This is a genomic window from Burkholderia catarinensis (assembly GCF_001883705.2).
Taxonomy (GTDB): domain Bacteria; phylum Pseudomonadota; class Gammaproteobacteria; order Burkholderiales; family Burkholderiaceae; genus Burkholderia; species Burkholderia catarinensis.
On the sequence record NZ_MDEQ02000025.1, the window covers coordinates 1 to 107,670 of the forward strand.

Sequence of the window (107,670 nt, forward strand, 5' to 3'; positions counted from 1 at the left end):
GATACACACAACTCAAAATTACTGCTTCTTCCAAGATTGGTTGTGCTGCGAAGCCAGCACAACACCCCTCTTTGCCTGATGACCATAGCGAGTCGGTCCCACCCCTTCCCATCCCGAACAGGACCGTGAAACGACTCTACGCCGATGATAGTGCGGATTCCCGTGTGAAAGTAGGTAATCGTCAGGCTCCCTAAGCCAAGAACCCCCGCCCGACAAGGCGGGGGTTTTTGCATTTCAGCGACGGAAATGGGCGCGGGATCGGGATCGATAGTTTGGCTCGGAGCTGGGCTGCCGATTCATGCCGGGATCGTCTCCAGGAGTGGCGCATAGCGCGCTCAGGCCGCCCGGGCCGGCCCCGTACCGGCAACTCTGCGCTACCGAGGCCGGCATCCTCTCCCATCCACTGTTCGCAGCGACAGGGATCAGGTCGAATCTCCCGGTGTCCTCCTTTGCGTGCCACTCAATTTGCCTCCCATCAGCGCTCGGCTAATGTCGATGCGTCAAAAGATGACGTTGTGATGGGCGGTGATGAGCGACGTTCGTCGACAATGCTCGCTAAGCGCTGCATTCCCGCGAAGGACTTCTTGCGTCATCTATCCGTCCTTCAACGCTTCGAGCTGACCCGATCGTGGGCGCCGCGCGGCGAACGCAGTCCGAAACCGTCCCCGAAATCTATGCGCATAAAGTTCATTCGCGCGAGATGCCCGGCAGAGCGGAGAGCAGGGCCTTCGGGGTAATATCGCCATTCGCTCCGAGTCCCGGTGGTTGTCTGCATCCGCCGGCGGTCGGTGTCTTTCGTATCCTGTCTCCCGCACCGTTCATGACTGACAGCCCCGCTCAAAGTAGTAGGACGACTGACTTCTTGCCGTATCTCGTCGCCGCAACGTTCTTCATGGAGTATCTCGACACGACCGTGATCGCGACCGCGCTGCCGCAAATGGCGCGCTCGTTCGGCGTCGGGCCGAACGCGCTGAGCCTCGGGATGACGGCCTACATGCTTGCGCTTGCCGTGTTCATCCCGATCAGCGGCTGGATCGCGGACCGTTATGGATCGCGCACGGTGTTCGCCAGTGCAATCGTCGTCTTTACCGGCGCGTCGGTGCTGTGCGGGCTGTCCGATAGCGTAGTGACGTTCACGGCCGCACGGCTGCTGCAGGGCGTCGGCGGGGCGATGATGGTGCCGGTTGGCCGGATGATCGTCGTGCGCAGCACCGAAAAGGCAAAGCTGATGCGTGCGATCGCGACGATCACGTGGCCGGGCATCGTCGCGCCTGTCGTCGGGCCACCGATCGGCGGCTTCATCACGACCTATGCGTCATGGCGCTGGATCTTCCTGTTGAACGTCCCGTTCGGTATTGCTGCGCTGGCCTGTACCTGGCTGATCGTCCGGAACACGCGGGCCGACGAGCAGCGCCCCCTCGACTGGGTCGGCTTCGTGCTGGCCGGCGGAGCGCTGACCTGTCTGCTGATCGGCACCGAAGCGGCCGGCCAGCAGGACGTCCACTTCACGCGTGCGGCCGTACTGGTGGGCGCGAGCGTGCTGTTCGGCATTGCCGCGTGGCTGCATGCGCGACGTTGCGCGCATCCGCTGCTCGATTTCACGACGCTGAAGGTGCCGACATTCTCGGTGACCGTGATCACCGGCTCGATGACGCGGATGGCGATCAACGCCGTGCCGTACTTGCTGCCGTTGCTGTTCCAGATCGGCTTTGGGCTGTCGCCGTTCCAGTCCGGCCTGCTGCTGCTCGCGAGCGCGCTCGGCAATCTCGGCATGAAGGCAGGAACGTCGTGGATTCTCGACCGCTTCGGCTTCCGGCGCGTCGCGCTCGTCGACGTGACGATTGTCTGCATCTTCACGATCGCGTGCGGCTGGCTGACCGCGTCGACGCCGCTGACGATCACGCTGTTCGTCGTATTCGTCTACGGGCTGACGCGGTCGATGCAGTTCACGACGCTCGCGACGCTGGCCTATGCGGATATCCCGGCTCAGCAGACGAGCGCGGCGAGCACGCTGTGGAGCGCCGCGCAGCAGATGACGATCGGGATGGGGATCGCGTTCGGCGCGTTGTCGCTGCGGCTCGCGGCGTTGGTGCGCGGCGATGCGGCCGGCATCCACTACGTACTCGACGATTTTCGCTGGGCGTTCGTCGCGGCGGGCGTGCTCGCATTGCTGACGTTGCCGGGCTACGCGCGGCTGGCCTCCGATGCAGGCGACCGGCTGCGGGCAAATGTGGCGCGAGGGTAGGCCGGACAGCTAATCGCCCTTGGGTCGCGACAGGTGAGTGTTTTTGTTTCCAGCCGCTCACTTGAAACGTCGTTCCGTCGCGGCTGCGATGGCGTGCCGGGAAGCGAAAGCTGTCACGTGTCACGGTGGACGAGTGAACGGATCGCGCGGCGATGCCCGGTCGCCACGCACGCCGAGAGATAACGCGCGATTGATGCGACAGACGCGCGGTATTTCCCGTGCGAATCCATCCGCGTGACGAACGGCACGACAGCGTTGCGCTCGCCCCGATTGCCGTCACTGTGCGTCGTGGAAGATGATGCCGACCGTGTGGCGGTGGCCGCTGCGGATCCGGCTTACGCCGTGGCGCAGGTTGACGCGATAGACGCCGCGCGTTCCCTGCACGGGCCTGCCGTGCACGGCGAAGATCACCGCGTCACCTTGCGTCAGCGGCACCACTTCCGCACGCGACTGCATGCGTGGCCGCTGTTCCGTCAGCACGAACTCACCGCCCGTGAAATCGCGGCCCGGCGCCGACAGCAGGATTGCGACCTGGAGCGGAAAGACGTGCTCGCCATACAGGTCCTGATGGAGGCAGTTGTAGTCGTCGGGACCGTATTGCAGGATCAGCGGCGTCGGTCGCGTCTGTCCCGCCGCGTGGCAGCGATCGAGGAATGTCGCATGGTCTTTCGGATAGCGGACGTCGATCCCGAGCGCCTGGTTCCAGCGATTCGCGGTCGGCGCGAGATGCGGGTAGATCGTCGCGCGCAACTCGGCGATGGCCGCAGGCAGCGGGTACGCGAAATACTTGTATTCGCCGCGCCCGAAGCCGTGTCGCGCCATCACGACGCGTGAGCGATAGAGCGCATCGCGCGGATAGAGCGATGCGAGTGCAGCGCACTCGTTTGCCGGGATCAGGCCCGGCACATGCGCGCATCCGTAGCGATCGAGATCGGTATCGACAGCCGTCCAGTCGATCGCGTCGATGCGTTGCACGATGTCCGGCGATTCGGCGGCAGGTTGCAGATCGGCAATGTTCACGGGTGCCCCTCGGTTCGTCAGCAATGTGGTGTCGTGCGGAATGCCTCGGAAGCGTTGCGCGCACGGTTGAATCCACGATGAAAGTTGATGAACCCAGTCTAGCGACGTCCGTGCGCCGGCGCGCTCCAGATCTTGCGCTCCAATTCGGAAAAGGAAGAGGGAAAAACCTGCGATGGGGCACGGACACAACGCATGCGGCGACGTGTCGGCGTGGAGAAGCGGAGAAGCGACGGTCGAATCTTCCACGGCAGGCGGCCGGTTCGTGCCGGCCACCCACCGCGTCCCCGATCACGCCAGCGACCGGAACAGCCAGTAGAGCCCTGCCGCAAGCGCGATCGACGCCGGCAGCGTCAGTACCCATGCGAGTACGAGGCTGCGCACCGTGCTCCATTGCAACCCCGATCCGTTCGCCGCCATCGTGCCCGCGACGCCCGACGACAGCACGTGGGTCGTCGATACAGGCAGGCCGTACACGTCGGCGGCGCCGATCGTCAGCATCGCGACGAGTTCGGCGGACGCGCCCTGTCCGTAAGTCAAATGCTGCTTGCCGATTTTCTCGCCGACGGTCACGACGATCCGCTTCCAGCCGACCATCGTGCCGAGGCCCAGCGCGATCGCGACGGCGACTTTCACCCACGTCGGAATGAACTTGGTCGCGTGGTCGAGCTGCTTGCGATAGTTGTCGATCGCGAGCTTGTCGTCGGCGGCGAACGCGGGCTGGCCGGACTTCTCGATCAGGCGAATTGCTTCGGACACCAGATACATCGTATTGCGCACGTTGTCGACGTCGCGTTGCGGCACGGCCGCCATCGATCCCGACTTGCCGACCGCGGTCGCGAGCGACGTGGACAACTGCTGCACGGCCGGCAGCACGGCGGGTGTCAGTTCGCGATGCTGCACGTAGTGTTCGACGTCGGCACGCGGGTTCGCGGACGGTGCGATGCCGTTCGTGTACTTCCCGAACGTCGCGGCCGCCTGGTTCGCGACCGCCACGAAGGTCTGCGATTCGGCCGGCGTGACGGCCTTGTTCAGCGCATACGCGGTCGGCACCGTGCCGATCAGGATCAGCATGATGAGGCCCATCCCTTTCTGCCCGTCGTTCGAACCGTGCGCGAACGACACGCCCGTGCAGGTCAGGATCAGCAGGCAGCGAATCCAGAACGGCGGCGGCTGATCCTTCGGCGGCTCCTTGTACAACTCGGGAATCCGCACGACGGCCTTCAGCACGAGCAGCAGCAGCGACGCGCACAGGAAGCCGACGATCGGCGAGAGCAGCAGCGACTTGCCGACGCCGAGCGCCTGGCCCCAGTCGATGCCGCTCGTGCCGGACGGCCCGTGCATCAGCTGGTTCATCAGCCCGACGCCGATGATCGACCCGATCAGCGTATGCGAGCTCGACGACGGCAGCCCGAAATACCAGGTCGCGAGGTTCCACACGATCGCGGCGATCAGCAGTGCGAACACCATCGCGAAGCCCGAACCGCTGCCGACCTGCAGGATCAGTTCGACCGGCAGCAACTGCAGGATGCCGAATGCGACGGCGCCGCTCGAGACCATCACGCCGAGGAAGTTCCACATGCCGGACCAGATCACCGCGACGTTCGGCGTCAGCGAGTGCGTATAGATCACGGTGGCGACCGCATTCGCGGTGTCGTGGAAGCCGTTGACGAATTCGAAGCCGAGCGCGATCAGCAATGCCGCGCCGAGCAGCAGGTACGGGAACAGCGTCCCTTCGCGGACCGACGACAGATCGTCGATCAGGTGCGTGGCGATATAGACGGCGCCGATCGCGAGCACCAGCAGGAAGACGGCATAGCCGAGCTGCCTGGTGCGTGCGACGGAGCCCGGATTGTTCGGGGCGGACGAAGCAGGTTGATTCATGACGGCATCTCGTAAGGGAATCGCGTCCGATCCTAGCTGCGGCTAGCAGTCAGTTTGATGACAGTCCGGACGACGAACCATGTGTCTTACAGAAACGCAAGGTGAGCGAAAGCATGCGATTGCGGCGCGCAACGTCGGCTCGCATCGTTGTCCACATAGTGAACGCGACGAGGGCTTACGCATCGATGTCCATGATCAGTGTCCACCCGCCAGGCGATGCGACGAACGTCGTGCACGACAGCGGCGCGACGTCGACGCGAGTCGCCGCATCGGGATCCATTCGCAGCGCATGCGCGATGGCCGCGCGTATGATCGCCGCATGCGTGATCGCGACGATGTCGCGGCCGGGCGGCAGCGCGTTCAACCAGGCGCCGACACGATGAGCGGCGGCTTCGAACGATTCGCCGCCGTGCGGCGACGCGGACGGATCGCCGATCCATGCGGCAAGTGCGTCCGGCAGGTCGCGCGCGAGGTCGTGCAGCCGCTTGCCGCGCCAGTTTCCGTAGTCGATGTCGCGCAGCGCGTCATTGATGTCGGCGTGCAGTCCGAGCGCATCGGCAGTCTGCTGCGCGCAGCGTGCAGGGCTGCACAACACGAGCGAGCCGGCGGCGCCTGTCCACCGGCCGCGCAGCGCAGCGGCTTCCGCGAGCCCGTGTGCGTCGAGCGGATCGTCGTCGGGAAACGTGCCGGTGCGCATCGCCCGGGTCGATGCGTGTGCAATCAGGCGCAGCGAGGCATGCGTGTTCATGTTGGTGTTCGGGTGATCCGGAACGGAGCGCGATTGTCCGCGCGCCTTCACTTCAATACGCGAACGTTCGCGCGTACAATTCGCCCGATACGAAACGCGGAAGCCGGTGCAATCCCGGCGCGGTCGCGCCACTGTAACCGGTGATCCATGATCCCGGAAGCCAGACCCGCCTTCGTACCCATCCAACATTTGTCGGGGCGCGATTCCCCTGAGGTGCATCCATGAGCGAAGCAGTGCTGAAGCCGGCGGTCGTGCCGGCGCCCATCCCCGTCCGTGAACTGTTGCCGTGGGCCGTATTCGTCGGCCTGATCCTGCTGCTCGCACTCTATTTCGTCGGCGCGGAACAAGGCGCGACGTCGCTCGTGCCGGGCATGGTCGTGCACGAATTCGTCCACGACGGCCGCCATCTGCTCGGCTTTCCCTGCCACTGACGCGGAGTACACGATGGTCGGAAAGCTGCTCATGCGCGGGATGCTCGCAGGCATCGCCGCGGGCCTCCTCACGTTCGGTTTCGCCAAAATCGTCGGCGAGCCGCAAGTCGATCAGGCGATCTCCTTTGAAGAAAAACTCGAGGTTGTGAAAGGCGAGGCGCCGGAGCCCGAGCTGGTCAGCCGTCACACGCAGGCTGGCCTCGGCCTGCTGACGGGCGTCGTGACCTACGGTGCGGCATTCGGCGGGTTGTTCTCGCTGGTCTTTGCGTACGCATACGGGCGAGGCAGCCGCCTCCCGGCACGGCCGCTGGCCGCGTGGCTCGCGCTGGCGGCGTTCATTGCGCTCGTGGTCGTACCGAACATCAAGTACCCGGCCAATCCACCGTCGGTCGGCGACCCCGACACGATCGGTTATCGCACGGGCCTGTTCTTCCTGATGATCGCGATCTCGATCGCGACGATGGTGTTCTCGGTCAGCGTGCGCCGTCATCTGCTGGCGAAGCTCGGCCAATGGAACGCGTCGATCGTCGCGGGGCTCGTGTTCATCGCGATCATCGCGGCCGTGCAACTCGGGCTGCCGTCGTTCGATGAAGTGCCGGCCGCGTTCCCGGCCGCCGTGCTGTGGAAATTCCGCGTCGCGGCGATCGGCATGCAGGCGATCATGTGGACGACGATCGGCCTGCTGTTCGGCGCGTGGGTCGAGCGCGGCGAACGCATCGGCATGCGCGCCGCCTGACGCGCAGGGTAACCGGGCGCGCCTAGCGCAGCATGCGCGGTGCGCTCCACGTCGATTCGCGCGCAAGCGCGACGAACGCGGCCAGATAGTCGATCGACGCGTCCGCCTCGCGGATGCCGAGGAAGATCTGCTTCGCGATGCCCTTTTTGCCGAGCTTGACCGGCACGACCGGCATCCGGTCCGCGTATTCGTCGGCGAGCCACCTTGGCAGCGCGGCCACGCCGCGCCCGCTCGCGACCATCTGCAGCATGATGTCGGTCGTCTCGATCGACTTGTGCCGCCGCGGCACGATGCCGGCCGGCGTCAGGAACTGGTTGTAGATGTCGAGCCGGTCGGTTTCGACCGGGTAGGTGATCAGGATCTCGTCGGTCAGCTGCTCGGGCGTCACATAATCGGCGTTCGCGAACCGGTGGGCGTCGGCGACCACCAGCACCTGCTCGTAGTCGAACACGGGATCGAAGCGCAGGCCCGGCTTGTTCAGCGGATCGGGCGTCACGAGTACGTCGATGTCATGGCCGAACAGCGCACCGATGCCGCCGAACTGGAAGCGCTGCTTCACGTCCACGTCGACGTCGGGCCAGCGCGACAGGTACGGCGACACGACCTTCAGCAGCCACTGATAGCACGGGTGGCACTCCATCCCGATGCGCAGCGTGCCGCGCTCGCCCTTCGCGTACTGCTTCATCCGCTCCTCGGCGAGCTCGAACTGCGGCAGCAGCCGGTTTGCCAGCTTCAGCAGATATTGCCCGCCCTGCGTGAGCCGCAGGCCGCGACCCTCCCGATCCCAGATCGGCGTGCCGAGCTGCTGCTCGATTTTCCTGACGGTATGGCTGAGCGCCGATTGCGTGAGATGCAGCGCATTGGCGGCCGCGGTCAGCGAGCCCTGGCGCTCGACTTCGCGAATGACGACGAGATGGAATCGTTCCAGCATGGATAGTGCTCGCGCAACAGATGCATGAACAAACTTAATGGGTGAATGAAATAATGCCATTTTATTTCATGGTTTGAAATCCCTATGATGGCTGCCTGACATTCACTATTTCTGGACGGCAGCTTCATGGTTACGACCCACAACCTCGGTTTTCCGCGCATCGGCGCGACGCGCGAACTCAAGTTCGGCCTCGAACGCTACTGGAAGGGCGAATCGTCGCGCGACGAGCTGAAGGCGCTCGGCGCCGAGCTGCGCCGGCGCCACTGGCACGACCAGCGCGATCTGGACCTTGCCCCGATCGGCGACTTCGCGTTCTACGACCAGGTGCTCGACATGAGCTTCACGCTCGGCAATCTGCCGAAGCGCGTGCAGGGTTTCCATGGCGACGTGCTCGACAACTATTTCCGCGTGGCGCGCGGCCGTTCGGCGCAGTCGGCGGAAGAGCATGCGGCGTGCTGCGGCGGTGTCGCGGCCGGCGAAATGACGAAGTGGTTCGACACGAACTACCACTACATCGTGCCGGAGTTCCATGCGGACACGAACTTCTCGCTCGATCCGTCGCGCCTGCTGCAGCAATTGGCCGAGGCGAACGCGCAGGGCGTGGCCGCGAAGCCGGTGATCCTCGGCCCCGTCACGTACCTGTGGCTCGGCAAGGCGAAGGATGATTCCGATCGCCTCGCGCTGCTGCCGAAGCTGCTGCCCGTGTACGGCGCGTTGCTCGACACGCTGACCGCGCAGGGCGTCGAATGGGTGCAGATCGACGAGCCGATTCTCGTCACCGAACTCGATGCCGAATGGCAGCAAGCCTTCAAGACCGCGTACGCCGCGCTCGAAACGCGCCGCATCAAGCTGCTGCTCGCGACGTACTTCGGCCAGTTGCAGGACAACCTGGCGCTCGCCGCGTCGCTGCCGGTCGACGGCCTGCATGTCGACGCGATCAACGCACGCGACGAAGTCGACGCGCTGGTGCGCGAACTGCCGGCCGAGTGCGTATTGTCGGTTGGCGCGATCAACGGCCGCAACATCTGGAAGACGGACCTGAACGCGACGCTCGACTGGCTCGAACCGCTCGCGAAGCAGCTCGGCGCTCGCCTGTGGCTCGCGCCGTCGTGCTCGCTGCTGCACGTGCCGGTCGATCTCGCGAGCGAGGAAAAGCTCGACGCGGAGATCCGTTCGTGGCTCGCGTTCGCGCGGCAGAAGCTCGACGAACTGAAGGTGCTCGCGACCGCGCTGAACGAAGGCCGCGACAAGGTGGCCGATGCGCTTGCCGCGAACGCCGCGGCGATCGAATCGCGCCGCAACTCGCCGCGCGTGAACAACCCGGCGGTGAAGGCCGCGATCGCGCGTATCGACGCGCAGCTCGGCAACCGCGCGAGCCCCTATACGCAGCGCGCGCCGAAGCAGTCGGCGCGACTGAACCTGCCGGCCTTCCCGACGACGACGATCGGCTCGTTCCCGCAGACCGCCGAAATCCGCCAGGCACGCAGCCGGTTCAAGGCCGGCGCGCTCGACGAAGCCGGCTACCGCACGGCGATGCAGGCCGAGATCGAACGCAGCGTCCGCGAACAGGAATCGCTCGAACTCGACGTGCTCGTGCACGGCGAAGCCGAGCGCAACGACATGGTCGAATACTTCGGCGAGCAGCTCGACGGCTACGCATTCAGCCGGTTCGGCTGGGTGCAGTCGTACGGTTCGCGCTGCGTGAAGCCGCCGATCCTGTTCGGCGACATCAGCCGCCCGCAGGCGATGACGGTCGAATGGATCGCGTACGCGCAGTCGCTGACGAACAAGCCGATGAAAGGCATGCTGACCGGCCCCGTAACGATCCTGAACTGGTCGTTCGTCCGCGACGACCAGCCGCGCTCGGTGTCGTGCTACCAGCTCGCGCTGGCGATCCGCGAGGAAGTGCTCGATCTCGAGAAGGCCGGCGTGCGCGTGATCCAGATCGACGAGGCCGCGCTGCGCGAAGGGCTGCCGCTGCGCCGCGCGCAATGGGGCGAGTACCTGAAATGGGCGGTCGAATCGTTCCGCATCACCGCGAACGGCGTGCGGGACGATACGCAGATCCACACGCACATGTGCTATTCGGAGTTCAACGACATCATCGCGTCGATCGCCGACATGGACGCGGACGTGATCACGATCGAGACGTCGCGCTCGGACATGGAGCTGCTCGATGCGTTCGACAACTTCAGGTATCCGAACGAGATCGGGCCGGGCGTGTACGACATCCATTCGCCGAACATCCCGACGCAGGATCACATCGTCGGCCTGATGAAGAAGGCGGCCGAACGGATTCCGGCGGAACGCCTGTGGGTGAACCCGGATTGCGGCCTGAAGACGCGCCAATGGGCGGAGGTGATTCCGGCGCTGACGAACATGGTCGCCGCCGCGAAGACGCTGCGCAGCCAGGTGCAATAACGCGCGAACGCTGCATGCCTGCGGCCGCGATCGACGATCCGGCGATCCGTCGACAGGCACGCAGCGTTCGATATCGCGGACCTTTCTCCATCACGCGTGATCGTCGCGGGTGGTGCCGGCGAGGGTCTCGGGTGACGGCGCGTCGGCGATCACGCGCCGTTCGTGGTCGAGGTCGAGCGAGCGCGACAGCAGCCAATACACGGCGCCCGCGACGACCAGCCCGACGAGCCAAGCGATGTCGACGCCGCCGAGCATCCGCGCGAACGGGCCGACGAACACGTCGCGATTTGCCTCGGCGTCGAAGATGTAGAAGAACGGCACCATCGCCGCGAAGCCGGCCACGTACGCGACGATGCCGCGCGGTTGCCACGCGCCGTAGAGCCCGTTCGGCGTGAAGAAATGCGCGATCGCATAGTGGCCGCGCCGCACGAAGAAATAATCGACGAGATTCACCGCGGTCCACGGCACGAGGAAGTAGAGCATCAGCGTCAGGAACGTCTGCAGCAGGGCGATGCCGTTGCCGCGGATCGCGAACACGCACGCGAGCACGAACGTGCTGATCGCGACGATCGACGCGACGCGCGCGCGACGGGTCGGCCGGATCGGCACGATCGAATCGGCGGCGGTCAGCACGGTCAGCATCGCGCTGTATGCGTTGAGCGCGATGATCGGCAGGAAGCCGACCAGCGACACGATCGCGATCAGCTTGCCGAGGCCCGGCACGAGCGACGTGCCGACGTCGTTCATCGCGACGAGCGCGTCGGCGGCGTGCAGCTTCTGCGCGAGCCAAGCGCCGAGGCCGATCATCCAGGTGCCCGACAGCGACGCGCCGGCGAAGATCACCGCGATCAGCTTCGCGCGGCTCGTGTTTTTCGGCAGATAGCGCGAATAGTCCGACACGTACGGCGCATACGAGATGTTGTAGCTCGCGGCAATCGCGAACTGCGTCGCGAACGCGATCAAGTTGAAGCCCGGCGCGGCGGCCGGCGCAACGGCGGCGTGTGCCGGCGCCGCATGGCCGAACGCGAGCGCGAGCGTGACGAGCGCATAGAGCGGCAGGGTCGCGATCAGCGCCCACGTGAATGTCCGGTGCATCAGGTCGTGGCCGTAGATGGCGAGCAGCGCGCCGGTTGCCACGGCCGCGACCGCGACGAAGCCGCCGTCGATCCCGAATACGTTGTGCACGCCGTCGACCATCAGCGACACGTTGACGACATTGAAGCCGACGAATACGAACAGCGTCGCGAGCAGCGCGACGATCACGCCGCGATAGCCGAACTGCGCGCGCGACTGGATCATCTGCGGCAGGCCCATCTCCGGCCCCTGCGAGCCGTGAAACGCCATGAAGATCGTGCCGAACATGATCCCGAGCGCACCCGCGAGTGTCGTCCAGCCCGCGGACAGGCCCATGCCGGGCCCGACGAAGCCGATCGAGATCGTGAAGAAATGGAAGTTGCCGAGAAACCAGAACGGCCCCTGGCTCGCGAGTTTCGCGTGGCGTTCGTGTTCCGGGACGTAGTCGATCGAGCGGTGCTCGATCGCGAGGCCGGCCGGTTCGGCGCGGCCGAGGTCGAGGGTGTCGGGGCGGTTCATGACGGCTTGTCTCCAGGGTCGCGCGCGGTTCGTCGATGCGACCGCGTGCGCCTGCCTGCCGCGACACGTCGTGGCAGGCAATGAATATCGGGGGATGCGGGGCGGTGCGGCACACCGCCGGACAGCTCGATGAAAACGGGCAGGCGAAGCGCCTGCCCGTTGCGGGACGTTACGCGGTGCGCACGCCGTGCGGCAGCGGCTCGTTCGTCTTGCGGGGCGCACCCGCATCGTCGATGCTCACACGGGGCGAGATCAGCCACACGCACAACGACGACAGGATCGCGGCACTCGTGTACTGGATCGCGAGCGGCCACCATTGCGGCGCGGTGTTCTGCGCGATGAGGGTCGCGACCAGCGGCGTGAGGCCGCCGGCGAGCGCGCCGCACACCTGGTACGCGATCGAGATTGCCGTGTAGCGGATCCGCGCGACGAAGATGCCGCTGACGAAGCCCGCGACCACCGAGTAGTAGCCCGATTCCGCGAGCGTCGCGAGGCCGACGCCGACGGTGATCGACAGCGGCGTGCCCATGTGCACGAGCGGCAGCATCAGGAACGGGACGATCGCAGCCCACGCGCCGGTGATCAGCAGCACGCGCGTCGTGCCGAAGCGCTGCGCGAGAAACGCGGCCGCGAGCTGTACGACGAACTGCAGCACCGCGACGATCGTCATGCAATGCAGCACCATCGACCGGTCGAGCGACAGGAACTGCGTCGCGTAGCTGATCATGAAGATGTTGCTGAAATACACGCCGGCGATGCCGTACACGTTCGCGCCGATCGCGAGCAGCAGCAGCGGCCAGTACTTGAGCGCTTCGCGCAGCGGTTTTTGCGCGATGTTGCCGCTCTTCCTGACTTCCTCGAACTCGGGCGACTCGGACACGCTCGCGCGGATCACGAAGCCGACGATCAGCAGTACGGAACTTGCCAGGAACGGCACGCGCCAGCCCCAGCTCATCATGTCGTCCTTCGACAGCGTGCTGATCGCACCGAACGCGAGCATCGACAGGATCAGGCCGCTCGCGCTGCCGAGTTGCGCGAACGACGCGAAGAACGTGCGCTTGCCTTCGGGCGCATGCTCGCCGGCGAGCAGCACCGCGCCGCCCCATTCGCCGCCGACCGCGATGCCCTGCAGCACGCGCATCAGCACGAGCAGGACCGGCGCCAGCATGCCGGCCTGCGCATGGGTCGGCAGCAGGCCGATCGCGACCGTCGACACGGCCATCAGCATCAGCGTCGCGAGCAGCGAACGCTTGCGGCCGAAGCGGTCGCCGAGGTAGCCGAACATCACGCCGCCGAGCGGCCGCGCGAAGAAGCCGACCGCGAACGAGCCGAACGACGCGAGCAGGCTGACGAAACGGTTTTCGCCGGGAAAGAACAGCGGCCCGAACACGATGGCGGCGGCGGTCGCGTAGCTATAGAAGTCGTACCACTCGATCGTGGTGCCGACGAACGACGCGAGCGCCGCCCGCTTCGGTTGTTTGACGGATGTCCCCATCGTTATATGTGCTCCTCTGCAATCCTCTGATCTGGAATAAGTCGTGATGCCTGGGTCAGTCGCGGTACGCGACGCCCGGCAGCACGCACAGCAGCTCGTATGCGAGGTTCGCGCCGAGCAGCGCCGTGGTGCCGAACGGGTCGTACGGCGGCGCGACTTCGACGAGATCGCAGCCGACGATGTTCAGCCCCTTCGCACCGCGGATGATCTCGAGCGCCTGCGGCACCGTGAGGCCCGCGATTTCCGGCGTGCCGGTGCCCGGCGCGTAGGCCGGATCGATGCCGTCGATGTCGAAGCTGATGTAGACGGGCGTGTCGCCGACGCGTGCGCGTACTTCCTCCATCAGCGGCGCGAGCGACTTGTTCCAGCATTCCTCGGCCTGGACGACGCGGAAGCCCTGCTCGCGGCACCAGTCGAAATCCTCGGCGGCGTAACCGGTGCCGCGCAGGCCGATTTGCGTGACCTTGTCGCCGTGCAGCAGGCCTTCCTCGACCGCGCGGCGGAACGGCGTGCCGTGCGCGATCTTTTCGCCCATCATCGTATCGTTCACGTCGGCGTGTGCATCGACGTGGATCAATGCAACCTTGCCGTGCTTGCGGTGGATCGCGCGCAGGATCGGCAGCGCGATCGTATGGTCGCCGCCGAGCGTGATCGGCTTGCAGTCGTGCTCGAGGATCGCGTCGTACGCGGCTTCGATACGCGCGATGGAGTCGTGCAGGTTGTACGGGTTGATCGCGACGTCGCCGACGTCGGCGATCTGCAGCGAATCGAACGGCGCGGCGCGCGTGGCCATGTTGTACGGGCGCAGCAGCACGGATTCGGTACGGATCTGGCGCGGGCCGAAGCGCGCGCCGGTGCGGTTGGACGTGCCGAGATCGAACGGCACGCCGACGAAGCACGCGTCGAGGCCTTCGGCGCTCGCCACGTGCGGCAGGCGCATCATCGTTGCGATGCCGCCGCAGCGCGGCATTTCATTGCCGCCGAGCGGCTGGAAATGGGTGTGGTCGTTCATGGGGGTGTCTCGTCCGATGTGGGGTTGCCGTATCATGCGACGCGGCCTGACGCACAGTTTTACGCGCTCCACCGGGAAAGAAGAATGCGAAGATATCGACGTAAACATCGATTTCCATCGATGTATGGAAGGGGATGAGCGTGCTGGGGAATCTGTCGACCCTCGATCTGCGGTTGATCCGCGTATTTCTCGCGGTCACGGACGCGGGCGGCGTATCGGCCGCGCAGGTGGTGCTGAACGTCGGGCAGTCGACGATCAGCGCGCAACTGTCGTCGCTCGAGACGCGGCTCGGCTACCGGCTCTGCGAGCGCGGCCGCAGCGGCTTCCGGCTCACGCCGAAGGGCGAACGGTTCCACGCGATGAGCCGCAAGCTGCTCGCGGCGCTCGACGAGTTCGGGATGGCCGCGCGGCACATGGACCGCCAACTGGTCGGCACGCTGAACATCGGCCTGATCGGCCATACGCCGGTGAGCCAGAACGCGCGGATCGCCGAGGCGATCGCCGCGTTCCGCACGCGCGACGAGGCCGTGCGGTTCTCGATCTCCGTGCGCGCGCCGGGCGATCTCGAGGAGAAGCTGCTGGCCGACGAGATCCAGATCGCGGTCGGCTACTTCTGGCACCGCGTGCCGTCGCTGCACTACACGCCGCTGTTCATCGAGCGCCAGGTCGCGTACTGCGGCCGCGGCCATCCGCTGTTCGACGGCGCCGGCGCGCTGACGCCGGCCGACGTCGCGGGCTTCGAATGGGCGTGGCGCTCGTATCCGTTGCCGGAGGCGCAACTGTCGACGACGCCCGACCGCGTGACCGCGACCGCCGACAACATGGAGGCCGTCGCGCTGCTGATCCTGTCCGGCCACCACCTCGGCTACCTGCCGCAGCACTTCGCGGCGCCGTATGTCGCGCAGGGGCTGCTTGCGCCGCTCAATCCGGAGCAACTGCGCTACGACGTCACGTTCCACATGGTCGTCGCGCGCGACGGGCGCGGTAATCCGCTCGTGGAGGCGTTTCTCGAGGACCTCGAGCGCGCGCACCAGTCGCCCGACATCGCGTGACGCCGCCGCTGCCGTTGCCGACAAGGTGAACGAGCGTTACGCCGGCGCGGCCCGCTGCGCACGTCACGGCACGGGCAACCCCGCGTCGTGCTTCACTTCGCGCAGCGACAGCGCGGATTCGATCGACGTCACGCCCGGCAGCGTCCGCAGCGAGTCGCGCAGGAACGTGCCGTAATCGTCGAGGTCGCGCGCGACCACCTGCAGCAGGTAGTCGGCGGTGCCCGCGACGTTGTGGCACGCCAGGATCCGCTCGATGCCGAGCACCTCCCGTTCGAACCGGTCGGCGACCTTGCGGTCGTGTGTCGCGAACCGCACGAGCACGAACGCGACGACGCCGTAGCCGAGCGCCTGGCGCGACAACTGCGCGCGGTAGCGCTCGATGTAGCCGTCGCTTTCGAGTCGTTTCAGGCGCCGCGCGCAAGGCGTCTCGGACAGGCCGACGGATTCGGCGAGACGCGCGATCGGCAGGCGGCCGTCGCGCTGCACCGCGGCGAGGATCGCGCGGTCGGTTTTGTCGAGCTCGGTCATATTGGCGGAATCCTTGTTCTGATTTCATGATTGTGGCGGATTCCCCTATGGATCGCCAATCCTGAGTCTAAGAAGGCCAATAATCCCTCCGTCTTCAGCGGCAACATATCGTCATGAAAGACAGGGGCAGACCATGATTTCCACGCATTTGCTGTTGATTTATCTCGCCGCGCTGGCAGCCATCTACGCGGTGCCGGGGCCGGACATGGCGCTTGTGCTGCAGACCAGCATCGGCCGCGGCGTGCGGCCGGGGATGGCGGCGGCGGCCGGCCTGTCGCTCGCGCGGACCGCGCACGTGACGCTGTCCGCGTGCGGCGTCGCGGCGCTGATCCGCAGTGCGCCGTGGCTGTACGAGGTGATCCGCTACGGCGGCGCGCTTTATCTCGCGTATGTGGCGATCCAGGTGTTCCGCTCGCCGGTCTTTGCGCTCGGCGAAGGCGATGCGGCGGCGGCCGGCGCGCTGCGACAGTCGTTCGTGAAGGGCTTGCTGACGAACCTGCTGAATCCGAAGGCGCTGCTGTTCTGCTCGGTGCTGCTGCCGCAGTTCGTGCGGCCCGAGGCCGGGCCGGTCGTGTTGCAGATGTTCGAGCTCGGCGCGCTGCTGGTTGCGGCCGGCGTGTGCTTCGACCTCGCTTGCGTGTTCGGCGCGTCGCGCATCGCGGCCTGGATGCGCGCGCATCCGCTGGCGCAGACCGTGCAGCGCTGGACGTTTTCCGCGGCGCTGATCGGTTTCGCGCTGCGCCTGTCGATGGATTGAGCGTCGACGCGGCGTCGTGCCGGCGCAGGTCGCGCGACGCGGCATCGGATGAGGGCCGTGCGCAACGCCGGCCCGCGCGGGCGCCCCGTTGCAGAAGGGCGTGCGCGCAAATCGTCTGACTGATCTAAACTTCCTGTTACTTCGCGCTGTCGCGAACCCGACCGACCGAACGGAACCGTCTCCCGCCGGCCCTGTCCGATTTCCTGGCTGTTCCGTGCAACGCGGTACCAAGGAGGGTCTGAACATGGCAAGGCATCTTCACGCCGACCGTGAACCCCGAATCGTCGCCGAGTCCAAGTGTCTCGGCCCGTGCGATCCGGCAGAACGCATCCACGTCACGATCATGTTGCGGCGGCAGGAAGAAGGGCAACTCGATACGTTGATCCACCAGCTCGCCACCGGCGACGCACAGGCGAAACCGCTGTCGCGCGAAGCGTTCGCGCAGCGTTTCTCCGCCAATCCCGACGACATCCGCAAGACCGAGGACTTCGCGCGTCGTCACCAGCTCACGGTCGACCGCGTCGACCCGGTCGAAAGCGTCGTCGTGCTGTCCGGCACGATCCAGCAGTTCGAAGCCGCCTTCGGCGTCACGCTCGAGCGCTTCGAGCATCAGTCGATCGGCCAGTATCGCGGCCGCTCCGGCCCGATCGCGCTGCCCGACGATCTCGGCGACGCCGTCACGGCCGTGCTCGGCCTCGACAGCCGCCCGCAGGCGCGGCCGCATTTCCGGCTGCGTCCGCCGTTCAGGCCCGCGCGCGGCGGCGCGGCGGGCGTCACGTTCACGCCGGTCCAACTGGCGTCGCTGTACGGCTTTCCGGCCGGCGACGGCGCCGGGCAGTGCATCGCGATCGTCGAGCTCGGCGGCGGCTACCGCGCGGCCGACATCCAGCAATATTTCAGCGGGCTCGGCATCAAGACGCCGCCGACGCTCGTCGACGTCAACGTCGGCACCGGTCGCAACGCGCCGACCGGCGACCCGAGCGGCCCGGACGGCGAAGTCGCGCTCGACATCGAGATCGCCGGCGCGATCGCGCCGGCCGCGAAGATCGCCGTCTATTTCGCGCCGAACAGCGACGCGGGCTTCATCCAGGCCGTCAACGCGGCGGTCAGCGACAAGACCAACAAGCCTTCCGTGATCTCGATCAGCTGGGGCGGCCCGGAGGCGATCTGGCAGGCACAGTCCGCGCAGGCGTTCAACCGCGTGCTGCAGGCGGCGGCCGCGCAGGGCATCACGGTGTGCGCGGCGTCGGGCGACAGCGGCTCGGGCGACGGGCTGCAGGACGGCGCCGATCACGTCGACTTCCCCGCGTCGAACCCGTACGTGCTCGGCTGCGGCGGCACGCAGCTCGATGCGCTGCCGGGGCAGGGCATCCGTGGCGAGGTTGCGTGGAACGACGATGCGGCGGGCGGCGGCGCGAGCGGGGGCGGCGTCAGCACGCTGTTCGACCTGCCGGTGTGGCAGCAGGGGCTTGCCGTCACGCGCGCCGACGGCAGCCGCGTGCCGCTCGCGAAGCGCGGCGTGCCGGACGTCGCGGCTGATGCGTCGCCGCAGACGGGCTACGAGGTATCGATCGCGGGCACGGCCACGGTGATGGGCGGCACGAGCGCGGTCGCGCCGCTGTGGGCCGCGCTGATCGCGCGCATCAATGCGGCGGGCGGCGCGTCGGTCGGCTGGATCAATCCTGCGCTCTACAAGAATCCGGGCGCGCTGCGCGACATCACGCAAGGCTCGAACGGCACGTATGCGGCCGCGCAGGGCTGGGATGCGTGCACGGGCCTCGGCAGCCCGAACGGCGCGCAGCTCGCCGCGATCCTGACACGCAAGCCGTCGAGCTGACGGCCGCGGCGCACGCCTTTCCGTATGGCGCGGGCTTCCTGCCCGCGCCTTTTTCTCACCTCCAGGAGCAGCACGATGGGCATCGATTCCGCATCTTCCGGCGGCGTGTATCCGCTGCATCACGGCGACCACAATTCGCATGGCGTGCCGCCGACCATCAACCCGGTCGCGCTGAGCCACGGCCGCGACCAGCCGTTCTTCGATCCGGTCGCGTACGGCAACGGCCCCGACGACTCGGTGACCGACACGACCGAGGCGGCCGCGATCACGCATCACACGATCCTGATCGACGGGAAGCGCATTGCATACACGGCGACGGCCGGCCACCTCGTGACGGTCGACCCGAGCAGCTCGCAGCCGGCCGCGAAGCTCTTCTACGTCGCGTTCACGGCCGACGGCGCGAAGGAGGAAACGCGGCCCGTGACGTTCTTCTATAACGGCGGGCCCGGCTCGTCGTCGGTGTTCGTGCTGCTCGGCTCGTTCGCGCCGAAGCGCATCAGGACGTCGATGCCGGGTTTCACGCCGCCCGCGCCGTACCAGATGGAAGACAACCCGGACAGCATGATCGACCACAGCGACCTGGTGTTCATCAACCCGGTCGGCACCGGCTATTCGGCGGCCGTCGCGCCGAACAAGAACCGCAACTTCTGGGGCGTCGACCAGGATGCGGATTCGCTGAAGCAATTCATCAAGCGTTACCTGACGAAGAACAACCGCTGGAATTCGCCGAAATACCTGTTCGGCGAATCGTACGGCACCGCACGCAGCTGCGTGCTCGCGTACAAGCTGCACGAGGACGGCGTCGACCTGAACGGCGTCACGCTGCAATCGTCGATCCTCGACTACCGGCAGGCAGGCAACCCGGTCGGCGCGCTGCCGACCGCGGCGGCCGACGCGTGGTATCACAAGAAACTCGGCGTCACGCCGGCGCCGACCGATCTCGGCGCGTTCGTCGAGGAAGTCGCGCAGTTCTCGCGCACCGACTACCTGAACGCGTTACGCGCGGTCCCGCATGCGGACCCGGCCGCCGTGCAGAAACTGTCGCAATACACGGGCATCGATGCGGCGACGCTGCAATCGTGGAGCCTCGACATCGCGGGCTACGACGCGCGCGGCAATTCGCTGTTCCTGACGACGCTGCTGCATGCGCAGGGGCTCGCGCTCGGCTCATACGACGGCCGCGTGACCGGGATCTCGTCGGGCATCGCCGGCAAGATCGACCCGAACTCGGGCGGCAACGATCCGACGATGACGGCCGTGACGGGCGTCTATACGGCGATGTGGAACAGCTACCTGAACGAGCAGTTGAAGTTCACGTCGAATTCCGCGTTCACGGACCTGAACGACCAGGCGTTCCGGAACTGGGATTTCAGTCACATCGACCCGACCGGCGCGCAGCAGGGCATCGATGCGAAGGGGAACGTGATTCTCTATACGGCCGGCGATCTTGCCGCGGTGATGGCGCTGAACGTCGACCTGAAGGTGCTGTCGGCGAACGGCCTCTACGATTTCGTCACGCCGTTCTACCAGACCGTGATCGATCTGCAGCAGATGCCGCTCGAGGATCAGAAGGTGCGGCAGAACCTGTCCGCGCGTTTCTATCCGTCGGGACACATGGTGTATCTCGACGGCGGCTCGCGCACCGCGCTCAAGCGCGATCTCGCGACGATGTACGACACGACGGTCAGCGATACGGGCGCGCGGATGCGGATTCGCGCGCTGCAGGCGAAGAAGCCGGGCGGGCACGCGTAGCGTTGCCCGTCCTTGGGTTGCCGCGCGTCGCCGCTACGGTGCGCGCGGCGCTCGCTCGTTCAGCCGCAGTGGCGGCTTACGCGGCCGGCCAGTCGAACGGCGTGTACGGCAGCGCGCGCTTGTGGCGCGAACTGTCGTAGAAGCGCAGCACCGTTTCGTACACGCGGTCGCCGACCGGCTTGCCTTCGAGGAAATCGTCGATCTCGTCGTAGGTGACGCCGTACGCGTGCTCGTCGGGACGCAGCGGGCGCAGCTCCTCGAGGTCGGCCGTCGGCACCTTCATCACGATCAGTTCCTCGCCGCCGAGCGCGCGCGCAACCGCGCGTACGCGACGCTTGTTCAGGCCCGCGAGCGGCAGGATGTCCGCGCCGCCGTCGCCGAACTTCGTGAAGAAACCCATCAGCGATTCGGCCGCATGATCGGTGCCGATCACGATGCCGCGCCGCGCGCCGGCCACCGCGTACTGCGCGATCATGCGCTCGCGCGCCTTGACGTTGCCGTGCACGAAATCCTGCTGTGCCGGCGTTTCGAATGCATGGCCGGATGCGACCAGCGAACGGAGCATCGCATCGGCGGCCGGCTTCACGTCGACCGTCAGTGTCTCGTCCGCGCGCACGAACGCGAGCGCGCGCTGCGCGTCGGCTTCGTCGTTCTGCACACCGTTCGGCAAGCGCATCGCGATGAAACGCGCATCGTAGCCGTCGCCGCGCAGGCGTTCGACCGACAGTTGCGCGAGCCGCCCGGCCGTCGACGAATCGACGCCGCCGCTGATGCCGAGCACGTAGGTCCGCAGGCCGGTCGAACGCAGGTACTGCGCGAGGAAATCGACGCGGCGGGCGATCTCGGCCTCGGCGTCGAAATGCGGGGCGACGTTCAGTTCGGCAATGATCGCGCGTTGGCGGCTGGCGTAATCGGCGGCTGTCATGAAGGGGGGTCTTCCGGAACGAAATGCGAGGCGCCCATCATAAGCGCAATCGTGGCGGGGCGCCGCGCCGGGCGTGCGATCCGGCGGTTTCGCGTTGCTTCGGCGAGACGCGATGCCTCGCCGTGGTGCACGGGTGCGCCGGACGGGTGCGGGATGCCGCCCGAAGGGCATCCGTGCGTGCGGTTCCGATGCGCGTGCCGGCTCGACGGCCGGCGTCGGCGCGTTCGCCCGGCCGTGCTTGCGCGAACGCGTCAGCGCCGCGCGAGCACGACGCCCACCAGTGCGAGCGCGAAACCGGCGAGCTGGATCGCCGCGAGCGTTTCGCCGAACAGCAGGTAGCCCTGCAGCGCGGCGAGCGGCGGCGCGAGGAACAACAGCGACGTCGCGCGCGCGGCGTTGCCGCGCCGCAGCATCCACATCAGCATCGTGACCGCGCCGCCGGACAGGAACACGACGCCCCACACGAGCGATATCCACAGCGCCGGCGCGCCGATCCAGCGCGTCTCGTGAAGCAGCACGACGAAGATCGCCGCGACGATCGCCGCGCCGAAGTTCTGCACGGCGACCGCGGTGCGCAGGTCGCTCTGCGCGAGCTTGCCCTTCTGGTACAGCGAGCCGGCGGTGATCGACCCGACTGCGAGCACCGACACGGCGACCACGAACCACGCAGGCGCCGAGCCCGGCGGCGGCGCCACGCCGCCCGTGACCTTCGGCGCCAGCACGAGCGCGACACCGGCGAGCCCGAGCGCCATCCCGAGCCAGCCGCGCGCGGGCAGGCGCTCGTTGAACAGCGGGACGGCGAGCACGGCGGTGGCAAGCGGCTGCAGCGCGCCGAGCAGCGCCATGACGCCCGCGTTCAACCCTTGCGCGACGGCCCAGTAGCTCGCGCCGAGATAGATGCCCTGCAGCAGCGCGCCCGCGATCAGGTGGCGCGGCCATTCGCGGCGGGCCGGCCACGGCGCGCGCGCGATGAGCGCGACCGCGCCGAACAGCGCGGCCGTGCCCGCGAAACGCGCGAGCAGGAACAGGTTGGGATCGGCGTAGGGCTTGATTGCCCGCGCAACGATGAAGCCGGTGGACCAGAGCGCGACGAAAGCGGCGGCGACGATCGAGGTAAGCATGCGTGGCGGGCCGCGATGCGGCCGGACGAATCGTGAAGCCGGCCAGTATCGGGTGAAGCGGTGCCGCCGTCTTGTCGGATTCTGCACTCGCTCGTCGCGTGTGCCGGGCGCATGCCGCGGCCATGCGTCGCGCGCTGCCTTGGCTGCAAGCGGCGGCCGCGGACACGATGCGTCGCAGGTGCGGCTGCGTGCCGGCCGTTCGGTTATCGGCCGGCCGGGTGAAAGCACCGCGGCATGAAGGCGCGCCGTGGCGCGCGGAAAGGAAGGGCGATCAGTCGATCGAGAACGTGTCGAGCGGCTGGTTGGCACGCGCGTCGGTCGCGAAGCGCGCGGCGAGCTGTTCGTAGAGCCGGCGCGCCTCGTCGAGCGTCAGGTCGATCCAGTACGGATCGCCGGCCGCGTCGTTGAGCCGTTCGGGCGGAAACTGGATTTCGATCACACTGCCTTTGCGATACATGGCGTGAGCCCTTTTGGTTTGGCCTGTCGTTCGGCGAAGCGCAAAGTGTAGCAATCGGCGCCGCGTCGATTCACGCGCGTCGGGCAATACAGAATTTCGCTTTCGGGAAGCACGGCCGGCTTGGCTTCCCGCCGCCGTCAAATGGTCGTCAAGCGGCCGTAATACAATGGCCGGCTTACTCATTACCGGTCGCCTCGGGCGCACACGCGATGCTGGCGGAACAACGTCATCAATACATCCTGTCGGAGCTTGGACGGTCGGGCGCGTTGTCGGTCGCGGAACTCGTGCGTTCGCTCGACGTGTCGCGCGAGACCGTGCGGCGCGACCTGAATGCGCTGGCCGCGCGCGGCCTGCTCGTGATGACGCACGGCGGCGCGCTGGCCGCCGACCGCCGCGAGCCGAGCCTGTCCGAGCGCGAAGCCGCGAACGCCGAAGCGAAGCGCGCGATCGGGCGGCGCGCGGCCGAATTCGTGCCCGACGATGCATCGGTGCTGATCGATTCGGGCAGCACGCCGCACGCGGTTGCGCTTGCGCTTGCCGACCGGCACCGGCTGTCGATCTACACGAACGACTGGCGCACCGCGTTCGTGCTCGCGCGGCGCAACGGCAACCGCGTGACGCTGCTCGGCGGCGAGCTGTCCGACGACGAGGACGCCACCTTCGGGCTCGACACGATCCACCAGCTCGCGCAATACCACGTCGATTTCGCGTTCGTCGGCGCGGGCGGCATCACGCCCGACGGCGAATGCACCGACTACTCGCGGCTCGCGGCCGAGGTGCGCAGCCGGATGATCGCGGCGGCCGGCACGGCGATCATCGTCGCCGACCATTCGAAATTCGGCCGCGTGACGCCGGTGCGGATCAACGGCACGGCCGCCGCCCGCTATCTGGTGACCGAACGCATGCCCGACAAGGCCGTGCGCCGTGCGCTGACCGCGCGCGGGATCGAACTGCTCGTGTGCGGCTGACGCGCGTCCGACATACAAGGTTCATCGAACCGTCATCCCGCGGGAAGAACCGCCGTCAACACTGACCCATTCATCTCGACGGGCCGCAAGGCCAGGGAGCAACGAATGACCGTCAGCGTGCGCAGCTATCTTTCCCCCACCCTGGTCCTGCTGGCCTTCGACTGGCCCGATGCGGCGTCGCGTGCCGATTTCCTCGGCTTCGCGATCCGGCGCACGCCGGGCTTCTGGTCCGCCGACGGCAAGACACGTGCGCCGGACAGCTGGCTGCCGAACCGCCTGACGTTCGACGGCCCGGCCGCCCACACGCAGGGCGATGCGCCGACCGACCAGGCGCCGATCCAGAAATTCATGTGGTGGGACGCGCGCATCGATCCGCAGGACCGCGACGCGTCGTTCCGCTACGACGTGTATCCGGTCGTCGGCACGCCGGCGAACCTGCAGGTGCTCGACGCGGAGGCCGGCGTGTGCAACGTCGTGCTGCCGGCGCACATCGAGGACGGCATCGGCACGTGGTTCAACCGCGCGGTGGTCAGCTCGCAGGCGTTCGCGAAGCAGGTCGCGGCGCTGGGCCTCGCGCCGAATGCGGCGCCGAGCGATGCGCAGGCGCTGAAGCTGCGCACCTGGCTCGCGAACGACATGGAGCAGGTGTTCACGGAGATGCTCGACCCCGCATCGCGCGCGGCGTCGGCCGTCTATCACCTGACCGACACGCTGTGGGCGCTGCCCGCGTTCGAGGCGTTCGGGCGCAAGCACGGCGAGGCGTCGCTCGCGATTGTCTACGACGCGCACACGACGGCGCGCAAGGGCAAGCCGCCGCTGCCTTCGCCGAACCAGCCGGCCGTCGACGCGCTGCAGGGCCTCGCGACGCTCGCGCCGCGCGACAAGACGCACATCATGCATGACAAGTTCATCGTGACCGATGCGCCGTCGAACCCGGCACCCGCGCGCGTGCTGACCGGCTCCGCGAACTTCACGACCGAGGGGCTCACGGAGCAGGCCAACGTGCTGCACGCGTTCGACTCGCCCGCGCTTGCGGCGCTGTACAACGACCGCGCGCATGCGTTGGCCGCGAATCCGCCGATTGCCGAGACGGCGCGGCTGTCGTCGGGCTGGTCGGCGCCGATGACGGTCGGCAGCGCACAGGTGCGCGTCGCGTTTTCGCCGGAGCCGGCGGGGCAGCGCACCGAGATCGACACGATCGTCGCCGCGATCGCGGCCGCGAAGCATTCCGTGTCGTTCTGCCTGTTCATGCCGACCGATGCGGCGCTGCGCGACGCGTGCTTCGCGGCCGGCGACCGCGGGCTGATGATGTTCGGCCTCGTGAACCGGATCAACGCCGGCAGCGCGACGAAGGCCGATGCCGCGCAGCAGGACGGCCAGACGCTCGATGCGGCGACGCTCGCGAACCTCGAGCTGTACCATCGCCAGCGCGACCATCGCGACGTGATCGATGCCGCGTATTTCTCGCCGGCGACCGTGCCGCAGGGTTTCGAGCCGGAGCTGCGCCTCTTTCCGGGCGAACCGGCGCCGGCCTATCCGCCCGTCGTGATCCATCACAAGTTCATCGTGATCGATGCGGAGGGCGCGAATCCGGTCGTCTATACGGGCTCGGCGAACATGAGCCGCAATTCGGAGCAGTACAACGACGAGAACCTGCTCGAGATCCGCGATGCGAGGATCGCCGCGATCTATCTCGCGGAATTCCTGCGGCTCTACGAGCACTACCGCGCACGGGCGCTGGCGATCGATGCGAAGCAGCACGGCACGGGGACGGACACGCATCCGCGGCTCGCGCTCGCGCCCGATTCGAGCTGGGCGAAGAAGTATTACGTGGCGGGAAGCCCGGAAGAGAAGGCGCGGATCGCGCTGGCGTCGACCGCGCCGACCGATTGAAGCGCTGACGAGCGAAGGGCACGGAGGTTTCGTGCCCGGCGTGCGCTGCCCGGGAAGCCGGGCAGCCGCCGCTTACGCGGCGACGTAGCGCAGCACGGCGTCGGCGATCGTGTCGCGATGCCGCGCGCGCAGGCGCGGCGCCGACGGGTCGCGCCCGAACGCGGCGCCGAACGTGTAGCGGTTCGACACGCGGTGGAAGCAGAACGAGCTGATCAGCAGGTGCAGGTCGAACGCGTCGATGTCCGTGCGGAACGCGCCGCTTGCCGCGCCGCGCTCGACGAGTTCCTCGAGCGTCTTGATGATGCTGACGTTGCGGTTCTTGAACGACTTGAGCTGTTCGAGATACTTCGCGCCGTGGATGTTCTCGATCGACACGAGGCGGACGAAGTCACGATGCTTGTCGTGATAGTCGAACGTGAATTCGACGAGGCGGCGCATGCCTTCGCGCGGCTCCATGTCGCCGACGTGCAGTTCCTGCTCGAGCGCGCGGATGTCGCCGTACACCTTCTCCAGCACGGCCTCGTACAGGCCTTCCTTGCTTTCGAAGTAGTAGTAGAGCATCCGCTTCGTCGTGTTCGTGCGCTCGGCGATCGCGTCGACGCGCGCACCGGCGAGGCCCATCGCGGAGAACTCCTGCGTGGCGACATCGAGGATGTTGCGCTTGGTTTGCTCGGGATCGTATTTGCGCCGCGCTTCGGACGCAAGCGCGCGGGTATCGGACGTGGCGGCCTTGCTTCCTGCTTTCATGTGACTTTGTTGTGGGTTCGCGGCGGCTTGGAAAAGGCATTCTAGCATGCGGGAAATCCCCGCCAGGCCGACCTCCCGCTCTAATCGGCAGGGTCGTTTCGGCCGCCGCGGCCGCTCAGCGGCGGCAGGACGCGAGCGCGTCGCGGGCCTGGTACGCCGTGTACGTGAGCTGCGCGGCGGCGAGGCCCGCCAGCCCGAACGTGCGCGTGAGCCCGAACGCGGCGAAGCCGTCCGGCACCGGCCGGCCTTCGGCCAGCGCGGCCGCGAGCGCTTCGCCGGCGACCGTGGTCGGCGCCATCCCGTGGCCGCCGAACGCGATGGCGTGCCACACGCCGTCCGCGTCGCGGCCAATCTGCGGCATCTTGTGCCGCGCGTAGCTCATCAGCCCGCCCCACGCGTAGTCGACCTTCACGTCTTCGAGCTGCGGATACACGCGCAGCAGGTCGCGCCGCAGCAGGCGCGCGATCGCGTCGGGGCCGCGGTCGAGCACGGAGATCCGGCCGCCCCACAGGATGCGCGTGTCCTTCAGCGGGCGGTAGTAGTCGAACGCGAAACGCGTGTCGTAGATCGCGTACGGCGCGTCGATCGCGTCCGGCAGGCGGGCGCCGAGCGGTTCGGTCGCGATCACGTAGGTCGCGATCGGCAGCACCGCGCGTTCGATGCGCGGCGACACGCCGCGCGCGTAGCCGCCGCCGGCGAACACGACGTCCTTCGCGCGCACCGCACCCTGCGCCGTGCGCACGACGTACCCGGCGCCTTCGCGCGCGATGCCGAGCGCGGCCGAGCGCTCGTACACGCGCGCGCCGCCGCACGACGCGGCCGCCGCGACGCCGAGCACGTACTTGAGCGGATGGAAGTGGAAGGCGTTCGGCTCGAACAGGCCGCCGTAATAGCGCTGCGTCTTCAACCGCGCGCGCAGCGCGTCCGTCGCGACGGGTTCCCAGTCGACGTCGAATTCGCTTTTCATCAGCGTGCGCACGCTGTCGAGCCTGGAGGGATCGTCGAACCAGTTCGCGAGCATCACGCCCTGGTCGACGATGTCGCAGTCGATTCCGTAGCGCGCGATCCGCGTGCGGATCAGGTCGACCGCATCGACGGTGAGCCGGTACAGCCGGCGCCCTTCGTCGCGGCCGAGCGTGCGCAGCAGGTCGGCGTTGTCGAGGCTGTAGCCGCCGAACACGAAGCCGCCGTTGCGGCCCGAGGCGCCGAAGCCGACCCGTTCGCTGTCGAGCACGACGACGTCGTGCACGCCGCGCTCGACGAGGCCGAGCGCCGTGCACAGGCCGGCGAGGCCGCCGCCGACGATGCAGACCTGCGTGTCGATCGTGCCGGTGAGTTGCGGGTAGGGCTGGCGGGTAACGGTGGCTTCGTAGAAGTTCTGCATGCGATTTCGTTGACTCGTAACGGCGGAAAAACGGACGGCGCGCGTCGATCTTGCCTGAACGCGCGCGTTGCGTCGAATGGAGGTGATCGGGAGGTGCCGGCGGCGGCGTTCAGGCGGCCGCCGGCACGCGGTGCGACGTCACGCGCCCGGCGTCGGATTCGCGGGGCGGGCGAGGTAGCCCGGGCGGGCGGCGTGGGCCGGGGTGTCGGACGTCGGCCCGGGCATGGCGTTGCGCTCGATCCACGGCGCGATCTCCATGTCCTCGTAGCGGACCAGGCGGCATTTGCGCACGAGCGCGTAGCCGAGCCAGATCACGAGGAAGAACGGGACGCCGATATAGGTCGCGGCGACGCCCACCCAGTCGATCTTGTCGCCGAGGAACGCCTGGTAGTCCTGGCCCAGCGCGATGACCGCGCACAGCACGAACGCGAAGATCGGCCCGAACGGGAACCACTTCGAGCGGTACGGCAACTGGTCGAGGCGGTAGCCCTGCTTCAGCAGGCCCTTGCGGAACCGGTAATGGCTGATCGCGATGCCGAGCCAGGTGATGAAGCCGGCCATGCCCGACGTGTTCAGCAGCCAGAGGTAAACCGTCTTGTCGCCGTACAGCGACGTGAGGAAGCAGAGCGCGCCGATGGCCGTCGTCGCATACAGCGCGTTGCGCGGCACGCCGCCCGGCGACAGCTTCGCGAACAGCTTCGGCGCGCGGCCTTCGACCGCGAGGTTGTAGAGCATCCGCGTCGACGCGTACATGCCCGAGTTGCCGGCCGACAGCACGGCCGTCAGGATCACCGCGTTCATCACGCCGGCCGCGACCGCGAGGCCCGCGTGGCGGAACACCAGCGTGAACGGGCTCACGCCGATGTCGGTCACGTCGCTTTTCAGCAGGCTCGGGTCGGTGTACGGAATCAGCACGCCGATCACGACGATCGCGAACACGTAGAACAGCAGGATGCGCCAGAAGATCTGGCTCACCGCGCGCGGGATCGTCGTGCGCGGGTTCTCCGATTCGCCGGCGGCGACGCCGATCATTTCGGTGCCCTGGAACGAGAAGCCCGCGATCATCGCGACGCCCATCAACGCCGGCAGGCCGCCCGCGAACGGTGCGTCGCCGATCGTGAAGTTGGTCCAGCCCGCGTTCGGGCCGCCCTTCAGAATGCCGAAGATCATCAGCAGGCCGACGCCGATGAACGCGACCACGGTGACGACCTTGATCAGCGCGAACCAGTATTCGGCCTCGCCGAAGCCGCGCACCGACAGCGCGTTGAGCGCGAAGATCAGCACGAGAAAGAGCGCGCTCCACCAGACGCCCGGCACGTGCGGGAACCAGTAATTCATCACGAGTTGCGCGGCGACCAGCTCGACCGCGAGCGTGACGGCCCAGCTGTACCAGTAGTTCCAGCCGATCGCGAAGCCGAAGCCTTCGTCGACGAACTTCGAGCCGTAGGTCGCGAACGAGCCCGACACGGGCATGAACGCGGCCATTTCGCCCAGGCTCGTCATCAGGAAGTAGACCATCAGGCCGATCAGCATGTATGCGGCGATCGCGCCGCCGGGGCCGGCCTGCGAGATCGATGCGCCGGATGCGACGAACAGGCCCGTGCCGATCGAGCCGCCGATTGCGATCATCCGCAGATGGCGCGCCTGCAGGCTGCGGTGGAGGGACGGCTTCGCGGGGCGCGAGCCGGACGAGTCGGGGGAATCGGGGCGGGCATCTGAATGCATGGCGGGTGCTGGGCGCTGTCTCCGGGATTGTTTTTGGCTGCGAAGCGCAACTCGCCGCCGGCCGCCGGCCTGCCGGCAGCGGTGCCGCGCGGCACCGCTCGGGCGAACCGGGCCGCGACGCGCGTCGCGCTCGCCTGTCGTCCGGCTCCATGGCGGACGGACGTCGGCGCGCCGGGTGCGGTGCACCTCGACGCGCCCCGATTGTGTGGGGCCCGGGGGGCGCGGGGCAAACGATATTTGGGAACAGAGTGATGCAACTTTGTCATCAACTCATGGGCCGGCGGGCGAGGCCGGCCGACCCCCGCCGGCGGGCTGCGGCACGTGTCTGGGACACGTCCTGATGCGGTCCTGGAAGGGCGGGATTCGTCCAGCCGGGGTGTTGCGTTTTCGGAATGAAGTCGTGAGTTAATATCAATAGCGGCCCGACTTGTGGCCGCCGACAATGTGATTCATGGATCGTGCCTCGCGAGGCGAGGGCGCGCCGGCCGGCCGGGGTTTCCGGCGGCGGCGCACGACGATGCGCCGTGCGGCGCACCGGGCTGGCCGAGGCGCGCATCCGCTTGCACAAGGCGCGCGAACGCGCTCCAATCGAATCACGCGGGCGGCGCTGCCGCCGCACCGATCAATCTGTCCCTGAAGAGGAAGTGATGCAATTCAACGACATTCTTGCCGCGCTCGATATCGATCTCGCCCAGTGGAAAGGCAATGCGCTGGCCGCGCGTTCGCCGCTCGACGGCGCGACGCTCGCGACGCTGGCCGTCGACACGCCCGCCGACGCCGAGCGCAAGATCGACGCCGCGCACGACGCATTCCTCCAGTGGCGCACCGTGCCGGCGCCGGTGCGCGGCGAGCTCGTGCGCGTGTTCGGCAACGTGCTGCGCGAGCACAAGGCCGAGCTCGGCCGCCTCGTCACGCTCGAGGCCGGCAAGATCACGTCGGAAGGCCTCGGCGAAGTGCAGGAAATGATCGACATCTGCGATTTCGCGGTCGGTCTGTCGCGCCAGCTTTACGGCCTCACGATCGCGTCCGAGCGCCCGGGCCACCGGATGATGGAAACGTGGCACCCGATCGGCGTGTGCGGCGTGATTTCGGCGTTCAACTTCCCGGTCGCCGTGTGGGCGTGGAATGCGGCGCTTGCGTTCGTGTGCGGCGATTCGGTCGTGTGGAAGCCGTCCGAGAAGACCCCGCTCACCGCGATCGCCTGCCACGTGCTGCTCGAGAAGGCGATCCGCGAGTTCGAGAAGACGCATCCGGGCGTCGCGCCGAAGGGCCTGAGCCAGCTGGTGCTCGGCATGCGTGATGTCGGCGAGGTGCTGACGGCGTCGAAGAAGGTGCCGGTCGTCAGCGCGACGGGCAGCGTGCGGATGGGCCAGGAAGTCGCGAAGGTGCTGAGCCAGCGTCTCGCGCGCGGCATCCTCGAGCTCGGCGGCAACAACGGGATGATCGTCGCGCCGAGCGCGGATCTCGACCTCGTCGTGCGCGCGGTCACGTTCGCGGCGGTCGGCACGGCCGGCCAGCGCTGCACGACGCTGCGCCGCCTGATCGTGCATCGCAGCCTGGTCGAGCAACTGCTGCCGCGCATCGAGAAGGCCTACACGTCGGTGAAGGTCGGCAACCCGCTTGAAGAAGGCACGCTCGTCGGCCCGCTGGTCGACCGCGCGTCGTTCGACGCGATGCAGAAGGCGCTGGCCGATGCACGCGAGCAGGGCGGCGAGGTGAAGGGCGGCGAGCGCATCGACATCGGCCATGCTGATGCGTACTACGTGCGCCCGGCAATCGTGCGGATGCCGAAGCAATCGTCGGTGGTCGAGCGCGAGACGTTCGCGCCGATCCTGTACGTGATGGTGTACGACAACTTCGAAGACGCGATCGACGTGCACAACGCGGTGCCGCAAGGCCTGTCGTCGGCGATCTTCACGAACGACATGCGCGAGGCCGAGCAGTTCATGTCGGCAGCGGGCAGCGACTGCGGGATCGTCAACGTGAACATCGGCACGAGCGGCGCGGAGATCGGCGGCGCGTTCGGCGGCGAGAAGGAAACGGGCGGCGGCCGCGAGTCGGGTTCGGATGCGTGGAAGGCTTATATGCGTCGCGCGACGAATACGATCAACTACAGCCGTCAACTGCCGCTGGCGCAGGGCGTGAAGTTCGACGTGTGATGCAGGGCGCCCGAGCGGGCGCCGCGCATGAGTGGAAAGGGCCGGTTGCCGCGATGCGGCGCCGGCCCTTCGTTCGTCTGCGCGACGGCCACGCGTGCGAGCCGCGTCAAGCGTCTCCCGCTGCCGGCAGGTTCTGCACGACCAGCATCTGCGGGCTCGACAGCGTGATCCCCGCCGCGCGCAACTGCTTCAGGATCTCGAACAGCAGATCGCTCTTCGTCGAACCGGCGATCCGCGGGCTCGACACGTAGCCCGTCACGCTCAGCGTGATCCCCTCCGGCGTGAGCTGGCTGAACGTCACCGACGGCGCCGGCTTGTCGAGAATCGCCTCATGCGCGCCATACGCGTCGAGCAGCAGGTCGCGCACCTGCTCGGGATCGGTATTCAGCGGGAAGGTCAGCACCAGCGTCGCGACACCCTGTGTGCTGTTGCCCATCGTCACGTTGCGCAGGTTCTGCGAGATCAGTTGCGAGTTCGGCACGATCACGGTCGAGCGGTCGCTGAGCTGGATCTCGGTCGCGCGCACGTTGATGCGGCGGATGTCGCCTTCGACGCCCGCGATGCTGATCATGTCGCCCACCTTCACCGGGCGCTCGGTCAGCAGGATCAGCCCCGACACGAAGTTCTTCACGATCTCCTGCAGGCCGAAGCCGATACCCACCGACAACGCGCTGACGATCCACGCGAGGTTGTTCCACCTGACGCCGAGCAGCCCGAGCGTCATCAGCACGAGCAGCACGTAACCGACGTTGGTGAACAGCGTGATCAGCGACACGCGCATCCCCGTATCCATGCCGAGCGCGGGCATGAATTCGCCGTCGAGCCAGCGGCGCAGCGAGCGCAGCAGGTAGAAGCCGATCGCGAACCCGATCACGGCGTTCAGGATCCGGTCGGGCATGATGTTCAGGCTCTGCAGCCGCTGGCTGCCGATCATCGCGACCGCACTGTCGAGCAGGTCGCTCGGCGTCGTGCCGAAGCCGCCCGTCAGCAGCGCGATGGCCGCGATCAGCATCAGCAGGCTCGTGCCGAAACCGGACAGGACCGTGCGGGCCTGGTCGAGGTGCCGGTCTTCGAGCGCGAACAGGTGCTTGATCTGCTGGCCCGTCGACAGGTTCGGCGAGAACAGGCTTTCGCTCGCGTCGCGCGTCAACTGGATCAGGATGTAGGTGGCGCACAGCACGATCTCGAACCACACGAGCTCGTAGGTGATGAAGCGCGCGACCGTGATATAGCCGATCAGGAGCGCGATCAGCGACGTGACGATCGCCAGCGTGACGCCGGCATGGATCAGCCCGGCGAGCGTCGAGCGCTGCTCGGGCGCCTCGCCGGCCGCCGCGAGCACGCTGCGCGCGCGGTTCGAGCGCAGCAGCGACGCGCCGACCGTCAACGCGACGACGAGCGACACGATGCCGCGACCGAACAGCGTGACCGACAGGCTGGTGTCGACGATCCGGTTGATCGATTCGAGCGTGCCGGAGATCAGCAGCAGCGCGGCCAGGATGCTGGGGAACGGCTTCATCGCGAGCGCGACGGGATCGGCGAGTGCGGGCAGGCGCCACGACGGATGCTTGGTGCAGAGCAGCGCGCGGCCGAGCCCGGCGATCAGTGCGCAGGTCGCGGCGAGCTTCGCAAACTGGTCCCACAGATCGGTCAGCGAAGTGGTGAGCTCGTAATGTCGCGCGACGGCGAGGTAGAGGATCTGAATGGCAATGGCCGTTGCCAGGAATGTCGACAGCACGGTCGACAGCGCCAGCGCGCTGCGGCGCAAGCGGGTGTGCGGCAGGCGGTTCAGGGCGATCCATGCGAGCCCGCGCTCGATGAGCCGGCGGCCGCCGAGCCACGCCGCGAACGCGGCGATCAGCAGCAGCGTGGTGATCGCTCGTTGCCCGGGCACCCAGGACGAGCGCAGCATGTCGAGCATTTCGTTGTCGAAATCATCGAGCCGCTGGCGGTCGTCCGGCGAAACGTGGAACAGCGGCAGCCAGAACTGCGCGCTGAAGATGCCGCCCGAACGAAATGCGAGCTGGTTCTTCAGCAGGCCGCGATGCAGCTTTGCGAACTGATCGGTCAGGTTCGCGAGGTTGGTCTTCTGGTCGGTGGCCTGTTTCAGCGCCGCATCGAGCTGCGTCTTGCGCGCGTTCAGCGTCGCCCGCTGTTTCGCGACGGCCGGCGCTTCAGGGGCGGCGCCCTCGGCGGGCGGCGGGCCGAGCACGTCGAGTTGGGCCTGGATCTGCGCGCGTTGCGGAGCGAGATCGCTCTGCAGCTTCGCGACATCGGTGCTCAGCTCCTGCGTCGCATCGCCGAGCGCATCCAGCTCCTTGCTGTTGGACGCGGTCGAGGTCTGCTGCTTGATGCGATCCAGTTCGGCCTGCATCTGCTTGAGCTGCGCGACGGCATCGCTCGGCGAGATGGCCGGGACGGTCGCGCCGACGCCGCTCGCGATCGAGTCGGATGCGGCTGCCGGAAACGCGGACGCGGACGCGATCGCCGCGAACTGCAGCAGCGCGATCAGCGCGATCCGGCGGGCGTACGGGGATAGTCGTTGTATGAACATGGAATGCTTACGATTTGCCGACAGTGCCGGTTGCCGAAAGGCGTCCGGAAGCCGGTAGTTGGCCCGGTAGCATGTTACCGGGGCGCGGAACGCGTGGTTGTACCGATTGCGCCCGTCGTTCGCGGCGGTTCCTGCGGCGCGCGGCCCGGCGAAACGGCGCGCCGGGCCCGTACCGTCGGGCCGGTGCCGCCGGGCGCGGAGGGGCGGACGGTACCGGGTTGCCGCTTTGAGTGTTTCCCGTACCCGACAGACGGTTACGCAAGTTACACAATATCCGGCGCGAAAACGGGCGCCGAATCGGTTCGGTGCCCGGAATGTGGCGGGCCTGTTGTCGCGTTGCCGATATCGGGGTCGGTGCGCACATGCGCCGGACGGGCGTGTCGGTACAATGCAGCGATTCGCCCGACGGCGGCTCGACGGTCGCCGGACAACAACACACAACACGACACGATCAGGAGACGCGCCCAAGATGGCCTCAACGGACAGCCTTTCGCAGGCACCTGCCCAATCCCAAACCATCGACCCCGGCTCCATCTCGGCCCGCCTCGACCGCCTGCCGCCCACGCGCACCGTGTGGAAGCTTGTCGTGCTGCTGAGCCTCGGCTTCTTCTTCGAACTCTACGACCTGCTCTACAGCGGCTACGTCGCGCCCGGCCTCGTGAAAAGCGGCATCCTGTCGGCGACGACGCACGGCCTGTTCGGCACCACGGGTGTCGCGAGCTTCATCGCCGCGCTGTTCTCCGGGCTCTTCATCGGCACGATCGCGTGCGGCTTTCTCGCCGACCGATTCGGCCGCCGCGCGATCTTCACGTGGTCGCTGCTGTGGTACACCGCTGCCAACGTCGTGATGGCGTTCCAGGACACCGCGGCCGGGCTGAACTTCTGGCGCTTCGTCGTCGGTCTCGGCCTCGGCGTCGAGATGGTGACGATCGGCACGTACATCTCCGAACTCGTGCCGAAGCAGATCCGCGGCCGCGCATTCGCATGCGAGCAGGCGGTCGGGTTCGTCGCGGTGCCGGTGGTCGCGTTCCTCGCTTACCTGCTCGTGCCGCACGCACCGTTCGGCCTCGACGGCTGGCGCTGGGTCGTGCTGATCGGCGCGCACGGCGCGCTGTTCGTATGGTGGATTCGCCGCGAACTGCCGGAAAGCCCGCGCTGGCTCGCGCAGCAGGGCCGGGTCGAAGAAGCCGACCGCATCATGCGCGTGCTCGAGGCGAAGGTCGAAGCCGAATACGGACGGCCGCTGCCGCCGCCCGCGCCGGCCGAGCCCGTGCCGCCGCGCGGCAGCTTCCGCGACATGTGGGTGCCGCCGTATCGCCGCCGCACGATCATGATGACGATCTTCAACGTGTTCCAGACGGTCGGCTTCTACGGTTTCGCGAACTGGGTGCCGACGCTGCTGATCAAGCAGGGCATCACGATCACGTCGAGCCTGATGTATTCGAGCGTGATCGCGCTCGCGGCACCGATCGGCCCGCTGATCGGCCTCGTGATCGCCGACCGCTTCGAGCGCAAGTCGGTGATCGTCGCGATGGCGGCGGCGATCGTCGTCTGCGGGCTGCTGTTCAGCCAGACGACGGTGGGCGCATTCCTGATCGTGCTCGGCATCGGCCTCACGCTCGCGAGCAACATCATGTCGTACAGCTTCCATGCGTACCAGGCCGAACTGTTCCCGACGTCGATCCGCGCGCGGGCCGTCGGCTTCGTCTATTCGTGGAGCCGCTTCTCGGCGATCTTCTCGTCGTTCGTGATCGCGGCCGTGCTGAAGGGCTTCGGTACCTTCGGCGTGTTCGCGTTCATCGCGGGCGCGATGGTGATCGTGATGGCCGCGATCGGGTTCATGGGGCCGCGCACGAAGGGCATCGCGCTCGAAACCATCTCGAAGTAGCGAGTGGTTGCGCACGCATGCCGCACGGTTCGTGCGGCATGCGTGCGATGCGGTTCCGGATGGAAAGCCGCATCGTCGAGATGATTGGGTATGCGAATCGATGGAATCGCGCCATCGTTCCGGATGGAAAGAACGAGCCTCCGGACGCATGCCAGAAAACGCTCAATCGACAAGCGTGCCACGCAACGCCAAAGCGAGCGGCAACGAGTTGCAACAAAGCGTGACGAAGCGCAATCCGCTGAAAATCCGCGACTTTCGTCGCTGACGATTCTTGCGCAGACGCGTAAAATGAAGGGCCTGACGACTCATTAGCCGCCATCGGACCGCACGCGTTGCATCAGCGAACGGCTCCGCCGCGAAGAGGCGTCGGCGCCGGGCGCATACGATGCGCCGGACGTGTCGATGGCCCGCGCGGAAGACGCGCCGCTCGCAGCAGCACCATGCGGCGGCCGGATCGGCCGATGGCTTCGAACCTATGATGCTTTCCCGCTTGACGCGGCGGTTTGCGAAGCCGCGTTGCCTTGCCCGCGCAGTCGCCGTGTCCGTATGGCTCGCTGCCGCCTTGCCGATTTCCGTTCTGGTCGAGCGGCCCGCCTTTGGCGCGTCCGACGCACCGTCGTCCGCTGCTACGTCATCCTCATCAGTTGCGTCGCCTGCATCGGCGGCTTCCCGCGCGCATCCGGCTTCGTCCGCGCGTGCGTCGTCGGGCGCGTCGGGCGCGTCGGCCGCACCCGCTGCGTCGCAGGCGCATCATGCGGAGCCGGCCAGCTCGGCATCGGGCGCATCGGCGGCTTCAGCCGCATCCGCAGCATCCGCGGCAGCGCCTGCGTCGGCCGCTTCCGCCGCTCCCGCCAGCGAGGCCGAGCCGCCCGCGCCAACACCGCCGCGCCGGCATCCTCCTTTGTCGGCCGAAGAGGCGAAAAACGCGACGGCGCGAGCGGTCGACATGCGCAAGCGCTTCACTCAGGAAGTCACGCGGCGCCTGAACGTGCCCGCGAGCGAGCAGCGCGCATACGGCGAGCGGCTCCAGAAGGCGCTCGCCGATGCGGACCTCGGCGATCTCGCAGGCGAATACGTCGCGATGGTCGACCGCACGCCGAATGTGCAGGCGCTGTTCATCTACTTCCGCGCGACGCCGGCCAATGCCTGGCTGATGGTCGGCGCGTCGCCGGTCGCGACCGGGCTGCCGGGCAAGTACGACCACTTCCTGACGCCGCTCGGCGTGTTCCATCACTCGCCCGACAACATGGATTTCCGCGCGGAAGGCACGACGAACGAGAACGGCATTCGCGGCTACGGCCACCGTGACATGCGCATCTACGACTTCGGCTGGGTGGACGGCGAGCGCGGCTGGGGCAAGGGCGGCGTATCGCCGATGCGCTTCCAGATGCATGCGACCGACCCCGACCGCCTCGAAGCGCTGCTCGGCATCCGGCACTCGAAGGGGTGCGTGCGGATTCCCGCATCGCTGAACACGTTCTTCGACCAGCACGGCCTGCTCGACGACGATTACCAGGCGCGTATCGAGGCCGGCAAGTCGCTGTGGGTGCTGCGTCACGATCGCGACATCATGCCGATCGCAGGCCGCTACCTGGTCGTGATCGACAGCGCGCGCAAGGCCCGCCCGGCCTGGGCGCCGATGCCGGGGCGCAAGGCATGGTCGAAGGTGCCGAAGGGCGGCGATACGGCGGACTGACGGCCGGTGCGGCGGGAGCGGGAGGGATCAGGGTGAGAATAAATCCGTTTTATTGACACATAAGAAAAGCAAACTTTTATTATCCGATCCGGGTTCGTATAGTCGAGTCCAGTTCGCGGAACCCTGCCGCGCCTGGACCACCACCGATCACACGACCCGCATGAAAACTCTCTACAAGTTCGCGTCGCTCGCGATGCTCGGCGCCTTCGCGACCCATGCCGGTGCGCAAAGCAGCATCACGCTGTACGGTCTCATCTCGGCCGGCGTCGGGTTCGCGACCAACCAGGGCGGCAAGAATGCCTGGCAGGCGCTGTCCGGCACGAACCAGAACCCGCGCTGGGGGCTGAAGGGCAAGGAGGATCTCGGGCAGGGGCTGTCCGCGATCTTCCAGCTCGAGAACGGCTTCAACGTGATGACGGGCACGGCCGCGCAGAACGGCCGCGAGTTCGGGCGCATGGCCTACGTCGGCCTGGCCGACCGCACCTTGGGCTCGCTGACGTTCGGCCGCCAGTACGACGCGATCCACGACTACATCGGGCCCGTGATCATCGCGAGCAACGGCGTGAACATCGGCGACAACGACAACGGCTACAACGACATCCGCGTGCAGAATTCGGTGAAGTACGTGAGCCCCGTCTACTACGGCCTGAAATTCACCGCGCTGTACGGCTTCAGCAACGCGACGGGCTTCGCGAACAACAGCGCATACAGCTTCGGGCTCGGCTACGAGCAGGGCCCGCTGCGCTGGAGCGCCGTCTACGCGCAGTACAACCATCCGTACAGCGCGACGAACCAGGACGGCGCGATCGCGAACGACTATGCGTCGCCGCTGCTGATCTTCAGCAAGAGTGCGATGTCGCCGGCCGCGTACGCGAGCCGGCAGCGGATCGCGGGCACCGGCGGCTTCTACACGATCGGCCGCGCGCAGTTCGCGGCGATGTTTACCGACGTGCGCTACGATTACCTCGACAATTCGCACCTGCACCTGCAGAACCTCGGCGTGAACGTCGTCTACACGATGACGCCGCAGCTCTTTCTCGGCGCCGCGTATGCGTTCACGAACGGCAAGTACGACGTGATCGACAAGCGTCCGAAATGGCACCAGGTGAACCTGCAGGCCGACTACTTCCTGTCGAAACGCACCGACGTCGCGCTGACGGTGATCGCGCAACAGGCGGCCGGCGACGCGGACCATGCGCAGATCTTCGCGTACGCGCGCTCGACCGGCACGCGCCAGATGATGGCGACGCTCGGCGTCCGGCACGTCTTTTGAGCCCGACCATGACCCATCCGATCGCATCCCGCCGCACGTTCCTGAAACTGTCCGCCGCGTTGGCCGGCACCGCGCTGCTGCCCGAAACGGGCGCGTTCGCGGCCGGCGGAGACGCCGCGCGCCGCACGGTGATCATCGATACCGATCCGGGGCAGGACGACGCCATCGCGATCCTGTTCGCGCTCGGCGCGCAGGACCGGCTCGACGTTCGCGCGCTGACCGCCGTCGCGGGCAACGTGCCGCTCGACCTGACCGAACGCAATGCGCGGATCATCCGCGACTGGGCCGGCCGTACGAAGACGCTGCCGGTCTACGCGGGCTGCCCGCGCCCGCTGGTGCGCGACCTTGTGACGGCCGCGAACGTGCACGGCAAGACGGGGCTCGAAGGCGTCGAGCTGCACGAGCCGCGCGCGCCGCTGGCTACCGGTCACGCGGTGTCGTACCTCGTCGATACGCTGAGCCGCGCGGCGCCGGGCAGCGTGACGCTGTGCGCGCTCGGCCCGCTGACGAACATCGCGACCGCGCTGGTCGAAGCGCCGCAGATTCGCGGCGCGCTGCGCGAAATCGTGCTGATGGGCGGCGCGTTCTTCGAGCGCGGCAACATCACGCCGGCCGCCGAGTTCAACATCTACGTCGATCCGCAAGCGGCCGACGTGGTGTTCGGCAGCGGCGTGCCGATCGTCGTGCTGCCGCGCGACGTCGCGGTGAAGGCGCCGATCACGCCGGCGCGCGTCGCGCCGTTCCGCGCGCTCGGCAATCGCTGCGGCGCGATCGTCGCGGACATCATGACGGCCGAGCTGGCGTACAACAGGAAGCGTCGCGGCGTCGACGACGGGCCGATGTACGACCCGACCGCGGTCGGCTATCTCGTCGATCCGACGCTGTTCGGCGGACGCAAGGTGAACGTGGTGGTCGAGACGACCGGGCAGTGGACCCTCGGAGAGACGATCGTCGACTGGAACGGGCGCAGCGGCCGCGCGGCGAACGCGACGTGGATCAACGAGGTCGACGCGGACCGCTTCTACGCGACGCTCGTCGAGCGCATCGCGAAGCTGCCCTGAGTGCGGGGCGTTGCGCGGCGAACGAAATCATCAGATGTGCTTCGCAATCCACTCGCGGCACGCGCGCACGTGCGGTCCGCGATCGTCGGCGTCGAGCGAGATCAGCGAGATCGCGCGCGTGACGCGCGGTTTGTCGACGCGCAGCGCGACGAGTTCGGGATCGTGCAGATGCATCGTATAGAGGCTCGGCAGCACGGCGGTCGCGAGGCCGTTGCGCGCGAGCGCGTAGAGCGGCTCGGTGTATTCCATCCGGTACGTGACGTTCAGGCGCAGCTTCCCGGCGCCGCCGGTGCGATGCAGCGATTCGCTGACGCTGCCGCGCACGAACACGGCAAGCTCGCGATCGACGAGCTTTGCCCACGTGACGCCTTTTGCGCGGGCGAGCGGATCGTCGTGCCGCACGACGATCACGATCTCGTCCTCGAACAGTTGCTGGTAGCGCAGCGTGCCGTCGTCGCCGTCCGGTTCGCGCACGCCGATGCCGAGATCCGCGACGCTGTCGCGTACGGCTTCGACGAGTGCGCTGTTCGGCAGGTCGGTGAGCGTGAAGCGCAGCGTCGGATGCGCGCCGCGCAGTGCGTTGAGCGCGGGCAGCAGGCGGCCCGCGACCGACGGGATGAACGCGATGCGCACGGTCTGGATGCGTTCGCCGATGAGCCGCGTCATGTCGTCGAAGGTGCCGCGTGCCTGGTTGAGCAGGCGTTCAGCGAGCGGCAGTACGGCTTCGCCCGCGGATGTCAGCGTGAGCCGGTGCGCGGAACGCGCGAACAGGCGCCCGCCGAGCAGGAACTCGATCTGGCGGATCGACGCGGTGAGCGCGGGCTGCGTGAGCGACAGCGCCTGCGCGGCCTGCGTGAAGCTGCGTGCATGGGCGAGCACGACGAAGTGCTGGACCTGCCGCAGCGTGAGCGCGGGCAGCAGCGACGAGCGGTCGGACGACATCGGGCAATAACGGTCGGGATGCGGTACGCGGCAGTATAAGACCGCGCTGCGGGAACCGACACAGGACAATATTCGGAATCACAGGAGAACCACCATGTCAGCGACTGACACGATGCCGGCGCGAGCGCCGGCCAACTGGCTCGAACGCCGCTTCGCGCTCGCCGCGCGCGGCACGAGCGTGCGCACCGAGACGATCGCGGGTGTCACGTCGTTTCTCGCGGCCGCGTACCTGCTCGTCGTGATCCCGTCGCTGCTCGCGACGGGCGGCATGGAGCGCGGCGCGGCGACGACCGCGACGATCGTCGTGTTCGTGCTGTTCACCACGCTGATGGGGCTCTACGCGAACCTGCCGTTCCTCGTCGGCCCCGGCATCGGCGGCTCGGTGATCATCGGCGTGACGCTCGCGACGACGGAGCACGTCGGCTGGCAGACGGGCCTCGGCATCGCGTGCGTATCGGGCGTGCTGTTCTTCCTGCTGACGATCCTCGGCGCGCGCGGCGTCGTGGTACGGCTGATTCCGGTACAGATCAAGCTCGGGCTCGGCGCGTCGATCGGGCTGTTCGTCACGATGCTCGGGCTGCGCAACGCGGGGATGGTCGTCGCGAACGCGAAGACCAACGCGTTCGCGCTCGGCGATTTCTCGCGGCCGGGCGCGCTCGTCGCGCTGATCGGCCTGGCGGTTGCAGTCGTGCTGCAGGCGCGCAAGGTGCCCGGCGCGATCCTGATCGCGATTCTCGTCGCCGCCGCGGCCGGCGTGCCGCTCGGCGTCACGCACTTGCCCGCGTCGCTCGTGTCGCTGCCGCACAGCATCGCGCCGATCGCGTTCAAGCTCGACATCCGCAGTGCGTTGAGCCTGGCCGCCGCGCCGTACCTGTTCGCATTCTTCGCGGCGGAGTTCTTCTCGACGCTCGGCACCGCGCTCGCGGTCGGCGCGAAGGCGAACCTGCTCGACGAACAGGGGAACCTGCCGAACATCAACCGGCCGTTCCTCGTCGATTCGCTCGCCGCGACGCTCGGGCCCGTGTTCGGCATTCCCGCGCTGACCGCGCTGATCGAATCGGCGGCAGGCGTCGAGGCCGGCGGCCGCAGCGGGCTGTCGTCGCTGGCCGCGGCCGTGCTGTTCGCCGCGATGCTGCTGTTCGTGCCGGTCGCGCTCGCGATCCCGAAGGAGGCCACCGCGCCGGCGCTGATCCTGATCGGACTGTCGATGTTCGCGACGATCCGCCACACGCATTTCGACGACTTCACCGATGCGCTGCCCGTGATGTCGATGGTGCTGCTCACGCTGATGTCGAACAGCTTCGGCACCGGCATTGCGGGCGGGCTGCTGTGCTACGTGCTCGTCAAGCTGCTGGCCGGCCGCTGGCGCGACGTGTCGTGGGGGCTCGTCGTGCTCGCGATTCCGCTCGGTTATTACTTCTGGACCGTCGTGAAGCCGCACTGAGAGACGGCTTTACGACGCATCGGCACTACCCAACACGAGACAGAAATGAAGGGAACACCAGGCAACGTCCCGGCCGCGCGCACGGGCATCGAGATCACGCCGGCCCATCGGGCCTTCTTCCACGCGCTGCCGAAGGTCGAGCTGCATTGCCATCTGCTCGGCGCGGTGCGGCACGACACGTTCGTCGCGCTCGCGCAGCGCAGCGGTGCGCCGATCGAGCGCGCGGAAATCGATGCGTTCTATGCGCGCGGCGAGAAGCCGGTCGGCGTGCTGCACGTGCTGCGCGCGCTCGACAAGTATCTGCTCACGCAGCCCGACGACCTGCGGCGGATCGCGTACGAGTATCTGGAGGATGCGGCCGCGCACAACGTTCGGCATGCGGAATTCTTCTGGAATCCGACGGGAACGGTGCGGGTATCGGGCATCGCGTATGCGGACGCGCAGGCCGCGATCGTGACGGCGATCCGCGACGCCGCACGCGACTTCGGGATCGGCGCGCGCCTGATCCCGAGCATCGACCGCGAGCAGGATCCCGACGAAGCGGTTGCGATCGTCGAGTGGATGAAGGCGAATCGCGCGGACGAAGTCGCGGGGCTCGGCATCGACTATCGCGAGAACGATCGGCCGCCGGAACTGTTCTGGAAGGCTTACCGCAATGCACGCGCGGCCGGCTTCCGCACGACCGCGCATGCGGGCGAGTTCGGGATGCCGTGGCGCAACGTCGAGACGGCCGTCGACCTGCTGCAGGTCGATCGCGTCGATCACGGCTATACGATCGTCGACAACCCCGAGCTGTGTGCGCGCTATGCGGAACGCGGGATCGTCTTCACCGTCGTGCCGACGAATTCGTACTACCTGCGCACGCTGCCGCCGGAGCAATGGGCGGCGCGGCATCCGATGCGCAAGATGCCGGGCCTCGGGCTGAAGATCCATCCGAATACCGACGATCCGACGCTGCACAAGGTGAATCCGGATGAGGCGTGGGAGCTGATGTTCAGCCATTTCGGCTTCACCGTTGCCGAGCTGAAACAGTTCATGCTGAACGGGATCGACGGCGCGTGGGTGGACGACGCGACGAAGGCCGCATGGCGTGCGGCGTGGTCGCCGGAGTTCGATGCGCTGGCTGCCACGGTCGCGGCGGGCTGAGTACGTCTGCGCATTTTTGCCGGCCGGCACCTCAGCCGGCCGGCGGCTCGTTCAGGTTCAGGTGGTAGCGCAGGTCGCCCGCGAAATCGAACAGCGCGTAGTCGCGGAACGAAAAGCGCCATACACCGTCGACGCGGTCGAACGCGTCGTGATAGCGGCGATGCTGCCGGCGGACGGGCACGCGACGACGACGCTTCGGTAGACCGGACCGCCGGCGTGGCCCGCCAGCGGCCCGCTCAGCGGAACAGCTTCAGCCAGTCGAACAGGCCCGGATGCTGCGGGCGCCGCTTCGGCGCCGGTGCGCTGCGCGGCCGGAAGTCGGGCGAGAACTGCGCGTGCGGATCGATCGCACGCGCGCGCAGCGCCGCATCGTAGAACGTGCCGACGATCGGCAGCGCGCTGTGCGCGCCCGCGCCCCAGTAGTCGCTGCGCAGCGTCACGCTGCCGTCGTCGAAGCCGACCCACGCGCCGGCCACGAGTTGCGGATGCATCAGGATGAACCAGCCGTCCGCGTTGTCCTGCGTCGTGCCGGTCTTGCCGGCGACATCGATGCGGATCCCGTAGCGCGAGCGGATGTCGGCGCCGGTGCCGCGATCGACGACATCGCGCATCACGTCGACGAGCGTCTGCGCGGCGGCGGCCGGCAGCGCGCGTTCGGGCGGCGCGCTGCCGAAGGCGGCGAGCACCTTGCCGTCGCGATCCTCGATCCGCGTAATCATCTGCGGCGCGACGTACACGCCGCGGTTCGCGATCGTGCCGTACGCGGACACCATCTCCTTCAGCGTGACGGGGCTCGTGCCGAGCGCGAGCGACGGCACCGCGTCGAGCGGGCTCTCACGCACGCCCATCGCGCGAGCGAGTTGCGCGACTTTCGCGGCGCCTTCGTGCTGCATCACCTGCGCGGTGATGCGGTTGCGCGACAGCGCGAGCGCGTCGCGCAGCGTCATCGGTTCGCCCGTGGGCGGCTCCTCGTCGGTGGGGCGCCAGACCGCGCGGCCGTCGATCGGGATCGCAACGGGGCGATCGACGAACGTATCGCCCGGCCGCATGCCGTCGGCGAACGCGGCGCCATAGACGAACGGCTTGAACGTCGAGCCCGGCTGGCGCCGCGCCTGCGCGACGTGATCGAACGGCTCGCTGCCGAAATCGGGACTGCCGACCCACGCCCGGATCGCGCCGTTGCGCGGATCGATCGCGACGAAGCCGGCCTGCACCTGCGTCTTGCGCTCGCACAGCGCGCGCATGAACTCCCGATTGGTGCCGAGCTGCTTCAGCACCGCGACATCGGTGAGCCCCGTGTCGCGGGCCTGCCGATAGTCGGGCGTCTGGCGGATGAAGCCGCGGAACAGGTCGTTGCGCAGCCCGCAGCCGGACGGGCCGCGCCATGCGCCGTCGGCGATCGCCTGCAGCCGTTCCGTCTGTTGCGTCAGCGCCTGCGTTGCCATGTCCTGCAACTGTGCGTCGAGCGTCGTGCGCACGACGAGGCCGTCCGAGTACAGATCGTAGTTGTTGCGATCGGCCCACGCGATCAGCCATTTGCGCAGCTGCACCGCGAAGTGCGGGGCCAGGCCCGGCTGCCCCGACTGCGGCTCGAAGTCGACGCGCAGCGGCCGGCGCTGCAGTTTCGCGAGCTGCTGCGGGCTCAGCATGTGCATCTGCGCCATCCGGCCGAGAACGATGTTGCGCCGCTGCACCGCGCGCTCCGGGTTCAGCACCGGGTTGTAGTAGCTGTTGCCCTTCAGCATCCCGACGAGCGTCGCGCTTTCGACGATGTCGAGCTGGTCGGCCGACTTGCCGAAGTAGGTGCGCGCGGCCATTTCGACGCCGTACGCGTTGTACAGGAACGGCACGGTATTCAGGTAGGTCTCGAGAATCTCGTCCTTGCTGTACACCGACTCGATCTTGAACGCGGTGATCAGCTCCTTCACCTTGCGCGTGAGCGTCGGCGCGCGGCCGACTTCGTCCGGATACAGGTTGCGCGCGAGCTGCTGCGTAATCGTCGAGCCGCCCTGGCGGGCGCCCGAGAACGTGTGCAGCCCGGCCGCGATCGTGCGGCGCCAGTCGATGCCGTGATGCGCGTAGAAGCGGTGGTCCTCGGTCGCGATCAGCGCGTCGACCATGTGCGGCGAGATCTGCTTGAGCGGCACCCATTCGCGGTTGACGGGCCGGAACTCGGCGATCAGCTGGCCGTCGGCGGACAGCACGCGTGCGGGGCGGTCGATGCGCGCCTTGCGGATGTCTCCGATGCTCGGCGTGAACGGGACGAACGCGAGCAGCACCAGCAGGCCCAGCACCGGTATCGCGGCGAGCGTCAGCGCGACGCCGCGGCGCGTCGGGTGACGCAGGCGATGCAGCACGCCGGCGCACAGCGCGCGGATGCGCGCGCCGCAGGCGGCGGCGAACGGTGCGACGCGGGCGCGGCAATGGCGCCACGCATCTCGGAGAAGCGGCACGAAGCGATTCAAGGCGGCAGGAGCGCGGATGGAAGAGGCGCGATCCTAGCAAACGACACACGTTCGCCGGCGGCTGAAACGGCCGTTTGCTTGCAGGATTTACAGACGATTACGTTTGTTGCCCGCCGACAACCTTTTACGGCGCGTGCGGCCGCGATTCCGCTGACGAAACCACGTCCGCGAGCCGCTGCGCGGCCGCCTCCATCTGCGCCCGCCCGAACCCGCCGAAGCCGAGCACGAGCCCCGGGCGGGCCGTGCCCGGCGCGAACATCGGCGACACCGCGCGCACCGCGACGCCGGCCTGCGCCGCGCGCGCGACCACGTCGAGATCGTCGATTCCTTCCGCAAGCCACAGCACGACGTGCATCCCCTGGTCGCCCGGCTGCACCCACGCGCGTTCGCGCGGCAGCCGCGCGCCGAGCGTGTCGATCAGCAGTGCGCGCTGTTCCGCATACACGCCGCGGACGCGGCGGATGTGGCGGTCGAGATGGCCTTCCGCGATGAACGCGGCCAGCACGTGCTGGTCGGCGGTCGGCGCATGGCGATCCATCAGCACGCGCGCGCCGCAGAACGCGGGCACGAGATCGTCGGGCGCGATCACGTAGCCGAGCCGCAGCGACGGAAACAGGATCTTGCTGAACGTGCCGAGATAGATCACGCGGTCGGGGTCGAGACCCTGCAACGACGGGAACGGATAGCCCTCGTAGCGCAGCTCGCTGTCGTAATCGTCCTCGACCACCCACGCGCGATGCGCGCGCGCCCACGCGAGCAGCGCGTTGCGCCGCGCCATGCTCAGCGGCATGCCGAGCGGGTACTGGTGCGACGGCGTGACGAACGCGGCACGCGCATGCGGCGCGATGCGGATGCCCGCGTCGACGTCGAGGCCGTCGGCGTCGACGGGCACCCGCACCATCGCGCCGCGCCGCCCGGTGCTTTCGAGCAGCGCGGTGATGCCGCGATAGGCCGGATTCTCGACCCACGCCTGGTCGTCCGCGCCGAGCAGCACCTGGCTCGCGAGATGCAGCCCCTGCTGCGTGCCGCTCGTGATCACGACCTGGTCGGCATGGCAGCGCACCGAGCGCGACCGGCGCACGTAGTCGGCGATCGCCTCGCGCAGCGGCAGCGCGCCTTGCGGATCGGCATAGCCGGACGGCGCGCCGGCGCCGCGCGCGCGCAGCCGGTTGCCGAGCCGGCGCCAGATGTCGTCGGGCGCGGTGAGGCCGACCGGCACCGAGATTGCGAACGGCGTGGCCGGCAGCGGCCGGAATTCGGTGGCGATTCGCGCGAAGGTGGCGGCCGGTTCGGGCAGCCCGGCGCGCGGCGAGCGCCGGCGTCGGGCGGGCGGTTCCGGGGCGTCGACGGGCGGTGGCTCCGCGAGCGCGTTCGCGACCCGCGTGCCCGCGCCGCCGCGCGATTCGAGGAAGCCTTCGGCGATGAGCTGCGCATACGCATCGACGACGGTGCCGCGCGCAACCTGCAGCGCCGCCGCCAGCAACCTTGTGGACGGCAGCGTGTCGCCCGGACGGACGTCGCCGCGGCGCACGGCTTCGCGCAGCGCCTGCGCGAGCTGGCGGCTCAGGTCGCCGGCCGCGCGGTCGAGCGCGCCGAGCGACGGGATTTCGACGATCCGGGCCGTTCTTGCCATGATTCTGGTCTGCTGAAATTGTTCCAATCCGGCTCTACAGAATAAACCAGTTTGGGATCACAATCGGCGGACGACGGGCCCGCGCCCGCGCCATTTCAACCCCTGCACGACCGTGGAGCCGACATGTACGTCCCCGCCGATTTCAACGAGCCCGACCCCGACGCGCTGCGCGAGCTGATCGTGCAGCATCCGTTCGGCAGCCTGATCACGCATGGCAAGAGCGGGCTCGACGCGAATCACATCCCGTTCGAACTGCTGCCCGACGATGGCGGGCTCGGCGAGCTGCACGCGCACGTCGCGCGCGCGAATCCGGTCTGGCAGGACATCGCGGACGGCGACGAGGTGCTCGTGATCTTCCGTGCCGGCGACGCATACATCTCGCCGAACTGGTATCCGAGCAAGCATGCGGCGCACCGGCAGGTGCCGACGTGGAACTACGTGGTCGTGCATGCGCATGGCCGCATCACGGTGCGCGACGACGAGAAATTCGTGCGCGGCTTGGTCGCCCGGCTGACGCGCACGCACGAGGCGTCGCAGCCGGTGCCGTGGAAGATGGGCGATGCGCCGAAGGATTATCTCGACACGATGCTGCAGTCGATCGTCGGGCTGCAGATCGAGATCACGCGGCTGGTCGGCAAGCGCAAGCTCGGGCAGAACAAGGCCGAAGCCGATATCCGCGGTGCGGGCGACGCGCTGGTCGCGGGCGGGAATCTTGCGATCGGCGAAGCGATGCTGGCGGCAGCCGACGCGAAGCGCGAGTGAGCGCACGAGACATGCAGACACGCGCGGGCGAGGGCGGGGGCCATGCCCGCGCGCAGGCAGCTTACTGCGTGCGTGTCGTTCCCTTCATTCCTTCTCCCGCCTGCGCGAGCGCACCGCGGATCGCCGCCTCGGTCTTGTCGTACCCGCCTTCGCCATAGCGCGTATAGATAACCTTCCCGTTCGCATCGATCAGGTACAGCGCGGGCCAGTACTGGTTGCCGTACGCGCGCCACGTGTCGTAGCGGTTGTCCTGCGCGACCGGATACTGGATGCCGAAGCGCTTGATCGCATCGGCGACGTTGCCCGCGTCGCGTTCGAACGGATATTCGGGCGTATGCACGCCGACCACGACGAGCCCCTGGTCGCGATACTTCCGGTACCAGTCGTTCACGTAGGGAATCGTATGAATGCAGTTGATGCACGAGTACGTCCAGAAATCGACGAGCACGACCTTGCCGTGCAACTGGCCCAGCGTCAGCGGCGCGCTGTTGTGCCAGCGGTCGATGCCGGTGAAATCGGGCGCAAGCATGCCGGCCACCGAGGCCTGCATGCTTGCGTCGTCGCGGGTGCCGGCGAAGGCGGCGAGCCCGGCCGTGGCGGCGAGGGCGATGACGAGGGCAGCGGTCTTGAGTCGGGGCAGCATGGCGTTCTCCTGAGCGGGAGGCCGCCGCTCGGGGGCGGCGGCCGGACGGGTTTCGACAGGCCCCATTAGGCTGCGCCGACGTATCCGCGATGTGTCCGGCAAGCCGCGCGTATGCAATGTTGTGTGTCGCCACGGCGGCGCGATACATTGGGATACAAACGCGAGCCCGCCGTGCGGTATAACAGCGGACATCCAGCCCGAACCACGACACCGACAACGACTCATGGACAAGATCGATCACGTGCTGATCGTCGACGACGATCGCGCGATCCGCGAACTGATCGCGGACTACCTGGAGAAGAACGGCATGCGCGTGTCGCTGGCCGCGAACGGCCGCGAGATGCGCAACGTGCTGGACGACGGCGCGCCCGACCTGATCGTGCTCGACCTGATGATGCCCGGCGAGGACGGCCTCTCGCTGTGCCGCGACCTGCGCGCCGGCAGGTTCCGCACGGTGCCCGTGCTGATGCTGACTGCACGCGGCGAGGAAACCGACCGCATCATCGGCCTCGAGATGGGCGCCGACGACTATCTGGCCAAGCCGTTCGCGGTACGCGAGCTGCTCGCGCGGATCCGCTCGGTGCTGCGCCGCGCGCGCATGCTGCCACCCGGCATGCAGGTGACGGAAACGGCCGAGCTGCTCGCGTTCGGCGAATGGCGGCTCGACACGACCGGGCGCCACCTGCTCGACGCCGAGGGCACGCTGGTCGCGCTGAGCGGCGCCGAATACCGGCTGCTGCGGGTCTTCCTCGACAACCCGCAGCGCGTGCTGACGCGCGACCAGTTGCTCAATCTCACGCAGGGGCGGCAGTCGGACCCGTTCGACCGGTCGATCGACCTGCTCGTGAGCCGGCTGCGCCAGCGGCTGCGCGACGGCGCGCGCGAACCGCGCTACATCAAGACGCTGCGCAACGAGGGCTATGTGTTCTCGTCGGCCGTGACCGCCGTCGACGGTACGCCATGAGCGCGCGCATGCCGTGGCACTGGCCGCGCTCGCTGTTCGCGCGGCTCGCGCTGATCCTGTGCGTGGGCCTCGCGCTCGCGCAGACGCTGTCGTTCTGGCTTACCGTGACCGAGCGTGACCAGGCGACCACCAACCTGATGATGGGCTACATCGAGCGCGAGGTCGCGAGTACGGTCGCGCTGCTCGACCACCTGCCGCCCGCCGAGCGGGCCGCTTGGCTGCCGCGCCTCGCGCGGCGCAGCTATACGTTCATCCTCGGGCCCGGCGAGACCGGCACGCCGCCGGAAGCGCGGCTGTCGGCGCGCGTCGAGCGGTCGATTTCCGACGGCATCGGCGGCGACTACCCGCTCACCGCGAACGCGATCCCCGGCGACCGCGAACATCTGCAGGTGCATCTGCGGCTGACCGACGGGTCGCCGCTGACGATCGACATCCATCCGATGTCGACGGTGCCGCTGTCGGGCTGGCTGCCGGTCGTGCTCGTGCTGCAGCTCGCGGTGCTGGCCGCGTGCTGCTGGCTCGCGGTGCGGCTCGCGACACGGCCGCTCAAGCAGCTCGCGCAGGCCGCCGACGCGCTCGGCCCCGACCTGAAGGGCGAGCGCCTGAACGAGGGCGGGCCGTCGGAAGTCGCGCGCGCCGCGCGGGCATTCAACGCGATGCAGGACCGCATCGCGCAGTACATGGCCGAGCGCATGCAGATCCTCGCATCGATCTCGCACGACCTGCAGACGCCGATCACGCGGATGCGGTTGCGCGTCGACGTGATGGACGACGACGTGCAGGGCGCGAAGCTGCGCCAGGACCTGCTCGAGATGGAGCATCTGGTGAAGGAGGGCGTCGCGTATGCGCGGACGCTGCACGGCACCGAGGAGGCCGCGCGCCGCATCGATCTCGATGCGCTGCTCGACAGCATCGTGTGCGACTACACGGATGCGGGGCAGGACGTCGCGCTGCACAGCCGCACGCCGCTCGCGCTCGTCACGCGGCCGAAGGCGCTGCGCCGCATCGTCGGCAATCTCGTCGACAACGCGCTGAAGTTCTCGGGCGCGGCCGAGATCGACGTGCAGGCCGCGCCGGACGGCGGCGCGGTGATTGCGGTGCTCGACCGCGGGCCCGGCATTCCGGACGATCAGCTCGACGCGGTGTTCGAGCCGTTCCGGCGCGTGGAGACGTCGCGCAACCGCGAGACGGGCGGCACGGGGCTCGGCCTGGCAATCGCGCGGCAACTCGCGCTCGCGATGGGCGGCACGCTCATGCTGAACAACCGGCCGGACGGCGGCGGGCTGGAGGCGAGGCTCACGCTCAGGAATGCGGCGTGACGCGACGCGGCGCGTGAGCGTCGCGGTTTCGGGTTTGTGCCGAAGCCGAAGCTGAAGCTGAAGCTGAAGCGTGCGAGATCAGATGCGCTGCAGGTGCACATCGACGAGCGGTGCGAGCGTGGGTGCATGCACGGCCGCGAGATCGTGCCGGCCGCCCGGCACGACATGCAATTGCGCATCGGGCAACCGTTCGAGCAGGCGCCGGCCGGCCGCGACGGGGCTGACCGGATCGTCGTCGCCCCACAGCAGCAGCGTCGGCTGCGCGATGCGGCCGATGTCCTGCGACAGGTCGGCGCGGAACGTCATGAACCAGTCGGGAAGCCGCGGGTTGGCTGCCGCGAAACCGGTGCGCCAGTCCTGCGCGCCGAGCCCTTCCATGTCGAGGCCGCCGGACGTGACCGTCAGCACCAGATGCGTGACGAGGCCCGGCTTGTCGAGCGCCGCGCGCATCGCGATCACGCCGCCCATCGATTGCGCGATCACGGCGGTCGGCCGGTCGATCGTTTCAAGCACATGACTGACGAGGCTGTCGAAATCGTCGACGGCCGGATCGCGCGGCGTGTCGCCGAAGCCCGGATAGGCGACGATCCGTCGCTCGGCCGGATGCGTCAGCAGGCCGGCCAGCGGTTGCCAGAAGGCGGTGCTGCCCGATGCGCCGGGCAGGAAGAGCAGTTGCGACGGAACGGGCATGGCGGTGTGGTTTTCCTGTCAACGAAGCGGGGGCGGGCGTGTCAGCACCGGCCGGTGCGCAGCGCGACGGTCCAGTCGTCGCGCCCGCGCGATGCCGCGGTGGCGGCGGCCGTGTGCCAGTCGTATTCGACCGCATGGAATTCGACGTTCCAGCCGGCTGCCGTGCGCGACACCATCGCGTAGCGCGCATGCGGCGAGCCCGTTTCGATCCGGTGCGGATGCGGCAGGTCGTCCTCGTAGGCCTGCAGCCCGACGCTGCCCGGATTGACGATCAGCCGGCCGTCGGCGAGCTTCGCGGTGCGCGGCACGTGCGTGTGGCCGCACAGGATCAGCGACGCCGCCGTGCCGCCCGCGCGCTGCGCGATTTCATCGGACGTGGCCGCGCGGCAGCCGTCGGGCGTGACCGTCTCGAGGAAATAGATGAGGTCGCTGGCCGGCGTGCCGTGCACCATCAGCACGTCGTCGCCGAGCGTCATGCGTTCGGGCAGCGCGGCGATCCAGTCGAGATGATCGGCGCGCAGCGTGTCGTGCGCCCAGCGATCCGACAGCCGCATCGACTCCCGATCGCCGGTGAGCAGTTGCCGTTCGTGATTGCCCCTGACGGTCGGCAGGTCGAGCGCGATCAGGCGGTCGGCCGTCTCGGCCGGATGGAGCGCGCCCGACACGATGTCGCCGAGATTGACGATCACGTCGGCGCCGCGGCGGCGGACGTCGTCGAGCACCGCGTCGAGCGCGGCGAGGTTGCCGTGGATGTCGGAGAGCGCGGCGATTTTCATGGTGGAGCGTCGATGAGGGGAACGGCGATTGTCGCCAATTCGGCGCGGGCCGTCCAATCGGGCGCATGCGAAGCCGTGAGCGGCTTCACGTGACGCCGCGGGTTGCGCGTCAGTCGGTCGCGAGGCGCGCGTACAGCGCGAAATCGCCCGGCGTGCCGCGTACCATCCGGTACGCGCGCAACAGCCCTTCGTAGCGGTAGCCGCACTTCTGCAGCACGCGCGCGGAGCCCGCGTTGCTGATCAGCACGACGCCCTGGATGCGCATGAAGCCGCCGTCCGCGAACGCCCACGCGGTGACGGCCGCGCACAGCGCGCTCGCGATGCCGCGCCCCCAGTGCGCCGGCGCGAGATCGTATGCAATCTCCGCCGAGCGGTTCGCGGTGGACACCGTATGCAGCCCGATCGTCCCGGCGAGCGCGCCCGATGCGGTGTCGACGATCGCAAGACGCCGGACCGAATCCGGATCGGCCGATTCGATGGCGTCGAACAGCGGCCGCAGATCGTCGGGCGAGCGCAGGTTCCAGCTCGTGTGGCGGACGACGTCGGGGTTCGACAGGTACGCGTACCACGCGTCGAGATCCGCGCGTTCGAGTTGCCTGAGCGACAGGCCCGGGAAACCGGAGCGGGGCGGCGAGTCGATTCTCATCGGAACCGGAACCCGCGCCTACGTCGCATGACGCCGGTACAGCGCCAGCGAACCGGCGAGCGCGAGCAGCATCGCGCCGCACGTGCGTTCGAGCCACAGCGCGCCCGAGCGCTTCAGCAGCCGCACCGCGCGTGCGCCGAGCAGCGCGTAGCCGAGCATCACGACGCCGTCGAGCAGCGCGAACGTGACCGCGAGCGCGACGTATTGCGGCGCGAGCGGCGCGGACGGATCGAGGAACTGCGGCAGGAACGCGGAGAAGAACAGATAGCCCTTCGGGTTCGTCACCGCGGTCAGGAAGCTCTTCGCGAAGATCGATGCGTTGCGCTCGGGCGCCGCGCCGCCGTGCGCGGCGGCGACGTCGAGCGAACCCTTCGACGTCAGCAGCCGGATCCCGACATAGGCGAGATACGCGGCGCCGAGCCACTTCACCACCGAGAACCAGAACGCCGACGCCATCAGTAGCGCGCCAAGGCCGAGCGCGACCGCGACGATCAGCACGAAGTCGGACAGCATCGCGCCCGCGAAGCCGTAGGACGCGCGGCGCACGCCGTAGCGCGAGCCGTTGGTCAGCGCGAGCAGCACGGTCGGGCCGGGTGTCGCGATGCCGACGAACGCGACGGCGGCGAAGATCAGCAGGGTCGTTTCACGCATGACGGAACTCCCGAGGGAAGGCGCGGGTTCGATTATCGGGTGCGCCAGCCCGCGCTGTACAGGCGCGACAGCCGCGACGACGGCCGCGTTTTCGACTATCTCAATTTTGGCAAGAAACTGTTTTCATTATTCCGCTTTCGATCGGAACCGGTTCCAATTACGATGGCGGCCGCAGCGGGCATACCCGCCGCGACGTCGCGCGGACGCCGCCGGCCTCGCACCGCCGGCGGATCTCGCCGCCCGCGCGCGCTACTCGCAACAGCCAGCCAGAACAACGGGTTCACCGCCCGGAGACACGACAATCATGAACAAGCAACTGATCGCAGCCCCGCTGCTGCTCTCGCTCGCGGGCATCGCGTCCGCGCAAAGCTCCGTCACGCTGTACGGCATCGTCGACGCGGGCGTGACCTATCGCAGCAACGAACGGGTGGGCTCGGCGGGCGCGTACACGGGCCATTCGAGCGTCGGGCTGACGACCGGCAACCTGTCCGGCAGCCGCTGGGGCATCAAGGGTTCCGAGGATCTCGGCGGCGGGATGCGCGCGCTGTTCGTCCTGGAGAACGGCTTCGACATCACGAACGGCACGTCGGGCCAGGGCGGCCGCCAGTTCGGCCGCCAGGCGTTCGTCGGCATCGGCAGCGACCGCTACGGCTCGGTCACGCTCGGCCGCCAGTACACGTCGCTCGACGACTTCGTGAGCCCGGTCGGCCCGTCGTCGTTCATCGGCGGCTTCGGCGCGCATCCGGGCGACATCGACGATCTCGACCAGACCGCGCGCGTCGACAGCTCGATCAAGTACACGAGCGCCAATTACTCGGGCTTCACGTTCGGCGCGCTGTACGGCTTCGGCGGCCAGCCGGGCAGCATGAAGCAGCGCAACACGTGGAGCGTCGGCGCGGCGTACGCGGCGGGCCCGCTGCGCGTCGGCGTCGGCTACGAGCGCTCGGACAACAGCAAGACGGGCGCGACCGACCCGACGGCCGGAAAATGGCAGAGTACCGACGATGGCCTGTTCAACTCGTCGATCAACGAAGGCTATGCGAGCGCGCAATCGCAGCAGGTCATCGCGACGGGCGCGACGTACGACTTCGGCCCGGCCGTCGTCGGCGTGAACTACAGCAACGTGCAGTACCGCAGCGGCGGCCAGTCGCTGTTCACCGGCCACGCGACGTTCAACGTCGCGGGCGTGTTCACGCGCTGGAACGTGCGGCCGCAGACGCAACTGTTCGCGGGCTACAGCTACACGCGCGGCAGCGACGTCGACGGCGTGGACGACCGCGCGCAGTATCACAACGTCACGCTCGGCGCCGTCTACGACCTGTCGAAGCGCACCAGCGTGTACCTGCTCGGCGCGTACCAGCATGCATCGGGCATGACGCTCGACGCGCTCGGCCGGCCGGTGGCCGCGACCGCGTCGGTGTCCGACAAGGCGAACGGCCACTCGTCCGATTCGCGCTCGCAGGCGATCGTGAGCCTCGGGCTGCGCCAGAAGTTCTGACGCCACGGTCGTTGCGGTCGCAACGGGGCCCGCAGCCGATGCGGGCCTCCCATACTATCGCCCCTGTTCCTCGAGGAGACGACATGACCCGAACGCATTCCGCGCGCTGCCTGTGCGGTGCCGTCACCGTCACGCTGCGCGGCGAGCCGGCGGCGCGCGCAAACTGCCATTGCGCGACCTGCCGCGATTTCTACGGCACGCCAATGCTGTCCGCGACCGCGTGGCCGCCGGAGCAGGTGGCGATCGGCGGCGGCAACGCGACGTTCCCGCATCCGTCGAAGTCGATGTCGCGCACGTGGTGCGCGTCGTGCGGCGAGATCGTGTTCGGGACGAACCGGCTCGGCATGCGCGTCGTGCCGAACAGCCTGGCCGCGCGTGCGCACGGCGGGCAACTGCCCGGCGACCTGCAGCCGACGATGCACCTGTTCTACCGGCAACGCGTGATCGACGTCGTCGATGCGTTGCCGAAATACGTCGACGGCTGGGACGGCCCGACGCTCGACCAGGCCAACTGAACGATCGCGTTCGCGTGCCGGTCCCGCCGGCGCGCGGCTTTCCCCGCCGCACTCCTTTTTCCCCTCCCGCTTCGATACGCCCAATCGCCAAAAAACGATTGCGCCGGATAATATTTTTTCTCTTTCATTTGAATTTCAATTTGTAATAATTGAAGTGATTTCCGGGTAATGAAAGGCAATGCGGGCATATCAGAAAAAATGACGCGTTCGCATTGGGTAATTCGGAAGAAAATGCCGGGAGAAGGCGCTGAAATCGCAGGCCGGCAGGCCTTTGCAGCGTGGTTGGGCGAGTTTGACCATCGTTGACGAAAAAGCGCCGGACGGCAAAAAGCACGGAGTGAATAATTCGGTGAAACGGCGAATGCGATTTTTCCGGAATCACCAATATTTCATGCGCCGCGATTTACAGTGTCGACCATTGATCGTCTGGGAGCATTATTCATGTCAATGAAACAAATTCGCGCGGCGTTGCTGGGAATGTGCATGGCGATGCTGGCGCCGGCGAGTCACGCGCAGGTGCAATACTCGACCGACTGGCTCGCGAACACGTACGGCACGCTGGCCCAACACGTCGGCAACGGCGCGCGCTCGATGTGGGTCGCGCCGGAGGGCGTGATCTACACGGCGTCGCGCTGGGACGAGAACGCGGGCGGCGTCGCGATCTACCAGAACGGCCAGCCGCTCGGCACGATCGGCATCCACGACGAATTCCAGGGCGGGGCGATCACCGGCAATTCGACGTCGCTGTTCGTCGCGCTCGGCTACAACCGCACGTTCGGCAGCGGCTCGGTGGGCCGCTACAACCGAAGCACGAACCAGCGCGACCTGCGCATCCCGGTCAGCACGTGGACGGGCATCCAGTACGCGGACGTGATCACGGGCCTCGCGACGGGCGGCAACCTGCTGTACGTGAGCGACTTCTACGGCAACCGCGTGCGCGTCTATACGACCGACGGCGTGTGGCAGCGCGACATCGGCGTAACGGGCCCCGGCGCGCTGGCGCTCGATGCGGCCGGCAACCTGTGGGTCGCGCGCAAGAGTGCGGGCGTCGTCGCGCAGTTCAGCGCGACCGGTACGGCGATGAACACGCTCCAGATGGCGGCCGGCGCACAGCCGGCGTCGCTGTACTTCGATGCGTCGATGGGCCGGTTGATGGTCGGCGACGCAGGGCCCGACATGAACATCAAGGTCTACAGCGGGCTTCCCGGCCTGCCGGTGCAGGTCGGCTCGTTCGGCGTGCAGGGCGGCTATCTCGACACGACGACGGGCATCAAGGGGCAGGTGGGCGACAAGCGCTTCACGCGCGTCGCCGCGCTCGGCAAGGATTCGGCCGGCAACCTGTACGTGCTGAACAACGCGTGGGGCGGCGGCTGGGATCTCGGCCGCAACGGCAGCACGGACCTTCATTCGTACGGCCCGACGGGCGCGCTGCAATGGAAGCTGCAGGCGCTGAACTTCGAGGGGATCGCCGCGCCCGATCCCGTGACGGACGGCACGTTGTTCTACAGCGGCAACAACGTGTATACGGGGTCGGCGGGCGGCACGTTCGTCGCGAACACGGTCGACCCGTTCACCTATCCGAAGGACCCGCGCCTCGACATGAACGACTACCAGCGCGGCCAGCACTTCGGCCAGCTCGTGACGGTCGGCGGCAACCGGATTCTCGTCGCGTCGGGCCAGAACCCGGGCAACTTCAACTTCTATTACTTCAACGCCGCGAGCGGCTATATCGCGATTCCGGCCGGCTCGCTCCCGGGCAAGCCGTTCAACACGACACTGCAGGTGACGGCCGGTTTCGACATCGACGGCAACGGCGACGTGTGGGCCGGGCTGAACGGATCGAACGTGATTTCCCGCTACCCGATGACGGGCTTCGACGCGACCGGCAAACCGTCATGGGGCAAGCCGACGACGACGGCCGTGCCGAGCACCGTGGCGCCGGTCACGCGCATCATCTACCAGGCCGACAGCGACACGATGATCCTCGCGCAGGGCCTCGCGGGCAATTGGGACTGGACCGCGATGAACGGGCACATCGAGGTCTATCACGGCTGGAAGAACGGCAACACGAGCGCACCGAACCCGGTGATCAACCTGACGAGCGCGAACCCGAAATCGATCGCGGCGGCCGGCCACTACCTGTTCGTCGGCTACGTGCATACGGTGCCGAACATCGACGTGTTCGACCTGAACACCGGAGCGCTCGTCACGACGCTGACGAATTCGAACACGTCGGCGATGGACGTCGGCAACGACGTCGACTCGATGTACGGCGTGCGTGCGTACCTGCGCTCGACCGGCGAGTACGTGATTACCAAGGACAACTACAACGGATCGAGCATCGTCGTGTATCGCTGGCATCCGTGAACGCGCGGGCCGTGCGGGCCGGATGGCCTGCACGGCGCTCGCATCACGGCGCGCCGAGCACGCGCCCGTTCACGCTCAGCCCGTACATCGAATCGGGCGAATCGTGGAACTTCGCGCGCGTGTCCTGCACCGAGCCCGTGAAGCGCGGGTCTTGCGGACGTTCGTGGCTGTCCATGAAGGTCGCGACGTCCCACGCTTCCTGATCGGTCAGCGTGCCGCCGAGCCCGAGCGGCATGTTGGCCTTGATGAAGCCGGCCGCGTTGCGGATGTCGCCCATCCCCGCGCCCCAGTTGAACGAACGCGCGCCCCACAGCGCCGGGAAGACCGCGTTGCCGCCGCTCGACTGCCCCTGGCCGTCCGTACCATGGCACAGCGCGCAGTGCTGCGTGTAGACGGCGGCGCCGCGCGCATAGTCGGCCTTCTGCGCGGGCGGCGGCAGTTTCAGGAAACCCTGCCCCGGCAGCTTCGTGCCGACCGGCGCGCCCTTCGCCAGCCAGTACGAATAGGTTTCGAGCGCGACGAGGACCGGGTCGCCGGCCGGCGGCGCCTTGCCGTTCATGCTGTAGCGGAAGCAGCCCTGCAGGCGCTCGGCGAACGTGTTCACGTGGCCGTTCTTGCTGCGGTACGCCGGATACAGCAGGTACGCGGCCCACATCGGGCTCGAATCGGGCCGCCGGCCCGCGTCGAGGTGGCAGCTCGCGCAGGTCAGCTTGTTGCCGACGTACTTGCCCGCGAACTCGGGCGTGTGCAGGAAGATCTGCTCGCCGAGCTTCACGGTCTTGCCGAACTCGTCGGCGGGTATCGCGGACTCGGCGGGCGGCGCGAACGGCCTGGCTGCCGTCACCGCTGTGGCAGGCGTGGGTGCGGAGGCGGCGGCCGGTGCGTCCTGCGGGGCGGCCGCGAACGCGAGCGCGGGCATCCAGGCCGCGCCGAGCAGGGCTGCGCGCGTGCGGCGGATCAGCGTCGTGCGGTCGATCATCGCTTGTCTCCTTGAGCGGCGCCGCCGCGCGCGTAGTAGGCGGCCACCGCGTCGATGTCGGCGTCGGACAGCTTGCCGGCGATCGCCGGCATCAGCGCCATCGGTCCGGGCGGGCGCGTGCCGTGTTTCCAGCCGTTCAACTGGCCGGCGATGTACGCGGCGGGCTGGCCCGCGAGCGGCGGAAACGCGGTGCCCACGCCGAGCCCCCCGGGGCCGTGGCATTGGGCGCACGCGGGCAGGCCCTGCGACCAGCGTCCGCGCGTCGCGAGCCACGCGCCGGTGTTCGCCGGGTCGATCGACGTGTCGTCGGCGGCGACGATGCCGGCCGGCGCGGGCAGGCTCGCGAAGTACGCGGATACCGCATCGCGCTCGTGCGCCGTCAGCAGTTTCGAGAGCGGCTGCATGACCGGATTCTGGCGGCTGCCGTCCGCGAAAGCGGCAAGCTGCGCGGACAGATACGCGGCGTGGGTACCCGCGAGGCGCGGGAAGCCGGCCGCCGCGTTGCCTTCGCCCTGGCTGCCGTGGCAGCCGATGCAGGCGGCGACGCCCGTCGCCGTGCCCTGTGTGGCGATCGTCTTGCCGAGCGTCGCGTCGTCCGCGCGCGCGTGGCCGGCCAGCAGTGCGGCCGCAGCGAGCAGCAGCGGCGCGAACCGGCGTCGTGGTGTGTCCACCGTATCGTTCACGTGTCCCCTCCTTGTTGTCGGTCGCATGTGCGCCGCCGGACTGCCGGCGCGGCCGCGCAATCAGCCCGCGTCGGGCTGCTTCTGCTCCGGCGCGAGGTGCTGCGCCGGTGTCGCCGCATCGTATCGGCCGAAGCCGTAGCGCTGGAAAATCCGGAACGCTTCCGGCGACCGGATGAACGCGAGCCACGTGCGCGCGGCCTCCGGATGCGGCGCGTCCTTCACCATCGCCCCCGCATAGATCGCCGTCGTATTCTGCTCGGCCGGAATGTCGATGTGCATCAGCGGATGCCCGACCTGTTCCTGGAACGCCGCTTCGGATTGCCACAGCACGCCCGCGTCCGCGCGACCCTGCATCAGGAACAGCGCGGTTTCCCGATGGTGGATGTGCGTGAGCTCGGTCGTGCCGGTGCGCACCTTTTCGTCGTAGACGGTATGCGCGAGCGTGTCGCCGCCGGCCTTCACGAGCGACGCGCGGATCTGCCGCGCGACGCCTTCGAATTCCGGATTGGGCATTGCAAGCTGCACGTCGGGCCGCGCGAGGTCGTTCAGCGACGCGATGCGCTTCGGATTGCCTGCGCGCACCATGATCGTCAGCTGGTTCGTCACGTAGGGCACGGCCGGGCCGGCGAGCGTGCCGTCCGCGATCAGCCCGTTGATCTTGCCGAGCCCCGCGAAATACGCGTCGGGCTTGACCGTCCATGTCATGTTGCCGACGGTGATCGTGCCGCCCGCGTGGATCTGCTTCACGAGGAGGCCGGGCGGGATCGTCTCCCAGTAGATGCGGCCGCGGTACTCGGGATGGTCTTCCTCGAACTTCGCGACGAGCGGCGCCATCGCGAAGAAGTAGTTGCCGCCGACGAACAGCACGAGCTTCGGCGCGGTGAGGTCGCCGTGGAAATCGGCGAGCACGTCGACCTGCGGCACCGTGAATTCGAGGCCACGGTGCGTCGCGTCGTTGTTGCGGCCGTCCTGCCACGGCGGAAAGATGTTCGTGGCGGTGTCGGCGGGCGCGGCGAGCGAGAGTGCCGACGCGCAGCAGAGCCACGCGGCCAGCACGGCGCGCAGCGTGCGCCGACGGCGGTGCGATGGTGGTTGCATGGGGATCGATGTCATCGCGGGGCTCATTTTGCGTACGTGAAGCCGGCCTGCTGCAGTTCGGGCAGCGTGCCGACCGCGCCCGGCGTGACGATCGCCGACGGGATCACGTGGTTGGTGAGGTCGGCCGCGAGCGCGTCGAGCGGCAGCTTGTCGGGATTTGCGTTCGCGCCGTCGAGACGTTCCGCGAGTTCCCAGATCGCGTTGTGGCACGACAGGAACACGACGCCGCGCTGCTGCAGCGCGGCGAGGCTGTTGTCGTGCGACGAGAACGCGCCGTCGGGCATCTCGTGGTCTTGCGCGCCCTTCGATTGCGCGGGCTTCGCGTCGAGCAGCGTGTTGGTCGGGAACGCGGCGCCGGCGAATTTCGCGAGGCCGTATTTGTCCCACGCGGCCTGGTCGAACAGCGCGAGATGCGCGCTGCCGTGCGTGGCCGATACGACGAGGAAATCCGGATGACGGTACGACCAGATCTGCGCGTTCAGCGAATTGCGCATCAGGTTCAGCCACGGGCCGCCGAGCTCGGTGTTGTCCCATACCTGCTTCGGGCCGCCGCGGTAGCCGGTCACTTCGGCGAGTGCCGCGTGATCCCACTGGTCGGAGCGTTCGAGGATCATCGGCACTGTCTTGAAGTCGCGTCGTCTCGGTGCGGCCGCGAGGCGGCGCGTGAGGTCGGCGAGGTGCATGGCGCCGCCGGGCAGCAGTGCGCCGGTTTCAGGCGTGGCGGCGTGAGCGGGACGCGCGGCGGCGAGCAGCGCGGTGCCGGCCGCGAGGCCGAGTGTCTTGAGCGCGCCTCGGCGCGCCTGCCGGTCGGACATGGCTTATCTCCCGGAATCGTTTTTGTGGGGGGGCGTGTCGCGTTGCCGTGCGGCGATTCGGCGTCGCGAATGCGTAGCCAGTCTAGCGGCGCGCGCCAGATCCCGGAAATCGCGATATTGGATGGGAGATATTCGAGGGTCTGATGATTGGACGGGAGGACGGGGGCGGTGCGATCGGTGCAACGACCGTCGGTTCGAATATTTCACCGGCCATTTTCGGATCGCCGGGGCGTTGCGGGCCTTCCAGCGGACGGTTCCGGTTTCGACCGGTGAGTTGACCTGAATATTGATACGGATGACTGATTATGTGGTGTGGGGAGCAGGAGGCCGACTTGTATAATTGCCCCTCCAGGCATGCACACATGCTTTACCGAGAGAGAACGTTATCCATGAACTGGGACGATGCCCGCGTTTTTCTGGCAGTTCATCGCGCCGGGACGCTGCGCGACGCCGCGGCCATTCTCGATGTCGATCAGGCCACCGTGGGGCGACGACTGACGGCGCTGGAGAAGGCGCTGGGCGCGAAGCTGTTTCTCAAGACGTCGTCCGGCTATGTCGTGACGCAGATCGGCGAGCATTCGCTGCAGGCCGCGGAAGCGATGGAGCAAGCGGCGAGCGACTTCGAGCGTCGCGTCCACGGCTCGGACGATCGGCTGGAAGGCGAGGTCCGGGTGACGACGACCGATTCCCTCGCGATGGATTTCGTCCTGCCCGCGATACGGTCGTTGCGACGGACATGCCCGGCAATCAACGTGATCCTGACGACGTCCGTGCAGGTGCTGAACCTGACCCGGCGCGATGCGGATCTCGCGATTCGAACCGTGATGCCGGAAAACCCCGATCTCGTCCGCCGGAAGCTGGCCGAGTGGGAGGTCGGGCTGTTCGCGAGCCGCGAGTATCTGGATGCACATGGCGCGCCCGCGATCGGGTCCGCTTTCGAAGGGCATGACCTGGTCGTCTATCAGCCCGCCATCACGTCCAATCAGGGCGATACGCTGTGCGGCGAGTCGATGGAGCGTGGGCGCATCGTTGCGCAAGTGAGTTCGAGCCTGATGCTTGCAACGTCGATCCGGTCGGGCATCGGCATAGGCGAACTCCCCGTGTATATGGCGCAGGAAGACGATTCGCTCGTGCGAATCTGGCCCGACCGGGCGCGAGCCGTGCCGTATCAGGTCTGGCTCGTGTCGCATACGGATCTGAACCGGACGGCGCGCGTCCGGGCCGTCACCGCCGGGATTGCTGCGTCGTTCGACCGCTATCGATAGCGGCCGGGATGTCGCCGGTGCGGGGCCGGGTGCTCAACGGGGCTGGGTCTCGCGCATCGAGAGCGTGCGTCGCGCGGCATACTAGCGGGGCACGATCGCGACCGCCGCGACGATTGCGAAGAACGGCATGGCCATCGCCAGCACGTGGCTGCCGGTACCGAGCAGGCCGCTGGACACGGTGGCCGCGAGCGATGCGCTGCCGATCTGGAAGAAGCCGACGAGCCCGGACGCCGTGGCCGTGCGCCCGGGTTCGCTCGCGATGGCGCCCGACACGGCGAGCGACAGCGACGATCCGTTCGACAGGCTGACGACGAACATCGGCATCACGATCGCGATGATGCCCTTGACGTGCCACGAGTCGCACAACGCGAACGCGATGCCGCCGGCCACGAAGCAGCCCACGCCGGCCGCGACGATCGCGTCGTAGGACATCCGGTCGAGCAGGCGGCGCGAGATCATGTTGGCGGAAATGATGCCGGCGGTCAGCGGCAGATAGAGCCAGCCGCTTTGCTGTTCCGACAGGCCCAGGCCGGAGAAGATGAACGGCGACTGCGTCAGGTAGACGAACCACGCGCAATAGATGGCGCAGACGACGAGCGTGTATCGGATGAATGCGTGGTCCCCGAGCACGTCGGCGAAGCCGGCCAGCGGCGCGGCGCGATGGTGCCCCGGCATGACGGGCGGCCGCGTTTCCTTCAGAAGAAGCTGAACGAGCAGAAGCGCGACCCCGCCAAACGCGGCGACGAACATGAAATCGCTCCGCCACCCGAACCACGCCGCCAGATATCCGCCGAGCGCGGGGGCGATCGCCGGAGACAGTGACACGAGCGGATACACGATGCTGTAGACCTTCGCGGATGCGCGCTTGTCGCAGGTGTCGGCGATGATCGCGCGGCCGATGACGAGGCCGGACGCCGCGCCGAGCGCTTCGAGGACGCGCCAGCCGAGAAAGCTCGCGAAGCCGCCTGCGCTTGCGCAGCCGAGCGAGCCCAGGATGTACAGGAGGATGCCGGCCGTCAGCACGGGTTTGCGTCCCCATCGATCGGAGAGGGGGCCGTAGATCAGTTGCGCACAGGCGAGCGCGATCAGATAAGCCGATACCGTCTGCGGCATCTGCCATGTGTCGATCGAAAACGCGTGGGCCATCGACGGCATCGCGGGCAGGTAGACGTCGGACGCGATCAGGCCAAAGGCGCTCAACAGGGAGACGACGAGGATGAGTGAGAAGTTGGACATGTTCGCTGGGTGGTTGGGGCGGGGCGCGTGAACAGCGGAAGATGACGACGCGCTTTGGACAGCCTTGGGAAATGGCCGGGGCGATCATACGGCGTGCGATGCGGTTCGGGAGCAGGCGGAATTGCATCGTTCGGATGCATTTTTGCGGGCGGCGCAGCGGGTGCCGGGAACGCGTGTGGAGGGGGGGGCGTCAGGTGTCGAGCGGGACGCTGGTCAAGAGGATATCGGCGTTGCCGTGGGCGGCGAGCAACGAGCAACGAGGCGGTTCGCCGTCGTTCCTGTTTCGTCGCTGCGTTGTCGTCCGGCATCACGCGCGCGGATTCGCCGCGAGCGATCGCGAAGCGGCCGGGATGTTGCGCTGAGGAGAGGGGGCGATCCGCTGCACTGGACGAGCGGCCGCTAACGCGTGTTATGCGCGTGGGCCGCCACTTGCCAGCCGGCCCACGCACGCATCAGGACATCAGAACGACACCGTCGTCGTCAGCGTGACGAGCCGCGGCTCGCCGACCGCGACGATCAGGTTGTTGTTGCTCGACGGGTAGTAGGTCTTGTCGAGCAGGTTCTTCACGTTGAGCTGGACGCGCGTCGGGAACTTGCCGATCGTCGTTTCGTAAGCCGCGAACGCGTCGACGCTCACGTAGCCGGGCAGCGTGAAGCTGTTCGCGGTATCGCCGGAGCGTGCGCCGACGAGGCGTGCGCCGCCGCCGAAGCGCCAGCGGCCGGGCAGGTTCGCGATCGCCGTGTCGTACACCGCGAACAGGCTGCCCGTGTGGCGCGCGACGTTGACGAGCGGCGTGTTGCTGTCGCGATCGGTCGCGTTCGTATACGCATAGCTGCCGATCACGCTCAGGTGGCGCGTGATCTGCCCGGCGACGTCGAGCTCGATCCCGCGCGAGCGCGCGGTGCCGATCGTCGACGTGAGGTCGCCGACCGTGACCGCGACGTTGCGCTTGTCGATCTGATAGACCGCGAGCGTGCCCGTGATCGCCGGCTTCAGGCTGAACTTCAGCCCGGCCTCGAGCACGCGGCCGTATTCCGGCGCGAGCGGCGCGGCGACGTTCGACGCGACGTTCGGCTTGAACGAGCGGCTCACGTTCGCATACGCGGTCAGCGCCGGCGTGAGCGCATACGCGAGCCCGAACTGCGGCAGCCAGACGCTGCCGCGCGAGCGGTCGGCGAACACGAACGGCCGCCCCATCCCCGATTCCTGCTGCCAGTTTTCCCAGCGCAGCCCGCCCACCGCGGTGAGGCGGTCGGTGAGCTTCACCGAGTCCTGCACGATCGTCGAATACGCATGCACCACCGAGCGCGAATCGCTTTGCTTCGCGTTGGCGGTGCCGCCCGGCGCGAGCAGGCCGTACACCGGATCGTAGAGATTGAAGCCCGTCGTCGCCTTGCCGCGGATCGTGTCGCCGCGGAAGCTGCGCTGCCGCTCGTATTCGCCGCCGATGTAGATCGCATGGTTCATCCCCGCGAGCGTCACGTTGCCGAGCAGGCCGAGCGTCGCGATCTGGTCGGAGTCGTTGCGCCCGAGGTTCGCATCGGACGAGCGCGTCAGCGCGCCGGTCTTGCTGTTGAACGCGGTGGCGCGCGTGATGGTTTGATCGTAGCGATCGCGGCCCCAGCCGTAGGTCGCACGCACGCGCCATGCGTCGGAGAAGCGATGCTCGATGCGCGTGCGCAGCGTTTCCTGGATGCCGCTGCTTTGCGACCACGCCTCTTCGTAGCGGCGATAGCGCAGCGCATCGTCGAGCTGGCCGTTCACGAGCACGGTGCCGCGATCGAACGGCGTCGTGTAGTCGACGTACTGGTAGCTGACGTCGATCGACGTGCTCGCGTCGTGCCACGACAGCGCGGGCGCGATCAGCGCGTTGCGTTCGCGGCCGAAGCTGCGCCAGTAGCGGCTCGTGTCGTATTCGCCGGTCAGCCGGAACGCGAGCGTGCCGCCCGCGACCTGGCCCGGCTTGCCGAGCGGGCCCGTGAGATCGAACAGCGCGCTGCCGCCGCCGTGGCTCGTGCGCGATGCGGAGATCGAGCCGCCGAACGCGTCTTCCGGCTTGCGCGTGACGAGGTTGATCACGCCGCCGGGGTCCTGCATCCCGTAGAGCAGCGACGCGGGGCCCTTCAGCACCTCGACGCGGTCGATCGTCGCGAGATAGCTGTGCAGCACCGGCGTGCGCACGCCGTCGACGAGCACGGAGCCGTCGTTGTTCGATCCGAAGCCGCGCTTGATGAACGCGTCGCGCGTGCCGCCGAGCGTGTTGGTCTGCGTGACGCCGCTGATGTTGCCGAGCACGTCGTCGAGCGAGCGCGCCTGCTGGTCCTGCATCACGCTGCTGCTGACCACCGCGACCGATTGCGGAATCTCCTTGAGCGAACGGTCGTCGCCGCCCGCGATGCCGGTGGTGCGCGGCTGATAGCCGATCGTCGGATCGACGGCCGCCGATGCGTTGACGCTGATGGCCGGGAGTTCGTGTTCGGCCGGCGTCGCGGGTGTCGATGCAGGTGTCGATGCAGGCGCAACGGGTTCGGCGCCGGTGCGTTCGGTGGCATCGGCATGCGCACCGCTCGCGACGCAAAGGGTGATCAGGGCAGGCAGGCTCGTGCGCCACGGACGCAGGGTCCGGGCGCGGCAGGGCGTTCGACGGGATGGCATGAATCGATGCAGGACGGAGTACTAAGGATCGTGTCGCGGGCCGCAGCGTTTTGCTGCGATCAGGAAGCACATGATATATGTAATGAGAATCATTTGCAATTGCAATGATGCGGCCGGCAACGCGTGGGCCCGGGTTGTCGCACCGTCGGCTGTCTGCTACCGTAGCGGCCAAAATCAGAAGCAGTGAAATTCAATGAGAGAGCCGGGGGCCGCACCATGTCATCTTTCCGTCACGTCGCGTTCAGCGCGACGCTGCGCACCGCACTCGACCATGCGGGTGGTGAAGTGATCGCAGCCGTGTTCCGCCATTCGAACGAATAAAGCAACGGAAGCGAATTCATCCGGCGTTGTGCCGGGCTTCAATCACTTCAACCACCACGCTTGACGGGGAGACCACCCTTGAAAAAGATTTCCGCACCATTCGCGGCGGCCGCGCTTGCGGCATGCGCCACGCTGGCTGGCGTTCACCAGGCCGCCTGCGCCGCGCCGGCCGCCGAGCCCGCGATCGACGCGCACTACGGCGCCGTGATCGAGGCCTATACGCAGGACATGGCCGCCGCGAAGACGAAGTACGACGGCAAGCGCCTCGTGTTCGTCGGCGCCGTGATCCGGATGGGCAGCGACCCGGGCGGCACGTACTTCGGCGCGCTGACGGCCGACGGCGAGCAGTTCGATACGCATTTCGACGTGGCCGACCAGGATGCGCTGAAACCGAAATTCCCCGGCGGGGAGATCAAGCCGTTCGTCACGTCGGCGGCTTTCCGGTTCAGTTGCGTGAACGAAGGCTATATCGACGCACCCGTGTTGCCGGGGCTGAAGCTGGCGCATTGCCGGCTCGAGGGCTGACGTCCGGCATGCGCGGTTCGCGGGCGGCGGCGAGCCGCCCGGAACGGCGGTGCCCGGGGCGTCAGAATTTCTGCTGAATCCCGGCCATGACGCCAAGCTGGTTGCTGCCTGTCGCGACCGTTCCACCCGCGGCCACCGCATTGGCGGCGGTGGCACTGTTGAACATGTAGCCCACCGACGTATAGACGGTCGTCCGCTTGGACAGGAAATAGTTCGCGCGGCCGACGAGCAGCGTGGCATTCGTGCCGCCTTCGCTGTTTTCGCGGCGTTGCAGGTAGCGCACGCCCTGAAGGTCGAGCGCGAGGTAGGGTGTCGCGTAGTACGTGCCGCCGGCGAACATGATGTCGGCCTGCAGGTGTGCGGCCGCCGCGAGGTTGCGGCGGATCCACCCGGCGCCCAGTTTCGCGGGGCCGATCCTGACGTAGCCGGCGACGATGTCGCGCGTGTCGGTGTAGGCCGGATTGTTCAGCGGCGCGAGCGCGCCGCCGCCGCCGCGCATCACGTCGTGCGAGGCGGCCAGCCCGAAATTGCTCGCATCGTAGGCGATCATCGCCGTGTACTGGCGGCACGCGACGATGTCGCCGGGCACCTGTCCGGCGCAGCCGGTTGCCGACGGCCCGGCCGGCCCGGCCGCATCGCGGCCGAAGCTGTACGTGGCGCCGAGCGTCACGCCGCGGAACGTGCCCTTGTAACCGATCGCGTTGTCGCTGCGCGCGTTCGGCAGGTAGGAGTCGAAATCCGCCATCGAATGAATCGACGGGCCGATTATGTCGGCATTGGTCAGCACGATCATCGTCATGTTCATCTGGCGGCCGAGCGTCAGGGCGCCGAAGGGGCCGCTCACGCCCACGTTCGCCTGCCGTCCGAACAGGCGGCCGCCGTAGTTCAGCGCGCCGGTGCCGGGCTGGAAGCCGTTCTCGAGGACGAAGAAGGCCTGGTAGCCGGCGCCCAGATCCTCCGAGCCCTTCAGGCCCCAGCGTGACGGCACCTCGCCGGTCAGTGTCGGCATCCCCGTGAACGACCCGCCGTGCGCGGCATGGTTGTAGTAGGACACGCCGGTATCCACGATGCCGTACAGCGTGACGCTGCTTTGCGCGCAAGCCGGTCCGGCCAATGCCATCGCCAGTGCGGCGACCCGTTTCGTTTTCATCCTTGTCTCCAGAACCTATGTAGATATGCTTATCGATTTTTATTGGCCGATTCCCGGGAACGGCAATCGGGTATCGGTAATGCCGCGGTTCCCGCGCGTTACGACAGGGCCGGACCGCGTTGCCGGCGCGGTGTCCGGGCGGGCGCGCACACCGCGGCGACGGCGACGGCCGCTCCGGCCATCGGCAGAAGGAACGCGAAATAGAGATGGGACACGGACCAGCCGCTGTCCAGCAGCGCGCCGACCGTCATCGGCGACAGGATCGCGCCGAGACGGCCGATGCCGACCGCGAGGCCGATGCCGGTCGTGCGGATCTCGGCCGGATAAGGCGTCGGCGACAGCGCATACATGCCGGCTACGCATGCATTGATGACGGCGCCGAGGAACACCGCGACCGTCATCCCGATGCCCAGCGCGCCCGTATTCATGCCGAAGATGACCATCAGGACGCCGCCGAGCAGCAGGGTTGCGCCGAGCAGGTTGCGCAGGCCGAACCGGGCCGACAGCAGGCTGAAGAGCGATGCGCCCGCGATGCCGCCGAGATTGAGCAGTACGCCGCCGGTTACCCCCTGCGCGGCCGACAGCCCGGCCTGCACCAGCAGCTTCGGGGTCCAGCTCACGACGAAGTAAAAGCTGCCCATCACGAGAAAGAACGCGATCCACAGCGCGATCGTGCGGCGCGTGAGCGGCGCCCGCAGCACGGCGGTCCAGCCCGAGGCGGGGCCTGTCGAGTCCGCGGAGGTGGCCGCGGCCGGCAGCGTGTCGATCGGCGCGCGCTTCATTCTCGCGAGGATGCGGTTGATGTTCCGAAGCGCGTTCTCCGGGCGCTTCGCCAGCAGGAAGTCGAGCGATTCCGGCAGCAGCGCGAGCACCATCGGGATCGCCATCAATGTCACCACGCCGCCAAAGGCGAACACGCTGCGCCATCCCCACGTCGACAGCAGGTAGCCGGCCATGATGCCGCCGGCGGTGGCCCCGATCGCATAGCCCGCCGACTGCATGCCGATGGCGGCGCTGCGCCATTTGTTCGACGCGTATTCGCCGCTGATGACGGTCAGGCTGGCCAGCATGCCGCCGATGCCGAGCCCCGTGTAGGCGCGGGCGGCGGCGAGCTGCAGCGTGCTGTGCGTGGCGGCGCAGGCCAGCATCCCGGTCGAGATCACGACGAGGCAGAGGAGGATGATCCGGCGGCGGCCGACCCGGTCGGCCAGCGGCGCGATCAGCACCGAGCCGATGCCCATGCCGGCGAGCCCGGCACTCAGCAGCAAGCCGATTTCCTTGCCGCTCAGTTTCCATTCGGCCGCGAGATGCGGCGCAGCGAACGCCATGGCCAGCACGTCGAAGCCGTCGAGCATGTTCAGCACGACGCAGGCCGTGACCGCCATCGTCTGGAATGGGCTCATCGGGGATTCGTCGATCGTATTGCGGAGATTTGCGCTCACGTCAGGGACCCTTCATATAAATAGTATGACTAATTGAATAGGATGAAATCGAAGCCGGCAGTTGCGAATGGGACAAAAGCGATTGCGTGTGCTGACGGGCAACCCGGGGCGCCCGCCGCGACCGGCAGGCATCGTTCGCGCGCCGGCGCGATGCCTACGCGGGTTCGGGTTGCAGCCGAAGGCGCTCGATCACGCGCCGTGCGCGATTCGGGCCTGCGTCGACATGAATGTCGATCTGCCGGCCATCCGGAAACCGCAGCTGGTTCCGGTATTGCGCCTCGATCACGGTCTTGTCCTCGTCGAACGTCGCCGCGGATTGCTCGATGACGGTCCGCGCGACGCGTTCGATGTCGGATTTCGGATTCGTCGCAACGGTCCAGAAGTAATGCGTCGTGGTTTCCGTCTCGGGCGTGATGCCGTGGAAGCCGCGCATGTGGAAACCGCCGCGGGACGGGTCGCGCAGGTCGCCGGTGCCGGCGTCCATCGCGCCGGTCCAGATCCGGATATGCGATACGTGAAACTCGATTTCCTGCCATCGATCGACGCGGCCCGCGAATGGCCACGCAGCCGTATAGGTAGGCGGCGGATTCGAGTCCGGCATCCAGCGGACCAGCGTCACCGTATCGCCCTCGCTGCTGACCCGGGTTTCCGCACCCATGTGCAGCGATGCGTTGCCGCCGATGGTGTTCAGATGGACATAGCCGAGATGGCTCAGGTCCATCAGGTTGTCGTGAATGAGCTGATACGGCGCGTCGTAGTGGTAACAGCCGCCGCCGAACCGGTATTGCGGATCCGAGTGGAACGAATAGGGCGGCGGCGCGCAGGTCGGCTGACGGGTCGCATCGTCGCCGATCCAGATCCAGACGATGTCGTCCTGCTCCCGCACCGGATACGACGATACGCAGGCCTTGGCCGGGATCCGGTCCTGGCCGGGTATCTCCACGCAAGTCCCGTCGCGGTCGTACAGCAAGCCGTGATAGCCGCAGCGAAGGCCGCGCGATTCGAGCGAACCGCACGACAGCGGCAGCGACTTGTGGCAACAACGATCCTCCAGCGCGCCGATCTCGCCCGACGGCAACCGGAACAGGACGACCGGGCGGCCGAGGAGGGTTCGGGCAACCGGCTTGTCCGTCAATTCGGACGCAAGCGCGGCGACCCACCATCGGTCGGCCGGGAATTCAGTAGTCTTGATGGGTGGTCGGGCGGGTTGCTCCATTGATCGTCTCCAATATCGTATGGCTGCCGCGCGCCGCGCGGTCCGTCTACAGGTCGAGTACCAGGACGGCGGTTCTGGATCGGGAACAGCACGGCATGAACTGATCGCCGGCCGCTTTTTCCGCGTCCGTCAGGTAGGAATCGCGATGCTCGGGCTCGCCTTCCAGCACACGCGTGAGGCAGGTGCCGCATACGCCTTGCTCGCAGGAAGTCAGCACGTCGACGCCGTTTGCCGTCAGCGCCGCGACGACGGTGCATTCGGGCGGAACGTCGATCACCTTGCCGCTGCTTGCGATCCGGACCTGGAACGCACGATCGGCGGCGGACGCTTCGACCGAAGCGCCGAAGAACTCGTAGTGCAGCCGCTCGTCGGGCCAGTTGCGCGCGCGTGCTTCGCCCAGCACCGCATCCATGAAACCGCGCGGGCCGCAGACGTACAGATGCGTGCCGTCGGGGGCCGACGCGAGCACCGAGGCCAGGTCGAATCGTTGCGCGGGGTCGCCGTCGTCGACATGAAAGCGCGCCCGGTCATGAAACCCGGCTGCGTTGATCCGCTCGACGAAGGCCATCCGGTCGGCCGAACGCGCGCAGTAATGCATGTCGAACGCCGCGCCGGCCGAGAACAGCCGTTCCGCCATGCAGAGAATCGGCGTCACGCCGATTCCGCCCGCCAGCAACAGGTGGTGCGCGGCGTCGTGCGCGAGCGGAAAATGGTTGCGCGGCGTACTGATCCGCACGGTGTCGCCCTGCCGGACCGCGTCGTGGATGGCGCGGGATCCGCCCCGGCCGCCGGCATCCCGCAGCACGGCGATCTGGTAGCGGTCGCCCTGCCCGGGGTGGTTGCACAGCGAGTACTGGCGCACCAGCCCGCCCGGCAGATGGACGTCGATATGGGAGCCCGCGTCGAAGCGGGGCAGCGGCGCGCCATCGTCGCTGACGAATTCGAATCCGCAGATGTCGCGCGCCTCCTGCCACTTGCGGGCGACCTTGACGGTCAGGGTCGCGGTGCTCATGACGCCGCCGTCACGTGCGCGACCGGGATGACGGGCCGCTGAGGGTTCGATGCCTGCTCGTCGGCGAGCAGCCGGTCGATCACCTTGCGCGACAGCACGCCGCCGGCATCGATATTGAGCTTGAGCAGTTTGCGCTCCGGCCACTTCTCGAGGTTGAGCTGCTGGCGCTCGAGCATCTCGAGATCCTCCGCGAAGATCTTGCCCTGGCCTTCCCGGATCTTCGCGGTCAGCGCGTGATCGTCGGGCTGGAAGTTGCGCGCCATGCCCCAGAAGTACCAGATCGAGGTTTCCGTCTCCGGCGTGATGAAGTCGACGACGATCGACGATGCCTTCATGGCGGCCGGCGCGTCGTAGCCGCCGTGGCCCGCATGCGCGACGCCGACTTCGATCATCACGTGGCTGGGCGGCGTGAAGCGGCAGATCTGCCAGCGGTCGACCGGCACGTCGTCGGCCAGCCCGTTGCCGCGCAGCGCCATTTGCCAGAACGGCGGGGGCAGCACGTTCTCCATGAAGCGGCTCGTGACGACCTCGTCGCCGTTGCTGACTGTCTTCGGCGGAGCTTCGTCGATTTCCTTCTGGCCGATGCTGCTGGCATGCACGTAAGTCTCGTGCGTCAGGTCCATCAGGTTGTCGATCATCAGCCGGTAGTCGCAACGGATGTGATAGAGGCCGCCGCCGTGCGCCCATGCCGGATCTTCCGCCCACGGCAGCGGGTGCAGCGCGCCGGGATCTGCTTTGGACGCGTCGCCCGGCCATACCCAGATGAACCCGTATCGCTCGATCGCGGGAAAGCTGCGAACCGGCGGGAATCCGCCGACGCGCTGGCCCGGCATGCCGACGGCCTTGCCGTTGCATCCCATCTCCAGCCCGTGATAACCGCACACGAGCACGCCGTCGCGAACGAACCCCAGCGACAGCGGGGCGCCGCGATGCGGGCAGAAATCCTCGAGGGCGGCGACCTGGCCGTCCGCCGCGCGGTAGAACACCATCGATTCGCCGCAAATCCTGCGGCCCAGCGGCTTGCCGTCGATTTCATCGGGCGTGCACGCCACATACCAAACGTTCTTGAGAAACACGTTCGTCGTCTCCTTCAGGTCGATGCCGGCGGTACGCGGCATCTCTTCATTCCGTGTACTGAATGAGATTCAGTGTACTCATTGATGTGGGCTCGGGCAAGGCGGGCGGTATACTGGTTTTCCCGGGAAATGGCGCGAGGCAGCGCCATGCCGTCGGCGCACGCAACGGCGTGCGCCACCTCTGTCATTCACGCATTCATGGAAAAAACGAATCCCGCCGGCGCACCGACTTTCCCGCTCGATCTGTATGACGAACCCGGGCACCTGATCCGGCGCGCACACCAGATCGCCGTCGCGATGTTCTACGAGAAGCTGGGCCGGGACGTGACGCCGGTGCAGTACGCGGTGCTGCGCATGCTGTACGAGTGCCCGGGGCTGGACCAGGTGACGCTGGCGCAGCGGGTGGCGCTCGACACGTCGACGACGGCGGACCTGGCGGTCCGGCTCGAGGCGAAAGGGCTGATCGTCCGCGAAGTGCTGCCGCGGCGCCAGCGGCGGCTGCTGCTGACGCCGGCTGGCGTGACCCTGCTCACGCACCTGATTCCGTCCGTGCAGGAGTTGCGTGCCGGCCTGTTCGACGGCATGGGAGAGGACGATTCGCAGGAGCTGATGCGCCTGCTGCGCAAGTTCGTCCATCTGAACAACGAGCAGAGCCGCGCGCCGCTGCGCGTCGGCGAGGAATCGTAGCGGCCGTTGTCCGCCCCGGCGGACGAGGCGGGGCCGCCGCGCGTCACGTGCGCGTGCTTTGGCCTTCGAGTCGCCGCACGGCTTCCGTCACCTCGTTCCTGAAGCGGACGAGCGCCGCCTGCTCCGGCGCGGGCGGTTGCACGGCGGCCCACAGCATGTCGACCAGCTGGGTGGCCGTCGTTTCCGTATCGAGCCTGCGGTGCCCGAGGATCGCATCCCACAGCACGTGCTCGATCGGCCCGAACACCATCGAGCGCAGCAGGCTCAGCGGCAGGTCGTTGCGCACCTGCCCGGCCGCCTGGCCGCGCGCGAGCACGTCCATCAGCGGCGCCGTGTAGCGGCGCTGCAGCGCGGTGAGCTCGTCGCTCAGCGCATGCTGCTTCGCGCGGCCTTCCGACAGCACCAGCGCGCACAGCCCCGTGCCGTTCACGAGCATCAGCCGCAGGTGGGTGCGCACGATGAACGCGAACTGCTGCTGCACCGACGCATCCTGCGGCATCCCGTGTTCGAATGCGGCGATGATTTCGTCGTACCAATCCGCGATGACGCGCGCGCACAGCTCGCGCTTGCCGCGGAAGTAGCTGAACACCGTCGCCTCCGACACGCCCACGCGCTGCGCGATCTCGGCGGCCGTCGCATGCTCGTAACCTTTTTCGGCGAACACTTCACGGCCGGCGCGCAGAATGTCCTGCACGCGCTGCTGGGATTTGCGCCCGGCGGGGGCGCGCGGCGCGTCGGCGCGGTCGGCTTTGACGGTGGCGGTCATGGTGTCGGCGGGAGCGGCTGTCATGTCGGCATGATATCTGAGTGTCACTCAAAAAACTATTGACGCCAAACCCGACGAAGCGCGAAACTGTGCAAAATTTCCGCTGTATTGGTCAATGAATCAGCGTATTCATTCGATTTGAGCGAAACTCAGAAATCGGTGAGTGCGACACACTTTCTGGAGACGGAGGAGACATGATCAACCTGCCCGGCGTGCAATTCATGCTCGGTGAAGACATCGAGATGCTGCGCGATGCCGTCGCGACGTTCGCGGCGAAGGAAATCACGCCGCGCGCGGCGGAGGTCGACCGCACCGACCAGTTTCCGATGGATCTGTGGAAGAAGTTCGGCGATCTCGGCGTGCTCGGCATGACGGTGGCCGAGGAATACGGCGGCGCGAACATGGGCTACACCGCGCACATGGTCGCGATGGAAGAGATCTCGCGCGCGTCGGCGTCGATCGGCCTGTCGTACGGCGCGCACTCGAACCTGTGCGTGAACCAGATCCACCGCAACGGCACCGAGGCGCAGAAGCAGAAATACCTGCCGAAGCTCGTGTCGGGCGAACACATCGGCGCGCTCGCGATGAGCGAGCCGAACGCCGGCTCCGACGTCGTCAGCATGAAGCTGCGCGCCGACAAGCGCGGCGATCGCTACGTGCTGAACGGCACGAAGATGTGGATCACCAACGGCCCCGATTGCGACACGCTCGTCGTCTACGCGAAGACGGACGTCGAAGCCAATTCGCGCGGCATCACCGCGTTCATCGTCGAGAAGGGGATGAAGGGCTTCTCGGTCGCGCAGAAGCTCGACAAGCTCGGCATGCGCGGCTCGCACACGGGCGAGCTGGTGTTCCAGGACGTCGAGGTGCCGGAAGAGAACATCCTCGGCCAGCTCAACGGCGGCGTGAAGGTGCTGATGAGCGGCCTCGACTACGAGCGCGCGGTGCTGTCGGGCGGCCCGACGGGCATCATGGCCGCGTGCCTCGACGCGGTGGTGCCGTATATCCACGACCGCAAGCAGTTCGGCCAGTCGATCGGCGAATTCCAGCTGATCCAGGGCAAGGTCGCCGACATGTACACCACGTTCCAGGCGTGCCGCGCGTACCTGTACGCGGTCGGCCGCCATCTCGACTCGGCCGGCAGCGACCACATCCGCCAGGTGCGCAAGGACTGCGCGGGCGTGATTCTCTATACGGCCGAGAAGGCGACGTGGATGGCCGGCGAGGCGATCCAGATCCTCGGCGGCAACGGCTACATCAACGAATATCCGGTTGGCCGCCTGTGGCGCGATGCGAAGCTGTACGAGATCGGCGCCGGCACGAGCGAGATTCGCCGGATGCTGATCGGCCGCGAGCTGTTCGCGGAAACGATGTAACGCCCCACGTCACGCGAACGGAGCCCCGTCGATGCCGATCATCGAATCGAAACTGAACCCGCGTTCGGAAGACTTCCGCGCGAATGCCGCGGCGCTCGAGGCGGTCGTCGCCGACCTGCGCGCGAAGATCGAACAGCTCGCGCAGGGCGGCGGCCAGGCCGCGCGCGACAAGCACCTGTCGCGCGGCAAGCTGCTGCCGCGCGATCGCATCGCGCAACTGCTCGATCCGGGCGCGCCGTTCCTCGAGCTGTCGCAGCTCGCGGCGAACGGCATGTACAACGACGACGCGCCGGGCGCGGGCGTCATCACCGGGATCGGCCGCATCGCCGGCCGCGAGTGCGTGATCGTGTGCAACGACGCGACGGTCAAGGGCGGCACCTACTACCCGGTCACCGTGAAGAAGCACGTGCGCGCGCAGGAGATCGCCGCGGAAAACCGGCTGCCGTGCGTGTACCTCGTCGATTCGGGCGGTGCGAACCTGCCGAACCAGGACGACGTGTTTCCCGATCGCGACCACTTCGGCCGCATCTTCTTCAACCAGGCGACGATGTCGGCGGCGGGAATCGCGCAGATCGCCGTCGTGATGGGCTCGTGCACGGCGGGCGGCGCGTATGTGCCCGCGATGAGCGACGAGTCGATCATCGTGAAGGAGCAGGGCACGATTTTCCTCGGCGGGCCGCCGCTCGTGAAGGCCGCGACCGGCGAGGAAGTGAGCGCCGAGGATCTCGGCGGCGGCGACGTGCATACGCGCCTGTCGGGCGTGGCCGATCATCTCGCGCAGAACGACGCGCATGCGCTGTCGATCGCGCGCAACATCGTCGATCATCTCGCGCCGAAGATCGCCGCGCCGGTCGCGCTGCGCGAGCCGAAGCCGCCGCGCTACGACGCGAAGAGCCTGTACGGCGTGATTCCCGTCGATACGCGCAAGCCGTTCGACGTGCGCGAGGTGATCGCGCGCATCGTCGACGATTCCGAGTTCGACGAATTCAAGGCGCGCTTCGGCACGACGCTCGTCACGGGCTTCGCGCACATCTGGGGCCACCCGGTCGGGATCGTCGCGAACAACGGCATCCTGTTCTCCGAATCGGCCGTGAAGGGCGCGCATTTCATCGAGCTGTGCTGCCAGCGCAAGATCCCGCTCGTGTTCCTGCAGAACATCACGGGCTTCATGGTCGGGCGCAAGTACGAGAACGAAGGCATCGCGCGGCACGGCGCGAAGATGGTGACGGCCGTGTCGAACGCGAAGGTGCCGAAGTTCACGGTGATCATCGGCGGCTCGTTCGGCGCCGGCAACTACGGGATGTGCGGCCGCGCATTCGGGCCGCGTTTCCTGTGGATGTGGCCGAACGCGCGGATCTCGGTGATGGGCGGCGAGCAGGCCGCGTCGGTGCTCGCGACGGTGCGCCGCGACGGCATCGAGGCGAAGGGCGGCGCGTGGTCGCCGGAAGAAGAGGAAGCGTTCAAGCAGCCGATCCGCGACCAGTACGAGCGCCAGGGCCATCCGTATTACGCGAGCGCGCGGCTGTGGGACGACGGCGTGATCGATCCCGCGCAGACGCGCGACGTGCTCGGGCTCGGCCTCGCCGCGTCGATGAACGCGCCGATCGACGATACACGCTTCGGCGTGTTCCGCATGTAACGGCCAGGAGGGCTGAACGATGCGATACGAAACGATCAAGGTAAGCGAAGCCGGCCGCGTGGCGACCGTCACGCTCGCACGTCCCGACGTGCGCAACGCGTTCAACGAGACGACGATCGCCGAGCTGACCACCGCGTTCGAATGGCTCGACGCGCACGAAGGCGTGCGCGCGATCGTGCTCGCGGCGGAAGGCACCGCGTTCTGCGCGGGCGCGGACCTGAACTGGATGAAGAAGATGGCCGGTTACTCGGACGACGAGAACCGTGCCGACGCGCGCAAGCTCGCGCGGATGCTCGAGGCGATCCATCGCTGCGGCAAGCCGGTGATCGCACGCGTGCATGGCGACGCATACGCGGGCGGCGTGGGCCTCGTCGCGGCGGCCGACATCGCGATCGCCGCCGACGGCGTGAAGTTCTGCCTGTCCGAAGCGCGGCTCGGGCTGATTCCCGCGACGATCGCGCCGTATGTCGTGCGTGCGATGGGCGAGCGGGCGGCGCGCCGCTACTTCACGACGGCCGAGGTGTTCGACAGCGCGCGCGCGGCGTCGCTCGGGTTCATTCACGATGCGGTGCCGGCCGATGCGCTCGACGACACGGTCGCGAAGCTGGCCGCGACGCTCGTCGCGAACGGGCCCGACGCGGTGCGCGCGTGCAAGCGGCTCGTCGCCGATGTGGCCGGCCGCCCGCTCGACGCGACGCTGATCGAGCAGACCGCCGACTGGATCGCGCGGACCCGCGCAGGCGCGGAAGCGCGCGAAGGAATCGCGTCCTTCCTCGAAAAGCGCACGCCGTCGTGGCGTGAATGACGCCGTCGTGACCCACTCTTTCCGGACGACACCGAAGCCATGTTCGACAAGATTCTGATCGCCAACCGCGGCGAAATCGCGTGCCGCGTCGCCGCGACGTGCAAACGTCTCGGGATCGCGAGCGTCGCCGTCTATTCCGACGCGGACGCGAACGCGAAGCACGTGGCCGCGTGCGACGAAGCCGTGCACATCGGCGGCTCGGCCGCCGCGGACAGCTACCTGCGCATCGAGCGCATCATCGAGGCCGCGCGCGCAACCGGCGCGCAGGCGATCCATCCCGGCTACGGCTTTCTGTCGGAGAACGAAGATTTCGCGCATGCGTGCGAAGCGGCCGGCATTGCGTTCATCGGGCCGCCGGTCGACGCGATCGCGGCGATGGGGTCGAAGGCCGCCGCGAAGGCGCTGATGCACGCGGCCGCCGTGCCGCTCGTGCCCGGCTATCACGGCGGCGACCAGGACGCGGGCAACCTGCATCGCGAGGCCGACGAGATCGGCTATCCGGTGTTGCTGAAGGCGAGCGCGGGCGGCGGCGGCAAGGGGATGCGCGTGGTCGAGCGCTCCGGCGATTTCCCGGCGGCGCTCGCGTCGTGCCAGCGCGAAGCCGCGAGCAGTTTCGGCAACGACCGCGTGCTGATCGAGAAATACCTGCTGCGCCCGCGCCACGTCGAAGTGCAGGTGTTCGGCGACACGCACGGCAATACCGTGTACCTGTTCGATCGCGACTGCTCGGTGCAGCGCCGTCACCAGAAGGTGCTCGAGGAAGCGCCGGCGCCGGGCCTGCCCGACGACGTGCGCCGCGCGATGGGCGAGGCGGCCGTCGCGGCCGCGCGTGCGGTCGGTTATGTCGGCGCGGGCACCGTCGAATTCATCATGACGGGCGACGCGTTCTACTTCATGGAAATGAACACGCGGCTGCAGGTCGAGCATCCGGTGACCGAGATGGTCACGGGGCTCGATCTCGTCGAATGGCAACTGCGCGTCGCGTCCGGCGAGCCGCTGCCGCTGAAGCAGGACGAACTGCGCGTGCAGGGCCACGCGCTCGAAGCGCGCCTCTACGCGGAGAACCCCGCGCGCGGCTTCCTGCCGTCGACGGGCACGTTGAAGCACCTGCGGCTGCCGGCCGGCGTCGAGTTCGACATCGGCGCAGCGGTGCGTGTCGACAGCGGCGTGCGCGAAGGCGACGCGATCACGCCGTTCTACGATCCGATGATCGCGAAGCTGATCGTCCACGGCGCGGACCGCGCGGAAGCGCTGGGCCTGATGCTGCGCGCGCTGCGCGCGTGCGAAGTGGTCGGGCTGCACACGAATGCCGCATTCCTGCAGCGGATCGTCGCGTGCGAGCCGTTCGCGACGGCCGACCTCGACACGGGCCTGATCGAGCGCAACCACGACGCGCTGTTCGCGCCGCAACAGCCGCCGCGAGCAACGCTTGCGCTCGCGTGCGCGGCGCTGCTCGCGCGTGAGCGCGGCGCGGCGGCACGGGGCTCATCGCCGTGGGGGGCGCTGCCGGACTGGCGGCTGAACGGCGGCTATCGCCGCACGTTCGAATGGCATGCGGTCGAGCGCGAAGCGGACGTGACGGTCACGTACGAGGACGACGGCGCCGTTGCGCGCATCGCGACCGGCGACGCGGCCGCGCAGCCGTTCGCGTGGACGCGCGGCGCCACGCCGCTCGATTTCGGCGTGACGCTGGGCGGCGCGCGCAGCAGCGGTCGCGTCTATGCGGACGGCGACACCTTCCATGTGTTCACGCAGGGCGTGGCCGAGACATTCGAATGGCGCAACCTGATCGCGCATGCGGGCGACGCGGAGCAGGGCGGCGGCCGCCTGACCGCGCCGATGCCCGGCAAGGTGATCGCGGTGCTGGTCGAACCCGGCCAGAAGGTCGAAGCCGGCACGCCGCTGATCGTGATGGAAGCGATGAAGATGGAGCACACGATCGGCGCGCCGAGCGCGGGCGTCGTCGCGGAAGTGCTGTACGGCGTCGGCGACCAGGTCGCGGATGGCGCGCAGTTGCTGATGATGGCGGAAGGCTGAGCGGGATTTCGCTATACACGGGCCGGCGGCTGCCGGCCCGCGCAAACCGCTTTGCGATTCACCGGATGCCCGCTGTCGCGACCGAGCCGCTTCGATCGCATCGACAAGCCGCAGTAGTGCGAATCTTTCGATCGCATTACATATCCGGCCGTCTCCGCTCCCCCCGCCGTACCAACGCGTGCCTTTGCCCGCGTGAACACCCATTTCCACCGCCACGCGACACCGTCGTGTAACACGTCGAAATTAGCATCTCGCCGTCGATATGACCAACGCGCACCCGCGTTCGTGTCGCATCTTCACATCCACGGAGAAATGTTATGCGAAAGTCGGCCCTGCGGCCTTTCGCGGTTGTCGGCCTGCTCACGCTGATCGCACTCCTCAGCGCCTGCGGCGACGACCTGACTGCTGACCCCGCGCCCGTCGCGCAGCAAAAGGCCGCATGCGGCGGCGGCACTGTCGCCACCGCGCAGATGCGCTGCCCGCCGGGTTTCACCGCGCCCGCATCCTCGCCCGCTTCCTGATACCGGCTGTTTCCACCAGAAATCCAATCAAGGGCAACCAGCATGGCCACCCATTCGCGACGCGACTTTCTGAAGTTCTCCGCCGGCCTCGCCGGCGCGACCGCCGCCACCGCACTGCTTCCCGAGTCGATCCGCAAGGCGCTGGCGATCGAGCCGAACACCGTGACGGGCACGATCCAGGATGTGCAGCACATCGTCGTGTTCATGCAGGAGAACCGTTCGTTCGACCACTACCTCGGTCACCTGAGCGGCGTGCGCGGCTACAACGACCGCTTCCCGGTCACGCTGCCGAACGGCAAGCCGGTGTGGTTTCAGCCGCGGCAGGAGGACAAGACGAGCGTGATCGCGCCGTTCCGCTACGACACGACCAACCCGAGCGTCAACGCGCAGTGCATCGGCGGCCTGCCGCATACGTGGGCGACTACGCACGGCGCGATCGACAACGGCCGCGCGGACCAGTGGGCGGTGCAGAAGACCAACATGACGATGGGCTACCACGTCCGCGACGACATCCCGTTCCAGTACGCGCTCGCGGATGCGTTCACCGTGTGCGACAACTACTTCTGCTCGATTCCGGGCAACACGCACCCGAACCGCATGTATCTGATGACGGGCATGGTCGACCCGCTCGGCACGGGCGGCGGCCCGCTGCTCGACAATACCGACTACATCGACAACCAGTTCGACAAGATCAAGTTGCCGCCCTTCAGCTGGAAGACCTACCCGGAGCGGCTCGAGCAGGCCGGCATTTCGTGGCAGGTCTACCAGCAGGGCACCGGGTTCGACAACTTCACCGGCAACTACGGCACGAACATGCTGGCGTGCTTCGACAACTTCGTGAATGCGCCGGCCGGTTCGTCGCTGCAGACGCGCGGGATGAGCACGCGCCCGATCACGCAACTGAAGGCCGACGTGCAGGCGAACGCGCTGCCGCAGGTATCGTGGCTGCTGCCGCCCGCCGCGTATTCGGAACATCCGAAGTTCACGCCGCTCTACGGCGCGTACTACCTGTCGACCATCCTCGATGCGCTGACGTCCAATCCCGAGGTGTGGAGCAAGACCGTCCTGCTCATCATGTACGACGAGAACGACGGCTTCTTCGATCACGTCGTGCCGCCGCAGGCGCCGACGCTGCCGGGCTCCGGCATGAGCACCGTGGACGTGTCGCTCGAGCGGCACAACGTCGTGACCGCGACGCAGACCGGCACGTATACCGCGGACAACCTGCCGTATGGTCTCGGCCCGCGCGTGCCGATGTTCGTCGTCTCGCCGTGGTCGAAGGGCGGCTTCGTCTGCTCGCAGGTCTTCGATCACACGTCGGTGCTGCAATTCATCGAGAAGCGTTTCGGCGTGATGGAAACCAACATCTCGCCGTGGCGCCGCGCGATCTGCGGCGACCTGACGTCGGCGCTCGACTTCTCGAAATCGGATGCCACATTGCCGACCCTGCCGAGCACGCAGGCGTATGTCGCGCAGGCGGACCTGCAATGCTCGCGCGCGTCGTCGCAGACCGCGCCGGCCAGCACTGCGCAGCAGGTCGTGACGGCGCAGGAACCGGGCACGCGGCCGGCTCGCGCGCTGCCGTACGAATTGCACGTCACCGGCCAGATCCAGGCGCAAGGCTATGCGCTGACATTTGCGAATACCGGCACGCAAGGCGCGCACTTCTGGGTCTATACGGGCGACCCCACCGCGATGCCGCGCCGCTACACGGTCGAAGCGGGCAAGCAGCTGACCGATACGTGGGCGCTCGACGCGAACGGCAACTACCTGGTGAGCGTGTGGGGCCCGAACGGTTATTTCCGGCGCTTCGCGGGATCTGCCGCCGCGGACGCCGGCGCGAAGCCGGAAATCACGCCGTGCTATGACGTCGCCAACGGCGACGTCTACGTGACGATCGCCAATGCGGGCACCAGCGCGCTCACGGTCACGGCGACCGATGTCGCGTACGGCGGCGCGCCGCGCACGCTGACGGTTCCGGCGGGACAGCGCGTCGAGGCGCGCTGGGATCTGTCGTGCAGCAGCCACTGGTACGACCTGCAGTTCGCGGTGGCGGGGAATGCGGGCTGGGCGCGCCGCATCGCGGGGCACGTCGAGACCGGCAAGGCCAGCATGACCGACCCGGCCGCCGTGGCGCCGACGATCACGGCGATCTGACCGTAACCGGTACGATGCGCCGGCCGGTCGAATCCGGCCGGCGCATCGTGCTGGCGATATCGATGCTGCTGCGGCGGCGTCAGGGCAGCAGCCCGTCGTCGTGCGCCATCATCAGCGCGCGCATGGCGGACCACATCCCGTAGTAATGCACGATGTAGCTGTCCGCGCGGCGAAACAGCCAGGGCGTGTTGAAGCTGACGAGATCGGCCACGCCTTCGCCGTGCAATTGCCCGTCGCGCTCCATCGCGCGAATGAAATGCAGCTGATCGCCATCGCTCGCATAGACGTTCGACCTGTCGTGCAGCGCGGCGATCGTCGCCATCATGTCGCGCAGCATCGCGTCGTTGCGTTCGGTGCGCCGGAACGCCATCACGCCCGAGTTGAACGCCCACTGGCCGATGTCTTGCGCGAGCAGCCAGTCGCGCCCTTCGAGCAGCGGCTCCAGCGCTTTCCGCTGGTCCGCGATCAGCACGTCGGCGTCGAGCCACACCACCCATTCATGGTGCTGCAGGTATGCATGCAGCAGCCAGGGCTTGAACCAGTTGCCGGTCGCGTTCATGCCGATCTCGGCGGGAATGTCGCGATGCACGTAGAGCGTATAGCCGTGCGCATCGCAGTAGCGCCGGAAATTCCGTTCGGCGATGCGCGCGTAGCTGCCGATATTCGGCGTGTAAAGCGTCATCAACGCAATCGAGCGGCCGGGATTGTAGGTGCTGCGCTCGGCGGCTTCGTCCGGCGCGCTGGCGGCGTCGTGACGAAACGAGAACATCGGCCGGCCGGTGGCGCGGCACCGATTGACGTACGCAACGAGCGTGTCGCGGAAACGGGGCGACGTGCCTTTCCGTTCGGGATCGTGCGGCGCGTCGTCGATGCTGATCGCGAACGTCGGTTCGCGGCCCCACATCGGATCGAGGTTGGGGCTGGTCGGCATGACGGCGTACAGCCCGTCGATTGGCGTCATGTAGTGATGCGTGTCGAGCTCCGCGAACAGCGCGGCCTCCGACGTCAGCCGCGGCTCGCTGCCGAGCTTGCATCGCTGCACGAGCCGCATCACGATCGCCCGCACGGCCGCCGTGTTGCGCCAGACCTGTACGTCGACTTGCGGCAGCGGGTGGGCGAGCGCGTCGACGAGCAGCATGTCGCGCCCGGCCATCAGGCGATCGAGTGCGACGGGTTCGACGATCGCCGCGTCTTCGCTGAGCAACAGCACGAGTTCGTCGGGCCGCGCGCCGCGCAGCACGTGGAGCAGCGATTCGTAGCGATACAGCGGCCGCAACGGCAGCGCCTGCGGCATTGCCGATGCGTCGACGAGCTCGTGACGATACCCGTGCGCCTGCGCGTACCGCCGGTGATTTTCGAGGCTGGCGGGCGCGTCGTGGCTGAAATGGCTGAGGACGATCATCGCGCGCTCCGCAGGCCGGGCAGCGGACGATGGCGGATGATCGGTGCGGTGTATTTCAGCGCGGCATCGCGGCCGGGCACGCTTTCGTGCGCGTGCCGTTCCTGTTCGTGATGGATTGCCCGGAGGGCTTGCGCGGCGTCGCGTTCCATTCTGTCGGCCTTTTTTCGAGTAGCGTTGCTGCGAGGTCGTTTCTTGCCCGTCTTGAATGCCGATACCACCCGGCAACCCGGTGGCGCGGCCTGTCGCCGGAGTATCGCACAACGGTCTCGCGGATTTGCGCGCGCCAGCCCGGTGCTGACCATCCCTGACAGTATGCGGCCGGCGGTCCGCTAGAATGCCGGGTTGCCGCCGGCGTGCGCCGCTGCTTGACGCGGGCGGCGCGTCGCACGCTACACTGCGTTCATTCCACCCCCATCCAACCTTCCATCCCGCCGACGATGACGTCTCCTGCCCTGAACGGCCTGCGCATCGGTATCACGATCGGATTGCGTGCCCCCGACGAAAGCCTGTGGATCAACGGCATCAAGCAGAACGCACTGTTCCTCGCGAAGCTGCTGATGGCGTCGCCGCACGGCTACCGCGTGACGCTGGTCAACACGACCGACGTGCCGCTTACCGATGCGCTGCCGTGGGATCGCGGCGTGTACGACACGCGCGCGTTCGCCGACATGAAGGATTCGCTCGACGTGGTGATCGAGCTCGGCGGCCAGGTCGACGGCGAGCAGACGGCCTACCTGAAAGCGCGCGGCGCGAAGCTCGTCAGCTACTGTTGCGGCGTCGAGTACATCAACGCGATGGAGTCGATGCTGTTCGGCCGCCGGCTGTGGGAAACGCTCTTCATCAACCGCGGCTACGACGAGGTGTGGGCGATTCCGCAGATCGCGCCGTCGTCGCTGCCGTTCCTGCAGTCGCTGCGCCGCTGCCCGGGGCGCGTCGTGCCGTTCGTGTGGGATCCGATGTTCCTGAGCGCGCGCGCGCAATCGCTGCCCGGGCATGGCGAATACCGGCCGCGCAGCGAGCCCGGCAAACGGCTGACGGTGATGGAGCCGAATCACAACGTCGTGAAGTTCTGCGTGTATCCGATGCTGATCATCGACGAAGCGTATCGCCGCGACCCCGATGCGATCTGCTTCACGCACGTGACGAACGCCGATCGCCTCGCGCACGACAGCCCCGAGTTCGTGATGCTGATGAACTACCTGGACATCGTGCGCGCGGGCAAGGCGAGCTTCGTCGGACGCTTCGATACGCCGCTGTTCCTGGCCGACCTGACCGACATCGTCGTGTCGCATCAATGGTCGAACCCGCTCAACTACTTCTATTTCGACGTGTGCTGGCAGGGCTATCCGCTCGTGCACAACGCGAGCCTCGCGCCCGATCTCGGCTACTACTATCCGGACAACGACGTGCAGCAGGGCGCCGATGCGCTGTTGCGCGCGCTGCATACGCACGATGACGACTGGGAAGCGTACACGCGGCGCCAGCGCGAGATCCTCGGCCGCTATACGTCGGCGAATCCCGCGCTCGTCGCCGAATACGACGCGCTGCTCGCGAACCTGGTCGGCGCGACGGCCGCATAAGGCCCGTTCTTCCGCGGCGCACACCCGTTGCGCCGCCGGCCTCCATCCGGGTTGTCCCGCCCTACTGTCTGACGAAATAATGCCGTTAAAAAAAAGAAACCGTCGAACCCGATCGGCTCGACGGTTTTGAAGGCACGAAATTGACGGCTCCGAGGGAAGTCCGTCGAAAACAAGTTTATAGGTTAACAAGTTGGAAAGATTGTTAAACATGTATCAATCTATAATCATCATATGATTTAACTTGATATTATCGATTGCATGTGAGTTGATTCTGTTTCGAATTTTAATAATATCGTTTGAAACATGAAAATTGAATGCTGTGCCGATCGAATGGCTCAGCCGGTCGTTGCCGCGAGTTCGCGCGTCGAATGCGGGCAGCGCTCCACGGGCAGGAATTTATCTGATCAATTGACGGCTTCCTGGTTTACGAGGCCGGTGATATCGCGAAAAAAACAGATTCGGACAGAATTGTCTGTACGAAATAATAAACGGCGTTGATGGAGATTCAACCGGTTGCGTTGTGTAACCTGTCGCACTGTCGATGTGGTGCGTACATGGTGTATTTCGAATGGCTGAATATCGTTGAAAATATCGAATTTGACGGCGCGCCGAAGCGAAAAGTACGCTCCCGGAAAAGATCGACATAACAGGATGGGCCGGGTAGGCGGCGGAGCGCGTCAAGGTCGGCTCGCTCCGCATGTTTCTTGAGGTCGAGCCGTTATCGGCGGCTCGCCATTTGCCGGAGCGCCGGATGAATGCGGTCGAAGCTCGCCTGGAGGCGAATCGGGAAGCGAATCGTGACGAAATCGATCTCGTGTTCGGCGCGCCCGACGATCATCCCGACCTCGCGTCGGTACGCAGTTTCGTGGAAAGCCGGCTCGGGTTCGCGCGCGAGCCCGTGTGCCGGGCCGACCTGTCGGGCGGTGTGCTGTACCAGGAATGCCTGGCGCGGTTGCGGTGGGGCGAGCGCGATGCGCTGCCGCCGGCCGCGTTCCTGCCGCGCCTCGAGTCGCTCGGGTTGATGCGCTGGTTCGACCGGCTCGTGGTCGGCCGGATGATCGACGGGCTGCGCGCCGATCCGGGCGCCGTCTACGGTTGCAACGTCGCGGCGGCGAGCGCGGTTGTCGACGACGCGTGGCTGGCCATTTTCAGGCGGCTCGAGCGCGAGCCGTCGGTCGCGGCGCGGCTGGTGGTCGAGATCACGGAGACGGGGCCGCTGAATCCCGTCGCGGGCCGGTCGTTCGTGAACCGCTTCCGGCAGGCCGGATGCCGCATCGCGATCGACGATTTCGGCGTCGGCTTCAGTGCATTGAACAATCTGGTGGTCGGCAATCCCGACATCGTGAAGCTCGACCGGTCGGTCCTGTCGATGATCAAGCGCAACGCGGTCGGGCACTACCAGTTCCGCCGGCTGATCGCGTTCGCGCATGAAAGCGCGCGGCACGTCGTCGTCGAAGGCGTGGAGAGCGAGGTCGACCGGCAGATCATCGTGGATGCCGGCGTCGCGTGGGCGCAGGGCATCCGCTTTTCATGGCGGTCGCCAGCCGTCGCGTGACGGCGCGGGAACGGGCGGGGCGGCGTGCGCGATGCACGCCGGTGTCGGGCGGGGCCGGCGCGTGGCCGGGACGAATCACAAAAGGGGCATGGGCATGGCGGAGACGAAGGCCGGAGGCGGAGCGGGCATGCAGGCGACAGATGCGCACGACCTGGTCGCGCTCGCCGAGCTGGCCGACATGCTGTGGCAACTGGGCGCCGAATCGACCGATGTACCGGTCGACGTCGCGCCGTGTCTCGACCGCCTGAAAGCCGTCGCGCACCGCATTCAGCGGATGGCGCCGCTCGACGCCGGCGGCCGCGAGCTTGCGGCGCGGCACTATTACGCGGGGGTCATCGCGGGCGCGTGCGGCGACGATTCGGCGATCGCGCGCGGCGTATCCGACAGCCTCGTCAAGCAATCCGGCCGCGCAAGCCGGCCGGCGGCCCGTTGCTTCGCCGTGCTCGCGCGCATGGGGCGGCGGCATGGCCGTGCGTTCGCCGCGCAACGCGGCGATCGGGTGCTGGTGTAGCGCAGCCGATGCGCATGCGGGCGGCTGCGACATCGTCCGGGCGCAACGGCCCCGCCACGCGGCAAATCGATCAATTCTTCCCGAATCCGCCGAGCACCAGCGCCATCGCCCGGTCGATCGCGTGCTGGATCGTGTCGAACTCACCCTGGATACACGGCCGGCCGGTCTTGATCAGCGCCTCGGCCTGGAACGCGGGCGAAGGCGGTCAGCCGAGCGCGCGGCCGGCGAACAGGTGCTGGATCTGCGTGGAATACGCGCGGACGTTGTGCTCGGCGAGCGTGTCGACCTGGTGCAGGCAGCGGCGGGCGGCCGCCGCGTAGTCGTCGAGCCGCGCGTCGTGCGTCTGCGCGGCGGTCGCGATCGCGCGTGCCGCATCGAAGATCTCGAAGTCCGGATAGTAGTAGCCGACGTCGCGCAGGAACGGCGAGTTGTGCACGAGCGGGTAGTTGCCGTACAGCGCGTCGTACAGCAGGTAGTTGAGACCGTTTTCCCAGTGGTGCGACACGACGATGTCGGTGTGATGCGCGGCCCACGCGACGAACGGCGCGCGCACGTCGGCGGTTGCCTTGCCGTCGCGCACCATCTCGAGCCCGAGCGCGAGATGCTTGAAGGCGACGTTTTCCTTCTTGTCGAACGTGTTGGTCATGTACACGTGCTCGACGAGCTCCGGGTGTTCGACGTAGCACGCGTTCACGGCGAGCATCGGCACGATCGAGCTTTTCACGACGTTCAGGTTCGGCTCGAAGAACGCGATGCGCTTCGCGGGGCCGTGGTTGCGATAGCCGAAGCGCGCCTTCAGTTCAGGGTCGGCCTCCAGGCTGCGCTCGATGAAATACGGCGACCAGATATGCGGCAGCTCGATCACCGGCGCGCGATACACGGCCTGGAAATAGGCCGCGCACGTGTGCATATGCTGCGGGTTGGTCCAGATCTCGTCGAACTGCACGCGGTGCGGGTTCGGCCGCCAGTCGTTCTTCTCGAAGTTGATCGTCTCTACCGCGATCACGTAGTCGTTGCCGAAGCGGTACGACACGCACTTGCCGCCGCGCTGGCGCACGACGTCCGTGTGCGACGGGTCGATGAACGCGTTCATCTCGATCAGCAGGTCGGTCTGGTGGACGACGGTCGACAGCGGCCGCAGCGCGTCGCCGAACGCGCCCATCATCAGCGCCTGCGGATAGTCGGTGATGCCGTCGTCGTGCGCGAGCCACACCTCGCCGACCAGCGGCGAGCGCTTCAGCAGCATGTACAGGAACACGCAGTGCTGGTTCGCGCCGTTGTACCAGATCGACTGCGTCGCGTCGCGCTGCACGTTCATCGTTATCGCGACATTGAGTTTCATCGGATCGGCTCCGTGGTACGGGCGGCGCGCGGCTTACTGCGCGAAGTTCTGCGACTGGCGCGGCACGTAGCCCGTCAGGTGCCAGCGACCGTCGTCGTCGAGGCGAAAGCTCAGCTTCTCGTAGACGGTCGCGCCGCTCGTCAGCGTCGTCGTGTAGTCGACGTTCGCGTAGAGCCCGTCGGGCATCGTCGACGCATTCGTGTAGCGGATCCGCGTGATTTGCGCCCAGCCGCGATGGCTGACCGTACCGACGGACCGGCGTGCCTGCTGCATGTCGGCCGCGAACTGGTCCTGCTTGATGCGCGTCTTCACGAACGCGGCGGCGTTGGTCCATACCGCACCGTACTGCCCGGCATCGAGCTGCTTGAACACGGTGTCCGAGTCGCGGAGCAGCGTGTCGGCCGATTCGCCGGCGGATTGCGCGTGCGCGCCGATCACGATCGACGCGACGGCGCAGCCGAGCAGCCATTTTGCGCGGGTGAGGGGCGAGCGTGCGTTCATGTCGGAGTCCGGAAAGGGCGGCGCGTCACGCGTCGCGGTAGAGGGTGGCGATCGCGTCCGTATAGGCGGCGACGTTCTCGGGGTTGTAGATGCTGACCGAGTCGAGCACGTGCTTCGACTGCTCGCGGTACGCATCGAGATTCGCGTCGTGCCCGGCGAACGCCTGCAGCAGCGCGCGGCCGCCGGCCTGGCAGTCGAAGTCCGGATAGAAATACCCGGCCTTGCCGAGGAACGGTGAGTTGTGGATCAGCGGATAGTCGCCGTACAGCAGCTCGTAGTACAGGTAGTTCTGCGCGTTTTCCCACGTGTGCGATACCACCGCATCGCCGTACGCGGCCATGAACTCGTACACCGCATAGCGGCTTTCGAACGTCGTGATGCCGTGCTCGACGATGTCGAGGCTCTTCGCGAAGTGGACGAACGTCGTGTGATCCTTCAGGTGAATCGTGTTGCACACGCGCACGAACTCGAGGAATTCCGGTTTGGCGCGGTATGCCTCCTCCGTGACCAGCATCGGGATGATGCTCGTCTTCACCATGCAGATGTTCGGCTCGAACATCGTCACGCGCCAGCGCGGCTTGCCGGGCTGATAGCCGAACGACAAGCCGGCGCCGAGCGTCGCGCGCGCCTTGTCGAACAGCATCGGATGCCAGATGTGCGGGACGATCGTGACGGGCGCGCGCAGGCCGGTCTGGTAATAGTTCAGGCACGAGCGCTCGAACTCGGGAATCGTCCACACCGCGTCGTACGGCGCGCCCGAGAACAGGAAGCCCGACGGCTTGTCGAACATCGCGCGTTCGATGTCGATCACGTAATCGTTGCCGACCCGCATCGTGACGACCTTGCCGCCGCGGTCGCGGAACGTGCGCAGGTAGTCCGCGCCGAACTGCGCGCTCATTTCGATCAGCACGTCGCAGCGCTGCAGCGCTTCGTCCATCGTCAGGAGCGGCACGTCCCATTCGCCGAGCATCATCTGCGGATCGGCGAGCTGTTCGCCGCCGTTCACCATCACGGCCTCCGCAACGAGCGGCGACTGGCGCAGCAGCAGGATCAGCAGCAGGCAGTTCTGGAAGATGCCGTTTTCCCACAGCGACTGGCCGGCGCCGCGCACGAACAGCGACACGCCGACGACGAGACGCTTGCCCTCGCCGGGCGCTTGACGGGCATTGGAGTCCGACATGCGTATTCTCCGGTTCAGGCGACCAGACGCGAGACGAACGCGTCGAGGTTCGCGGGGTTGTCGATCGAGACCGACTGCAGCAGCCGGGCGGCCTTCGCACGGTAGTCGTCGAGGCGTTCGTCATGATGCAGCCACGCTTCGAGCAGCGCGCGGCCGCCCGCGGCGGAATCGAAGTCCGGGTAGTAATAGCCGGCGTCGCCGAGCAGCGTCGAGTTGTGGATCAGCGGATAGCCGCCGTGCAGCACGTCGTAATACAGGTAGTTCTGACCGTTTTCCCAGTGATGCGACACGACCGCGTCCGCATGACGCGCCATGAAGCCCGGCAGGTCGATGCGCGGTTCGAAGGTTGCCTTGTGCTGGCGCACGAGATCGAGGCTGTTCGCGAAGTGCACGAAGGTCGGATGCTCCTTCATGTGCATCGAGTTGACGACGAACATGTGTTGAACCGCGTCCGGACGCGCACGGTAGAACTCGTCGCACGCGAGCATCGGGTAGTGGCAGGACTTGACGACCGAGATGTTCGGTTCGAGCATCGCCAGCGCCCACGGGCGGCGGCCGGGCCGATAGCCGAACATCGCGCCTTCGTTGGCCAGTGCCGCGATACGGCGATCGACGAAGTACGGCGACCAGATGTGCGGCATCAGGTGTACCGGCGCGCGCAGGATGGTCTGCAGCATCGGCGCCGCGGTCTTGTCGTATTGCGGCAGCAGCCATACTTCGTCGAACGGCGCGCCGTTGAAGACGTGCCCCGACGGTTTTCCGAAGATCGGCGTTTCGCACAGGCCGGCATACACGTGCCCGCAGAAGAACGCGGCGATTTTCTTGCCGAGCGCCTTCATGTGCCTGAGCCATTCGACCGGCAACTGCGCGCCCATCTCGATCACGACGTCGAGTTCGTGCGTGACGTCGGCGGGCTTCACGAGCGGGATGTCGAGGCCGTCGAGTTCGAGGCCGGCCGGCAGTGCGTTGGCGTCGCCGCCGTTCAGGAAATAGACGGGGCCGACGCGATCCGAGCGCTTGAGCATCATCGCGAGGAACGCGATGTTCTGGTGAATGCCGTTTTCCCAGATCGCCTGGCCGTCCCGCGCAAACAGCGAGATGCCGACGGCCGGCCGATGCTTGCGGGTGCCGCCCACGGCGGCTTCATTGATGTCCGTCACCGGTTGGTTTCCTCTGCGGCGTCGTGCGTCCGGGCGTGGCGTCGAGCGCCTGGTTCGGAAGCGGGGCACCGTGGATTGTCATGGTTGCATTCGCGCCGGTGCTCCGCGGCAAGCGAATCGGGCGACGTGGATCGCGGGGGCGGCAGCCGGATTCCGGCGTGTCGTCGGGCGCGCCTGGCACGGCGCGCGATTCGGGCGGGCTGCCCCGGCGACTGTCTGCGGCGATTGTGGCATGGAAATCGCCGATTTGTGGAGGGGCATGACGAACTTTGACATAGCCGCCGGCCAACGGGCGCGGAGCGCCGGCGAAGCGGCGCCCGGGTTGTCCGGCGGAACTCCGGCGCGGCGCCGGCGGCCTGCCGGAGCGGGGCCGTCGCGTGCGCGACGGCCGCCCGCTCAGTGCTGCAGCGTGATTTCGACGCGGCGGTTGCTGGCGCGGCCTTCCGGCGTCGCGTTGGACGCGACCGGATCGGCCTTGCCGCGGCCCGTGACCGTCATCGAGCCGGCCTTCAGCCCGTGCGTCTTCAGATAGTCGGCGACCGATTCGGCGCGGCGCTTCGACAGCGCGAGGTTGTAGTCGTCGCTGCCGACCGAATCCGTAAAGCCGATGATCGTGACCTGCGAGTACGTATGGTCCGCGCGCTCGCTCAGTAGCCGGTCGAGCGATTCGCGCGCGGTCGGCGCGAGCGTCGCGTGGTCGGTCGCGAACAGCGCGTCGCCCGAGAGGTTCACATGTTCGACGGTGGCAGACGCCGGCGCGGCGGCCGATGCCGGTTCCGCCGGCGCCGCGCCGCACTGGAACACGAGCGTCGCGGGATCGGATTTGTCGCGCAGCGCGCGGGCCGAGTCGACGGTGCGCACGGGCTCGTCGCCGCAGATCTTGCGGGCGGCCTTCATGCAGGTCTGCGGGCCCGACAGCAGGCCGTGGCAGTCCACCTGGAACGTGCGCACGCCGTCGCGCGGCTGCAGTTCGGAGGCACTGTAGGTCGGGCCGGATGCGGTCGAGCACGCGGCGAGGGCCATTGCGGAAAGCGCGAGCGCAAGAGCGAGTTTGTTCACGGTGACGTCCTCAAAGCTTGGGTTGACCGAGGCCCGCCGCGGGTTGCGCGGCGGGCTCGTCCTGCCGTCGGGGCCGGTGCGGGCCGTCCGGCTGGCGAGCCGGGCGGCCTGGCGGCGCGACGCGTTACTTCCACTGGTACAGCATGCCGGCGCCGATCACCTTCTGACCGCCGCTGAAGCCGCCGTTGATCGACGCCTTCAGGTTCTCGGTGATCCGGGCCTGCATGTTGACCGCCATCGCCTTCTGGCCGAGGAAGGTCGACGTGCCCACACCCATCCCGAAGTTGGCGTCGCGATCGAGCTGCGGGATCGACGCCATCGCGCCGACGGCCGCGATACCCTGCTTCGCCATCTGGTCGGTCTGCTGCAGTTGCGAACCCAGCGAGTTGATCTGCGCCTGCTGGCCCGACAGTGCCGTCGACAGCGTCGTCTGCACCTGCGTCAGCTGGTTCACGTTCACCGCGTCGGTGCCTTGCGTACCCGGCGCGACGTTCACGATCTGGCGCTGCTGCGTGTCGCTGCCGACCGACACCACGTTCGAACGGCCGCCGTCCGTCGAATTCGAGCCGATCGCCACCGAGTTCGAGCCGGCGGTGACGGTCGGGTGATCGTTGCCCGTGCCGTTCATGTCGGCGGCGATGCCGTTGTTGTTCACCGCACGCGCCTGGTTGTTGTTGATCGTCGTCGACAGCTGGTTCAGCGTGTTGCTGATGTTGTTCACGCCGGTCGACAGCGAGGCCACGTTGCTGTTCGTCGTGCTCAGGCCGGTGGACAGCGAACCGATGCCGGTCGAGGTCGACGTCGACAGCGAGTTGACGTTGCTGTTCGTCGTGCTCAGGCCCGTCGACAGCGAGTTGACCGCGGTCGAGGTCGACGTGGACAGCGAGGCCACGTTGCTGTTCGTGCTGCTCAGGCCGGTCGACAGCGAGTTGATGCCGGTCGACAGCGACGCGACGTTCGACGCGGTGGACGTCGACAGCGCGTTGACCGCGTTGTTCGTCGCGTTGAGCTGGCTGCCGTTGATCGCGTCCGTGCTCGAGGCCGAGATCCGGCCGGCGGCGACGTTCGTGATCTGGCGTTCCTGGCCCGGTGCGCCGACGCTCACCACGCCGACCGGCGAGCTGCCCGCGAAGAGGTACGTAGCGCCGCCGATCGTGGCGCTCGACGTCGGGTTCGCGGCACTCGTGACCGAGTTCGCACCGAGCGCGATCGAGTTGGCGACGTTGGCCTGAGCGTTCGTGCCGAAGGCGAGTGCGTCGGCTGCCGTGGCCTTGGCCGCCGAGCCGTAGGCCTGTGCGCCGGTGGCGCTTGCCGTGGCCTGGTTGCCCAGCGCGATCGTGTTGTCCGCGGTGGCCTGGTTCGAGCTGCCGAGGGCGAGCGCGCTCGCGCCGTTTGCCGTGTTCGCGTTGCCGAGTGCCACTGCGCCGTTGCCGGTCGCCGTGTCGTTCGCACCCATCGCCACCGCGCCGGTGCCCGTCGCGATGCTCGGGTCGCCGATCGCGACCGCGCCGTCGCCGGACGCGGTGTTGCCGGAGCCGATCGACACGGCCTTGCCGCCCGTTGCCGACGCGTTCTGGCCGATCGCGACTGCACCCGCCGACTGCGCGTTCGAGCCGTCGCCGACCGCGACGCTGCTGGCGCCTGCCGCGCTGGCGTTCACGCCGGACGCGAGGGCGTTGGTGCCCGTTGCGCCGTCGTTGGCGTAGTTGCTTTGCTGCACGCCGTTGTCGTTGACGCTGTAGTAGTGCGTCTTCGCGGCCTGGATCGCGGTCGAGGTCGACGTGGACAGCGACGTCACCGAGCTGTTCGTGCTGCTCAGGCCGGTGGACAGCGAGCCGATGCCGGTCGAGGTCGACGTGGAGAGCGACACGATCGTGCTGTTCGTGCTGCTCAGGCCGGTGGACAGTGAGCCGATGCCGGTCGAAGTCGACGTGGACAACGACGTGATCGAGCTGTTGGCCGAGGACAGGCCGGTCGAGGTCGAGGTCGACAGCGACGTGATCGAGCTATTAGCCGACGAGAGACCAGTCGACGTGGAGGTCGACAGCGAAGTCACCGTGCTGTTGGTCGAGCTGAGGCCCGTGGACAGCGAGTTGATACCTGTCGAAGTCGAAGTGGACAGCGAGGTGATCGAGCTGTTGGCCGACGACAGGCCGGTCGACGTGGAAGTCGACAGCGAAGTGACCGTGCTATCGGTCGAGCTGAGGCCGGTGGACAGCGAGTTGATGCCGGTCGAGGTCGAGGTGGACAACGACGTGATCGAGCTATTCGCCGACGACAGGCCGGTCGACGTGGAGGTCGACAGCGAAGTCACCGAGCTATTGGTCGAGCTCAGGCCAGTGGACAGCGAGTTGATGCCGGTCGAAGTCGAGGTGGACAGCGACGTGATCGAGCTGTTGGCCGACGAGAGGCCCGTCGACGTGGAGGTCGACAGCGAAGTCACCGAGCTGTTGGTCGAGCTGAGGCCCGTGGACAGCGAGTTGATACCCGTCGAAGTCGAAGTGGACAGCGACGTGATCGAGCTGTTAGCCGACGAGAGACCAGTCGACGTGGAGGTCGACAGCGAAGTCACCGTGCTATCGGTCGAGCTGAGGCCGGTGGACAACGAGTTGATACCCGTCGAAGTCGACGTAGACAACGACGTGATCGAGCTGTTGGCCGACGACAGGCCGGTCGACGTGGAAGTCGACAGCGAAGTCACCGAGCTGTTGGTCGAGCTGAGGCCCGTGGACAGCGAGTTGATACCCGTCGAAGTCGAAGTGGACAGCGACGTGATCGAGCTATTCGCCGACGAGAGGCCGGTCGACGTGGAGGTCGACAGCGAAGTCACCGAGCTATCGGTCGAGCTGAGGCCGGTGGACAACGAGTTGATGCCGGTCGAGGTCGAAGTGGACAGCGAGGTGATCGAGCTGTTGGCCGACGACAGGCCGGTCGACGTGGAAGTCGAGAGCGAAGTCACCGAGCTATTCGTGCTGCTCAGGCCCGTGGACAACGAGTTGATACCCGTCGAAGTCGAAGTGGACAGCGAGGTGATCGAGCTATTCGCCGACGACAGGCCGGTCGACGTGGAAGTCGACAGCGAAGTGACCGTGCTATCGGTCGAGCTGAGGCCGGTGGACAACGACGTGATCGAGCTGTTGGCCGACGACAGGCCGGTCGACGTGGAGGTCGACAGAGAAGTCACCGAGCTGTTGGTCGAGCTGAGGCCCGTGGACAGCGAGTTGATGCCGGTCGAGGTCGAGGTGGACAGCGACGTGATCGAGCTGTTAGCCGACGAGAGGCCGGTCGACGTGGAGGTCGACAGCGACGTCACCGAGCTATCGGTTGAGCTGAGGCCGGTGGACAGCGAGTTGATACCCGTCGAAGTCGAAGTGGACAACGAAGTGATCGAGCTGTTGGCCGAAGACAAGCCGGTCGATGTCGAGGTGGACAGCGAAGTGATCGAACTGTTCGCCGACGACAGGCCGGTCGACGTGGAGGTCGACAGCGAAGTCACCGAGCTGTTCGTGCTGCTCAGGCCCGTGGACAGCGAGTTGATACCGGTCGAAGTCGAAGTGGACAACGAAGTGATCGAGCTGTTGGCCGACGACAGGCCGGTCGACGTGGAAGTCGACAGCGAAGTCACCGAGCTGTTCGTGCTGCTCAGGCCCGTGGACAGCGAGTTGATACCCGTCGAAGTCGACGTGGACAGCGAGGTGATTGAGCTGTTGGCCGACGACAGGCCGGTGGACGTGGAGGTCGACAGTGAAGTCACCGAGCTATCGGTCGAGCTGAGGCCCGTGGACAACGAGTTGATGCCGGTCGAAGTCGAAGTGGACAACGACGTGATCGAGCTGTTAGCCGACGAGAGACCGGTCGACGTGGAAGTCGACAGCGAAGTCACCGAGCTGTTCGTGCTGCTCAGGCCCGTGGACAGCGAGTTGATACCCGTCGAAGTCGACGTGGACAGCGAGGTGATCGAGCTGTTGGCCGACGACAGGCCGGTGGACGTGGAAGTCGACAGCGACGTCACTGAGCTATCGGTCGAGCTGAGGCCAGTGGACAACGAGTTGATGCCGGTCGAGGTCGAAGTGGACAACGACGTGATCGAGCTGTTAGCCGACGAGAGACCGGTCGACGTGGAAGTCGACAGCGAAGTCACCGAGCTGTTCGTGCTGCTCAGGCCAGTGGACAGCGAGTTGATACCCGTCGAAGTCGAAGTGGACAGCGACGTGATCGAGCTGTTGGCTGACGAGAGACCAGTCGACGTGGAAGTCGACAGCGAAGTCACTGAGCTATCGGTCGAGCTGAGGCCAGTGGACAGCGAGTTGATACCCGTCGAAGTCGAAGTGGACAGCGACGCGATCGAGCTGTTGGCTGACGAGAGACCAGTCGACGTGGAAGTCGACAGCGACGTCACTGAGCTATCGGTCGAGCTGAGGCCAGTGGACAACGAGTTGATGCCGGTCGAGGTCGAGGTCGACAGCGAGGTGATCGAGCTATTAGCCGACGAGAGGCCGGTCGACGTGGAGGTCGACAGCGAGGTCACCGAGCTATTGGTCGAGCTGAGGCCAGTGGACAGCGAGTTGATACCCGTCGAAGTCGAAGTGGACAGCGAGGTGATCGAGCTGTTGGCCGACGACAGGCCGGTGGACGTGGAGGTCGACAGTGAAGTCACCGAGCTATTGGTCGAGCTGAGGCCCGTGGACAACGAGTTGATGCCGGTCGAAGTCGAGGTGGACAACGACGTGATCGAGCTGTTAGCCGACGAGATACCGGTCGACGTGGAGGTCGACAGCGACGTCACCGAACTATCGGTCGAGCTGAGGCCCGTGGACAGCGAGTTGATACCGGTCGAAGTCGAAGTGGACAACGAGGTGATCGAGCTGTTGGCTGACGACAGGCCGGTCGACGTGGAAGTCGACAGCGAAGTCACCGAGCTGTTCGTGCTGCTCAGGCCCGTGGACAACGAGTTGATGCCGGTCGAGGTCGAAGTGGACAGCGACGTGATCGAGCTGTTTGCCGACGAGAGACCGGTCGACGTGGAGGTCGACAGCGAAGTCACCGAGCTGTTCGTGCTGCTGAGGCCAGTGGACAGCGAGTTGATGCCGGTCGAAGTCGACGTGGACAGCGAGGTGATCGAGCTGTTGGCCGACGAGAGACCAGTCGACGTGGAAGTCGAGAGCGAAGTCACCGAGCTATTGGTCGAGCTCAGGCCGGTGGACAGCGAGTTGATACCGGTCGAAGTCGAGGTGGACAGCGACGTGATCGAGCTGTTGGCCGAAGACAGGCCGGTCGATGTCGAGGTGGACAGCGAGGTCACCGAGCTGTTCGTGCTGCTCAGGCCGGTGGACAGCGAGTTGATACCGGTCGAAGTCGAGGTGGACAGCGACGTGATCGAGCTGTTGGCCGAAGACAAGCCAGTCGAAGTCGACGTGGACAACGAAGTGATCGAACTGTTCGCCGACGAGAGGCCGGTCGACGTGGAGGTCGACAGCGAAGTCACCGAGCTGTTCGTGCTGCTCAGGCCCGTGGACAGCGAGTTGATACCGGTCGAAGTCGAAGTGGACAGCGAGGTGATGGAGCTGTTGGCCGACGAGAGACCCGTCGACGTGGAGGTCGACAGCGAAGTCACCGAGCTGTTCGTGCTGCTCAGGCCAGTGGACAGCGAGTTGATACCCGTCGAGGTCGAGGTGGACAGCGAGGTGATCGAGCTATTTGCCGACGACAGACCCGTCGAGGTCGAAGTGGACAGCGACGTGATCGAGCTGTTTGCCGACGAGAGGCCGGTCGACGTGGAGGTCGACAGCGAAGTCACCGAGCTGTTCGTGCTGCTCAGGCCAGTGGACAGCGAGTTGATGCCGGTCGAGGTCGAAGTGGACAGCGACGTGATCGAGCTGTTTGCCGAGGACAGGCCCGTCGAAGTCGAGGTCGACAGCGACGTGATCGAGCTGTTTGCCGACGACAGGCCCGTCGAGGTCGAGGTGGACAGCGAGGTGATGGAGCTGTTAGCCGACGAAAGACCAGTCGAGGTCGAAGTGGACAGCGAGGTGATCGAGCTGTTGGCCGACGAGAGACCCGTCGAGGTCGACGTGGACAGCGACGTGATCGAACTGTTGGCCGAGGACAGGCCCGTCGAAGTCGAGGTCGACAGCGACGTGATCGAGCTGTTTGCCGAGGACAGACCCGTCGACGTCGACGTGGACAGCGACGAGATAGCGCTGGTCGCGGTACCAACCTGTTGGGCGACCGAATAGAGCTGGCTGCCGTTGATCGCGTCGGTACTGGTCGCCGTTACCTGGCCGGCGGCGACGTTGGTGATTTGTCGTTCTTTGCCGGCGCTGCCGACGCTAACGGTGCCGACCGGCGAGGTGCCTTGGAATCCGCCGAACGTGACGCCGTTGACGGTCGCGCTGCTCGTGGGAACGGCCGCGGCAGTCTGTGAGCCGGCGCCGAGCGCGACGGAATTGTTCGTGCCGGCGACGGCGCCGCTGCCGATGGCGACGGCGTCGGTGCCGGTTGCAGTGCTGTCTGCACCGGTCGAGTTCGCGTGGAAGTACTTGATGCCCTGGCTGTTGATGCTGTCGATTGCCGAGCCGACGCTATTGGCGGTCGACGTCGTGCCGTTCGAGTTGTACGTGGTGTACGCCGGCGCCGAGACATTGCCCGTCGTCGGATCGTACGTCGAGCCGCCACCGAGCGCCGATGCCGTGCTGCTACCGAGGTTGTTCGTCTTGACCGTGACCGTGCTCAGGCCGGTCGACAGCGAGCCGATCGAGCTGGTAGCTGACGAGAGGCCGGTCGAGGCCGAGGTCGACAGCGAAGTGATCGAGCTGTTGGCCGACGAAAGACCGGTCGAGGTGGAGGTCGACAGCGAAGTCACCGAACTATTGGTCGAGCTCAGGCCGGTGGACAACGAGTTGATGCCGGTCGAGGTCGACGTGGACAGCGAGGTGATCGAGCTGTTGGCTGACGAGAGGCCGGTCGACGAGGAAGTCGACAGCGAAGTCACCGAACTATTGGTCGAGCTCAGGCCGGTGGACAACGAGTTGATGCCGGTCGAGGTCGAAGTGGACAGGGACGTGATCGAGCTATTAGCCGACGACAGGCCGGTCGAGGTCGAAGTGGACAGCGAGGTGATCGAGCTGTTTGCCGAGGACAGACCGGTCGACGTGGAAGTCGAGAGCGAGGTAACCGAGCTATTGGTCGAGCTCAGACCGGTGGACAACGAGTTGATGCCGGTCGAGGTCGAGGTCGACAGCGAAGTGATCGAGCTGTTGGCCGACGAAAGACCGGTCGACGTGGAGGTCGAGAGTGACGTCACCGAACTGTTGGTCGAGCTCAGGCCGGTAGACAACGAGTTGATGCCGGTCGAGGTCGAAGTCGACAACGAGGTGATCGAGCTGTTGGCCGAGGACAGGCCGGTCGACGTGGAAGTCGAGAGCGAAGTCACTGAGCTGTTGGTCGAGCTCAGGCCGGTAGACAACGAGTTGATGCCGGTCGAGGCCGAGGTCGACAGCGAGGTGATCGAGCTGTTGGCTGACGAGAGGCCGGTCGACGTGGAAGTCGACAGCGACGTCACCGAGCTGTTGGTCGAGCTAAGGCCGGTAGACAACGAGTTAATACCGGTCGAGGTCGAAGTGGACAGCGAGGTGATCGAGCTGTTAGCCGACGAAAGACCGGTCGACGTGGAAGTCGACAGCGACGTCACCGAACTATTGGTCGAGCTCAGGCCAGTGGACAACGAGTTGATCCCGGTCGAGGCGGAGGTCGACAGCGAAGTGATCGAGCTGTTGGCCGACGAGAGACCGGTCGACGTGGAAGTCGACAGGCTCGTGATGCTCGACGTCGTCGTGCTTGCGACCGAGTAGAGCTGGCTGCCGTTGATCGCGTCGGTACTGGTTCCGCTGACGAGGCCGGCCGCGACGTTCTGGATACGGCGCTCGTTGCCTGCTGTACCGACGCTGACGACGCCGGCGGAACCGCTCGCACCGGCATAGGTGCCGAACGTCTGGCCACCGATCGTGGTGCTGCTGACCGTACCGGTGCCGCCGGTCGCCGGAGTCGCCGTACCACTCGTAGCCGAGTTGTTTCCAAGGGCAACGGAGTTTGCCACGTTGGCCGTCGACAGGTAGCCGAGCGCCAATGCGTTGCCGGCCGAAGCGGTCGATTGATAGCCCATGGCGACCGCATTGCCGTTGCCGCTGGCCGTCGCAAACGACCCGATCGAAATGTTTCCGGTTTGAGAAGCCATGGATTGCTGGCCGATTGCGACACTCTGGAGCGCACTCGCCGTCGCTACGCCAAGCGCAACGCTGCCGCTACCCGTGGCGCTGGCATTGACACCGATCGCGGTCGCATAGTTCGCCGTCGCGGAACTTCCGCTCCCGTAAGCGGAGGCAGGCGCCGAAGCCCCGCCCGCATATGCGGAAGCACCGATCGCGGTCGAACCCGCATAAGCCGCCGTGGCGCTGCTGCCGATACCGACCGAACCCGCACCCGTCACACTGTTGGCACTGCCCAACGCAACCGCGCCGGTGCCGTTCGCCGAGTTGCCGTTGCCGAGCGTGACCGCGCCCGTGCCGCTTGCCGAGTTGCTGGTGCCGAGGGCGACCGCGCCGTCGCCGCTGGCCGTCTGCGAGCGACCGATTGCCACGGCGCCGCCGTTCGCGGTACCGCTGTTGGCGGTCGTGCCGGACGAGCCGATTGCGACGTTCTGGCCCGTCGCGCCGGAGATCACGCCGTCACCTTGTGCGATGCCATACGCCCCATTGACGGTCGCGCCGCGGCCGAGTGCGATACCCGACGTGGCGGTCGATGCGACGGACGACTGTCCGCCGATCGCGATGCCGTCCGAGGCGGCCGACTGCGCGCCCTTCGTTGCGTTGCTGCCGATTGCGATCGAGCCCGCGCCCGACGCGAGCGTCGAGTTTGCCTGCGAGAGCGGCGTCGTGCCGTTGCCGCCCGCGCCGCCGATCGCGACCGAGTTCAGCGCGCTCGCCGTCGAGCCGAAGCCGAGGGCGGTTGCACCGGTGCCGCTGGCGGTGGTTTCGAGGCCGGCCGCGACGCCCCACAGGGCCGCCGACGACTGCATGCCAGTGGCGACGGCGCCGTTGCCGGTCGCCTGTGCGAATGAGCCATATACCGAGACACCGGTCCAGCCGTTGCCGTTGGAGTTACACCCGGCCACGACCGAATACGTACCGGAGCCGTCGCCGGCCTGGTTTTGCGTGCCGCCCGGGTTCACGCGGCCGACCGCGCTGTTGCTGCCCGTAAAGCAGGTCTGCTGTGTGTTGAGCGTATTGGCCTCGGCGAACCCGGGCAGGCCGATCGCCAGGGCGGCGGCTGCGGCGACCACGACGGCCGACTTGTTCGGCTTGCCCCGTGCCGTATCGTGTTCCGATGCCGCGACCCAGGCCCCAAGCGCTTCGTTCCAGATCGAGCGGTATGTGCGGTTCATGTCCTGCTACCTCCAAATGTGCACGCCACACACCGGTCTCTTTTGTTAGAGGAATACTCCGTGCGCTCGCGCTAATCTTAAAATTGATGGGCGGAGTTTATTGGAGGTGGTTTTTTGAGATTGATAAAGAGTGATAAATGGGTGGTTTTAAAAGTTAAAAGATGGTCAACGCGTCGCGTTTTGACATATTGGCTAAGAATGACTTTGAAAGGTGTAAGAATGTTCCGTGTAGGGTTTGAGCTTCCTGGTGAGAACGATTTATTTTTCATGTAAATCAATGACTTGCTGTCGTTTTGTGCGGTGGGTTACACAACGATTTGGTGAAAAAGTAAGACGAATGAAATAGCAAACGTTTGCGCGGGCGGTAATTCTTTCTTGTTTGTAATGTTTGATGGCGCGCGAATTGATAATACCTTTATCATCTTGTTCATTTGTTAATGGTGGATTTGTTGGTGGATTTGCTTTGATTTTATTTGATTATCTGAAAATCAATTTAATCAGAAATATCCGATATCGGACTATGCTGGTTTGCGCATCTCGTCCGGCGCGGTTGCCCGTGTGACGGGCACTTCGGGTCGGCTGGCTCGTGGAATTTGTAAAAAAATGCTACAAAGCGACAGATTGGTTCTTGGCGCTCAACTATCGGATTTGTCCTATTGACGATATTGGCGACATCGGTATCGGGGCGGAATTGGAGGCGTGCCGGACAGCCGACGGAGGCGGCCTCGCAGCGGCTCCCGCCTGGCATCGACAGGGTTGTCAAAGACCGCGGGTCAGCGCTGGGAGCGACGCGCCTGAAACGCCAGATTCCAGCTGCGGCAATTTGTCCGCCACGCCGAGAGCGTGGCGAAGCGTCCGAGAAAAAGGGGCAGAGTAGATGTATCGGCCGCGCCACATCCGATCTGCGGATGTGAGCCGAAGCGGTCGCTCACCGCTTGCGAAGAGCCGGCTTCGAGCGGGAGGGGGGCGCCGATTCGTCCGGAGTGCGACGCAAGCGTTCCGGATCGAACCGGCCGCCGTGGCGACGTTCGACCCGCGTTGCGCGGACATACGGCGCCGGCCGCGAAGGCGTACCGGCCCGCCCGACCTGCGGCCGCGCCCCTCGACCTTACTTCTTGAGAAACCGCAGCGCGAACCGCGCCATCCGCGGCACGAACATCGGGCGCAGCAGGCGCTTGTCGTAGCCTGCCATCCGCCGGTCGTTCTCCACGAGACACAGTTCGATCAGCTCGCGCGGGTTCAGCGCATCGCCGATGTCGGCGGTGCCGGTTGCCGGGAAGTTCGCGTCACGCGCGGCGCCGTCGGCATCGATGCCGCGCGCGATGCCGATACGGTCGCGGACCAGGTGCACCCACACGGCCGCGACGCGCGCGAAGAACCACGGCCGGCGCCACCACGGCATCGTGCGCCAGTACCACGCGTACCAGTTCGCGAAGAACAGGATGTGGCGGCCTTCTTCCTGGATCACGGGCTCGAAGGTGTCGACGAGGTCGGGCGGGAAATAGCCGGAGCGCTGCGCGGAGCGGAACAGGCCGAACGCGAAGAAGCTGTCGATGCATTCGCTGAAGCCCGTCATCATCCATGACCACTCGGGATCCTTCGGCGCCGGGTAGGGCGGCTCCGGCGCGAGCCGGATGCCGTATGCCTCGACGAGCTTCGACAGCACGACCTTGTGGCGGGCTTCCTCGCCGCCGTCCATCTCGAGCGCGCGGCGCAGCAGCGGATCGTCGATCGTCGCCGCATACGTTGCAACGCGGATCGATGCGCGGCCTTCGGTTTGCACCGCGATGTCCCAGATCGGCAGCGACGTGAGCCGCCTGAGTTCGGCGGGCTGGAGCGCCGGCCAGTCGATCACGGCCGGCTTGTATGGGTTGTGTGTGTCGAGCAGCATGCGGCAGAACATCTGCTTGTGCGCATCGGAACCGATCCGGACCGGACCTCGCCTCTCGAAGGTCCAGTTGCGCATTGCGTGATCCGCGGCTGCGTGCTCTTCATGCAGCGTGTCACTCATGGCTGTTGTTATGCGATTACGGGCCGAAAGATTCTTGCATAGCTTCCGTAAACGCGTATTTTCGAGCGGCCATGTGCGTGCCGGCCACGCGTGCGTCACGCGTTCGTGTCGACCCAGAGGCGGCCCCAGCGTGATGCGTAGGCGAGCGCGTGCTCTTCCTCGAAGAAGAAATCGATCGCGTCGAACGAAACGGAGCGCGGCGACGGGCCGCTGCTCGCCTTCTCGATCGTCAGGTTGGCGGCGAACAGCCCGTTCGGCAACCGGGCGGCAGCGGGGGCGACTTCATAGCCCTTGTAGCGGATCGTACGGGTCATGGCGTTGCGCGGAGAAAGTTCGGACTTTCAGCGTACGAAAACCCGCCGGCGGCGTGAACCAATCTTTCGGCCAATGCAAATCACGCGGCGGGCCTGATCGTTATCGGGGCGGTACGCAGGGGAAACGGCATTCGGGGATGAGCGTCGGCACGCGGCATACCGATGCGTGTCCGAAGACGCACCGCCCGCGCGCGGCGAACCTCGTCGGCCGGGCGCGGGCGGCGGAATGCGGGGGATTACTGGTTGGCGATCTTCAGCACGGGCGCGAGCGCGTCGACCGATGCCGCATGCGAGGCCGCGCGATGCGAGGCGAACGCGAGCGCGAACTCGGCCGCTTGGGCGCCGACCGTTTCGAGCTGCGCGACGACCTTCGGATCCGAGCAGCTGTCGGCGCTTTCGAAACGGGTTTCGAGCGTGTTGACGGTCGCGCCGAACGGCGTCGGCCAGCCGCGCAGCGCATGGACGATCGAACGCAGCGACGTCAGCACGGTGCCGGCCGCCTGCCAGCCGTAGGCAGTGACGATCAGGCCGACCGCGCGCCCGTCGAGATAGGGGCGATCGTCCGCGCGCAGTTCCTCGAGCGTGTCGAGCGCGTTCTTCACGAGACCGGAGACGCCGCCGTGATAGCCGGGTGTCGCGATGATGATCGCGTCGGCCTGGCGCACGGCGTCGATCAGTTCGCGCTGCGCGTCGGTCAGCGTTTTGTGTTCGGGGGCGTAGTGCGGCAGCGTATGCAGGAACGGGCCGTCGAACAGGCGCGTGCGCGCGCCGGCGGCTTGCGCGCCGCGCAGCGCGAACGACAGCGCGCGTTCGGTCGACGACGCGGCTCGGGTGGTGCCGCCGATGCCGACGACGAACGGGCGGCGGTGTTGATCGAATGCAGTCAAGGGGCGCTCCTTGGGGATGGCTTGCCCGGCTAAGCACAGGCTTAAAACCCAGATGGTAACGACCCGGTGGCCACTCTGAAAACGACTTTTCGTTCTATCGATATGCCGTGCGGCAGGGGCAATCGTGTGCGCGGCCGCGCGGATCGATAGCAGAAATGCTTGGTTGGGACGGTGCGCCGCGGTCGATAAGATGGGCCCGTCTCCTCCATGATGTCTCTACTGACATGGGTTGGCCCCGCCGCGCGGATGCAGGCGGGGCTTTTTTTCGGTTCTTCGCAGGAAACCGTGGAGGGTTTGAGGGCGATTGCGTAATCTGACGCCTGACTTTAGGAGGTCAGGAGGAAGAATTGCTCGATCGCAAGGCACTTCAAGCGCTGGGTTGCTGGACCGGCTATCGGTTAGAGCGGGTGGAATGGCCGGAAGGAGAAAGCCACACGCTGTCGCTGTATCTGAAGCCGGTCAGCAAGGTGATGTACTGCGAACAATGCGGGGCGCGCTGCCAGCAGATCCACGAGA

Annotated in this window: 82 protein-coding genes, 1 rRNA gene, 1 pseudogene and 1 riboswitch; of the genes and pseudogenes, 37 read left to right on the forward strand and 47 right to left on the reverse strand. The window is 67.1% G+C overall.

Translation table 11 applies throughout. From position 1 onward, the window contains the following. Positions 1-74: 74 nt before the first annotated feature. Both rrf and BFF94_RS29850 read left to right on the forward strand, forming a co-directional pair. Positions 75-187 (forward strand): 5S ribosomal RNA (gene rrf / locus BFF94_RS29845). Between the two features lie 633 nt (positions 188-820). Further along, positions 821-2,245: a DHA2 family efflux MFS transporter permease subunit gene (locus BFF94_RS29850; RefSeq protein WP_128848795.1), complete on the forward strand. Its 1,425-nt coding sequence runs from the start codon at positions 821-823 to the stop codon at positions 2,243-2,245. A 276-nt stretch (positions 2,246-2,521) separates the two neighbouring features. Here the strand turns inward: BFF94_RS29850 and BFF94_RS29855 are convergent, their stop codons facing one another. The 3 genes from BFF94_RS29855 to BFF94_RS29865 all read right to left on the reverse strand — a co-directional run bounded on the left by BFF94_RS29855 (position 2,522) and on the right by BFF94_RS29865 (position 5,894). After that, positions 2,522-3,265, reverse strand: a complete 744-nt coding sequence (locus BFF94_RS29855; RefSeq protein ID WP_128848792.1) for a 2OG-Fe(II) oxygenase — start codon at positions 3,263-3,265, stop codon at positions 2,522-2,524. 288 nt (positions 3,266-3,553) lie between these two features. Further along, positions 3,554-5,146, reverse strand: a complete 1,593-nt coding sequence (locus BFF94_RS29860; protein ID WP_128848789.1) for an inorganic phosphate transporter — start codon at positions 5,144-5,146, stop codon at positions 3,554-3,556. Between the two features lie 175 nt (positions 5,147-5,321). Next, a complete protein-coding gene (locus BFF94_RS29865) occupies positions 5,322-5,894 on the reverse strand; it encodes a histidine phosphatase family protein (protein WP_128848786.1) in 573 nt (190 codons plus the stop codon). 50 nt (positions 5,895-5,944) lie between these two features. Further along, positions 5,945-6,082: riboswitch (cobalamin riboswitch) on the forward strand. 33 nt (positions 6,083-6,115) lie between these two features. Between BFF94_RS29865 and BFF94_RS29870 the strand changes: the two genes are divergently transcribed. Both BFF94_RS29870 and BFF94_RS29875 read left to right on the forward strand, forming a co-directional pair. Next, positions 6,116-6,325: a CbtB domain-containing protein gene (locus tag BFF94_RS29870; RefSeq protein ID WP_034175140.1), complete on the forward strand. Its 210-nt coding sequence runs from the start codon at positions 6,116-6,118 to the stop codon at positions 6,323-6,325. Positions 6,326-6,338: 13 nt separating this feature from the next. Next, on the forward strand, positions 6,339-7,061 hold the full coding sequence (locus BFF94_RS29875; protein WP_128848783.1) for a CbtA family protein: 723 nt from the start codon (positions 6,339-6,341) through the stop codon (positions 7,059-7,061). A gap of 22 nt (positions 7,062-7,083) precedes the next feature. Here BFF94_RS29875 and BFF94_RS29880 read toward each other — a convergent pair whose 3' ends face one another. After that, the gene (locus BFF94_RS29880; RefSeq protein ID WP_124488697.1) at positions 7,084-7,992 is read right to left on the reverse strand and encodes a LysR family transcriptional regulator; all 909 of its coding nucleotides are present in this window, start codon (positions 7,990-7,992) and stop codon (positions 7,084-7,086) included. Between the two features lie 126 nt (positions 7,993-8,118). On the opposite strand from BFF94_RS29880, the gene metE reads away from it, so the two are divergent. Next, positions 8,119-10,413, forward strand: a complete 2,295-nt coding sequence (metE, locus tag BFF94_RS29885; protein ID WP_128848781.1) for a 5-methyltetrahydropteroyltriglutamate--homocysteine S-methyltransferase — start codon at positions 8,119-8,121, stop codon at positions 10,411-10,413. A gap of 90 nt (positions 10,414-10,503) precedes the next feature. On the opposite strand, the gene BFF94_RS29890 is transcribed toward metE, so the two are convergent. The 3 genes from BFF94_RS29890 to speB all read right to left on the reverse strand — a co-directional run bounded on the left by BFF94_RS29890 (position 10,504) and on the right by speB (position 14,513). Continuing rightward, positions 10,504-12,006, reverse strand: coding sequence for a purine-cytosine permease family protein (locus tag BFF94_RS29890; RefSeq protein ID WP_128848778.1), 1,503 nt, complete (start codon positions 12,004-12,006; stop codon positions 10,504-10,506). Positions 12,007-12,175: 169 nt separating this feature from the next. Further along, the gene (locus BFF94_RS29895; RefSeq protein WP_128848775.1) at positions 12,176-13,501 is read right to left on the reverse strand and encodes an MFS transporter; all 1,326 of its coding nucleotides are present in this window, start codon (positions 13,499-13,501) and stop codon (positions 12,176-12,178) included. A 55-nt stretch (positions 13,502-13,556) separates the two neighbouring features. Then, the gene (gene speB, locus BFF94_RS29900; RefSeq protein WP_128848773.1) at positions 13,557-14,513 is read right to left on the reverse strand and encodes an agmatinase; all 957 of its coding nucleotides are present in this window, start codon (positions 14,511-14,513) and stop codon (positions 13,557-13,559) included. Between the two features lie 140 nt (positions 14,514-14,653). Between speB and BFF94_RS29905 the strand changes: the two genes are divergently transcribed. After that, the gene (locus BFF94_RS29905; protein WP_128848797.1) at positions 14,654-15,565 is read left to right on the forward strand and encodes a LysR family transcriptional regulator; all 912 of its coding nucleotides are present in this window, start codon (positions 14,654-14,656) and stop codon (positions 15,563-15,565) included. A gap of 63 nt (positions 15,566-15,628) precedes the next feature. Here the strand turns inward: BFF94_RS29905 and BFF94_RS29910 are convergent, their stop codons facing one another. Further along, the gene (locus tag BFF94_RS29910) at positions 15,629-16,093 is read right to left on the reverse strand and encodes an Lrp/AsnC family transcriptional regulator (RefSeq protein ID WP_128848770.1); all 465 of its coding nucleotides are present in this window, start codon (positions 16,091-16,093) and stop codon (positions 15,629-15,631) included. A gap of 133 nt (positions 16,094-16,226) precedes the next feature. Here BFF94_RS29910 and BFF94_RS29915 point away from each other — a divergent pair, with 133 nt between their 5' ends. From BFF94_RS29915 to BFF94_RS29925, 3 genes are all read left to right on the forward strand, one after another. After that, positions 16,227-16,850, forward strand: coding sequence for a LysE family translocator (locus BFF94_RS29915; RefSeq protein ID WP_128848768.1), 624 nt, complete (start codon positions 16,227-16,229; stop codon positions 16,848-16,850). 244 nt (positions 16,851-17,094) lie between these two features. Next, complete coding sequence (locus BFF94_RS29920; RefSeq protein WP_219140148.1) at positions 17,095-18,687, forward strand: S53 family peptidase; 1,593 nt, start codon at positions 17,095-17,097, stop codon at positions 18,685-18,687. Between the two features lie 75 nt (positions 18,688-18,762). Further along, positions 18,763-20,439, forward strand: coding sequence for a S10 family peptidase (locus tag BFF94_RS29925; RefSeq protein ID WP_128848765.1), 1,677 nt, complete (start codon positions 18,763-18,765; stop codon positions 20,437-20,439). 76 nt (positions 20,440-20,515) lie between these two features. Here the strand turns inward: BFF94_RS29925 and nadE are convergent, their stop codons facing one another. The 3 genes from nadE to BFF94_RS29940 form a co-directional block, all read right to left on the reverse strand. Further along, positions 20,516-21,364: an NAD(+) synthase gene (gene nadE, locus BFF94_RS29930; protein WP_128848763.1), complete on the reverse strand. Its 849-nt coding sequence runs from the start codon at positions 21,362-21,364 to the stop codon at positions 20,516-20,518. 251 nt (positions 21,365-21,615) lie between these two features. Beyond that, the gene (locus BFF94_RS29935; RefSeq protein ID WP_128848760.1) at positions 21,616-22,485 is read right to left on the reverse strand and encodes a DMT family transporter; all 870 of its coding nucleotides are present in this window, start codon (positions 22,483-22,485) and stop codon (positions 21,616-21,618) included. A gap of 271 nt (positions 22,486-22,756) precedes the next feature. Further along, positions 22,757-22,942, reverse strand: coding sequence for a hypothetical protein (locus BFF94_RS29940; RefSeq protein WP_006480515.1), 186 nt, complete (start codon positions 22,940-22,942; stop codon positions 22,757-22,759). Positions 22,943-23,151: 209 nt separating this feature from the next. On the opposite strand from BFF94_RS29940, the gene BFF94_RS29945 reads away from it, so the two are divergent. Together BFF94_RS29945 and BFF94_RS29950 are read left to right on the forward strand one after the other, a co-directional pair. Beyond that, complete coding sequence (locus tag BFF94_RS29945; RefSeq protein ID WP_128848757.1) at positions 23,152-23,910, forward strand: DeoR/GlpR family DNA-binding transcription regulator; 759 nt, start codon at positions 23,152-23,154, stop codon at positions 23,908-23,910. A gap of 105 nt (positions 23,911-24,015) precedes the next feature. Beyond that, entirely contained in the window at positions 24,016-25,803 is a 1,788-nt protein-coding gene (locus tag BFF94_RS29950) for a phospholipase D-like domain-containing protein (protein ID WP_128848754.1), read from the forward strand. Between the two features lie 72 nt (positions 25,804-25,875). Here BFF94_RS29950 and BFF94_RS29955 read toward each other — a convergent pair whose 3' ends face one another. The 3 genes from BFF94_RS29955 to BFF94_RS29965 form a co-directional block, all read right to left on the reverse strand. Beyond that, the gene (locus BFF94_RS29955) at positions 25,876-26,550 is read right to left on the reverse strand and encodes a TetR/AcrR family transcriptional regulator (protein ID WP_219140149.1); all 675 of its coding nucleotides are present in this window, start codon (positions 26,548-26,550) and stop codon (positions 25,876-25,878) included. 115 nt (positions 26,551-26,665) lie between these two features. Beyond that, complete coding sequence (locus BFF94_RS29960) at positions 26,666-27,934, reverse strand: NAD(P)/FAD-dependent oxidoreductase (RefSeq protein ID WP_219140150.1); 1,269 nt, start codon at positions 27,932-27,934, stop codon at positions 26,666-26,668. A 138-nt stretch (positions 27,935-28,072) separates the two neighbouring features. Beyond that, positions 28,073-29,659, reverse strand: coding sequence for an amino acid permease (locus BFF94_RS29965; protein WP_219140151.1), 1,587 nt, complete (start codon positions 29,657-29,659; stop codon positions 28,073-28,075). Positions 29,660-30,306: 647 nt separating this feature from the next. Here BFF94_RS29965 and amaB point away from each other — a divergent pair. Continuing rightward, positions 30,307-31,818 carry an L-piperidine-6-carboxylate dehydrogenase gene (gene amaB / locus BFF94_RS29970; RefSeq protein WP_128841516.1) on the forward strand — a complete coding sequence of 504 codons (1,512 nt, stop codon included), beginning with the start codon at positions 30,307-30,309 and terminating at the stop codon, positions 31,816-31,818. Between the two features lie 106 nt (positions 31,819-31,924). Here amaB and BFF94_RS29975 read toward each other — a convergent pair whose 3' ends face one another. Beyond that, complete coding sequence (locus BFF94_RS29975; protein ID WP_219140152.1) at positions 31,925-34,372, reverse strand: DUF3772 domain-containing protein; 2,448 nt, start codon at positions 34,370-34,372, stop codon at positions 31,925-31,927. Between the two features lie 469 nt (positions 34,373-34,841). Here BFF94_RS29975 and BFF94_RS29980 point away from each other — a divergent pair, with 469 nt between their 5' ends. From BFF94_RS29980 to BFF94_RS29995, 4 genes are all read left to right on the forward strand, one after another. Next, positions 34,842-36,260 carry an MFS transporter gene (locus BFF94_RS29980; protein WP_128841517.1) on the forward strand — a complete coding sequence of 473 codons (1,419 nt, stop codon included), beginning with the start codon at positions 34,842-34,844 and terminating at the stop codon, positions 36,258-36,260. A 385-nt stretch (positions 36,261-36,645) separates the two neighbouring features. Then, positions 36,646-37,956, forward strand: a complete 1,311-nt coding sequence (locus BFF94_RS29985; protein ID WP_219140153.1) for a hypothetical protein — start codon at positions 36,646-36,648, stop codon at positions 37,954-37,956. Between the two features lie 160 nt (positions 37,957-38,116). After that, positions 38,117-39,229 carry a porin gene (locus BFF94_RS29990; protein WP_128841518.1) on the forward strand — a complete coding sequence of 371 codons (1,113 nt, stop codon included), beginning with the start codon at positions 38,117-38,119 and terminating at the stop codon, positions 39,227-39,229. A gap of 8 nt (positions 39,230-39,237) precedes the next feature. Next, on the forward strand, positions 39,238-40,290 hold the full coding sequence (locus tag BFF94_RS29995; protein WP_219140154.1) for a nucleoside hydrolase: 1,053 nt from the start codon (positions 39,238-39,240) through the stop codon (positions 40,288-40,290). A 30-nt stretch (positions 40,291-40,320) separates the two neighbouring features. Here BFF94_RS29995 and BFF94_RS30000 read toward each other — a convergent pair whose 3' ends face one another. Next, entirely contained in the window at positions 40,321-41,232 is a 912-nt protein-coding gene (locus tag BFF94_RS30000) for a LysR family transcriptional regulator (RefSeq protein ID WP_128841519.1), read from the reverse strand. A 94-nt stretch (positions 41,233-41,326) separates the two neighbouring features. Between BFF94_RS30000 and BFF94_RS30005 the strand changes: the two genes are divergently transcribed. Both BFF94_RS30005 and add read left to right on the forward strand, forming a co-directional pair. After that, positions 41,327-42,676, forward strand: coding sequence for an NCS2 family permease (locus tag BFF94_RS30005; RefSeq protein WP_128841520.1), 1,350 nt, complete (start codon positions 41,327-41,329; stop codon positions 42,674-42,676). Between the two features lie 45 nt (positions 42,677-42,721). Then, complete coding sequence (gene add, locus BFF94_RS30010; RefSeq protein WP_128841521.1) at positions 42,722-43,822, forward strand: adenosine deaminase; 1,101 nt, start codon at positions 42,722-42,724, stop codon at positions 43,820-43,822. Between the two features lie 31 nt (positions 43,823-43,853). On the opposite strand, the gene BFF94_RS30015 is transcribed toward add, so the two are convergent. The 3 genes from BFF94_RS30015 to pdxR all read right to left on the reverse strand — a co-directional run bounded on the left by BFF94_RS30015 (position 43,854) and on the right by pdxR (position 47,920). Next, positions 43,854-44,003 carry a hypothetical protein gene (locus BFF94_RS30015; RefSeq protein ID WP_201260349.1) on the reverse strand — a complete coding sequence of 50 codons (150 nt, stop codon included), beginning with the start codon at positions 44,001-44,003 and terminating at the stop codon, positions 43,854-43,856. 55 nt (positions 44,004-44,058) lie between these two features. Continuing rightward, positions 44,059-46,287 (reverse strand): penicillin-binding protein 1A, encoded by a 2,229-nt coding sequence (locus tag BFF94_RS30020; RefSeq protein WP_219140155.1) that lies wholly within the window; start codon positions 46,285-46,287, stop codon positions 44,059-44,061. Positions 46,288-46,411: 124 nt separating this feature from the next. Continuing rightward, entirely contained in the window at positions 46,412-47,920 is a 1,509-nt protein-coding gene (gene pdxR / locus BFF94_RS30025) for a MocR-like pyridoxine biosynthesis transcription factor PdxR (protein WP_219140156.1), read from the reverse strand. Positions 47,921-48,043: 123 nt separating this feature from the next. Between pdxR and BFF94_RS30030 the strand changes: the two genes are divergently transcribed. Beyond that, a complete protein-coding gene (locus BFF94_RS30030) occupies positions 48,044-48,682 on the forward strand; it encodes an FMN-binding negative transcriptional regulator (protein ID WP_128843106.1) in 639 nt (212 codons plus the stop codon). 61 nt (positions 48,683-48,743) lie between these two features. Here the strand turns inward: BFF94_RS30030 and BFF94_RS30035 are convergent, their stop codons facing one another. Then, a complete protein-coding gene (locus BFF94_RS30035; RefSeq protein ID WP_128843105.1) occupies positions 48,744-49,325 on the reverse strand; it encodes a thioredoxin family protein in 582 nt (193 codons plus the stop codon). A 223-nt stretch (positions 49,326-49,548) separates the two neighbouring features. Between BFF94_RS30035 and BFF94_RS30040 the strand changes: the two genes are divergently transcribed. Beyond that, positions 49,549-50,289, forward strand: coding sequence for a response regulator (locus tag BFF94_RS30040; RefSeq protein ID WP_128843104.1), 741 nt, complete (start codon positions 49,549-49,551; stop codon positions 50,287-50,289). Continuing rightward, positions 50,286-51,608 carry an ATP-binding protein gene (locus tag BFF94_RS30045; RefSeq protein WP_219140157.1) on the forward strand — a complete coding sequence of 441 codons (1,323 nt, stop codon included), beginning with the start codon at positions 50,286-50,288 and terminating at the stop codon, positions 51,606-51,608. The genes BFF94_RS30040 and BFF94_RS30045 overlap by 4 nt, the downstream gene beginning before the upstream one ends. 78 nt (positions 51,609-51,686) lie before the next feature. Here the strand turns inward: BFF94_RS30045 and BFF94_RS30050 are convergent, their stop codons facing one another. The 4 genes from BFF94_RS30050 to BFF94_RS30065 all read right to left on the reverse strand — a co-directional run bounded on the left by BFF94_RS30050 (position 51,687) and on the right by BFF94_RS30065 (position 54,371). After that, a complete protein-coding gene (locus tag BFF94_RS30050) occupies positions 51,687-52,298 on the reverse strand; it encodes an alpha/beta fold hydrolase (protein ID WP_128843102.1) in 612 nt (203 codons plus the stop codon). A 41-nt stretch (positions 52,299-52,339) separates the two neighbouring features. Continuing rightward, on the reverse strand, positions 52,340-53,074 hold the full coding sequence (locus BFF94_RS30055; protein WP_128843101.1) for a metallophosphoesterase family protein: 735 nt from the start codon (positions 53,072-53,074) through the stop codon (positions 52,340-52,342). A 109-nt stretch (positions 53,075-53,183) separates the two neighbouring features. Further along, positions 53,184-53,720 (reverse strand): GNAT family N-acetyltransferase, encoded by a 537-nt coding sequence (locus tag BFF94_RS30060; RefSeq protein ID WP_128843100.1) that lies wholly within the window; start codon positions 53,718-53,720, stop codon positions 53,184-53,186. Between the two features lie 18 nt (positions 53,721-53,738). Next, complete coding sequence (locus tag BFF94_RS30065; protein ID WP_128843099.1) at positions 53,739-54,371, reverse strand: LysE family translocator; 633 nt, start codon at positions 54,369-54,371, stop codon at positions 53,739-53,741. Between the two features lie 304 nt (positions 54,372-54,675). Between BFF94_RS30065 and BFF94_RS30070 the strand changes: the two genes are divergently transcribed. The 3 genes from BFF94_RS30070 to BFF94_RS30080 all read left to right on the forward strand — a co-directional run bounded on the left by BFF94_RS30070 (position 54,676) and on the right by BFF94_RS30080 (position 58,751). Continuing rightward, positions 54,676-55,869: a porin gene (locus BFF94_RS30070; protein WP_128843097.1), complete on the forward strand. Its 1,194-nt coding sequence runs from the start codon at positions 54,676-54,678 to the stop codon at positions 55,867-55,869. Positions 55,870-55,952: 83 nt separating this feature from the next. After that, complete coding sequence (locus BFF94_RS30075) at positions 55,953-56,384, forward strand: GFA family protein (RefSeq protein ID WP_128843096.1); 432 nt, start codon at positions 55,953-55,955, stop codon at positions 56,382-56,384. Positions 56,385-56,825: 441 nt separating this feature from the next. After that, the gene (locus BFF94_RS30080; RefSeq protein WP_128843095.1) at positions 56,826-58,751 is read left to right on the forward strand and encodes an NHL repeat-containing protein; all 1,926 of its coding nucleotides are present in this window, start codon (positions 56,826-56,828) and stop codon (positions 58,749-58,751) included. Between the two features lie 43 nt (positions 58,752-58,794). Here the strand turns inward: BFF94_RS30080 and BFF94_RS30085 are convergent, their stop codons facing one another. From BFF94_RS30085 to tetH, 4 genes are read right to left on the reverse strand one after another with little or no spacing between them, the layout of a single operon-like run. Beyond that, positions 58,795-59,730: a c-type cytochrome gene (locus BFF94_RS30085; RefSeq protein ID WP_219140158.1), complete on the reverse strand. Its 936-nt coding sequence runs from the start codon at positions 59,728-59,730 to the stop codon at positions 58,795-58,797. Continuing rightward, positions 59,727-60,413 (reverse strand): c-type cytochrome, encoded by a 687-nt coding sequence (locus BFF94_RS30090; RefSeq protein WP_219140159.1) that lies wholly within the window; start codon positions 60,411-60,413, stop codon positions 59,727-59,729. The genes BFF94_RS30085 and BFF94_RS30090 overlap by 4 nt, the downstream gene beginning before the upstream one ends. 60 nt (positions 60,414-60,473) lie before the next feature. Continuing rightward, positions 60,474-61,526 carry a molybdate ABC transporter substrate-binding protein gene (locus tag BFF94_RS30095; protein WP_128843162.1) on the reverse strand — a complete coding sequence of 351 codons (1,053 nt, stop codon included), beginning with the start codon at positions 61,524-61,526 and terminating at the stop codon, positions 60,474-60,476. An 8-nt stretch (positions 61,527-61,534) separates the two neighbouring features. Next, complete coding sequence (tetH, locus tag BFF94_RS30100; RefSeq protein WP_128843161.1) at positions 61,535-62,326, reverse strand: thiosulfate dehydrogenase; 792 nt, start codon at positions 62,324-62,326, stop codon at positions 61,535-61,537. 389 nt (positions 62,327-62,715) lie between these two features. Here tetH and BFF94_RS30105 point away from each other — a divergent pair, with 389 nt between their 5' ends. Next, positions 62,716-63,591, forward strand: coding sequence for a LysR family transcriptional regulator (locus BFF94_RS30105; RefSeq protein WP_128843165.1), 876 nt, complete (start codon positions 62,716-62,718; stop codon positions 63,589-63,591). Between the two features lie 81 nt (positions 63,592-63,672). On the opposite strand, the gene BFF94_RS30110 is transcribed toward BFF94_RS30105, so the two are convergent. Beyond that, positions 63,673-64,827 (reverse strand): multidrug effflux MFS transporter, encoded by a 1,155-nt coding sequence (locus tag BFF94_RS30110; protein ID WP_128843160.1) that lies wholly within the window; start codon positions 64,825-64,827, stop codon positions 63,673-63,675. 460 nt (positions 64,828-65,287) lie between these two features. After that, entirely contained in the window at positions 65,288-67,483 is a 2,196-nt protein-coding gene (locus BFF94_RS30115) for a TonB-dependent siderophore receptor (RefSeq protein WP_128843159.1), read from the reverse strand. A 399-nt stretch (positions 67,484-67,882) separates the two neighbouring features. Between BFF94_RS30115 and BFF94_RS30120 the strand changes: the two genes are divergently transcribed. Beyond that, entirely contained in the window at positions 67,883-68,329 is a 447-nt protein-coding gene (locus BFF94_RS30120; RefSeq protein ID WP_128843158.1) for a hypothetical protein, read from the forward strand. A 61-nt stretch (positions 68,330-68,390) separates the two neighbouring features. On the opposite strand, the gene BFF94_RS30125 is transcribed toward BFF94_RS30120, so the two are convergent. The 5 genes from BFF94_RS30125 to BFF94_RS30145 form a co-directional block, all read right to left on the reverse strand. Further along, positions 68,391-69,479: a porin gene (locus BFF94_RS30125; protein WP_128843157.1), complete on the reverse strand. Its 1,089-nt coding sequence runs from the start codon at positions 69,477-69,479 to the stop codon at positions 68,391-68,393. Positions 69,480-69,577: 98 nt separating this feature from the next. Then, entirely contained in the window at positions 69,578-70,921 is a 1,344-nt protein-coding gene (locus BFF94_RS30130; protein WP_128843156.1) for an MFS transporter, read from the reverse strand. Positions 70,922-71,075: 154 nt separating this feature from the next. Further along, on the reverse strand, positions 71,076-72,137 hold the full coding sequence (locus tag BFF94_RS30135) for a Rieske 2Fe-2S domain-containing protein (protein ID WP_128843155.1): 1,062 nt from the start codon (positions 72,135-72,137) through the stop codon (positions 71,076-71,078). A 46-nt stretch (positions 72,138-72,183) separates the two neighbouring features. Next, a complete protein-coding gene (locus BFF94_RS30140) occupies positions 72,184-73,149 on the reverse strand; it encodes a PDR/VanB family oxidoreductase (RefSeq protein WP_128843154.1) in 966 nt (321 codons plus the stop codon). Continuing rightward, a complete protein-coding gene (locus BFF94_RS30145) occupies positions 73,146-74,225 on the reverse strand; it encodes a Rieske 2Fe-2S domain-containing protein (RefSeq protein ID WP_128843164.1) in 1,080 nt (359 codons plus the stop codon). Before BFF94_RS30145 ends, BFF94_RS30140 begins: the two co-directional genes overlap by 4 nt. Positions 74,226-74,423: 198 nt before the next feature. On the opposite strand from BFF94_RS30145, the gene BFF94_RS30150 reads away from it, so the two are divergent. Then, positions 74,424-74,912, forward strand: coding sequence for a MarR family winged helix-turn-helix transcriptional regulator (locus BFF94_RS30150; RefSeq protein WP_128843153.1), 489 nt, complete (start codon positions 74,424-74,426; stop codon positions 74,910-74,912). Positions 74,913-74,955: 43 nt separating this feature from the next. On the opposite strand, the gene BFF94_RS30155 is transcribed toward BFF94_RS30150, so the two are convergent. Beyond that, positions 74,956-75,702, reverse strand: coding sequence for a TetR/AcrR family transcriptional regulator (locus BFF94_RS30155; protein WP_128843152.1), 747 nt, complete (start codon positions 75,700-75,702; stop codon positions 74,956-74,958). A 170-nt stretch (positions 75,703-75,872) separates the two neighbouring features. Between BFF94_RS30155 and BFF94_RS30160 the strand changes: the two genes are divergently transcribed. The 6 genes from BFF94_RS30160 to BFF94_RS30185 all read left to right on the forward strand — a co-directional run bounded on the left by BFF94_RS30160 (position 75,873) and on the right by BFF94_RS30185 (position 84,213). Continuing rightward, positions 75,873-77,054 (forward strand): isovaleryl-CoA dehydrogenase, encoded by a 1,182-nt coding sequence (locus BFF94_RS30160; RefSeq protein ID WP_059238999.1) that lies wholly within the window; start codon positions 75,873-75,875, stop codon positions 77,052-77,054. Between the two features lie 31 nt (positions 77,055-77,085). Beyond that, on the forward strand, positions 77,086-78,693 hold the full coding sequence (locus tag BFF94_RS30165) for a carboxyl transferase domain-containing protein (protein ID WP_219140160.1): 1,608 nt from the start codon (positions 77,086-77,088) through the stop codon (positions 78,691-78,693). Between the two features lie 19 nt (positions 78,694-78,712). Next, positions 78,713-79,498, forward strand: coding sequence for an enoyl-CoA hydratase/isomerase family protein (locus BFF94_RS30170; RefSeq protein ID WP_128843150.1), 786 nt, complete (start codon positions 78,713-78,715; stop codon positions 79,496-79,498). Between the two features lie 39 nt (positions 79,499-79,537). Further along, positions 79,538-81,535 carry an acetyl/propionyl/methylcrotonyl-CoA carboxylase subunit alpha gene (locus BFF94_RS30175; RefSeq protein ID WP_128843149.1) on the forward strand — a complete coding sequence of 666 codons (1,998 nt, stop codon included), beginning with the start codon at positions 79,538-79,540 and terminating at the stop codon, positions 81,533-81,535. A 317-nt stretch (positions 81,536-81,852) separates the two neighbouring features. Further along, positions 81,853-82,056, forward strand: coding sequence for a hypothetical protein (locus BFF94_RS30180; protein WP_128843148.1), 204 nt, complete (start codon positions 81,853-81,855; stop codon positions 82,054-82,056). Positions 82,057-82,098: 42 nt separating this feature from the next. Then, positions 82,099-84,213, forward strand: a complete 2,115-nt coding sequence (locus BFF94_RS30185) for a phosphocholine-specific phospholipase C (protein WP_128843147.1) — start codon at positions 82,099-82,101, stop codon at positions 84,211-84,213. A gap of 79 nt (positions 84,214-84,292) precedes the next feature. Here BFF94_RS30185 and BFF94_RS30190 read toward each other — a convergent pair whose 3' ends face one another. Further along, positions 84,293-85,615 (reverse strand): glycosyltransferase family protein, encoded by a 1,323-nt coding sequence (locus tag BFF94_RS30190; RefSeq protein WP_128843146.1) that lies wholly within the window; start codon positions 85,613-85,615, stop codon positions 84,293-84,295. Beyond that, complete coding sequence (locus tag BFF94_RS30195) at positions 85,612-85,764, reverse strand: hypothetical protein (protein WP_158061939.1); 153 nt, start codon at positions 85,762-85,764, stop codon at positions 85,612-85,614. The genes BFF94_RS30190 and BFF94_RS30195 overlap by 4 nt, the downstream gene beginning before the upstream one ends. Before the next feature lie 288 nt (positions 85,765-86,052). Here BFF94_RS30195 and BFF94_RS30200 point away from each other — a divergent pair, with 288 nt between their 5' ends. From BFF94_RS30200 to BFF94_RS30210, 3 genes are all read left to right on the forward strand, one after another. Next, positions 86,053-87,195, forward strand: a complete 1,143-nt coding sequence (locus tag BFF94_RS30200; RefSeq protein ID WP_128843145.1) for a DUF2827 domain-containing protein — start codon at positions 86,053-86,055, stop codon at positions 87,193-87,195. Positions 87,196-87,946: 751 nt separating this feature from the next. Continuing rightward, complete coding sequence (locus BFF94_RS30205; protein ID WP_128843144.1) at positions 87,947-88,750, forward strand: EAL domain-containing protein; 804 nt, start codon at positions 87,947-87,949, stop codon at positions 88,748-88,750. A gap of 88 nt (positions 88,751-88,838) precedes the next feature. Beyond that, complete coding sequence (locus BFF94_RS30210) at positions 88,839-89,261, forward strand: hypothetical protein (protein WP_219140161.1); 423 nt, start codon at positions 88,839-88,841, stop codon at positions 89,259-89,261. 205 nt (positions 89,262-89,466) lie between these two features. On the opposite strand, the gene BFF94_RS30215 is transcribed toward BFF94_RS30210, so the two are convergent. The 9 genes from BFF94_RS30215 to BFF94_RS30255 form a co-directional block, all read right to left on the reverse strand. Further along, entirely contained in the window at positions 89,467-90,603 is a 1,137-nt protein-coding gene (locus BFF94_RS30215) for a DUF2827 family protein (RefSeq protein WP_128843143.1), read from the reverse strand. 33 nt (positions 90,604-90,636) lie between these two features. Continuing rightward, positions 90,637-91,104: a DUF4019 domain-containing protein gene (locus BFF94_RS30220; RefSeq protein WP_128843142.1), complete on the reverse strand. Its 468-nt coding sequence runs from the start codon at positions 91,102-91,104 to the stop codon at positions 90,637-90,639. A gap of 25 nt (positions 91,105-91,129) precedes the next feature. Then, entirely contained in the window at positions 91,130-92,284 is a 1,155-nt protein-coding gene (locus BFF94_RS30225) for a DUF2827 domain-containing protein (RefSeq protein ID WP_128843141.1), read from the reverse strand. 14 nt (positions 92,285-92,298) lie between these two features. Next, positions 92,299-93,444, reverse strand: a complete 1,146-nt coding sequence (locus tag BFF94_RS30230; protein ID WP_128843140.1) for a DUF2827 domain-containing protein — start codon at positions 93,442-93,444, stop codon at positions 92,299-92,301. A 396-nt stretch (positions 93,445-93,840) separates the two neighbouring features. Then, complete coding sequence (locus BFF94_RS30235; protein ID WP_128843139.1) at positions 93,841-94,503, reverse strand: OmpA family protein; 663 nt, start codon at positions 94,501-94,503, stop codon at positions 93,841-93,843. A gap of 124 nt (positions 94,504-94,627) precedes the next feature. After that, the gene (locus BFF94_RS30240; protein ID WP_219140164.1) at positions 94,628-103,942 is read right to left on the reverse strand and encodes an ESPR-type extended signal peptide-containing protein; all 9,315 of its coding nucleotides are present in this window, start codon (positions 103,940-103,942) and stop codon (positions 94,628-94,630) included. Positions 103,943-105,050: 1,108 nt separating this feature from the next. Further along, the gene (locus BFF94_RS30245) at positions 105,051-105,953 is read right to left on the reverse strand and encodes a ferritin-like domain-containing protein (RefSeq protein WP_219140162.1); all 903 of its coding nucleotides are present in this window, start codon (positions 105,951-105,953) and stop codon (positions 105,051-105,053) included. 95 nt (positions 105,954-106,048) lie between these two features. Further along, positions 106,049-106,267: a transcriptional regulator gene (locus tag BFF94_RS30250; RefSeq protein WP_128843138.1), complete on the reverse strand. Its 219-nt coding sequence runs from the start codon at positions 106,265-106,267 to the stop codon at positions 106,049-106,051. Between the two features lie 236 nt (positions 106,268-106,503). Further along, complete coding sequence (locus BFF94_RS30255; protein ID WP_219140163.1) at positions 106,504-107,154, reverse strand: NADPH-dependent FMN reductase; 651 nt, start codon at positions 107,152-107,154, stop codon at positions 106,504-106,506. Positions 107,155-107,501: 347 nt separating this feature from the next. Here BFF94_RS30255 and BFF94_RS30260 point away from each other — a divergent pair. Next, positions 107,502-107,670: pseudogene (locus tag BFF94_RS30260) on the forward strand (ISL3 family transposase); the annotation flags it as partial.

Coding starts and splice junctions, on each gene's coding strand:
- BFF94_RS29850 (WP_128848795.1), top strand. CDS start 821: ATGACTGACAGCCCCGCTCAAAGTAGTAGGACGACTGACTTCTTGCCG.
- BFF94_RS29860 (WP_128848789.1), bottom strand. CDS start 5,146: ATGAATCAACCTGCTTCGTCCGCCCCGAACAATCCGGGCTCCGTCGCA.
- BFF94_RS29865 (WP_128848786.1), bottom strand. CDS start 5,894: ATGAACACGCATGCCTCGCTGCGCCTGATTGCACACGCATCGACCCGG.
- BFF94_RS29870 (WP_034175140.1), top strand. CDS start 6,116: ATGAGCGAAGCAGTGCTGAAGCCGGCGGTCGTGCCGGCGCCCATCCCC.
- BFF94_RS29875 (WP_128848783.1), top strand. CDS start 6,339: ATGGTCGGAAAGCTGCTCATGCGCGGGATGCTCGCAGGCATCGCCGCG.
- BFF94_RS29880 (WP_124488697.1), bottom strand. CDS start 7,992: ATGCTGGAACGATTCCATCTCGTCGTCATTCGCGAAGTCGAGCGCCAG.
- metE (WP_128848781.1), top strand. CDS start 8,119: ATGGTTACGACCCACAACCTCGGTTTTCCGCGCATCGGCGCGACGCGC.
- BFF94_RS29890 (WP_128848778.1), bottom strand. CDS start 12,006: ATGAACCGCCCCGACACCCTCGACCTCGGCCGCGCCGAACCGGCCGGC.
- BFF94_RS29895 (WP_128848775.1), bottom strand. CDS start 13,501: ATGGGGACATCCGTCAAACAACCGAAGCGGGCGGCGCTCGCGTCGTTC.
- speB (WP_128848773.1), bottom strand. CDS start 14,513: ATGAACGACCACACCCATTTCCAGCCGCTCGGCGGCAATGAAATGCCG.
- BFF94_RS29910 (WP_128848770.1), bottom strand. CDS start 16,093: ATGACCGAGCTCGACAAAACCGACCGCGCGATCCTCGCCGCGGTGCAG.
- BFF94_RS29915 (WP_128848768.1), top strand. CDS start 16,227: ATGATTTCCACGCATTTGCTGTTGATTTATCTCGCCGCGCTGGCAGCC.
- BFF94_RS29920 (WP_219140148.1), top strand. CDS start 17,095: ATGGCAAGGCATCTTCACGCCGACCGTGAACCCCGAATCGTCGCCGAG.
- BFF94_RS29925 (WP_128848765.1), top strand. CDS start 18,763: ATGGGCATCGATTCCGCATCTTCCGGCGGCGTGTATCCGCTGCATCAC.
- nadE (WP_128848763.1), bottom strand. CDS start 21,364: ATGACAGCCGCCGATTACGCCAGCCGCCAACGCGCGATCATTGCCGAA.
- BFF94_RS29935 (WP_128848760.1), bottom strand. CDS start 22,485: ATGCTTACCTCGATCGTCGCCGCCGCTTTCGTCGCGCTCTGGTCCACC.
- BFF94_RS29940 (WP_006480515.1), bottom strand. CDS start 22,942: ATGTATCGCAAAGGCAGTGTGATCGAAATCCAGTTTCCGCCCGAACGG.
- BFF94_RS29945 (WP_128848757.1), top strand. CDS start 23,152: ATGCTGGCGGAACAACGTCATCAATACATCCTGTCGGAGCTTGGACGG.
- BFF94_RS29950 (WP_128848754.1), top strand. CDS start 24,016: ATGACCGTCAGCGTGCGCAGCTATCTTTCCCCCACCCTGGTCCTGCTG.
- BFF94_RS29955 (WP_219140149.1), bottom strand. CDS start 26,550: ATGAAAGCAGGAAGCAAGGCCGCCACGTCCGATACCCGCGCGCTTGCG.
- BFF94_RS29960 (WP_219140150.1), bottom strand. CDS start 27,934: ATGCAGAACTTCTACGAAGCCACCGTTACCCGCCAGCCCTACCCGCAA.
- BFF94_RS29965 (WP_219140151.1), bottom strand. CDS start 29,659: ATGCATTCAGATGCCCGCCCCGATTCCCCCGACTCGTCCGGCTCGCGC.
- amaB (WP_128841516.1), top strand. CDS start 30,307: ATGCAATTCAACGACATTCTTGCCGCGCTCGATATCGATCTCGCCCAG.
- BFF94_RS29975 (WP_219140152.1), bottom strand. CDS start 34,372: ATGTTCATACAACGACTATCCCCGTACGCCCGCCGGATCGCGCTGATC.
- BFF94_RS29980 (WP_128841517.1), top strand. CDS start 34,842: ATGGCCTCAACGGACAGCCTTTCGCAGGCACCTGCCCAATCCCAAACC.
- BFF94_RS29985 (WP_219140153.1), top strand. CDS start 36,646: ATGCGCCGGACGTGTCGATGGCCCGCGCGGAAGACGCGCCGCTCGCAG.
- BFF94_RS29990 (WP_128841518.1), top strand. CDS start 38,117: ATGAAAACTCTCTACAAGTTCGCGTCGCTCGCGATGCTCGGCGCCTTC.
- BFF94_RS29995 (WP_219140154.1), top strand. CDS start 39,238: ATGACCCATCCGATCGCATCCCGCCGCACGTTCCTGAAACTGTCCGCC.
- BFF94_RS30000 (WP_128841519.1), bottom strand. CDS start 41,232: ATGTCGTCCGACCGCTCGTCGCTGCTGCCCGCGCTCACGCTGCGGCAG.
- BFF94_RS30005 (WP_128841520.1), top strand. CDS start 41,327: ATGTCAGCGACTGACACGATGCCGGCGCGAGCGCCGGCCAACTGGCTC.
- add (WP_128841521.1), top strand. CDS start 42,722: ATGAAGGGAACACCAGGCAACGTCCCGGCCGCGCGCACGGGCATCGAG.
- pdxR (WP_219140156.1), bottom strand. CDS start 47,920: ATGGCAAGAACGGCCCGGATCGTCGAAATCCCGTCGCTCGGCGCGCTC.
- BFF94_RS30030 (WP_128843106.1), top strand. CDS start 48,044: ATGTACGTCCCCGCCGATTTCAACGAGCCCGACCCCGACGCGCTGCGC.
- BFF94_RS30035 (WP_128843105.1), bottom strand. CDS start 49,325: ATGCTGCCCCGACTCAAGACCGCTGCCCTCGTCATCGCCCTCGCCGCC.
- BFF94_RS30040 (WP_128843104.1), top strand. CDS start 49,549: ATGGACAAGATCGATCACGTGCTGATCGTCGACGACGATCGCGCGATC.
- BFF94_RS30045 (WP_219140157.1), top strand. CDS start 50,286: ATGAGCGCGCGCATGCCGTGGCACTGGCCGCGCTCGCTGTTCGCGCGG.
- BFF94_RS30050 (WP_128843102.1), bottom strand. CDS start 52,298: ATGCCCGTTCCGTCGCAACTGCTCTTCCTGCCCGGCGCATCGGGCAGC.
- BFF94_RS30055 (WP_128843101.1), bottom strand. CDS start 53,074: ATGAAAATCGCCGCGCTCTCCGACATCCACGGCAACCTCGCCGCGCTC.
- BFF94_RS30060 (WP_128843100.1), bottom strand. CDS start 53,720: ATGAGAATCGACTCGCCGCCCCGCTCCGGTTTCCCGGGCCTGTCGCTC.
- BFF94_RS30065 (WP_128843099.1), bottom strand. CDS start 54,371: ATGCGTGAAACGACCCTGCTGATCTTCGCCGCCGTCGCGTTCGTCGGC.
- BFF94_RS30070 (WP_128843097.1), top strand. CDS start 54,676: ATGAACAAGCAACTGATCGCAGCCCCGCTGCTGCTCTCGCTCGCGGGC.
- BFF94_RS30075 (WP_128843096.1), top strand. CDS start 55,953: ATGACCCGAACGCATTCCGCGCGCTGCCTGTGCGGTGCCGTCACCGTC.
- BFF94_RS30080 (WP_128843095.1), top strand. CDS start 56,826: ATGTCAATGAAACAAATTCGCGCGGCGTTGCTGGGAATGTGCATGGCG.
- BFF94_RS30085 (WP_219140158.1), bottom strand. CDS start 59,730: ATGATCGACCGCACGACGCTGATCCGCCGCACGCGCGCAGCCCTGCTC.
- BFF94_RS30095 (WP_128843162.1), bottom strand. CDS start 61,526: ATGACATCGATCCCCATGCAACCACCATCGCACCGCCGTCGGCGCACG.
- tetH (WP_128843161.1), bottom strand. CDS start 62,326: ATGTCCGACCGGCAGGCGCGCCGAGGCGCGCTCAAGACACTCGGCCTC.
- BFF94_RS30105 (WP_128843165.1), top strand. CDS start 62,716: ATGAACTGGGACGATGCCCGCGTTTTTCTGGCAGTTCATCGCGCCGGG.
- BFF94_RS30110 (WP_128843160.1), bottom strand. CDS start 64,827: ATGTCCAACTTCTCACTCATCCTCGTCGTCTCCCTGTTGAGCGCCTTT.
- BFF94_RS30115 (WP_128843159.1), bottom strand. CDS start 67,483: ATGCCATCCCGTCGAACGCCCTGCCGCGCCCGGACCCTGCGTCCGTGG.
- BFF94_RS30125 (WP_128843157.1), bottom strand. CDS start 69,479: ATGAAAACGAAACGGGTCGCCGCACTGGCGATGGCATTGGCCGGACCG.
- BFF94_RS30135 (WP_128843155.1), bottom strand. CDS start 72,137: ATGGAGCAACCCGCCCGACCACCCATCAAGACTACTGAATTCCCGGCC.
- BFF94_RS30140 (WP_128843154.1), bottom strand. CDS start 73,149: ATGAGCACCGCGACCCTGACCGTCAAGGTCGCCCGCAAGTGGCAGGAG.
- BFF94_RS30150 (WP_128843153.1), top strand. CDS start 74,424: ATGGAAAAAACGAATCCCGCCGGCGCACCGACTTTCCCGCTCGATCTG.
- BFF94_RS30155 (WP_128843152.1), bottom strand. CDS start 75,702: ATGACAGCCGCTCCCGCCGACACCATGACCGCCACCGTCAAAGCCGAC.
- BFF94_RS30160 (WP_059238999.1), top strand. CDS start 75,873: ATGATCAACCTGCCCGGCGTGCAATTCATGCTCGGTGAAGACATCGAG.
- BFF94_RS30165 (WP_219140160.1), top strand. CDS start 77,086: ATGCCGATCATCGAATCGAAACTGAACCCGCGTTCGGAAGACTTCCGC.
- BFF94_RS30170 (WP_128843150.1), top strand. CDS start 78,713: ATGCGATACGAAACGATCAAGGTAAGCGAAGCCGGCCGCGTGGCGACC.
- BFF94_RS30175 (WP_128843149.1), top strand. CDS start 79,538: ATGTTCGACAAGATTCTGATCGCCAACCGCGGCGAAATCGCGTGCCGC.
- BFF94_RS30180 (WP_128843148.1), top strand. CDS start 81,853: ATGCGAAAGTCGGCCCTGCGGCCTTTCGCGGTTGTCGGCCTGCTCACG.
- BFF94_RS30185 (WP_128843147.1), top strand. CDS start 82,099: ATGGCCACCCATTCGCGACGCGACTTTCTGAAGTTCTCCGCCGGCCTC.
- BFF94_RS30190 (WP_128843146.1), bottom strand. CDS start 85,615: ATGATCGTCCTCAGCCATTTCAGCCACGACGCGCCCGCCAGCCTCGAA.
- BFF94_RS30195 (WP_158061939.1), bottom strand. CDS start 85,764: ATGGAACGCGACGCCGCGCAAGCCCTCCGGGCAATCCATCACGAACAG.
- BFF94_RS30200 (WP_128843145.1), top strand. CDS start 86,053: ATGACGTCTCCTGCCCTGAACGGCCTGCGCATCGGTATCACGATCGGA.
- BFF94_RS30205 (WP_128843144.1), top strand. CDS start 87,947: ATGAATGCGGTCGAAGCTCGCCTGGAGGCGAATCGGGAAGCGAATCGT.
- BFF94_RS30210 (WP_219140161.1), top strand. CDS start 88,839: ATGGGCATGGCGGAGACGAAGGCCGGAGGCGGAGCGGGCATGCAGGCG.
- BFF94_RS30215 (WP_128843143.1), bottom strand. CDS start 90,603: ATGAAACTCAATGTCGCGATAACGATGAACGTGCAGCGCGACGCGACG.
- BFF94_RS30220 (WP_128843142.1), bottom strand. CDS start 91,104: ATGAACGCACGCTCGCCCCTCACCCGCGCAAAATGGCTGCTCGGCTGC.
- BFF94_RS30225 (WP_128843141.1), bottom strand. CDS start 92,284: ATGTCGGACTCCAATGCCCGTCAAGCGCCCGGCGAGGGCAAGCGTCTC.
- BFF94_RS30240 (WP_219140164.1), bottom strand. CDS start 103,942: ATGAACCGCACATACCGCTCGATCTGGAACGAAGCGCTTGGGGCCTGG.
- BFF94_RS30245 (WP_219140162.1), bottom strand. CDS start 105,953: ATGAGTGACACGCTGCATGAAGAGCACGCAGCCGCGGATCACGCAATG.
- BFF94_RS30250 (WP_128843138.1), bottom strand. CDS start 106,267: ATGACCCGTACGATCCGCTACAAGGGCTATGAAGTCGCCCCCGCTGCC.